This is a genomic window from Acinetobacter sp. UBA801 (genome assembly GCA_002296655.1).
Taxonomy (GTDB): domain Bacteria; phylum Pseudomonadota; class Gammaproteobacteria; order Pseudomonadales; family Moraxellaceae; genus Acinetobacter.
This window is the reverse complement of the sequence record DBIN01000028.1, coordinates 1-114795: the sequence shown is the minus strand read 5'-3', so window position 1 is coordinate 114795 and position 114795 is coordinate 1. Positions and strand designations below refer to the sequence as shown.

104 protein-coding genes, 2 tRNA genes and 1 pseudogene are annotated in these 114795 nt (G+C 40.8%); 65 read left to right on the top strand and 42 right to left on the bottom strand.

From position 1 onward, the window contains the following. The 3 genes from B2W49_RS05735 to B2W49_RS05725 all read right to left on the bottom strand — a co-directional run. Window positions 1-429: AAA family ATPase (locus tag B2W49_RS05735; protein ID WP_291335373.1), on the bottom strand; the 429-nt coding region annotated here is incomplete at its 3' end. Window positions 430-724: 295 nt separating this feature from the next. Beyond that, complete coding sequence (gene ruvA / locus B2W49_RS05730) at window positions 725-1327, bottom strand: Holliday junction branch migration protein RuvA (RefSeq protein ID WP_291335371.1); 603 nt, start codon at window positions 1325-1327, stop codon at window positions 725-727. A 130-nt stretch (window positions 1328-1457) separates the two neighbouring features. After that, the gene (locus B2W49_RS05725; RefSeq protein ID WP_104851741.1) at window positions 1458-2798 is read right to left on the bottom strand and encodes a deoxyguanosinetriphosphate triphosphohydrolase; all 1341 of its coding nucleotides are present in this window, start codon (window positions 2796-2798) and stop codon (window positions 1458-1460) included. A 263-nt stretch (window positions 2799-3061) separates the two neighbouring features. On the opposite strand from B2W49_RS05725, the gene B2W49_RS05720 reads away from it, so the two are divergent. Next, the gene (locus B2W49_RS05720; RefSeq protein ID WP_291335369.1) at window positions 3062-3379 is read left to right on the top strand and encodes an NGG1p interacting factor NIF3; all 318 of its coding nucleotides are present in this window, start codon (window positions 3062-3064) and stop codon (window positions 3377-3379) included. Here the strand turns inward: B2W49_RS05720 and B2W49_RS05715 are convergent. Together B2W49_RS05715 and B2W49_RS05710 are read right to left on the bottom strand one after the other, a co-directional pair. Further along, the gene (locus tag B2W49_RS05715; protein ID WP_291335367.1) at window positions 3376-4152 is read right to left on the bottom strand and encodes a nitroreductase family protein; all 777 of its coding nucleotides are present in this window, start codon (window positions 4150-4152) and stop codon (window positions 3376-3378) included. The genes B2W49_RS05720 and B2W49_RS05715 overlap by 4 nt on opposite strands. Before the next feature lie 145 nt (window positions 4153-4297). Next, a complete protein-coding gene (locus B2W49_RS05710) occupies window positions 4298-5098 on the bottom strand; it encodes an enoyl-CoA hydratase-related protein (protein WP_291335365.1) in 801 nt (266 codons plus the stop codon). A 100-nt stretch (window positions 5099-5198) separates the two neighbouring features. On the opposite strand from B2W49_RS05710, the gene B2W49_RS05705 reads away from it, so the two are divergent. Beyond that, a complete protein-coding gene (locus B2W49_RS05705) occupies window positions 5199-5783 on the top strand; it encodes a nicotinate-nicotinamide nucleotide adenylyltransferase (RefSeq protein WP_291335363.1) in 585 nt (194 codons plus the stop codon). 72 nt (window positions 5784-5855) lie between these two features. Here the strand turns inward: B2W49_RS05705 and B2W49_RS05700 are convergent, their stop codons facing one another. The 5 genes from B2W49_RS05700 to dapD all read right to left on the bottom strand — a co-directional run bounded on the left by B2W49_RS05700 (window position 5856) and on the right by dapD (window position 9175). Further along, window positions 5856-6314 (bottom strand): peroxiredoxin, encoded by a 459-nt coding sequence (locus tag B2W49_RS05700; RefSeq protein WP_291335361.1) that lies wholly within the window; start codon window positions 6312-6314, stop codon window positions 5856-5858. 70 nt (window positions 6315-6384) lie between these two features. After that, a complete protein-coding gene (locus B2W49_RS05695; RefSeq protein WP_291335359.1) occupies window positions 6385-6789 on the bottom strand; it encodes a hypothetical protein in 405 nt (134 codons plus the stop codon). A 13-nt stretch (window positions 6790-6802) separates the two neighbouring features. Next, window positions 6803-7474, bottom strand: a complete 672-nt coding sequence (gene queC, locus B2W49_RS05690; protein ID WP_136144778.1) for a 7-cyano-7-deazaguanine synthase QueC — start codon at window positions 7472-7474, stop codon at window positions 6803-6805. A gap of 89 nt (window positions 7475-7563) precedes the next feature. Beyond that, on the bottom strand, window positions 7564-8274 hold the full coding sequence (gene queE, locus B2W49_RS05685) for a 7-carboxy-7-deazaguanine synthase QueE (protein WP_236162198.1): 711 nt from the start codon (window positions 8272-8274) through the stop codon (window positions 7564-7566). Window positions 8275-8353: 79 nt separating this feature from the next. After that, on the bottom strand, window positions 8354-9175 hold the full coding sequence (gene dapD / locus B2W49_RS05680) for a 2,3,4,5-tetrahydropyridine-2,6-dicarboxylate N-succinyltransferase (RefSeq protein WP_291335356.1): 822 nt from the start codon (window positions 9173-9175) through the stop codon (window positions 8354-8356). Window positions 9176-9476: 301 nt separating this feature from the next. Between dapD and carO the strand changes: the two genes are divergently transcribed. Then, window positions 9477-10208 carry an ornithine uptake porin CarO type 4 gene (gene carO, locus B2W49_RS05675; RefSeq protein ID WP_291335354.1) on the top strand — a complete coding sequence of 244 codons (732 nt, stop codon included), beginning with the start codon at window positions 9477-9479 and terminating at the stop codon, window positions 10206-10208. A 57-nt stretch (window positions 10209-10265) separates the two neighbouring features. Here carO and B2W49_RS05670 read toward each other — a convergent pair whose 3' ends face one another. From B2W49_RS05670 to B2W49_RS05640, 7 genes are all read right to left on the bottom strand, one after another. Beyond that, complete coding sequence (locus B2W49_RS05670) at window positions 10266-11456, bottom strand: outer membrane protein transport protein (RefSeq protein WP_291335352.1); 1191 nt, start codon at window positions 11454-11456, stop codon at window positions 10266-10268. Between the two features lie 189 nt (window positions 11457-11645). After that, window positions 11646-12569 (bottom strand): CysB family HTH-type transcriptional regulator, encoded by a 924-nt coding sequence (locus B2W49_RS05665; RefSeq protein WP_291335350.1) that lies wholly within the window; start codon window positions 12567-12569, stop codon window positions 11646-11648. A 52-nt stretch (window positions 12570-12621) separates the two neighbouring features. After that, complete coding sequence (locus B2W49_RS05660) at window positions 12622-13683, bottom strand: sulfate/molybdate ABC transporter ATP-binding protein (protein WP_291335348.1); 1062 nt, start codon at window positions 13681-13683, stop codon at window positions 12622-12624. A gap of 11 nt (window positions 13684-13694) precedes the next feature. Continuing rightward, window positions 13695-14588: a sulfate ABC transporter permease subunit CysW gene (cysW, locus tag B2W49_RS05655; protein WP_005176653.1), complete on the bottom strand. Its 894-nt coding sequence runs from the start codon at window positions 14586-14588 to the stop codon at window positions 13695-13697. After that, the gene (gene cysT, locus B2W49_RS05650) at window positions 14585-15418 is read right to left on the bottom strand and encodes a sulfate ABC transporter permease subunit CysT (RefSeq protein WP_291335344.1); all 834 of its coding nucleotides are present in this window, start codon (window positions 15416-15418) and stop codon (window positions 14585-14587) included. Before cysT ends, cysW begins: the two co-directional genes overlap by 4 nt. An 82-nt stretch (window positions 15419-15500) precedes the next feature. Further along, window positions 15501-16106, bottom strand: a complete 606-nt coding sequence (locus tag B2W49_RS05645; protein ID WP_291335342.1) for an RBBP9/YdeN family alpha/beta hydrolase — start codon at window positions 16104-16106, stop codon at window positions 15501-15503. A 301-nt stretch (window positions 16107-16407) separates the two neighbouring features. Beyond that, on the bottom strand, window positions 16408-17418 hold the full coding sequence (locus B2W49_RS05640) for a sulfate ABC transporter substrate-binding protein (RefSeq protein ID WP_291335340.1): 1011 nt from the start codon (window positions 17416-17418) through the stop codon (window positions 16408-16410). 171 nt (window positions 17419-17589) lie between these two features. Between B2W49_RS05640 and pabC the strand changes: the two genes are divergently transcribed. The 4 genes from pabC to B2W49_RS05620 all read left to right on the top strand — a co-directional run bounded on the left by pabC (window position 17590) and on the right by B2W49_RS05620 (window position 20639). Continuing rightward, entirely contained in the window at window positions 17590-18423 is an 834-nt protein-coding gene (gene pabC, locus B2W49_RS05635) for an aminodeoxychorismate lyase (protein WP_291335338.1), read from the top strand. 49 nt (window positions 18424-18472) lie between these two features. After that, on the top strand, window positions 18473-19486 hold the full coding sequence (gene mltG / locus B2W49_RS05630; protein ID WP_414630583.1) for an endolytic transglycosylase MltG: 1014 nt from the start codon (window positions 18473-18475) through the stop codon (window positions 19484-19486). Between the two features lie 2 nt (window positions 19487-19488). Then, complete coding sequence (gene tmk, locus B2W49_RS05625; RefSeq protein WP_291335334.1) at window positions 19489-20085, top strand: dTMP kinase; 597 nt, start codon at window positions 19489-19491, stop codon at window positions 20083-20085. Between the two features lie 140 nt (window positions 20086-20225). Next, window positions 20226-20639, top strand: a complete 414-nt coding sequence (locus B2W49_RS05620; protein ID WP_291335332.1) for a PaaI family thioesterase — start codon at window positions 20226-20228, stop codon at window positions 20637-20639. A 290-nt stretch (window positions 20640-20929) separates the two neighbouring features. Here B2W49_RS05620 and nadB read toward each other — a convergent pair whose 3' ends face one another. After that, on the bottom strand, window positions 20930-22564 hold the full coding sequence (nadB, locus tag B2W49_RS05615; RefSeq protein WP_291335331.1) for an L-aspartate oxidase: 1635 nt from the start codon (window positions 22562-22564) through the stop codon (window positions 20930-20932). A gap of 333 nt (window positions 22565-22897) precedes the next feature. Here nadB and B2W49_RS05610 point away from each other — a divergent pair, with 333 nt between their 5' ends. The 11 genes from B2W49_RS05610 to B2W49_RS05560 all read left to right on the top strand — a co-directional run bounded on the left by B2W49_RS05610 (window position 22898) and on the right by B2W49_RS05560 (window position 32344). Next, on the top strand, window positions 22898-24280 hold the full coding sequence (locus B2W49_RS05610; protein ID WP_291335328.1) for a Do family serine endopeptidase: 1383 nt from the start codon (window positions 22898-22900) through the stop codon (window positions 24278-24280). A gap of 167 nt (window positions 24281-24447) precedes the next feature. After that, window positions 24448-24897: an acyl-CoA thioesterase gene (locus B2W49_RS05605; RefSeq protein WP_291335326.1), complete on the top strand. Its 450-nt coding sequence runs from the start codon at window positions 24448-24450 to the stop codon at window positions 24895-24897. A gap of 311 nt (window positions 24898-25208) precedes the next feature. Beyond that, on the top strand, window positions 25209-27026 hold the full coding sequence (lepA, locus tag B2W49_RS05600; protein WP_291335324.1) for a translation elongation factor 4: 1818 nt from the start codon (window positions 25209-25211) through the stop codon (window positions 27024-27026). A 21-nt stretch (window positions 27027-27047) separates the two neighbouring features. Next, window positions 27048-27875, top strand: coding sequence for a signal peptidase I (gene lepB, locus B2W49_RS05595; RefSeq protein WP_291335322.1), 828 nt, complete (start codon window positions 27048-27050; stop codon window positions 27873-27875). A 24-nt stretch (window positions 27876-27899) separates the two neighbouring features. Beyond that, window positions 27900-28271, top strand: coding sequence for a DUF4845 domain-containing protein (locus B2W49_RS05590; protein ID WP_291335320.1), 372 nt, complete (start codon window positions 27900-27902; stop codon window positions 28269-28271). Continuing rightward, on the top strand, window positions 28243-28944 hold the full coding sequence (rnc, locus tag B2W49_RS05585) for a ribonuclease III (RefSeq protein WP_291335318.1): 702 nt from the start codon (window positions 28243-28245) through the stop codon (window positions 28942-28944). The genes B2W49_RS05590 and rnc overlap by 29 nt, the downstream gene beginning before the upstream one ends. After that, window positions 28941-29969 (top strand): GTPase Era, encoded by a 1029-nt coding sequence (era, locus tag B2W49_RS05580; protein WP_291335316.1) that lies wholly within the window; start codon window positions 28941-28943, stop codon window positions 29967-29969. The genes rnc and era overlap by 4 nt, the downstream gene beginning before the upstream one ends. A 22-nt stretch (window positions 29970-29991) precedes the next feature. After that, window positions 29992-30192: an NF038104 family lipoprotein gene (locus B2W49_RS05575; protein WP_291335314.1), complete on the top strand. Its 201-nt coding sequence runs from the start codon at window positions 29992-29994 to the stop codon at window positions 30190-30192. Window positions 30193-30200: 8 nt separating this feature from the next. Then, window positions 30201-30914 (top strand): DNA repair protein RecO, encoded by a 714-nt coding sequence (gene recO / locus B2W49_RS05570; protein WP_291335511.1) that lies wholly within the window; start codon window positions 30201-30203, stop codon window positions 30912-30914. 11 nt (window positions 30915-30925) lie between these two features. Then, window positions 30926-31651, top strand: a complete 726-nt coding sequence (gene pdxJ, locus B2W49_RS05565) for a pyridoxine 5'-phosphate synthase (RefSeq protein ID WP_291335509.1) — start codon at window positions 30926-30928, stop codon at window positions 31649-31651. Window positions 31652-31690: 39 nt separating this feature from the next. Continuing rightward, on the top strand, window positions 31691-32344 hold the full coding sequence (locus B2W49_RS05560) for a tRNA-(ms[2]io[6]A)-hydroxylase (protein ID WP_291335312.1): 654 nt from the start codon (window positions 31691-31693) through the stop codon (window positions 32342-32344). Between the two features lie 283 nt (window positions 32345-32627). Here the strand turns inward: B2W49_RS05560 and B2W49_RS05555 are convergent. Beyond that, window positions 32628-32703, bottom strand: a tRNA-Asn gene (locus tag B2W49_RS05555). 250 nt (window positions 32704-32953) lie between these two features. Here B2W49_RS05555 and B2W49_RS05550 point away from each other — a divergent pair. Next, on the top strand, window positions 32954-33412 hold the full coding sequence (locus B2W49_RS05550) for a hypothetical protein (protein ID WP_291335310.1): 459 nt from the start codon (window positions 32954-32956) through the stop codon (window positions 33410-33412). A 124-nt stretch (window positions 33413-33536) separates the two neighbouring features. Beyond that, window positions 33537-34364 (top strand): DMT family transporter, encoded by an 828-nt coding sequence (locus tag B2W49_RS05545; RefSeq protein WP_291335308.1) that lies wholly within the window; start codon window positions 33537-33539, stop codon window positions 34362-34364. A gap of 93 nt (window positions 34365-34457) precedes the next feature. Here the strand turns inward: B2W49_RS05545 and B2W49_RS05540 are convergent, their stop codons facing one another. Next, window positions 34458-35693, bottom strand: a complete 1236-nt coding sequence (locus tag B2W49_RS05540) for a pyridoxal phosphate-dependent aminotransferase (protein ID WP_291335306.1) — start codon at window positions 35691-35693, stop codon at window positions 34458-34460. A gap of 218 nt (window positions 35694-35911) precedes the next feature. Here B2W49_RS05540 and B2W49_RS05535 point away from each other — a divergent pair, with 218 nt between their 5' ends. Further along, window positions 35912-36091, top strand: coding sequence for a hypothetical protein (locus B2W49_RS05535; RefSeq protein ID WP_236162212.1), 180 nt, complete (start codon window positions 35912-35914; stop codon window positions 36089-36091). A gap of 98 nt (window positions 36092-36189) precedes the next feature. Here the strand turns inward: B2W49_RS05535 and B2W49_RS05530 are convergent, their stop codons facing one another. Continuing rightward, on the bottom strand, window positions 36190-36978 hold the full coding sequence (locus tag B2W49_RS05530) for an A1S_2505 family phage non-structural protein (RefSeq protein ID WP_291335303.1): 789 nt from the start codon (window positions 36976-36978) through the stop codon (window positions 36190-36192). Between the two features lie 252 nt (window positions 36979-37230). Here B2W49_RS05530 and uvrB point away from each other — a divergent pair, with 252 nt between their 5' ends. From uvrB to B2W49_RS05485, 9 genes are all read left to right on the top strand, one after another. After that, entirely contained in the window at window positions 37231-39258 is a 2028-nt protein-coding gene (gene uvrB, locus B2W49_RS05525; RefSeq protein WP_291335301.1) for an excinuclease ABC subunit UvrB, read from the top strand. A gap of 170 nt (window positions 39259-39428) precedes the next feature. Further along, window positions 39429-40028 carry a lipocalin family protein gene (locus B2W49_RS05520; RefSeq protein ID WP_291335299.1) on the top strand — a complete coding sequence of 200 codons (600 nt, stop codon included), beginning with the start codon at window positions 39429-39431 and terminating at the stop codon, window positions 40026-40028. A 176-nt stretch (window positions 40029-40204) separates the two neighbouring features. After that, on the top strand, window positions 40205-41128 hold the full coding sequence (gene rarD / locus B2W49_RS05515; RefSeq protein WP_291335297.1) for an EamA family transporter RarD: 924 nt from the start codon (window positions 40205-40207) through the stop codon (window positions 41126-41128). A 264-nt stretch (window positions 41129-41392) separates the two neighbouring features. Next, window positions 41393-42850, top strand: coding sequence for a glyceraldehyde-3-phosphate dehydrogenase (locus B2W49_RS05510; protein ID WP_291335295.1), 1458 nt, complete (start codon window positions 41393-41395; stop codon window positions 42848-42850). 204 nt (window positions 42851-43054) lie between these two features. Then, a complete protein-coding gene (locus tag B2W49_RS05505) occupies window positions 43055-43417 on the top strand; it encodes a winged helix-turn-helix transcriptional regulator (protein ID WP_291335293.1) in 363 nt (120 codons plus the stop codon). 939 nt (window positions 43418-44356) lie between these two features. Next, window positions 44357-45571, top strand: coding sequence for an Obg family GTPase CgtA (gene cgtA / locus B2W49_RS05500; protein ID WP_291335291.1), 1215 nt, complete (start codon window positions 44357-44359; stop codon window positions 45569-45571). 27 nt (window positions 45572-45598) lie between these two features. Then, window positions 45599-46732 (top strand): glutamate 5-kinase, encoded by a 1134-nt coding sequence (gene proB / locus B2W49_RS05495; RefSeq protein WP_291335289.1) that lies wholly within the window; start codon window positions 45599-45601, stop codon window positions 46730-46732. A gap of 346 nt (window positions 46733-47078) precedes the next feature. Further along, on the top strand, window positions 47079-50732 hold the full coding sequence (locus B2W49_RS05490; protein ID WP_291335288.1) for an N-6 DNA methylase: 3654 nt from the start codon (window positions 47079-47081) through the stop codon (window positions 50730-50732). Between the two features lie 111 nt (window positions 50733-50843). Further along, a complete protein-coding gene (locus B2W49_RS05485) occupies window positions 50844-51098 on the top strand; it encodes an AbrB/MazE/SpoVT family DNA-binding domain-containing protein (RefSeq protein ID WP_179994609.1) in 255 nt (84 codons plus the stop codon). Between the two features lie 64 nt (window positions 51099-51162). Here B2W49_RS05485 and B2W49_RS05480 read toward each other — a convergent pair whose 3' ends face one another. Next, the gene (locus B2W49_RS05480; protein WP_291335284.1) at window positions 51163-51867 is read right to left on the bottom strand and encodes an SIMPL domain-containing protein; all 705 of its coding nucleotides are present in this window, start codon (window positions 51865-51867) and stop codon (window positions 51163-51165) included. Window positions 51868-52361: 494 nt separating this feature from the next. Between B2W49_RS05480 and B2W49_RS05475 the strand changes: the two genes are divergently transcribed. The 8 genes from B2W49_RS05475 (at window position 52362) to B2W49_RS05440 (ending at window position 62566) form a co-directional block, all read left to right on the top strand. Then, window positions 52362-53735, top strand: coding sequence for a diaminobutyrate--2-oxoglutarate transaminase (locus B2W49_RS05475; RefSeq protein WP_291335282.1), 1374 nt, complete (start codon window positions 52362-52364; stop codon window positions 53733-53735). Window positions 53736-53739: 4 nt separating this feature from the next. Next, window positions 53740-55272, top strand: coding sequence for a pyridoxal phosphate-dependent decarboxylase family protein (locus B2W49_RS05470; protein WP_291335280.1), 1533 nt, complete (start codon window positions 53740-53742; stop codon window positions 55270-55272). Between the two features lie 484 nt (window positions 55273-55756). Continuing rightward, the gene (locus tag B2W49_RS05465; protein ID WP_291335278.1) at window positions 55757-56782 is read left to right on the top strand and encodes a substrate-binding domain-containing protein; all 1026 of its coding nucleotides are present in this window, start codon (window positions 55757-55759) and stop codon (window positions 56780-56782) included. A gap of 98 nt (window positions 56783-56880) precedes the next feature. Then, window positions 56881-58260 carry a phosphate ABC transporter permease subunit PstC gene (gene pstC / locus B2W49_RS05460; protein ID WP_291335276.1) on the top strand — a complete coding sequence of 460 codons (1380 nt, stop codon included), beginning with the start codon at window positions 56881-56883 and terminating at the stop codon, window positions 58258-58260. Beyond that, window positions 58260-59648, top strand: coding sequence for a phosphate ABC transporter permease PstA (gene pstA, locus B2W49_RS05455; protein ID WP_291335274.1), 1389 nt, complete (start codon window positions 58260-58262; stop codon window positions 59646-59648). Before pstC ends, pstA begins: the two co-directional genes overlap by 1 nt. 13 nt (window positions 59649-59661) lie before the next feature. After that, window positions 59662-60588, top strand: coding sequence for a phosphate ABC transporter ATP-binding protein PstB (gene pstB / locus B2W49_RS05450; protein ID WP_291335272.1), 927 nt, complete (start codon window positions 59662-59664; stop codon window positions 60586-60588). A gap of 216 nt (window positions 60589-60804) precedes the next feature. Further along, a complete protein-coding gene (sohB, locus tag B2W49_RS05445) occupies window positions 60805-61767 on the top strand; it encodes a protease SohB (protein WP_291335270.1) in 963 nt (320 codons plus the stop codon). A 172-nt stretch (window positions 61768-61939) separates the two neighbouring features. After that, window positions 61940-62566, top strand: coding sequence for a cytochrome b/b6 domain-containing protein (locus B2W49_RS05440; RefSeq protein ID WP_004971665.1), 627 nt, complete (start codon window positions 61940-61942; stop codon window positions 62564-62566). A 30-nt stretch (window positions 62567-62596) separates the two neighbouring features. Here the strand turns inward: B2W49_RS05440 and B2W49_RS05435 are convergent, their stop codons facing one another. From B2W49_RS05435 to B2W49_RS05395, 9 genes are all read right to left on the bottom strand, one after another. Next, window positions 62597-63217 carry a DUF2238 domain-containing protein gene (locus B2W49_RS05435; protein ID WP_291335268.1) on the bottom strand — a complete coding sequence of 207 codons (621 nt, stop codon included), beginning with the start codon at window positions 63215-63217 and terminating at the stop codon, window positions 62597-62599. Window positions 63218-63307: 90 nt separating this feature from the next. Further along, entirely contained in the window at window positions 63308-64696 is a 1389-nt protein-coding gene (gene purB / locus B2W49_RS05430) for an adenylosuccinate lyase (protein WP_291335266.1), read from the bottom strand. Between the two features lie 55 nt (window positions 64697-64751). Further along, window positions 64752-65483: a high frequency lysogenization protein HflD gene (gene hflD, locus B2W49_RS05425; protein ID WP_291335264.1), complete on the bottom strand. Its 732-nt coding sequence runs from the start codon at window positions 65481-65483 to the stop codon at window positions 64752-64754. A 12-nt stretch (window positions 65484-65495) separates the two neighbouring features. Then, complete coding sequence (gene mnmA / locus B2W49_RS05420; protein WP_291335263.1) at window positions 65496-66629, bottom strand: tRNA 2-thiouridine(34) synthase MnmA; 1134 nt, start codon at window positions 66627-66629, stop codon at window positions 65496-65498. Between the two features lie 4 nt (window positions 66630-66633). Further along, a complete protein-coding gene (locus B2W49_RS05415) occupies window positions 66634-67119 on the bottom strand; it encodes an NUDIX hydrolase (protein ID WP_291335261.1) in 486 nt (161 codons plus the stop codon). Between the two features lie 373 nt (window positions 67120-67492). Next, entirely contained in the window at window positions 67493-68023 is a 531-nt protein-coding gene (locus B2W49_RS05410; RefSeq protein ID WP_291335259.1) for a gamma carbonic anhydrase family protein, read from the bottom strand. Window positions 68024-68128: 105 nt separating this feature from the next. Further along, on the bottom strand, window positions 68129-69277 hold the full coding sequence (gene dacC, locus B2W49_RS05405; RefSeq protein ID WP_291335257.1) for a D-alanyl-D-alanine carboxypeptidase PBP5/6: 1149 nt from the start codon (window positions 69275-69277) through the stop codon (window positions 68129-68131). Between the two features lie 116 nt (window positions 69278-69393). Further along, complete coding sequence (locus tag B2W49_RS05400) at window positions 69394-69798, bottom strand: MCR_0457 family protein (RefSeq protein ID WP_168418188.1); 405 nt, start codon at window positions 69796-69798, stop codon at window positions 69394-69396. A 267-nt stretch (window positions 69799-70065) separates the two neighbouring features. Then, window positions 70066-70437 (bottom strand): MCR_0457 family protein, encoded by a 372-nt coding sequence (locus B2W49_RS05395; protein ID WP_291335254.1) that lies wholly within the window; start codon window positions 70435-70437, stop codon window positions 70066-70068. Window positions 70438-70648: 211 nt separating this feature from the next. On the opposite strand from B2W49_RS05395, the gene surE reads away from it, so the two are divergent. The 3 genes from surE (at window position 70649) to B2W49_RS05380 (ending at window position 73374) form a co-directional block, all read left to right on the top strand. Then, window positions 70649-71425, top strand: a complete 777-nt coding sequence (surE, locus tag B2W49_RS05390) for a 5'/3'-nucleotidase SurE (protein WP_291335252.1) — start codon at window positions 70649-70651, stop codon at window positions 71423-71425. 108 nt (window positions 71426-71533) lie between these two features. After that, window positions 71534-72349, top strand: a complete 816-nt coding sequence (locus tag B2W49_RS05385) for a peptidoglycan DD-metalloendopeptidase family protein (RefSeq protein WP_291335250.1) — start codon at window positions 71534-71536, stop codon at window positions 72347-72349. A 95-nt stretch (window positions 72350-72444) separates the two neighbouring features. After that, window positions 72445-73374 (top strand): LysR family transcriptional regulator, encoded by a 930-nt coding sequence (locus B2W49_RS05380; RefSeq protein ID WP_291335248.1) that lies wholly within the window; start codon window positions 72445-72447, stop codon window positions 73372-73374. 82 nt (window positions 73375-73456) lie between these two features. Here B2W49_RS05380 and B2W49_RS05375 read toward each other — a convergent pair whose 3' ends face one another. After that, window positions 73457-74668, bottom strand: coding sequence for an aspartate aminotransferase family protein (locus B2W49_RS05375; RefSeq protein WP_291335246.1), 1212 nt, complete (start codon window positions 74666-74668; stop codon window positions 73457-73459). Window positions 74669-74829: 161 nt separating this feature from the next. Here B2W49_RS05375 and grxD point away from each other — a divergent pair, with 161 nt between their 5' ends. Then, window positions 74830-75171: a Grx4 family monothiol glutaredoxin gene (gene grxD, locus B2W49_RS05370; protein ID WP_019837647.1), complete on the top strand. Its 342-nt coding sequence runs from the start codon at window positions 74830-74832 to the stop codon at window positions 75169-75171. Between the two features lie 123 nt (window positions 75172-75294). Here the strand turns inward: grxD and B2W49_RS05365 are convergent, their stop codons facing one another. Then, window positions 75295-77982, bottom strand: coding sequence for a Lon protease family protein (locus tag B2W49_RS05365; protein ID WP_414630582.1), 2688 nt, complete (start codon window positions 77980-77982; stop codon window positions 75295-75297). Window positions 77983-78176: 194 nt separating this feature from the next. On the opposite strand from B2W49_RS05365, the gene B2W49_RS05360 reads away from it, so the two are divergent. From B2W49_RS05360 to rpmE, 4 genes are all read left to right on the top strand, one after another. After that, on the top strand, window positions 78177-80357 hold the full coding sequence (locus B2W49_RS05360; protein ID WP_291335244.1) for an AmpG family muropeptide MFS transporter: 2181 nt from the start codon (window positions 78177-78179) through the stop codon (window positions 80355-80357). Window positions 80358-80374: 17 nt separating this feature from the next. After that, on the top strand, window positions 80375-80776 hold the full coding sequence (gloA, locus tag B2W49_RS05355; RefSeq protein WP_291335242.1) for a lactoylglutathione lyase: 402 nt from the start codon (window positions 80375-80377) through the stop codon (window positions 80774-80776). Between the two features lie 196 nt (window positions 80777-80972). Continuing rightward, entirely contained in the window at window positions 80973-81965 is a 993-nt protein-coding gene (locus B2W49_RS05350) for a bile acid:sodium symporter family protein (RefSeq protein WP_291335240.1), read from the top strand. A gap of 203 nt (window positions 81966-82168) precedes the next feature. Beyond that, window positions 82169-82393, top strand: coding sequence for a 50S ribosomal protein L31 (gene rpmE / locus B2W49_RS05345; RefSeq protein WP_004971624.1), 225 nt, complete (start codon window positions 82169-82171; stop codon window positions 82391-82393). An 86-nt stretch (window positions 82394-82479) separates the two neighbouring features. On the opposite strand, the gene B2W49_RS05340 is transcribed toward rpmE, so the two are convergent. From B2W49_RS05340 to epmB, 3 genes are read right to left on the bottom strand one after another with little or no spacing between them, the layout of a single operon-like run. Further along, window positions 82480-84603 carry an EAL domain-containing protein gene (locus B2W49_RS05340; protein ID WP_291335232.1) on the bottom strand — a complete coding sequence of 708 codons (2124 nt, stop codon included), beginning with the start codon at window positions 84601-84603 and terminating at the stop codon, window positions 82480-82482. After that, the gene (locus tag B2W49_RS05335) at window positions 84585-86330 is read right to left on the bottom strand and encodes a GTPase (RefSeq protein WP_291335230.1); all 1746 of its coding nucleotides are present in this window, start codon (window positions 86328-86330) and stop codon (window positions 84585-84587) included. Before B2W49_RS05335 ends, B2W49_RS05340 begins: the two co-directional genes overlap by 19 nt. Window positions 86331-86344: 14 nt before the next feature. Further along, a complete protein-coding gene (gene epmB / locus B2W49_RS05330) occupies window positions 86345-87361 on the bottom strand; it encodes an EF-P beta-lysylation protein EpmB (RefSeq protein WP_291335228.1) in 1017 nt (338 codons plus the stop codon). 314 nt (window positions 87362-87675) lie between these two features. Between epmB and efp the strand changes: the two genes are divergently transcribed. From efp to B2W49_RS05280, 10 genes are all read left to right on the top strand, one after another. Continuing rightward, entirely contained in the window at window positions 87676-88245 is a 570-nt protein-coding gene (gene efp / locus B2W49_RS05325) for an elongation factor P (RefSeq protein ID WP_291335226.1), read from the top strand. Between the two features lie 576 nt (window positions 88246-88821). Beyond that, window positions 88822-90921 (top strand): carbon starvation CstA family protein, encoded by a 2100-nt coding sequence (locus B2W49_RS05320; RefSeq protein WP_291335224.1) that lies wholly within the window; start codon window positions 88822-88824, stop codon window positions 90919-90921. 10 nt (window positions 90922-90931) lie between these two features. After that, the gene (locus B2W49_RS05315; RefSeq protein WP_291335222.1) at window positions 90932-91237 is read left to right on the top strand and encodes a YbdD/YjiX family protein; all 306 of its coding nucleotides are present in this window, start codon (window positions 90932-90934) and stop codon (window positions 91235-91237) included. Between the two features lie 190 nt (window positions 91238-91427). Beyond that, the gene (locus B2W49_RS05310; protein ID WP_291335505.1) at window positions 91428-92354 is read left to right on the top strand and encodes an AAA family ATPase; all 927 of its coding nucleotides are present in this window, start codon (window positions 91428-91430) and stop codon (window positions 92352-92354) included. 10 nt (window positions 92355-92364) lie between these two features. After that, window positions 92365-93270, top strand: coding sequence for a DUF58 domain-containing protein (locus tag B2W49_RS05305; RefSeq protein WP_291335503.1), 906 nt, complete (start codon window positions 92365-92367; stop codon window positions 93268-93270). Window positions 93271-93275: 5 nt separating this feature from the next. Then, entirely contained in the window at window positions 93276-95303 is a 2028-nt protein-coding gene (locus B2W49_RS05300; protein WP_291335220.1) for a DUF3488 and transglutaminase-like domain-containing protein, read from the top strand. 32 nt (window positions 95304-95335) lie between these two features. Continuing rightward, a tRNA-Val gene (locus B2W49_RS05295) sits at window positions 95336-95412 on the top strand. A 742-nt stretch (window positions 95413-96154) separates the two neighbouring features. Further along, window positions 96155-96334: a hypothetical protein gene (locus B2W49_RS05290; protein ID WP_291335218.1), complete on the top strand. Its 180-nt coding sequence runs from the start codon at window positions 96155-96157 to the stop codon at window positions 96332-96334. A 417-nt stretch (window positions 96335-96751) separates the two neighbouring features. Beyond that, window positions 96752-98074: an NCS2 family permease gene (locus B2W49_RS05285; protein WP_291335216.1), complete on the top strand. Its 1323-nt coding sequence runs from the start codon at window positions 96752-96754 to the stop codon at window positions 98072-98074. A 97-nt stretch (window positions 98075-98171) separates the two neighbouring features. Beyond that, window positions 98172-99173 (top strand): adenosine deaminase, encoded by a 1002-nt coding sequence (locus tag B2W49_RS05280; RefSeq protein WP_291335214.1) that lies wholly within the window; start codon window positions 98172-98174, stop codon window positions 99171-99173. Window positions 99174-99277: 104 nt separating this feature from the next. Here the strand turns inward: B2W49_RS05280 and B2W49_RS05275 are convergent. Beyond that, window positions 99278-99827, bottom strand: a pseudogene (locus B2W49_RS05275) (cytochrome b). Window positions 99828-100059: 232 nt separating this feature from the next. Between B2W49_RS05275 and B2W49_RS05270 the strand changes: the two are divergent. Both B2W49_RS05270 and rnhB read left to right on the top strand, forming a co-directional pair. Continuing rightward, on the top strand, window positions 100060-100446 hold the full coding sequence (locus tag B2W49_RS05270; protein ID WP_236162293.1) for a hypothetical protein: 387 nt from the start codon (window positions 100060-100062) through the stop codon (window positions 100444-100446). Window positions 100447-100535: 89 nt separating this feature from the next. Then, window positions 100536-101114 carry a ribonuclease HII gene (rnhB, locus tag B2W49_RS05265; RefSeq protein ID WP_291335212.1) on the top strand — a complete coding sequence of 193 codons (579 nt, stop codon included), beginning with the start codon at window positions 100536-100538 and terminating at the stop codon, window positions 101112-101114. Between the two features lie 162 nt (window positions 101115-101276). On the opposite strand, the gene csrA is transcribed toward rnhB, so the two are convergent. The 3 genes from csrA to alaS form a co-directional block, all read right to left on the bottom strand. After that, entirely contained in the window at window positions 101277-101531 is a 255-nt protein-coding gene (gene csrA, locus B2W49_RS05260) for a carbon storage regulator CsrA (RefSeq protein ID WP_004971589.1), read from the bottom strand. Between the two features lie 250 nt (window positions 101532-101781). Then, window positions 101782-103062 carry an aspartate kinase gene (locus B2W49_RS05255; protein WP_291335208.1) on the bottom strand — a complete coding sequence of 427 codons (1281 nt, stop codon included), beginning with the start codon at window positions 103060-103062 and terminating at the stop codon, window positions 101782-101784. Window positions 103063-103127: 65 nt separating this feature from the next. Continuing rightward, complete coding sequence (alaS, locus tag B2W49_RS05250; RefSeq protein WP_291335206.1) at window positions 103128-105821, bottom strand: alanine--tRNA ligase; 2694 nt, start codon at window positions 105819-105821, stop codon at window positions 103128-103130. A gap of 461 nt (window positions 105822-106282) precedes the next feature. Between alaS and B2W49_RS05245 the strand changes: the two genes are divergently transcribed. The 6 genes from B2W49_RS05245 to B2W49_RS05220 all read left to right on the top strand — a co-directional run bounded on the left by B2W49_RS05245 (window position 106283) and on the right by B2W49_RS05220 (window position 111972). Continuing rightward, window positions 106283-107317 carry a type I glyceraldehyde-3-phosphate dehydrogenase gene (locus B2W49_RS05245; protein ID WP_291335204.1) on the top strand — a complete coding sequence of 345 codons (1035 nt, stop codon included), beginning with the start codon at window positions 106283-106285 and terminating at the stop codon, window positions 107315-107317. A gap of 134 nt (window positions 107318-107451) precedes the next feature. Next, window positions 107452-107766 (top strand): hypothetical protein, encoded by a 315-nt coding sequence (locus tag B2W49_RS05240; protein ID WP_236162296.1) that lies wholly within the window; start codon window positions 107452-107454, stop codon window positions 107764-107766. Window positions 107767-107930: 164 nt separating this feature from the next. Continuing rightward, window positions 107931-109097, top strand: a complete 1167-nt coding sequence (locus tag B2W49_RS05235) for an ATP phosphoribosyltransferase regulatory subunit (RefSeq protein ID WP_291335200.1) — start codon at window positions 107931-107933, stop codon at window positions 109095-109097. Window positions 109098-109166: 69 nt separating this feature from the next. Further along, window positions 109167-110486, top strand: coding sequence for an adenylosuccinate synthase (locus B2W49_RS05230; protein WP_291335198.1), 1320 nt, complete (start codon window positions 109167-109169; stop codon window positions 110484-110486). 238 nt (window positions 110487-110724) lie between these two features. Then, window positions 110725-111033 carry a hypothetical protein gene (locus B2W49_RS05225; RefSeq protein WP_291335196.1) on the top strand — a complete coding sequence of 103 codons (309 nt, stop codon included), beginning with the start codon at window positions 110725-110727 and terminating at the stop codon, window positions 111031-111033. A 156-nt stretch (window positions 111034-111189) separates the two neighbouring features. After that, window positions 111190-111972: a M48 family metallopeptidase gene (locus tag B2W49_RS05220; protein WP_236094943.1), complete on the top strand. Its 783-nt coding sequence runs from the start codon at window positions 111190-111192 to the stop codon at window positions 111970-111972. 195 nt (window positions 111973-112167) lie between these two features. Here the strand turns inward: B2W49_RS05220 and B2W49_RS05215 are convergent, their stop codons facing one another. Both B2W49_RS05215 and crp read right to left on the bottom strand, forming a co-directional pair. Next, window positions 112168-113217, bottom strand: a complete 1050-nt coding sequence (locus B2W49_RS05215) for an NADP(H)-dependent aldo-keto reductase (protein WP_291335192.1) — start codon at window positions 113215-113217, stop codon at window positions 112168-112170. Between the two features lie 204 nt (window positions 113218-113421). Further along, window positions 113422-114126, bottom strand: coding sequence for a cAMP-activated global transcriptional regulator CRP (gene crp / locus B2W49_RS05210; RefSeq protein ID WP_167845925.1), 705 nt, complete (start codon window positions 114124-114126; stop codon window positions 113422-113424). A 148-nt stretch (window positions 114127-114274) separates the two neighbouring features. Here crp and B2W49_RS05205 point away from each other — a divergent pair, with 148 nt between their 5' ends. Continuing rightward, the gene (locus B2W49_RS05205; RefSeq protein WP_070156041.1) at window positions 114275-114697 is read left to right on the top strand and encodes an OsmC family protein; all 423 of its coding nucleotides are present in this window, start codon (window positions 114275-114277) and stop codon (window positions 114695-114697) included. The last annotated feature ends 98 nt before the right edge of the window (window positions 114698-114795 follow it).

The following is a 114795-nucleotide window of genomic DNA, read 5'->3' as shown; positions in this document are numbered from 1 at the left end:
ACGTGCTGCAGGTCCTTCACCAATCATGATATCCAGTTGGTAGTCTTCCATTGCAGGGTACAAAATTTCTTCAATCACAGGTGAAAGACGGTGGATTTCATCAATAAATAACACATCGCCTTCTTCAAGATTGGTCAGCATGGCGGCTAAATCACCTGCACGTTCTAATACAGGCCCTGAAGTAGATTTAAGATTGCCGCCCATTTCACGGGCAATAATGTTGGCGAGTGTAGTTTTACCTAAACCGGGTGGTCCAAAAATCAGTGTGTGGTCCAGTGCTTCTGCGCGTCCACGGGCTGCACCAATGAAAATTTCCATTTGTTCACGCACCACAGGTTGCCCAATATAGTCATCGAGTGAAGCGGGGCGAATGGCGCGATCAATTTGATCTTCGGGTTTTTCAGAACCACTGATGAGACGGTCTTGCATAGGTGATCTAAACTTTAAGTAAACTGATTTTAATTAACAATTCCGCAAAACATTTTTGAGGAGTCTTTCCAATAGAACTTTAATACAGGGAATAACCTGTAGTCCGCCTTACCTTGCGAAATATATTTCTCATTCGGCAAAAGTAAGCAAAACCATTGTCATTCGCAAAACTCGTCGAATTTTGATTCGTATCGATAATATCGCACAGACATTTTTGTGCAAATGCCTCCTGCCTAAAACAATTGCGAATGACTTTGTCGCGTATCAGATGAGGTGAATTAGACAATATATGTGCTTACCGATTCATTGACTTTAATGCTGCACGGATAATATCACTAGCTTCAGTAAAATCGGCCTTAACTGCATTAATCAGTTTTTGTGCTTCGGCAGGTTTATAACCTAAAGATTGTAAAGCGGCTTCGGCTTCGGCAACAGCAGAATTGCCCGTAAACTGAATTTGAGTCACTGTGGAATTGCTACTGCTCACTTCATTGGACATGGCTTTAAAGCGATCACGTAATTCAATCATTAAACGTTCAGCAGTTTTTTTGCCCACCCCTGGTACTTTGATTAAGGTATTAATATCTTCATGCTCTACAGTGTGAATCAGTAGTTCGACGCTCAAGGTCGATAAAATACCCAGTGCCATTTTCGGGCCGACACCATTGACTTTAAGTAAGGTACGGAAAATGGCTTTTTCTTGGGCTTCTAAAAAGCCATACAACAATTGAGCATCTTCACGCACGGCTAAATGCGTCCACAGGGTAATTTTTTGCCCTTTTTGTAATTGGCAAAATGTGGTGAGCGGCGTGTCAATTTCATAACCTACACCATTCACATTCAGTAACACGGTTGGTGCTTCTAAAGCCAACACTTCGCCAATAAGACATCCGATCATATTTGTGATTCACTGATTGATTTAAAATAAGTTGCGGTTCGCATAGTAGAGCGCATTTTCACAAAAGGCAAAATCTGCGCTTAAATCCTACGTCTATTTGTATATAAGTTATTGATATACAATTGAGTCATCACAGCAAACCAACCTTATTGCCTTGTAATTCTTGCGATAAGTTATAGGCTTGATGATCTGAAAACTTAGAGATAATGTCCAAGACTTGCATAATATTGTCATAATGATTATGCGCAAAATCTGCCCCAGAGCGTTGCAAGATGGACATTAAACGCTGCTCTTTAAAACTTAGGGTTTTATGTGGTGTGGTGAGCGGAATAAACGCATCCAAAATATTTTGTAAACTTTGATGCGCAATAATTTCCAGACCTGCCTTTTGTGGATGCTCGAAAATTTTTTCACGCGCTAAGTCTTTGGCACGATTAATGCCAATTTCAATATCTGCCGAGCAATATTGTAAAAGGCTGCCTTTGAGCTGTCCCATCAGAATTTCCAAATGGTGTTTGGCAAATGCCGTGGTCACTTCATCGACTAAACGCTTCATGACCCGACCACGCAAAGCGGCAATTTTTTGTTGCCAAGTGGTACGTGCCATCGCTAGTTCTGCAGGAATACCGTAGTCACCAATTAAGTTTAAAAAGATTGGTTCCACTTCTTCATAGCTGAGCATGTTTAAAATAATGCCATCTTCCAAATCAATGAGGGCATAGCAAATATCATCCGCCGCTTCCAATAAATATGTCAGTGGATGACGGCAATAGTGATAATCACCCAATTGAATCAGGCCAAGCTGTTCTGCAATTTGTTTGAGAATTTCTTTTTCAGCTTGGTAACAACCAAATTTATCACGTTGATTGGCAGGCCGGTTGCCTTGTTCGGCAATGGTTTTGGAGAGCCACGGATATTTTAAATAAGCGCCTAAAGTGGCATAGGTTAAACGCATGCCGCCATCATTTGGATGATAGTCAATTTTGGTGAGTAGCCGTAAACCTTGCGCATTGCCCTCAAACTGACGGACGTCAGCTTCTTCTTCATCACTCAGTTTGGCGAGAAAATTGCCGTGTGAAGCATCGTCAAACCATTCACGAATGGCATATTCACCTGCATGTCCGAAAGGTGGATTGCCAATATCATGTGCCAAGCATGCAGCTTGAATAATCGCACCGACATCGGCAGGAGAAATCCACATAGGCAAGTGGTCTTTGATTTTTTCTGCAGCCAACATCCCCAATGAACGTCCAATACAAGACACTTCTAAAGAATGGGTCAGGCGAGTGTGAATACCGTCGTGTTGAGTGAGCGGATGGACTTGGGTTTTTCGGTTTAGTTGTCTAAAACTTTGCGAAAAAATAATACGGTCATAATCTTTGTGAAAAGGGCTGCGCGCCTGTTCTGTACTTTGTTTTTTACTACCAATCCGAACTGTGGAAAGCAGTTCTAACCAACGCATTTGAGTCATTTATCATTATTCACTATGTGCTTGTTTTGCATCATGCCAAAAAAATGACAAAAGCTCTAGGGGCGGGCGACATGGCTTGTCTTTTTAAATCTAAAATCATACAAAATGGGAGATACGTTTATGGCGAAGCGTACTTTAAATTTTTTGGGGGGAGCGCTATAAAGCGAGGATTTGATGATGCGCACAGCTTGCCAAAACAGCAACAGTGCTCAATTTTTATGCTAATTTCTAATTAATTGTGAAATGGATAGCGAAGTTTAATTATGCTTAAACTGATTTACTACGTGCCTCAATCTCATCTTGAAGAAACCAAACAGGCTGTTTTTGCAGCGGGTGCAGGAGGAATTGGCAATTATGAACATTGTGCATGGCAGGTTTTAGGCACAGGGCAATTTAAACCTGTAAAAGGAGCAAATCCGTTTATTGGTGAGTTAGATGTTTTGGAACACGTTGCTGAGTGGCGAGTGGAAACCATTGTGCCTGAGCAAAATGCTCAGGCAGTCGCAAAAGCACTCAAAGCTAGTCATCCTTACGAAGAGCCTGCCTTTGAGTTTATGCAACTTTTAGACCTTGATGATTAAATTTTCTGAATAAATAAGTCACGGTCAAAACGGTATTGCGGGAAAAAGACACCATCTTCAGCACGTTCACCTGCAGCAATCACCATCACTGGAAATTGTTGATCATTCAGTTTTAAGAGTTTGCGTACCATCGGCTCATCAAAACCTTCCATCATACAGCTATCGAAACCGTGTGCGCGAAGGGCCAAGACCATATTTTCACAGGCGAGTGCTGTAGTTTTAGTCGCCCAAAGTTTGGCATCGGCAGGGTTAAATGCAGTTACAGGTAATTGTTTATCTAAACTACGTGCAATTTTGAAAGCGACTTTCTTAAAGTTACCTAAAGCATTTAAGTAGCCAGTCATGTAGTTATAAGGAATAAACTTATAATATTTTTTGACTGCAGCAGGCGCTTCAGGATAAGGAAACTCGCTGATATTCTTTTTTGCCATTTCATCAACACGGTCTGTACGTGCAATACACACAATTAGCTCTGATGCAGTACGAGCAGCAAGCTGTCCTAAGCAGGCTTTAACCAGTTGTTTTTTCTTGGCAGGGTTTTGCACCACCACAAAAGTCCACGGTTGTAAATTAGATGAGTTCGGCGCCAATAAAGCCATATCTAAACAATCATCCAACACTTCGGCAGGAATAGCTTTGTCGGTAAATTTACGCACCGAACGACGGCTTTGAATGACTTTTTTAAAGTTTTCTACATCAATATCTTGTGGTGCGGGTTCAAAATAACGTTCTTTTTTTTCAACTTGAACATCGGCTGGATTTGGATTAGTCATTACAATTTTCCTCAATTTTTAATGATTGACAGCACATCTTAGAATATGGGGCCGAATAAAGAAAAAAACCACATTCAGCCAATATGAATGTGGTTTTAAAAACGGCTAGTTCAGTTGAAATAAGTGCATTCCAGTTAAACAGCACTTAATTAAATTGGCTGAAATCAGGTTTACGTTTTTGCATAAAGGCTTGCACTGCTTCCGTCATTTCTGCTGAACCGACACGTTGCATAAAAATTTCTGCTTCATGGTCAATCCACGCCACAATTTCATCTACATTATGTTTCATAAGGGCTTTAGATTGTTTGAGTGAAGCCAATGGTAAAGCTGCCAATTGCGCTGCTTTTTGTTGTGCTGTTGCATAGACATCGGTTTCAATACTATTAACTAAATTTGCCGATAATGCCGTTTCGCTATTGAATTTCTGTGCAGTCAACAACAGTTCAGCCGCTTTGTGATAGCCAGCTTGTTCTACCAGAAGTTTACTTGATGCGCCTTCTGGCGATAAGCCCAAGCTCACAAATGGAATTTGGAATAGGGCAGTATTGTCGCTATATACTAAATCTGCATGCAATAAAATTGTGACACCAATGCCAATCGCCACCCCACGTACAGCTGCAATTAGCGGTTTAGAAAACTTGGCAGCAGATTTTAATAAGATGAACGGAGGACCTTCGGCAGCAGGTAATTGTCCTTTAAGTGCGGCAGACTTCATAAAGTCCTGCATGTCATTGCCTGCGCTAAAGTCTGCATCTGCGCCGCGTAAAACTACACAACGTACTGCATTGTCTTGATCAGCCTCATCTAAGGCTTGTGCAATCCATAAATATAATTCACCATACAACGCATTTTTTGCTTCTGGTCGGTTGATGGCTAAAGTCAGTACGCCATTGTCTAAATTCGCATTCAAATGTGGGTGAGGTTGTTGAATACAGCTCAGTGTCATCGTACTATCCTTGCTATGATTGGATTGAATTTATGGCTCATTATGTCGCAAATTCGCAGCTTTGGCACAACTCATGAGTTCATAAAAAGTTTGATTTATTATGCAATATACGTTTGATTATTTGGTTTTCATTGGTCGTTTTCAGCCATTTCATTTGGCACATTTGCAAACCATTCAAATTGCATTAGCACGTAGTCATTATGTGATTTTGGCATTAGGTTCTGCACAAAATGAGCGCAATTTAAAAAATCCGTTTTTAGCCAAAGAGCGTGAGCAGATGATTTTGTCTAACTTTTCACCTGAGATGCAGGAACGGATTAAGTTTGTGTATGTTATAGATGTCTACAATGATGAAAAATGGCAAAAATTGGTCAAATCTTTAGTAGGTGAACTGGTTCAATCGCAAGATCGTGTTGGCTTAATTGGGCATTTTAAAGATGACTCGTCTTATTATTTAAAGTTTTTCCCTGAATGGGAGATGGTGGAGTTAGACAGCTTGCAAGATGCGATGTCTGCCACGCCTGCACGTGAAGCTTATTATCGTGGGGAAATTCAGCCCAATTTTTTCCCACAAGGCACAATTGATTTCTTAACCGCATTTCAAAACACGGAAATTTATCGTCAATTACAAGACAAATACCAGCAGCAGGACAGCAGTAATTTGACGCAATCATCCAGTATCTAAATGAAAAAGGATGATCGAAAAGGCATTCAATCATCCACAATATTGTGTCTTTTTTGCTTAGAGACTGAAAAATTAAGCCTGTAAAGCGGTTAAATCCGCAAGCACTTGCTCAGCATGTCCAGCAGCTTTAACTTTACGATATTCTTTTATCAATTGACCTTGATGGAAAATAAAAGTTGAGCGTTCAATACCCATGACTTTTTTGCCATACATATTTTTTTCTTTAATCACATCAAACAACTGACACAATACTTCTTCTTTATCGCTAATCAGGTTAATGCCTAAAGATTGCTTTTCGGTAAAGTTTTGATGCGCTTTGACTGAGTCGCGCGAAATGCCAATGATGGTAGTGTTGAGTGCATCAAATTGTGGTTTTAGCGCGGTAAAGTCGACAGCTTGTGTGGTGCAGCCTGGGGTAGAATCTTTCGGGTAAAAATACACCACTAACCAATCTGTACCAAGTTCGGTTAAATTGACTTCGCCTGTGGTTGCAGAAAAAGCTTGATTTGGTAATTGAATTGTCGTGCTCATATTTTTCTCCAAAATCATGCACATAAAAAACTAGCCACATAAAGTGGCTAGTTGAAATTGTTAAGAAAAATTATTTTTTCTCAGCCGCTTTCATTGCTTCTTCAGTTAAGGTTTTTAATTTACCTGTAAGCTGAGGACCAAAACAAGTTTGCAAATCTTTATTTTGCTTTTGTACAAAAGCTAAAGTCGCAGGGCTCTTTTTCTGGTTAATTGCGCCTTGAATTTCCCATTTTTGAGCGTTGGTTAATTTACCATCTGCTTCTACTGCACAAGTACAATATTTGCTTACTTCAGCTGTAGTCAGTTTTTTGCCTTTTGCAGTTTCTTCTTTACAAACATTAATTAAAGCTGCTTTTACATTGGTGCTTTTGTATGCTTGTTGCAACTTGTCATTATTTGCGTGCGTCGTTGTTGCGAATAATGCAGCAACAGACATAATCGCAGAAACCATAATGTTTGATTTTAAATTTTTCATACACTTTACCTTGTTATGACGGTATATAACGTGTTGGGTCCGCAACACCTGCATCGGCAAAACCTTGTTTGCGTAAGCGACAGCTGTCACATTTACCACAAGCACGTCCTTGGTCATCTGCTTGGTAGCAAGAAACCGTTTGACTATAGTCTACGCCATGTTCAATACCTAAGCGAATAATATTTGCTTTGGATAAATGTAACAAAGGTGTCTCAAATTTTAACGGTTTACCTTCTACGCCAACTTTGGTTGCCAAGCGCGCCATATTGGCAAAAGCATCAATAAATTCAGGACGACAGTCAGGATAGCCCGAATAATCTACCGCATTAATGCCAATCACAATGGCTTCTGCATCAAACACTTCGGCTGCAGCCAAAGCATAAGACAGGAAGATGGTATTACGCGCAGGAACATAAGTCACAGGAATACCTTCTTGCTCATGATCAGGTACTTCAATGCTGTGATCGGTCAAGGCAGAACCGCCCAAGTTGCCTAAATCAATATTAATCACACGATGCTCAATGCCTGCATTTTTAGTCAAGGCACGTGCAGCATCTAGCTCTGTGGTCGAGCGTTGACCATACATAAAACTAAGTGCAATACATTCATAACGCGCTTGTGCCCATGCCAAACACGTGGTTGAGTCTAATCCACCAGATAACAATACAATGGCACGAGGGCGCATAATTGAACTCCAATTTTTAAAATTTTGCGTTAGAACTTGAGCAAAACTGTGATGATTGACCTTAGTACGAATGTGTATTCGTGTGGACATTAACGACCTGTTTCATCATTCCAAAGCAATTTATGTAATTGCAATTGGAAACGAACAGGGAGATGGTCGGCTAAAATCCACTGTGCCAAATCACGTGCAAGTTGTGGCAAGGCGACTGCACCTTTTTCGACAGCAAATGCAGGGGAGAACCACACGGTATCGACTTTTTTATGCAATTGATATTGCTCAACCTGCTCCTTCGCCCAAAGATAATCGTCATGATTACAAATCACAAATTTGATTTGATCATGCGGGTTTAAAAAATCTAAATTTGATAATAAATTGCGGGACATTTCACCCGAGGCAGGGGTTTTTAAATCCAGCACTTTAGATACACGATTATCCACTTTAGAAATATCCAAAGCTCCACTGGTTTCCAAAGACACTTCACAACCTAAATCTGCCAAGCGTTGCATGAGTGGCAGCGCATTCGGTTGAGCCAGTGGTTCACCGCCCGTCACACATACATACGGTGTTTTAAAATCTAGCGTGGTTTGGATGATGTCATCTAAAGATTGACGCTCGCCACCTTCAAAAGAATAGGTGGTATCGCAGTAATGACAACGCAATGGACAACCCGTTAAACGAATAAATACGGTTGGCAAGCCTGATGTATTGGCTTCGCCCTGCAATGAATAGAAAATCTCCGTAATGCGTAAACCCGCAGACGGATCAGAAACAGGAATAGCGGAAGATCGGAGGGTACTCATAAAATTCATCACAGTATATAAAAAACAAAAATCTCTACGGTCATTGCTGGCCGTAGAGATGGGGAAAACTAAAAAAAGTTTAGTCTTCGCGTAATAAGTCGTTCAAACTGGTTTTTGCACGGGTTTTTGCATCTACCTTTTTCACAATGATAGCAGCATATAAGCTATAAGTGCCACATTTAGAAGGCAGGCTACCAGAAACGACCACTGAACCTGCAGGTACACGACCATAGTGGATTTCGCCAGTTTCACGATCATAAATTTTGGTCGATTGACCAATATAAACGCCCATAGAAATGACAGAACCTTCTTCGACAATCACGCCTTCAACAATTTCAGAACGTGCGCCAATGAAGCAGTTGTCTTCAATAATCGTGGGGTTTGCTTGAAGTGGCTCAAGTACACCACCAATGCCTACACCACCCGATAAATGCACGTTTTTACCAATTTGTGCACATGAACCTACTGTTGCCCATGTATCGACCATGGTGCCTTCATCTACATAAGCGCCAATATTGACATAAGATGGCATTAACACCACATTTTTGGCTTGGAACGAACCTTTACGTGCAACAGCTGGCGGTACTACACGTACACCTGCCTGTTTAAATTGCTCGTTAGTCCAACCTGTAAATTTCGTGTCTACTTTGTCGTAGAAACGCAAATCGCAAGATTCAATTGGCTTGTTATCATTGAGTTTAAAAGATAACAAAACTGCCTTTTTTAACCATTGGTGAACGATCCACTCACCATTAATTTTTTCAGCAACGCGCAATGTGCCGTTATCTAAACCTGCAATTGCTTGTTCAACTGCTTGGCGAATTTCAGCAGGGCAATCTGCTGCTGTAAAATTAGCACGGTCTTCAAATGCTTGTTCAATAATTGTTGAAAGCTGCGACATCGATGTAAATACCTGAAAAAAACTTTCCAAGATTTTACACTATATTGAGAGAGGAATAGATAAAATTTAGAACAACTTGGAGTTTATCCTTGGCTAGATAAAACAAGTCAAGTTGAGCGCTAAATTGTTGAAGTTTTGAAAATAAAAGCTTTTGCAATAAACAATAAAAATAAATTTGTATCAAAAAATAACATAAACCTAGCACATCTTGCATAAATACTGAACGCAATATGCTCTATAGTTTTTACATGAAAAACGAATGAATGAAAATTCAAAAAGCTTTAGTTTGAGGAGAAACACAATGAAAACTTTACATACAATTTTAGCCGCTTCGGTATTGGCAGCAGCTGCAGGTTCTGCAATGGCAGATACAGCTGTGGTACAAGATGGTTATGCGTTTGATCGTAACCAACTCATTCCAACAGGCGTACGTGCTGAAGTCGGTACAACTGGTTATGGTGGTGCCTTACTTTGGACTGCAAACCCGTATGTGGGCTTAGCTCTTGGGTATAACGGTGGCGATATTTCTTGGTCGGATGACTTATCTATTAATGGTACAAAGTACGATATGGATATGGACAATAACTTGACCTATTTAAATGCTGAGATTCGTCCATGGGGTACAAGCACAAATCGTTGGGCTCAAGGTTTATATGTTGCTGCTGGTGTAGGCTATGTCGATTCTGAGTATGACCTGAAGAAGCGCTCAAGTGATGGTACGATTAAAGTAAATGGCAATAACTATAACTTTAATGGTGAAGTTTCAGGGAAAATGGATTATGAAAATAATATTGCTCCCTATGTAGGTCTAGGTTTAGCGCCTAAGATCAATGAAAACTGGGGTGTATTTGGTGAAGTGGGTGCGTACTATACAGGCAACCCATCTGTAAACTTGACGTCGAAAGGTAACTTTGTAAACGTGAATGGCGCTGATTTTGATAGAGATTTAGCTGCTGAAGAAAACAAAATCCGTAACGACGACAAATACGAATGGATGCCAGTAGCGAAACTAGGTGTAAGCTACCACTGGTAATATCCGTTAGTTTCAGCTAAACCAAAAAAAACGAGCTTCGGCTCGTTTTTTTGTGTCTTAAAAGCGGTGTGCTAATTTCAAGTGATAAACCCAAGCCTCACGTTGTTCGAGTGAAGAAAAACTTGAAATTTGCGTGATTAACGACTGTGGTTGTACCGTGTCTGGCTTAGTAAAGTGCAAATAATGCAGACCCGCAATCATAAAAGTTTTGGGGTTGAAGTGATAAAGCGCGCCCGTACCAACACCAATATAGCCATCTACGGGATTTAAGCTTGAGGCAGGATTACCCGCACCAGAATCCCACAATCCTTCCACCGCAGTGATCCACTTGGGTGACCATTGATGGGCAAAACCCAAACGCGTAGACCATTGATTCTTTTGATAATCAATCAGGTTGAATTGATTTTTCACTATTGCGGAGAATTGAGTGGGTTGAATTTTAAAATCTTGCCAATTGACCCATCGCAATGATCCATACAGAAAATTTTGCGCAGGTAAACCGGTGTGAAAATCTAAATTCACCGATTCAGGTGTTTCAATTTCTGTTGTTTGTTGTGATGTTTCCTCTAAAGGAAATCCCCAAGCAGTTTCACTTGCATTGGAACTATGCTTGATTTTAGAGCGATAGGTAATTGCTGTATTAAAAGCATATTCAGGAATTTGGTAGCTGACACCTGCTAACCAACCCCACGCATGGTCTTTGGGAAAATGTACGTGATAATCCCCAAAAGGAATTGCAGCATATTTATTGTATATAGCAATTTTAAGATCACCTGAGAATGACTGGTTACTTAGACCTGTAAAGAGGTTCCAATTTTGTGTGGGTTGATAGCCGATTAGCGCTGTGATATTTCTTGATTCAAACTTAATATCTGCAGTTTCAGAAAATAAGAGTTCGTTGGATTGTGTCGAGCCTATTTGATAATCCACATCAACAAAATAAGGTTGGTCAAATAATAACGCCACAGAAATTTGTGGATGGGGTTGTAGTTTTAATGCAGCTTGGATGAAGTGTTGATGATTGACTAAATTGCCTGCCGAAAAACTTTGAATATCTGATTTCGTACTATTTTGTTGATGCTGGGCCTGACCTGAAATATTGGGATCTACTTGCAGCAAAGCAACTTCCGCATAATTACCGTTTTCAAAGAAAGCTTGAATGGATTGATTGCTGCGTTCTAAAGCTGCAGCAGAGGTATAATTTAGCGGCAGGACAAACAGCAATCCGACAAAAATGTGAAATTTCATGTTGCGTCCTTGGTCTAAATTATAGAATCGTGTTTAAAATCAAATTACGTTTTTTATTGTTGATTATATTTTATTCACTTTTCTTATGAATTAAAATCATTATTTTGATTATTTCTAGGTATATAGAATAAGCAAGAGTTTTGCTAAAGATCAAAAAAGAGAGCCTAGGCTCTCTTATGTATTGCTGTTTTATTCTTCGGGATAGGCGATACGTTTTAAAGCTTTAATATCGGCATTTGGTGCACATAAAGAAATAAACTCATAGCCATAGCCACGTAGTAAATGTCCTTTGCGAACCGCAATCCATGTGGTGTTTAGCCCAAAAATATCGGTCTGAATTTGTTTTAGGCGGTGATCACGTTCAACGTCATAAGCCACATTGTTGACAATACCAACACCCATGCCTAATTCAACATAGGTTTTAATGACATCGGCATCAAGTGCAGACATCACGATATTGACATCAATTCCTGCATCGATAAATGCTTTGTCAATTTTAGAACGACCCGTAAAGCCACCGTGGTAAGTAATAATTGGATATTCTGCCAAATCGGTCAGGCTAATCTCAGTTTTACTGGCTAAAGGATGATTTTTAGGGGTAATAATACTGTGGCGCCACTCATAATAAGGCACACTCGCCAAGTTTTCTTCAGTGGTGAGAGATTCAGTTGCAATACCAATATCGGCTTCACCTTGCAGCAGCATTTCGGCAATTTCTACAGGGCTGGCTTGTTGTAAAATCAAATGTACTTTGGGAAATTCTTTTTTAAACAAATTCACAATAGGCGGTAGCACATAACGCGCTTGGGTATGTGTAGTCGCAATGGTGAGCGTGCCTTCATCAACTTTATTAAAGTCATCGGCAAGGCGTTTAATGTTATCTGCATCAATCAACATGCGTTCGACGATACACAGCAAGGCTTGCCCTGGCTCGGTTAAACCCAATAAGCGTTTACCTTTGCGGACAAAAAGCTGCACACCCAGCTCATCTTCAAGGTCTTTAATGTGCTTACTCACGCCCGATTGAGAGGTATATAGTGCCGCAGACGCTTCAGTTAAATTAAAGTTTTGCCGAACGGTTTCTCTAATAATTCTAAGTTGTTGGAAGTTCATAGTGGTGCAACCCTAAAAAGGATGGAGCGGGTTAGGCTCCATCTTGATGTCCTTATGCGACTTGATTTTCAAATAAATGTAAAGTGGTTACACTTAACCAAACCGTTTGATTTGGGCGGAATTGGTGCAGTTTCGCTTCATCTGCAGTGAGTGCAATTTCAATTAAATTCCCTTGGCGATCTTGCAATTCTGCAACTACTTTACCAGCAATCCAAACCTCACGTAAGAAGGTCGCTTGAATGGTATTTTCCTGTGGTTGGGCATGAATATGCAACTCATCTGGACGCGCAAATGCAATGACTTTGCCTTGTGGCGCGTTGGGTTGATTAAGAAGTTGTACACGATCTTCACCAATTTGCACAATTCCTTGATGATGTTGTCCTTCAAAACGGTTGGCTTGACCTAAGAAGTCAAATACAAATGGAGTGGCAGGCTGTTCATACACTTCACGTGGTGAACCAATTTGTTCGACATTACCTTTGTTCATCACAATAATTTGATCGGCAACTTCGAGCGCTTCTTCCTGATCGTGGGTCACAAAAATTGAAGTGATGTGTAATTCATCATGCAAAGTTCTTAACCAACGACGTAATTCTTTACGTACTTTGGCATCGAGCGCACCAAAAGGTTCATCCAATAACAATACGCGTGGTTCAACCGCTAAGGCACGTGCCAAAGCAATACGTTGACGTTGTCCACCCGATAACTGCGCAGGATAACGGTCTGCTAAAAAGCCTAACTGTACTAAGTCAAGTAAACGCATAACGCGTTTTTTAATCTCGGCTTCTGAAGGTCGGGTTGCACGTGGACGTACCCGTAAACCAAATGCGATATTGTCAAATACGGTCATGTGGCGGAATAGGGCATAGTGTTGGAAAACGAAACCGACTTGACGTTCTCGCACATGCACATCGGTTGCGTCCTGACCTTCCAGAATCACCTGACCGCCATCGGCAGATTCCAAACCGGCAATAATCCGCAGCAGGGTGGTTTTACCACAGCCCGATGGACCTAGGAGGGCCACCAGCTGGCCGTCTGGAAAATCGAGGGAGATGTTGTTCAGTGCATGGAATGCACCAAAGTGTTTTTCAATATTTTTAACTTGAATACTCATGAGGTCATTCCTTAAGAAACTGTTGAATCTTCATTACGTTTGTCCTGCTTTTCCTGACGGATTTCGACCCAGGTTTTCAGGATCAAGGTCACAATTGCCAGTAGGGCCAGCAGGGACGACACCGCAAACGCAGCACTGAAGGTATATTCGTTATAGAGAATCTCAACGTGTAAGGGCAAGGTATTGGTTTCACCGCGAATGTGGCCAGACACGACTGAGACCGCCCCAAACTCACCCATCGCCCGGGCATTACACAGAATGACACCGTAAATCAGGCCCCATTTAATATTCGGCAAGGTGACTTTCCAGAAAGTTTGCCAGCCAGAGGCACCCAGTACAATGGCAGCTTCTTCTTCTTCGGTGCCTTGCGCTTCCATGAGCGGAATCAGTTCACGCGCCACAAACGGTACGGTAATAAAGATGGTGGCAATGACAATCGCTGGCACGGCATACAAAATCTTGATGTCGTTGTCCATTAACCAGTTGCCCATCCAGCCCTGGGTACCAAAAATCAGTACCAGCATCATCCCGGCAATGACCGGAGAAACCGAGAATGGTAAATCAATGATGGTGGTCAGAATTGATTTACCCGGGAAGTTAAACTTGGCTACCGACCAGGCTGCGGCTACACCAAACACCACATTGAGTGGAACGGCAATGGCCGCAGTGAGTAAGGTCAGTTTGACTGCAGATAAGGTATCTGGATGTACAAGCGCCTGGGTATACACGCCCACACCTTGTTTAAAGGCTTCAACGAATACCAGAATTAACGGCAGAATCAGGCAGCTCAGGAAGAAAATCAGGGCAATGGTCAGTAAGGTGTAGCGAACCCAGGTCGGTTCACGGGTGGCATCACGCGATTGCAGCTTGTCGGCCAAAGCATTGCTGTTGGTATTTAAACTCATCGGGCTGTTCTCCCTGTACGACGGCTGGCCCATGCTTGTAACAAGTTAATCAGGAACAGCATCACGAATGAAATCAGCAGCATCACCACCGCAATAGTGGTTGCACCGGCATAATCATATTCTTCTAAACGGGAGATAATCATCAGCGGGGCAATTTCAGTTTCAAAAGGCTGGTTCCCGGCAATGAAGATTACCGAACCATATTCACCCACGCCACGGGCAAAGGCCAGGGCAAAACCAGTAATTAATGCTGGCAGTAAAATCGGGAAAATGACTTTGGTAACAATCTGCAGACGGTTTGCGCCCAGAGCAGATGCCGCTTCTTCCAGCTCGGTTTCCAAATCGCTGAGTACCGGTTGTACGGTACGCACCACAAATGGAATACCAATGAAGATCAGGGCCAGGGTAATCCCGATCGGGGTATAGGCGACTTTAATGCCCAGTGGTTCTAAATATTGTCCAATCCAGCCTGTTGGTGCATATAAAGAAGTCAGGGCAATACCTGCAACTGCGGTAGGTAAGGCGAAAGGTAAGTCGACCAACGCATCTATAATACGTTTGCCCGGAAAGCTGTATCTGACCAAACACCATGCCAATAATAAGCCGAATACGACATTAATAAAGGCTGCAATGAGTGCAGCGCTAAAACTGAGTTGCAAAGATTTTTGGATACGTTCTGAACTTAAAATTTCCCATAAACCATCCCAACCGATACCTAACGATTTAATAAATACAGCCGATAAGGGAATAAGAACAATTAAGGATAAATACGCTAGGGTAAAGCCTAGAGAAAGACCAAATCCTGGCAGCACTTTGGATCGCTGCGACATGATGACTCCTCAAAAGAGAATGAGTGTTTAAAAACAAACAGATAAGTAAAAATAAATTCGGCACAAGCATAAGTTGCGAAGATCAAATTGCAAATTTGAATAAATACTTGCTTTTATCAGAAATATTGATATGTTGTTGCATATTTTCTGCAATCAAATAATCATAAATTTCAGGAAATGCCCCAAAGCCTGATGCAACATTAATATGACCCACTTGTCCTAAATTAATAGGTGTTAATTGCCATGCTTGGGCAAGTGCCTGTGCATCTGCAAAACTGAGCCACGGGTCATTTTCACTAATCAATAAGTGTGTCGGTACAGCCAATTTAAGTTGCTGAAAGTAAGCCGAATAATTGCTTTGGCTGTGTTCTGCAAAACCAGACTCACCAAAACGGGCAGGGTTAGCAGGTGCAACCAAAACCACATTTTTAATTTTCGTCTGTAGCTCAGGGTGCTGTACCAATGCTGCCACCGTGGTTAGACAACCAAAACTGTGCGCCACAATTTGAATATAGTCCTGAATCGGGGCAACTGTTTTGACAAATTCAGTAACCCAGTTTTGTAAAATTGGGCTATTCCAGTCTGACTGTTGTACACGCGAGCAAGACATGAGTTGTCGTTGTAACCAAGATTGCCAGTGCGCATATTCACTGCCACCTACACCTGGAACAATTACGGTATGAATCATGTCGATGCTCCTTCGCATATTTCAGCCTGAAATGATGATCTGAATAACGCTTAAATTTCAATTGAATCCATCATGTTCCAGTATTGGATGTGACCGCCTGGATTCAAAATTCAGTAAGATAATGCTGTAAAATTCATGCTTTAAATAATCTGCAACAAGGATAACTAGAGTTTTTATGCAAAAAAAATAATTAAAAATGAATTTTATATGAATGAAAAAGATATAAGGCTGTATGAAAACACCCGCATTTTCCAATGTGGGTGTTTTTCACTATCCTTTCAGTATGATTTGCCTTTCAGCATTACTTGGTTTGATTGGCTTTGACAATCTGATCGAAAATACCACCATTTTCAAAGTGTTTTTGCTGAACTTTGCTCCATCCACCAAACTCTTGGTCAATGGTCACGAGTTTTAATGGTTTAAATTGCGACTTATATTGTGCCAACACCTTAGCATTACGTGGTCGGTAATAATGCTTTGCAGCAATATTTTGACCCGCAGGCGAATAGAGATAGTTTAAATAGGCTTTGGCTAAGTGTTGATTACCATCTTTTAGCACATTTTTCTCTACAATCGCCACTGGGGGTTCAGCCAAGATGGATAAGGAAGGGGTGATGATTTCAAATTTACCTGGTTGTTCACGCACGGCTAAATAGGCTTCATTTTCCCAAGCCAACAAAACATCACCAATGCCACGTTCTGCAAAAGTGGTGGTTGCACCACGGGCACCTGAATCCAATACTTTGGTTTGTTTATAAATTTGACGAACAAATTCTTGGGCTTTGGCATCATTGCCAGCAGGTTGATGTTTAGCCCATGCCCATGCTGCTAAGTAATTCCAGCGTGCGCCCCCTGAGGTTTTAGGATTTGGTGTGATGATTGCAACATTCGGTTTAACTAAATCGCCCCAATCCTTAATATTTTTAGGGTTACCTTGGCGGACTAAGAATACGATGGTTGATGTGTATGGGGTTGAGTTATTCGGTAACTTTTTTTGCCAGTCAGCAGGTAATAGTTTGGCTTTTTCTGCAATAACATCTATATCCGCGGCTAAAGCAAGGGTCACTACATCGGCATTTAAGCCATCAATAACCGCACGTGCCTGTTTACCCGAGCCACCGTGTGATTGCTTGAAATTAATAGTTTGTCCAGTGCGTTTTTTCCAGTAGTTGCCAAAGTGTTGATTGACATCTTCGTATAATTCACGGGTAGGGTCATAAGAAACATTGAGAAAGTCTTTTGCAGATACACCCAGTGCTGTGCTAGAAAGTATGGCAGCCAGTACCCCAATTTTAAATTTTGAAAAGCTCATAATTGACCTCATTGGTTTATGCTTTGTTGTGTGCTGAGTTGAATGAGGCAAGCATATAGTCAGTTCATTTTCTTAAAAAATAATTTAAAATGCGGTGAATATCAGTAAATGATAAATATAAATTTCTTCTTTGATTTCTATACTTAGAGATAAATAACGAGTACTTCTTCTATGCAGTGTTATAAAAATGCCAAGCCTACCGAGCAGATTCAGGTGTTAGATCGTGCTTTTCATTATGGTGATGGATGCTTTAGCACTGCGCGTATTCGCAACAATCAAGTTGAGTTGTGGCATCGCCATTTAGCGCGTTTAGAGCATGCAAAACAAAATATGCATTTAACGGCAAATCTTGAATTTATTAATAAAACACTGGCCGATTTAAAACAAAAACATGGCAAGTTGAATGGTACATTAAAGCTTGTGCTGAGTCGTGGTGAGGGGCAACGTGGCTATAGCTTGCCTGAACATCCTGCCGATGTATGGGTATTCTTTTATCCTCAAGCGCAAGAAACTTTGGGGGCAGAATACCACTACGAAATCATTCAAAGCGGTGTCTTAGAACAGACCATTGGCTTGACGATGCCGCAGTTGGTTGGTGTGAAAAGTTTGAACCGTCTCGAACAGGTTTTATTAAAGCAAGAGGCAGATCAAGCGGGGTGGCTTGAGGCTTTGGTGACCGATGTGCAGGGGCGTGTGGTTGAAGGAGTGAGTAGTAATTGTTTCATTCTTATAAACAATACATGGATTACCCCGCAACTTGGTTATAATGGCGTGCACGGCGTGATGCGGGCAGAAATTTTGTCGCGGATGCAACAGCACAATATTGCGTGTGAACAACGTGATATAGATGCTGCAGAAATTGCGGACATTCAAAGTTTATTTTTTTGCAATGCGCTTAGTCCAATGAAAATTGCCAGCCATTTACAGTCACAGCTTTTGGATGTGCAACCGTGTATTCAATTATTTAAGCAACTTCAACTGAATCAGATACATTCTTATGTCTAAACCTAAACGCCCATCAAAATCTAAAAAGAAAATTAATACAGTACAGTCTATGCGTGCCTTGAAAGGTGGCATCATTTTTATACTGGGGCTATTACTGGTGCTTGGCGTGATTTTATGGTCAAGTCTGTTTAGAGATTATCCTGTTGAAGGTCAAAAACAATTATTGGCGATTAATGAAGGCGACACGTATTCACGCTTTATTGATCGTTTGGCTGAAGATGATCATGTGAACTTTCCAATTGTTTTAAAGTTGTACCAACGGGTGATGATCCATGACAGCATGAAGAAAGGTGTATATGAAGTGCGTCAGGGGATGAGTGTACGACAGGTTATGGAAATGATCGCTAATGCTGAAAATGCACAAATGAACCGAATTTTGGTGATCGAAGGTACGACTTTTAAACAATTGATTGATGCGTTAAAGAAAGATGAGCTAGTCACCAAAGAAGTGTCGCATTTGCCGTATGATCAAATGCTAAAAGCTTTAAATATTCCTTTTGCACATCCCGAAGGTTTGTTTGCACCGAATACTTATTTCTTTGCCAAAGGTGAAACTGATCGTAAAATTTTAACCGATTTATATCAGCGTCAAATGAAAGCATTAGATGATGCTTGGAATAATCGAGCAGCAGATTTACCTTATAAAAATAAATATGAAGCCTTGATTATGGCCTCAATTATTGAAAAAGAAACCAATGTCGATGCTGAGTTGCAGCAAGTGTCTGGGGTATTTGTACGCCGTTTAAAACTGGGCATGCGTTTACAAACCGATCCAACTGTTATTTATGGAATGGGCGATAAATATCAGGGCAATATCACCCGTCAGGATTTACGCACACCAACACCATATAATACTTATACCATGAGTGGCCTACCCCCAACGCCAATTGCTTTGCCGGGTCAAAAAGCCATTCAAGCGGCTATGCATCCAGACCAATCTGACAACATTTATTTTGTGGCGACAGGTAACGGTGGGCATAAATTTAGCACCAATTTGCAAGATCATAACCGTGCCGTGCAGGAATATTTAAACGTACTACGCATGAAAAAATCAGGGGAATAAGCATGTTTATCAGTTTTGAGGGCACCGAAGGGGTAGGCAAAACGACACTCATCCGCCGCATTCACGCTTATTTTACTGCACAAGGTCAGTTGGTGGTTTTAACTCGTGAGCCAGGTGGAACCCCTATGGCAGAGCAAATTCGTGCTTTGTTGCTTAGCGTAAACCATGAGGAAAAAATGTGTTCAGACACTGAGTTATTGTTGATGTATGCAGCGCGCGCTCAGCATTTAGATCAGGTGATTTTACCTGCACTGGCTGCAGGAAAAACCGTGCTATGTGACCGTTTTAGCGATGCCAGTTTTGCTTATCAATGTGCTGGACGTGGTTTAAGTGAAAGCAAGTTGCTGACTTTAAATAATAACTTTGTCGCACGTATGCCTGACTTAACTTTTTGGCTCGATGCACCGATTGAACTGGGTATGACCCGTGCACGTGCGCGTGGAGCGCTTGATCGTTTTGAGCAAGAGAAAGCAACTTTCTTTGAGAAAGTTAAAGGTGGCTATCAAACTTTGTGGCAGCGACATCCTGAGCGAGTGAAGCGCTTAGATGCAACACAAAGTCCAGATCAAGTATTTGCACAAGCGATGCACTATTTGTAAGCGAAGGCATAAAACGCAAAGGCATATACAAAAAGGCATAACAAGCCATTGGGTTGTAGTTAGACATTTGATTGAATGGAAAAATCTTCTATAGTGGAAACGTTTTAAGATTTTTTATTTAACAATAGCGAATATTAAATATGACCAAAGACGAAATTATTGAATTTTTAAAAGTAGAGTTTCCGCAAAGTTTGGAAAAATGTGAAATTGTGTCCATCACGCCACGTGGGGTATTGGTAAATTATCACATTGATGAACGTGATTTACGTCCAGGTGGTACGGTATCGGGGCCGACTATGATGACCGTTGCAGACTATGCACTATATATCGCCATTTTAGGTGAATTGGGTTTGGTGGCTTTGGCAGTGACCAGTAACTTAAACATCAATTTTTTACGCAAACCTGCAGCAGGACGCAATTTACGTGGTGAATGTCGCTTAATGAAAGTAGGGAAAAACCTCGTCGTCGGTGAGGTTTGGGTATATTCCGAAGGTGTAGATGATGCCGTGGCGCATGTAACAGGGACCTACTCGATTCCACAAGTAGGAAAATAATAAGATCAGCATTTGGCTTAAAGTTAATGGTTAAATAGTCTAAGTAAATGTGGTTGATCTTTAATCCTTGCGGTCATTGATCGTTTTCATGCATGCAATTGAATAGAAAAATAGCCTAAGAGAGCCAGTTTTTTCACAGTGCAAAACGATTAAAGAGATAGTATTTTATAAAAGAGCAGGGGAATGTTCGTAAAACTTTTGTAGAAATGAGGGGCAAAAAAATAAGTAAAATGAAATTAATAACGATGAATGAAAATATGAAACTTTCAATCACCGTTATTTAACCTACCTTATTCATTCACCAATGGAGTTTCCACTTGGAAATTTGGTGGAATGAGCACAGTTTTACGCAATTCAGGCGCAAGCTCAGGATAATCGAGCGTGAAGTGTAAACCACGTGATTCTTTCCGTTGCATGGCACAGCGCACAATCATTTCAGAAACCAGAACCAAATTACGCAGCTCAATCAAGTTTTTACTGACTTGATAGTCCTGATAATACTCGGTGATTTCACGTTTTAACATTTCAATACGGTGCAAGGCACGCTCTAAACGCTTGGTGGTGCGTACAATGCCGACATAGTTCCACATGGTTGCACGTAGCTCATCCCAGTTTTGTAAAATCACCACATCTTCATCAGGGTTCGTGACTTGAGAATCATCCCAAGCAGGAACTTCAGGTGAGCAATAATCTGTAGTGTGATGTGCTTCAATATGTTTGGCCGCTGCCATTCCATATACAAAACATTCTAAAAGAGAGTTACTTGCCATGCGGTTAGCGCCATGCAAACCTGTATAAGACGTTTCACCAATCGCGTATAAACCAGAAATATCGGTTTGGCTATGTTCATCCACCATCACACCACCACACGTGTAGTGGGCAGCAGGTACAACAGGAATCATATCGGTGGTGATATCAATGCCCAATTCCAGCAAACGTGCATACAGTGTAGGGAAGTGTTCCTTGACAAATTCTGCAGGCTTGTGGGTAATATCTAGCCATACATGACGAATACCCAAACGCTTGATTTCATAGTCAATTGCACGTGCCACAATATCACGCGGAGCGAGTTCTGCTCGTTCATCAAAACGCAGCATAAATCGTTCGCCATCAGGTAAACGTAAATATGCACCTTCACCACGCATGGCTTCAGTAATTAAAAAAGAACGCGCCTGAGGATGATACAAACAGGTTGGATGGAATTGGTTAAATTCCATATTGGCTACACGGCAACCCGCACGGAAAGCCATGGCCATACCATCGCCCGTCGCAATGTCTGGGTTTGAAGTGTAAAGGTAGGCTTTCATTGCACCGCCGCAGGCAAGAGCGGTAAATGGAGCAAGGAAGGTATGTACTTTTTGAGTACTTTCATCTAGTGCATATAAGCCTAATGAACGATTAGCTTCGTTTAAACCAAGCTTTTGTGAGGTAATCAGGTCAATGGCGATATAGTTTTCAAATATAGTGATGTTTTGCTGTTCTTGAGCACGTTGCACCAAAGTCGTGGAAATTGCACGGCCTGTAGCATCGGCAGCGTGAATAATACGGCGCTGAGAATGGCCGCCTTCACGGGTTAAATGCAATTGCTCTTGTTCGTCTAAGGTAAACTGCACGCCATGTTTGAGCAGAAAATCTACCGAAGGTTTGCCGCCTTCCACCGTTTGTTTGACGGCACTTATTTCACATAAATGCGCACCTGCAATCATGGTGTCATCTATATGTTGTTCGATCGAGTCGGTTTCATCAAGGACTGCAGCAACACCACCTTGCGCATAAAAGGTGCTGGCTTCAGTGAGGGTAGATTTTGCCAAAACGGCGATTTTGAAATGCTGGGGTAATGAGAGCGCTAAACTCAAACCTGCACCACCACTTCCCACAATAATCACATCAAATTGATGTGTTGTGTTTAAATTAGACATGTCCATCAGCTAATTTGAAAAAAGTTGGATAATGACACCCCTTTTTGCAGAAAAAGGCAAGTGCGAAGTGGATTTGAATAATGAAAAAAAAGAATAAACCAGCAACTTTTATGGAATATCCCGCTTTTATTTGGATTTGATTCAACGCATTTCATTTATAACACTTTGGTGCGCAATTTTTTGATGAGGTAAATACCTGATGCGATCTCAGTTATCCTCTCACAGTGCCTGCCAAACTGTAATTGAAAAAGATTCAACATTTTATTACGCAAAAGTCTATTATTTTGTGCTAAATAAGGTGAGTCCAAAGTCATAATTATTATTGAGTGAATGCTATTTATGAAAAATCGCAACTTTAAAAAAGGTTTATATGCGGCTGTTTTTACTATGGCAACTGTGCAGACTCAAGCAGCACCACCAGTAGACTTTTCTAATTTGGTTGAGCAGGTGAGTCCTGCTGTCGTGAGTGTCAATGTTGTCAAAAAAATGAGTCAGGAAGAACTCTTACAACAACAAGTTCCAGAAATTTTACGCCGTTTTTTTGGCAATCAAGTGATTATTCCACAACAACAATTGCCACAAGAAAAAACAGGTTATGGCAGTGCCTTTTTTATTAGTAAAGATGGATACCTTTTAACGAACCACCACGTGGTTGAAGATGCTTCAAAAGTCACAATTGTACTGAATGACCGCCGTGAGTTAGATGCAACTGTTGTGGGTAGTGATGAACGTACCGATGTCGCTTTATTAAAAGTGCAAGGTGCGAGTTTCCCAGAGTTGCGTACAGGCAATGTCGATCAATTGCGTGTGGGTGAGCCTGTACTTGCAATTGGGTCTCCATTTGGATTTGACTATTCTGCATCGGCAGGGATTGTCAGTGCCAAAATGCGGAATATGATGGGTGAAACCTCAGTACCCTTTATTCAGACCGATGTAGCTTTAAACCCAGGTAACTCAGGTGGGCCATTGTTCAATCAGCGTGGTGAAGTTGTGGGCGTGAACTCCCGTATTTTTAGTGGTACGGGTGGCTATATGGGCTTGTCATTCTCTATTCCAATTGATGTAGCAATGGATGTTGCCGATCAATTAAAGCGTAATGGTAAAGTGACTCGCTCTTATTTAGGGGTAAGTTTGCAAGATATTGACCGCAATTTGGCAGAATCTTATAAACTCAGTAAACCTGAAGGCTCTTTAATTACTCAAGTTGCACCAAACTCACCTGCTGCACGTGCAGGTTTACGTGCAGGGGATGTGATTCTTAAATACAACGGCACACCTATTTCCAGAACGTCTGAATTGTTGAACTATTTAAACCGCTCAGTGCCAAATCAAAGTATTCAGCTTGAAGTATTACGTGATGATAAACGCCGTAATATTACCGCTACAGTGAGCACAGCTCCTGATGACACACCTGCCAAAAACAACCCTGACACAGCAGCCAAAGGCCCTGTTTTAGGGGTGTCGATTCGCGATTTAAGCGTGGCAGAACAACGCCAATTAGATATTAAAGGCGGTGTATTGATTCAGGAAGTGCGTCGTGGTGGTTCGGCTGCTCAGGCACGTATTATGCCAGGCGATGTGATTGTGCAACTGAATAACACCACCATCCAAAATGCCAACCAATTTGTTGAAACAGTATCTACCTTGAAACAAGGTACAATTGCGCGTGTGGTGATTATCCGTCAAGGACAACGTGCGATTATTGGTATGCGTATTCAATAAGTTGATGCAGCATATAATAGTGAATCTATCTAAAATTTAGAATATTGCTAAACTTTAGATAGTCACTTATTTTAAGAAAGTCGCTCTTAAATTGGGGCGACTTTTTTATGTAAATCGGTATTTTTGTTAGACTAGACCGACATGGCCGTTTTAGTTAAAAGGATGACATGAGCAGCATATTTGATTTAAAAATCACCGTTCAGCCAGAACATATTGATATTTTAGGGCATGTCAATAATGTGGTGTATGTACAGTGGATGCAGGATGTTGCATCGGCACATATTGAAACATTAGGTTTAGGTGTTGAGGAATACTTAAAACTGAAACATGCGATGGTGGCGGTGGAGCATCATGTGCAATACCGTAAAGCGGCACTCGAAGGTGAGGAGCTGATTTTGCGTACATGGTTAAGCGATTTGAATGCTTTATATTCTTTTCGTCAATATGCATTTTATCGCCCTCAAGATAAAAGCCTGCTGTTTATGGGCAATACACAATGGGCCTGCGTGGAAATTAAGACAGGTCGTCCTAAACGAATGTCACCGACATTTACGCAAGCCTATCAACCCCTTGCTGCTGATGTGAATCCGTTGGATTTTAGTGAGTATGATTCTTAAGATGAGTTGAAGCACCCAATACAGCGTCATTAAAAGTTGCTGCTTGTTGATGCTGTAGATGTTGTCAATCAGGTGTTTGCTGTTTTAAACAATATGATGTGGCTTTTAGTGCTCACTTTAATTACGACATACATTTCTGTATAAAAAACTGAAACTCTCGAATAAAAAGAAAAACACGAGCGGCTGCAAAAGGAAGTCATTATTATGGATACATTGAAAAATCCATCTGCTATAATCCATCGCAATTTCTATTCGGCTTTTGCTCTGCATGAATTTTGAGGTGCAGAGCGTGTTATTTTTCAAGGTAACCCATGGCGCAAGCTAAAAAAACTGTTGATATTAAAAACATCCGTAACTTTTCGATCATTGCCCATATTGACCATGGTAAATCGACTCTAGCAGATCGTTTCATTCAAACCTGTGGTGGTTTACAAGATCGTGAGATGCAAGCTCAGGTGTTGGATTCTATGGAGCTTGAGCGTGAGCGTGGGATTACCATTAAAGCCACCTCGGTGACTTTGTACTACACCCATCCAAATGGTCAGGAATACCAATTAAACTTCATTGACACCCCAGGACACGTTGACTTTTCCTATGAAGTCTCACGTTCTTTGGCAGCTTGTGAAGGTGCGTTATTGGTGGTTGATGCGGCACAAGGGGTGGAAGCGCAATCTGTTGCAAACTGCTATACCGCAATCGAGCAAGGCTTAGAAGTTTTACCTGTACTGAATAAAATTGATTTACCGCAGGCAGAACCTGAGCGCGTGATTCATGAAATTGAAGAAATTATTGGTATCGAAGCGCAAGATGCACCCACCTGTTCGGCTAAAACAGGTTTAGGTATCGACAATGTATTAGAAACCTTGGTGAATGTCATTCCTGCACCACAAGGTGACCGCGATGCGCCCTTGCAAGCCTTAATTATTGATTCTTGGTTTGATAACTATCTAGGCGTTGTGTCTTTGGTGCGTATCAAGCATGGTCGTGTGCGTAAAGGCGATAAAATGTTGATGAAATCGACAGGTCAAACGCACATTATTACCTCAGTGGGTATTTTTAATCCAAAACATACCGAAACAGGTATTTTAGAAGCAGGCGAAGTAGGCTTTGTCATTGCCGGTATTAAAGACATTTTTGGTGCACCAGTCGGTGATACCATCACACTTGCAACGACACCAGAAGTAGAAACCTTACCAGGCTTTAAAAAAGTTAAGCCGCAGGTTTATGCGGGTTTATTCCCAATTGATGCTAGCGACTTTGAACCGTTCCGTGAAGCATTGCACAAACTACAAATTAACGACTCAGCTTTGTTCTTTGAACCTGAAAGTTCAGATGCTTTAGGCTTTGGTTTCCGTTGTGGTTTCTTGGGTATGCTACACATGGAAATCGTACAAGAGCGTTTAGAGCGTGAGTACGACTTAGACCTGATTTCATCTGCACCGACTGTAATTTATGAAGCGGTAATGAAAAATGGCGAAACGGTTTATATCGACAGCCCATCAAAAATGCCTGATGGTTCAACAGTTGAAGATTTACGTGAACCGATTGCCGAATGTCATATTTTAGTGCCACAAGAATACTTGGGTAACGTCATGACCTTGTGTATTGAGCGTCGTGGTGTGCAAAAAGACATGAAATTCTTGGGCAACCAAGTGTCTATTACTTTTGAAATTCCAATGGCAGAAGTCGTGATGGACTTCTTTGACAAATTGAAGTCATGTTCACGTGGTTTTGCATCTTTAGATTATAACTTTGTTCGTTTTGAAAGTTCATCTTTGGTTAAAGTAGATGTACTAATTAACGGTGAAAAAGTCGATGCCTTGGCGATGATTTGTCACCGTCAAGATGCACGTCACCGTGGTATTGCCTTAGTTGAAAAAATGAAAGACTTGATACCGCGTCAAATGTTTGATGTAGCTATTCAGGCTGCCATTGGTGCGCAAATTATTGCGCGTTCAACTGTAAAAGCGATGCGTAAAAACGTACTTGCGAAGTGCTATGGCGGTGACGTTTCTCGTAAGAAGAAACTACTTTCCAAGCAAAAAGAAGGTAAGAAACGTATGAAGCAAGTGGGAAGTGTTGAAATCCCGCAAGAAGCTTTCTTGGCCGTACTTAAAGTCGAACGCTAAAATTATAAGGATAATAAACCCATGGATTTTGATTTTAATTTGATTCTCGTTCCTGCCACATTATTTTTTATTGTGGTGTGGTTGCTCGATAAATTTGTATTTAAGCAAAGAGCAACCAAAGGGAGGGGCAATGAAAACTTCATTATCACATGGGCGTATGATTTTTGGCCTGTTTTGGCAGTGGTGATGGTGCTGCGTTCATTCCTGTATGAACCATTTAATATACCGTCAGATTCTATGGTGCCAACTTTAGAAACGGGTGATTTTATTTTGGTGAACAAATTTGAATACGGTGTGCGTTTGCCAATTATCAACAGTAAAATTATAGATGTGGGTTCGCCTGAACGTGGTGAGGTTGCGGTGTTTCGTTATCCGCCACAACCAAGCATTAGCTATATTAAGCGTATTGTCGGTTTACCAGGTGATCATATTGTTTATGATCATGGTCAGCTAAGCATCAATGGTGAAAAAGTAACGAAAACCCCAATCCAGTTTAGCCGTGAAAAAGATAGTTTAGATACACCTACGGCAATTTACCATCAGGAAACTTTAGGCACGCATACCTTTACCATGCGCGAACTTGAAGGTGTAAACGTTGCGCGTCAGGCACCATTCCTGAACTATGTAGACAACGGTAAGTATTCAGCAGAAAATGGTTTATATTGGGAAGTCAAAGTTCCAGAAGGTCATTACTTCGCGATGGGGGATAATCGCGATCAAAGTGCTGACAGTCGTTTTTGGGGCTTTGTACCAGAGGAAAACCTAACAGGTCGTGCATTCTATATCTGGATGCATAAAGAGCCTGGGTTTAATTTGCCGTCATTTAGTCGTAATGGCAAAATTGATTAATACAGCAGATTAGGAAAATAAAAAATGCGTCATCAACAAGGGGCATCCTATATTGCAATTTTAATTGCAATTATTGGTTTTGCATTTATGGCAAAAGTAGCAGTTGCAGTTTGGGGGCCATATTTCGATGATCGAATGTTGGATAACCAAATTGAAGAACAGTTATTGAACGGGCCAAAAAACCTCACACCACAAAAATTTATTAGTGAGATGGATAGGCGTTTAAGCATGAACAACATTCGCGATATTCAATTTGCAGATGTTGCTCAAGTAACCAATGTCGATGGTCTGCAAGTGAAAAAAGAATATGAGATAAGAAAACCATTCTTATTGAATATTGATATTGTAATGAAGTTCGAGAAAAGTTTTGATCAAAGCTCAGTCCAAGCTAAATGAGACCCGTCTAGCCAACCGAATCGGTTATCAGTTTAAGCAACCTGAATTGCTTAAACTGGCTTTGACTCACCGCTCGGTGAGTCATAAACACAATTATGAACGTCTGGAATTTCTAGGCGATTCGTTGTTGGGAATGATTGTTGCCAATTATTTATATGTGGCTTATCCACATGAAAATGAAGGTCGTTTAACGCGCATGCGGGCAACCTTGGTACGTCAGGAAGCCTTAGGTAAAATCGCCAATGACTTAAAGCTCAGCCAAAATTTAATTCTCAGTACGGGGGAATTGAAATCTGGCGGTCATCATCGTGAGTCTATACTGGCAGATACCGTAGAAGCGATTATTGGCGCCATTTATGTCGATAGCGGTGATTTGAATTTGCTGCAAACGATTGTGTTAAAATGGTACAGCCCTTATTTAGATCATATTGAGCCAACCGATCAACTCAAAGACCCTAAATCACGCTTACAAGAGTATTTACAAGCACGTAAAAAACCTCTCCCAGTTTACGAGGTTGTAGATATTCAGGGCGATGCCCCGAATCAGCATTTCATTGTGGAATGCCGAGTAGATAGCTTGCCTGTAATGAAGGGTGAAGGTTCAAGCCGTCGCTTTGCCGAGCAGGCAGTTGCGGCAGATATTTTAAAATTCTTGGAGCAAAAGTCTGAATGACCATCCATTCCGATCACGTAGATGCTGGTCACGAGTCGAATAACGACGCCAATGACATGATTAACCAATTCTTTAGCGGTCAGGGAACTGAAATTCCATCTGATTTCCGCAGTGGTTTTGTTGCGATTGTTGGTCGCCCGAATGTGGGTAAATCGACGCTCATGAACCATTTATTGGGTCAAAAACTGTCCATTACTTCACGTAAACCGCAAACCACACGTCATAAAATTGTGGGGATTGATTCACGCGAAAAATCTCAGGCTGTATTTGTTGATACCCCAGGGATGCATAAAAAAGAAGTTCGTGCCATCAACAAAATGATGAACCGTGCTGCATCATCTGCTTTGCGCGATGTGAACTTGGTTTTGTTTGTCGTAGATGCACAAAAATGGACACAAAATGATGAGCTGGTGCTGGAAAAACTGAAAAATGCAGAAATGCCAGTGATTCTAGTGATTAACAAACTCGACACCTTTGAAAATAAAAATCAAGCTTTGCCGATTATTCAAGAACGTGCCAAGTTAATGAACTTTGCCGAAATTGTTCCTGTATCAGCATTGCGGGGTGCAAACCTAGATCATTTGCGTGACACGATTGAACGCTATTTGCCATTCCAGCCGCCGTTGTATTCGCTGGATCAAATCACAGATCGTTCTGAGCGTTTCTTAGCATCTGAAATTATTCGTGAAAAGATCATGCGTCAACTAGGTGAAGAACTGCCTTACGATTTAACCGTGCAAATCGAATCATTTAAAACTGAAGATGCAGTTTTAAATGAGAAAACAGGTCGTATGAAAGCGCCATGTACCTATATTGATGCCACTATTTTTGTCGACCGTTCGGGTCAAAAAGCCATTGTGATTGGTGAAAAAGGCGCGAAGCTGAAAAAAATTGGTATGGATGCACGGGTTGACATGGAAAAAATGTTCGAGCAAAAAATCATGCTGACGCTTTGGGTGAAAGTCAAAGGTGGTTGGTCTGATGATGAACGTGCATTAAAAAGCTTAGGGTATAGTGATATCTAAGTTTGACGAAAAGGGAACTGTGATGATGAGAGTGTTGGCCATTGTGGCATGTATGTTGGTCTTGCAAGGTTGTATTCACAAAGTTGTGACAGTTCCCGTAAAAGTCGCCTACAAAACTACAAAAGGAGTGGTGAAAGGCACTGCTGCTGTGGTCGGCGCGGTCATTCCAGATAGCGATGACGAAGAAGAATCAAAACAAAAACATTCTAAAGAACAGGATTAATTAACGCAATCATGCGTAATGAAATCTTGCATGGTTATTTAATCCATCATCGAAAATACCGTGAACGTAGCCATATTGTGCATTTATTTACCCGCGAACATGGGCGGGTCGATGGAGTTTTAAGACAAATGCCACCGCCACAATATCAACCGATTCGCATACAAGCTTCGGGAAAATCGGATCTTAAAAATTTCACTAAACTCGAAATTGTTAATCAACCCGTTTTTTTCTTTGGTGATGCATTTTTTTCAGGCTTTTATTTAAATGAAATTGTGTTGCGTCTATGTTCTGCCGAAGTGGAAATGCCTGAAACCTTTGTGCAATATCATCAGACTCTGGCGCATTTACAACACTTATCTAGTCACGAAAATCCCAATCTATTCTTAAGACAGATTTTACGTCAGTTTGAACATGCTTTATTGGAAGAATTAGGCTATGCCATTGATTTTTCAATCGATGCGAACCAAGAGCCGATTCAGCCAAACATGTATTATCATTTTCAACTGAATGATGGTTTTATCCCTACCGCACAAGCATCACGAGCAAATTTGCTGGGAACACAGATCCTGAGTATGTGTGACTATGAAAAAGGTAGGGATTTTAATCCAGAGCAGTTACAATTACTGTCTCGGCTGTATCGACAAATGATTAGTTCACTGTTGGGTGATCGACCTTTAAAAAGTCGCCAATTGTGGATTCAGAATTCTCAAACCCAAGCGTAATGTAGGAACCTATTATGGCTTTACTCGGTGTCAATATTGACCATGTGGCAACTTTAAGACAAGCGCGTGGCACGAACTATCCAGACCCTGTGAAGGCCGCATTAGTTTGTGAACAGGCTGGTGCAGAAGGAATTACTTTGCATTTGCGTGAAGACCGTCGCCATATTCAGGATGATGACGTGCGTCGTATGCGTCCGTTGCTCAAAACCCGCATGAATTTGGAAATGGCAGTCACTGAAGAAATGATCGAGTTTGCCAAGGAAATTCGTCCACAGCATGTGTGTTTGGTACCTGAGCGCCGTGAAGAAGTGACCACTGAAGGTGGTTTGGATGTAGTGGGAAATTTTGCAGCAGTGAAGGCCGCGACACAGGAGTTAACAGCTATTGGTTGTGATGTATCACTCTTCATTGATGCAGACCTAGCACAAATTGATGCGGCTGTTGCGTGTGGTGCACCGACCATTGAAATTCATACAGGCGCGTATGCCAATGCAGAAAATGAAGCTGCACAGCAAGCAGAATTGACCCGTATTATTCAGGGCGTAGAATACGCAGCCAGCCGTGGTTTAGTGATTAATGCAGGACATGGTTTGAACTTGGATAATGTAGGTGCAATTGCCGCAATTCCACACATCCATGAGTTAAATATTGGTCATGCTTTAATTGGTGATGCTGTATTTGTCGGATTGGAGCAGGCTGTTAAACGCATGAAAGCCGCGATTGATGCAGCGCGTTAATCTGTATATTTGAAATTGAAAGATAAAATTTGAAACGTTATGTCCAGCATAAATTACGATGAATTGATGCAGCCTGTAATTGGATTTTTAGGCTGCGAAACACCCAAAGAATGGTTGAACGAAGCATTAAACAATTTAGATATTTTGATGCAAGATCATGCCAACTGTGAAAAAAAAGCAGCAGGCACGGCCATGAATCTGATGTTTCGATACAGCTTTTTTACCGACTTACAGGTCAAACTGGCACAGTTGGTACGCGAAGAAATGTTGCATTATGAGCAGGTGCTAGAGTTCATGGCAAAGCGTGGACAAACGTGGCAAGGTTTAAGTGCAGGGCGTTATGCAGGTGGTTTACGCAAAGAAATCCGCACTTATGAACCCGAAGCATTGATTGATGTTTTGGTGATTGGTGCCTTTGTAGAAGCGCGTTCATGCGAGCGTTTTTATGCGCTTGCGCCACTGGTAGATGAAGAATTAGGGAAATATTATCGTTATTTGCTTAAATCAGAATCACGTCATTATGAAGATTATTTGGCGCTGGCTTTGGATGTGGCAAAAACGGCAAAACTGAAAAACCCAGAAGAAGATATTCAGGGGCGAATTCAGCATATACGTGAAGTGGAAAAGAACTTAATTATGAGTCCAGATGATCTGTTTCGTTTTCATAGTGGTGTGCCTGTGAAAGCAGTTTAAACTGCGGAACTTTTTAAATAGGTAACGGGACTTCGGTTCCGTTTTTTTTATCAGCCGATTTGTCGCCTAGATATTTTGATAGTGGCTTGTTGCCTAAGCCACTTAGAAGTGATCAGGGTTGAGATTGCGAATCTTACTAAAATGCACTGCTATATTAGGAAGCAAAATTCATCTTTTTGAACGATTCAGGCATGAATCGCTACTTAGGTATTTACAGACCACATCATCCATAAATTTTAGGCAATAAAAAGCCCAAGTCATTAAGCTTGGGCTTTTTAGAATTTGGCTCTCCCACCTGGGCTCGAACCAGGGACCTGCGGATTAACAGTCCGTCGCTCTACCGACTGAGCTATGGGAGAATCTGAATGCGATTATAAGCAGATTTAAGCAAGGGTCAAGCAAAAACTGTCATGTTTCTTTCATTTTGACTTTATGTGCTTTTTATTTGAACAAAAAATTTTTTTTAATTAAAAAATCACCCTCAAGACTTGCGTTACATAAAATCGGTTGTTAGTCTGAGTGACAGAACAAAGCGTTTAAGTAGTATCTTAAACAGTGTGGATTTAACCCAACTTGCCAGCACTAAAATGGCTAAATCGGAGTAAGCGAATGAATACGCTCAACATTTCTGATATTTTTTCTCAATTTTCATATTATCAAGAACATTATCTTTCAATCTTGTCTACGCCTGAACAATACTATACAGCTGTAGAAGGTGCATATATTCATGTCTGGCCATTAGCACCTCAAGATTTGTATTTGGGCGATTTATTGCAATTGTGGTTTAGTGAAAAATGGCTCATTCAATCAACCTGCCAATTGCTTTCAGATCATCCAGACAACGGCACCAAAAAACCATTACAGCGTGATCATGATTTGTATTTGTACCAACTGGCAGGCAGCGCACTTTCGGGGAGCAACCGTTCACACGTGTGGTCTGTGTCTGAACAAAAACCATTGCGTGTACAATTAGACTCTGTTTTTCGCTATTTATGTGAATATAAAGCGACATCTCAACCAACAGTGTCTAAGTCAGAGTTGATAGCAGCATTGAAAAATAGTGTTTGATCTAAGATGATTCATTATGGTCAGCCAAATAGATGTGTATTGAGTCGAGCTAAATAACTCGCACTGAAATAGTGTTATCAACTGCGGTACAGATTTACGGACAGCTTGAAAAGGATATTCAGCCGTGTGGATAAAAATAAGCATTGCCATGCTCGCATTTGCTGCAAATTCCTTGCTATGTCGTTTGGCATTGGCTGAGCAGCAAATAGATCCTATGAGTTTTAGTTTGCTCAGGGTTGGCAGTGGGGTAGTGTGTTTAGGACTGTTCTATGCTGTTTTGCAGGTTCAACAACCAATTCAATTCCAATGGAAATCTGCACTAAGCCTTGCTGTATATCTGCTCGGTTTTTCGTTGGCGTATTTGCATATCGATGCAGGTATAGGGGCATTAATTCTATTTGGCGCAGTGCAAATCACCATGATCAGTTATGCCATTTTGCATGGTGAGTGTATGACTTTAGCGCGCTGGGTTGGATTAGGCTGTGCTGTGTTAGGGATGGGCTTACTGCTATTGCCTGAAGCCAGTGCACCAACATTCAAATATGCGTTGATGATGTTGCTGGCAGGTATTGCATGGGGTTTTTATAGTATCGCTGCAAAGACGATGCAGCATGCTTTAACCAATACTCTGTCTAATTTCATTTTAGCGACACCACTTGTTGCTGTATTTTTTCTTTGGCATTTACCTGAAAGTTTTATCACTTGGCAGGGTGTGGTTTTGGCAGTGTTGTCGGGTGCATTGGCTTCGGCTGGAGCGTATGTGTTGTGGTACAGCATTGTGAAAAAAATTGACCATATTACCGCAAGTACTGTGCAACTTTCTGTGCCGTGTTTGGCGATTTTAGGTGGTGTGATTTTTCTAGGTGAACAATTAACCCTGTTGAGGGTTATAGCAACCCTGATTGTGTTATGTGGTATTTTGATGGTGATTTTAACTAAGCCGCGGGTTTAACCAGTATTCCTATAATTTGCTCGGAATTTCATCCATGTAATATAAAAAACCCACGATTCAATCGTGGGTTTTGTTCATCTAAACAAATTTAGATTATTTTGCAGCTTTTTCAGCTTCGATTGAAGCAATCGCTTCATCGACACCTTCAATTGATTCTGCAGCTTTTTTGATACGAGCCAACGCATCTACAAGCACTTCGTCTGCAGTTGCATAAGAAATACGCATGAAACCGCCTAAACCGAACGCATCACCAGGAACAACGGCAACACCAGTTTCTTCCAATAACCAAGCAGAGAATTCTGTGCAAGATTTTAAGCCTTTGGCACGAATCAATGGTTTGATGTTTGCATACGCATAGAATGCGCCATCTGCAGGTAAGCATGAAATACCTTTGATGTCATTCAAACCGTTTACAACTAAGTCATGACGGCGTTTGAATGCTTCAACCATTGGCTCAAGTACGTCTTGAGGGCCGTTTAATGCAGCTTCTGCAGCAACTTGTGAAATAGAAGTTGGATTAGAAGTCGATTGAGATTGAATTTTCTTCATCGCACCAATTAGTTTGGCAGGGCCCGCTGCATAGCCAATACGCCAGCCAGTCATTGCATAAGCTTTAGACACACCGTTTAACACGATTGTGCGGTCATAAAGGTCTGGTGCAACAGTCGCGATGTTGTAGAACTCATCATCCCAACGGATTGGTTCATACATATCGTCAGAAGCAATAAATACTTCAGGATATTTACGTAGTACTGTAGCTAAAGCTTCTAATTCTGCTTTGGTGTAAATCATACCAGTAGGGTTAGATGGGCTGTTGAGTACCACTAAACGTGTTTTGTCAGTGATCGCAGCTTCTAATTGTTCAGGTGTGATTTTGAAGCGTTGTTCTTCGCCACATTCCACAATAACTGGCACGCCTTCAGCAATAATCACCATATCTGGATAGCTTACCCAGAACGGTGCAGGGATAATCACTTCATCACCCTTGTTTAATAAAGCCAACGCCAAGTTAAAGAATGATTGCTTACCACCGCAAGACACCAAAATTTGGTTCGCTTGGTAGTCAAGATTATTGTCACGTTTTAATTTTGCGATAATGGCTTTTTTAAGACCAGGCGTACCGTCAACAGCAGTATATTTTGTAAAACCGTTATTAATTGCTGCAATAGCTGCATCTTTGATGTGTTGTGGTGTATCGAAATCCGGTTCACCTGCACCCAAACCAATAACGTTATGACCCGCAGCTTTAAGTTCAGCGGCTTTATTGGTGACTGCAAGTGTTGGGGACGGTTTGATGGCATTGACACGATCAGAGAGACGTACGTCCACGGCATATTCCTTCTTATAGGGATAAAAAAATAAAAAGCATATTATCTTAGCCTAAATTCGATGTCTGCGTCGTTTAAAATTGCATCAAAATAATAAAAAATCACCAAATTAGACCAATTTCCTATGAAATCGTGATTAAAACTGCTGTGAGGTGGAAGTTTCTCGCATCGGGCAGCAAAAAACTTTAAAATAGTCCAAATTTTATAAGAGTGATGGTCATGAGTAAGCAGCAGCCTACTTCAAAAAAACCATTGGTGAATCTCCCATTCCCAATGCCAAATGCAGAACAAAGTGCTGACAATGTTGCACATAATCAGGTTCGTCCAAAACCTGAACAGTATGCAGATCGTACTTGGATGCCACCACGTGGCACCCGTCGTTCGATGGGTAAGCGCTAAAAAAATGCCACAATTCGTGGCATTTTTTATGGATGGAGATTACTGTCTGTGACGCTTCGCCTTATGAAATGCCAATCGTCCAAAAAAAATCGTGGAGATTAACGTGCATGCTTTCGGGCTTTGCTTGCAGGCTTCGGTGGTGCAATTACACGCACACCATGCCAAACATCGCTAAAGTCTTGCTCATTGATATTATACAGTTCCAATAAAGCTAAAATGACGGCACCAAACAGCATAGGTCCTTCAGAATTGCTCTGGAATTCAAAGACCTTACCATTTAAGTTGTGCAAAATATCCTGAATTTCAAAGACCCGATCACGACCATTGCTGTCGGTTGGGTACATTTGTGTATTCAGTATAATTTTGGCTAAAGCTTTTTCATTTTCACTCAAAGCCAAGACTTCAATTAATTCATCGGTGGCAGGGGTGAAAATCACAGAATCACGGTAAATGGTGTGTAGTAGTTTTTGCGTCAGTTTAGGCAGTGCTTTTTCAACAAAAGGGCGAAACGACGCAGGAAAAATCACATTATGAGCGATGCCTTTAAACATTGGGGCAATTTCTTCAACGGTATATCCTGCAATACCACAACCAATTGAAGTTAAAAAATACTTCATTTTAGGATGGTTTTTGGCATAGATTTTAAAGTCATCCACATAGTGCTGAATTTGCGAAAGCGGCATTTGTTGTAAATGTTCATTCATGGTAGGAATGGCAAAACTTTGTCCTGCCCAACCGCGCCCGACGCCTTCAACGGCACCAAAAAATTCTTTGGCTGTTCGTGCTGCACCACCTGCATGTTGTCCTGCCATGTTACTGCCAAATACGAAAACAGTATCTTCAGGGAGGCTTTTGATAATTGATTCGTCGTGATATTGGTAAGTCATGAGTGTGTGCTTTTATGGTTGTCATCCTGAAATTTCATGTTGCCTTTGAATAGCCAGTGGGTCAAGACTTAAAGCAGTTTCCCTACGCTCAATTTAGTCGTAGAACATCTTTGTTCTAATAGCGTGCATGACAGAATTAAAACTGAGCGATAGCTTTGCAGAAACGTAACATCGCCGCTACATATTTGAATGCCCTGAGTGTAAGCGAATCTGCTAAAATGTCAGGTCGCATTAAACCTGAGAACTGCATTTGTGAGTGATAAGCAACCTTTCGATTTAGTCACCAACTATCAACCTGCAGGTGACCAACCACAAGCCATTGAAAAATTGGTTCAAGGGATAGAACAGGGCTACCATGATCAGCTATTACTTGGGGTTACAGGTTCAGGCAAGACTTATACCATGGCCAATGTAATTGCCAGAACACAGCGACCGACCATTGTTATGGCACATAACAAAACGCTGGCAGCGCAGTTATATGGCGAGTTTAAAGCGTTCTTTCCGAACAACGCAGTTGAATATTTTGTCAGTTATTATGACTATTACCAGCCTGAAGCCTATGTGCCATCTTCAGATACCTTTATTGAAAAAGATGCGGCCATTAATGATCATATTGATCAAATGCGACTCTCGGCTACTCGTGCATTATTAGAACGTCGTGATGCGATTATTGTCGCATCGGTATCTGCAATTTACGGTTTGGGCGACCCTAATGCTTATATGAGTATGTTGCTGCATGTGGTGCAGGGCGATCGGGTGAATCGTGATGATTTAATCCGTCGTTTGGTCGAAATGCAATATAGCCGCAATGAGTTGGAATTTTTGCGCGGTACTTACCGTATTCGGGGTGAAATTTTAGATGTTTTCCCAGCCGAATCTGATCAGCATGCTATTCGCATAGAATTGTTTGATGATGAAGTTGATTCGATTCGTTGGTTTGATCCACTCACAGGTAAATTGGTACGTAAAGTACCACGTGTGACCATTTATCCTAAAAGTCATTATGTTACGCCTAAAGATAATTTGGAACGCGCGATTGGCACCATTAAAGAAGAACTGAAAGAGCGTTTGGTATTTTTTCGCGAACATGACAAATTACTAGAAGCGCAGCGCATAGAACAACGTACCCGCTATGATTTAGAAATGATGCAGCAATTGGGCTATACCAATGGGATCGAAAACTATTCACGACATTTGTCTGGACGGCCTGCAGGTGAAGCACCGCCAACTTTATTTGATTATGTACCTGATGATGCCTTGCTGATTATTGATGAATCGCACGTGACTGTCCCGCAAATTGGCGCGATGTATAAAGGTGACCGTTCACGTAAAGAAAACTTGGTGAATTATGGTTTCCGTTTGCCAAGTGCGTTAGACAACCGCCCGATGAAATTTGAAGAATGGGAGCGCATTGTGCCATCCACAATTTATGTGAGTGCCACACCTGCAAAATATGAATTGGAAAAATCGCAGCAAATTGTAGAGCAAGTGGTGCGTCCAACTGGGTTGATTGACCCTGAAATTGAAATTCGCCCCGTGTTAACGCAGGTCGATGATGTGCTGTCTGAAATCAATCTGCGTAAAGAATTGAATGAGCGGGTGTTGGTCACCACTTTAACCAAACGCATGGCCGAAGATTTGACCTCATATTTAAAAGAATACGGCATTCAGGTAGCTTATTTACACTCCGATATTGATACCGTAGAACGCGTTAAAATTATTCATGAATTGCGTACAGGCGTGCATGATGTGTTGGTCGGCATTAACTTGTTACGTGAAGGCTTAGACATGCCGGAAGTGTCATTGGTGGCCATTTTAGATGCTGACAAAGAAGGTTTTTTGCGTTCGGAACGTTCGTTGATTCAAACCATTGGGCGTGCGGCGCGTAATTTGAAAGGTAAAGCAATTTTATATGCAGATCGCATTACTGACTCAATGCAAAAGGCGATAGATGAAACGGAACGTCGTCGTGCCAAACAAATTGAATTTAATGAATTACACGGCATTACCCCACGCAGTGCAGTACGTCAGGTGATTAAAGAGATTGACACAGGTGAAGTGCTGAATGATGAGCATATTGATGAAAAAATCAATGCGCAAAGCCGTGCTTTTAGTGACGATGAACAACACATTTTGACTGACCCTAAACTATATGCCAAACATATAGCCAAACTTGAAAAAGAGATGCTAAAAGCCTCTAAAGAACTGCAATTTGAACAGGCGGCACGTTTACGTGATGAAATTTTGCGTTTAAAAGCACAAATGTTGCAATCAGGCTAAATTGGGGGCGAGTTGCATTCTCATTGTATGTGCAACGATCTGAACCAAACGTGTATGTAAAATTTGAGTTGCAAAAATTACATATCCATACAGTAAATTGAAATGCTTGCGGTTATTTTTGAACAAGATAAACAAAATTGACTAAAAATTAGAGTTTAGAGGTTGGGAAAATGGCTAAAAAACTTCCGTTTGCAGGTGCGCGACTTGCCAAAATTGCCCTTGGTGGTGTGGTACTGATTGGTTTGGGTGCTGCAACAATGGCATATTCCAAAACCAATGAACCGATGAAAACGGTAGAAAAAGTTGAGTTAGATAAGTATTTGGGCGTTTGGTATGAAGTGGCGAGAAAACCTCTCTATTTTCAGAATAAATGTGCTTCCAATGTAACCGCAGCCTATACCTTAAATGAAAATGGCAATGTGCATGTGGATAATCGTTGTATTGCAAAAGATGGCAAACAAATGCGTGCTGTTGGCGAAGCTTTTGTACAAAATGCGCCTTTTAACAGCAAGCTCAAAGTTAGCTTTTTACCTGAAGTCATTCGTTGGTTGCCTGTAGGGCGGGGTGATTATTGGGTGTTAAAGCTGGATGATGATTATCAAACGGCCTTGGTGGGTGAGCCACGTCGTAAATATTTATGGGTACTTTCACGTACGCCGCATCCTGATCAGGCTGTTGTGACTGAATATCTGAACTATGCCAAATCACTCGGTTATGATTTAAGTGATATAATTCATACCAAACATACGCAAAATAAAAAGTCAGACTAAGTTGCAACAGCTCCAGAGCTATTTATAGATATAAGCAGATAAACGCATGCAGACCAATTGACCACGCAAAAGCTGCGTGTTTTTTTTATGTCCTGTCATTTTAAATTTTGAACATTCGATCAATTTCTAAAACAACATAGATATGGATATAATGCCGACTGATATAGGAGAGTCGGATGTATAAAGGCGTTGCATTATCGGTTTTAGCATCGGTCACTTTTGGGGTGCTATATTTTTATACCCAATTACTCAAGCCTTTAGACAGCGAAGAAACTTTTGCGTGGCGTATGTTGGCAACTTTGCCATTCCTGACCTTGTTTATGTGGTGGTCGGGAGATTTAAAACATATTTCTGCGATTTTTCAGCGGCTCAAACAACAACCTCAATTCATACTTTGGCTGATTTTTAGTTCGTTTTTATGTACCACGCAATTGTGGCTGTTTTTATGGGGACCGATTAACGGGCGTGGTTTGCAGGTTTCACTGGGTTATTTCCTATTGCCTTTGGTCATGGTTCTGCTGGGCTGTGTGCTATATAAGGAAAAATTATCAACTTGGCAGATGGCAGCAGTTGCCTTAGCCGTGCTAGGTGTCAGTCATGAAATTTGGCGCATTGGCACGGTGGCATGGGAAACCTTATATGTGGCATTTGCCTATCCTTTATATTTCTTTTTACGTCGTGTATTTCAAACCGATCACTTGGGTGGATTTTGGTGGGATTTACTGCTTGTCATTCCTATCGCGGTATATCTAGGCTTTTATTATAGTGACAGTGTAAATGTCATCGCAGCTTTTCCATATTTAATTTGGTCGGTACTTGGACTGGGCTTTTTAAGTGCATTGGGACTTGGCAGTTATATTTTGGCCAGTCGCTATTTGCCTTTTGTGATTTTTGGTTTATTGAGCTATTTAGAACCTGTGCTGTTGGCTTTTGCATCTATGTTGTTAGGTGAACGAGTTGAAGCAGGGGAATGGCTGACTTATATTCCAATTTGGTTGGCGGTTGCATTATTGGTGGTTGAAGGGTGCTTGCATTTAAGAAAGCAAAAAATCAATCAGCAAGATTTACAGCACAAGATTCAACAGTCATCTGGACCATAAAAGCCATGTCGCTGTGATGAGACATTGAAATTTCCAAAAGCTTAGTGGAGTTTGGCATCATCTTACTTTTAATCAAAAAATTGAACTTTTGTTGAAATAAACAAAATCACCCAAAAATCACAACTATTTTATGAATTTATAGTGAATATAGAAAAATAGTCGGGTTAGTACCAGCTTTTTGATTCAATCTTGACGTCAATTCCATTACAATTATCGGGTTTTTAAATTCATGCCTAGATATACAATTAATTAGAGGACGTATCTGTGAGCAAAGAGACTATCATCGCCCTACACGCAGAGCACCAAGGTCGCTGGAAAAACCGTGAAGAAATCGCGGAACGTATGATTGCTTTACTCGGTCAGTTGTACCGTGAAAAAAATATCATGGTTTCAGTATTTGGTCGTTCTTTAGTTAACCGTTCTGTGATTCAAATTTTGAAAGCACACCGTCGTACTCGTATGATGGATGTAGAACTTTCAGTTGTTCATACTTTCCCATTGCTTGAAGCTTTGGCAAAAGTAGACAACATCGGTTCAGCAGAAATCGACTTAGGTAAACTTGCTGTTGAATATAAAGAACAAGGCGGCGATGTAAATGCATTTGTTGCAGACGCTGTGAAATCTTTAGCGGGCAATCCAACAACTGTAGAAAGCAAAGATGTTGTACTTTACGGTTTTGGTCGTATTGGTCGTATCCTTGCGCGTTTAATCATTGGTCAATCTGGTCTTGGTCGTGGCTTAAACCTTAAAGCAATTGTGGTACGTAAATCATCTGATGGCGATTTAGAAAAACGCGCGTCTTTATTGCGCCGTGACTCTATTCACGGTCCATTTGCAGGCACGATTTCTGTAGATGAAGAAAATGAAGCAATTATCGCAAATGGTAACTTCATTAAAGTGATTTATGCATCTAACCCGTCTGAAGTAGACTATACGGCTTATGGCATCAACAATGCATTGGTGATTGATAACACAGGTAAATGGCGTGATGCAGAAGGTCTTGCACAACACCTTCAATGCCCAGGCGCTGCACGTGTAATTTTAACCGCACCAGGTAAAGGTGACATGAAAAACGTGGTGTACGGTGTTAACCAAGCTGACATCCTAGATGAAGATAAAATCATTTCTGCAGCAAGCTGTACAACGAATGCAATCACACCAACTTTAAAAGTGTTGCATGACAAGTACACCGTTGTGAATGGTCATGTTGAAACTGTTCACTCATTTACTAACGACCAAAATTTGATTGATAACTATCACAAGGCTGATCGTCGTGGTCGTGCAGCAACATTGAACATGGTTATTACCGAAACAGGTGCAGCGAAAGCAGTTGCGAAAGCATTGCCTGCATTACAAGGTAAATTAACAGGTAACTCTGTACGTGTTCCAACGCCAAACGTATCACTTGCTATCTTGAACTTAACGCTTGAGAAAGAAGTAGATCGTGAAGAAGTGAACGAATATATTCGTCAAATTTCTATTCACTCTAACCTTCAAGGTCAAATTGGTTATACCAACTCGACTGAAGTGGTTTCAAGTGACTTCATTGGTTCGCGTACTGCAGGTGTATTTGATGCGCAAGCAACCATCACTTCAGGTAACCGTTTAACTGCTTACGTTTGGTATGACAACGAAGTGGGTTATAGCTGCCAAGTACTACGTATTGCTGAACAAATGGGCGGCGTAAGCTATCCTAAAGTTCCTGCTGAAACAAATGCATAATTTGTGAAAGTTAAAAAAGAGCCTCATTTGAGGCTCTTTTTTTATGCGCTTTAATTCATCATCGAATATAAGAGTGAGTGTTGAAATTTTCACCGAATACGCTATTATAAACTTACTAAAATAAAGTCTATGCTAAAAAGTAAGTTTTATTTTGCTTTCAAGTTTTTAAAGCCTGAACAATAGAAATAACAGAAGGATACCGTTATGCAATACGCCACTAGTCACATACTTGGACAAGTCCTTGCTAAAGATTGTCCATCTCGGGTTCGTTTGGAGCATCTAGCCAACAAATGGTCAATGTTGGTGTTACATTGTTTAAGCGAGGGTTTACACCGTTTTAGTGAGTTAAGACAGCGCATTGAAGGAGTGAGTGAAAAAATGTTGGCACAAACGCTTAAAACCCTAGAGCAAGATGGGTTAATTTTGCGCACAGTTTATCCGACAGTGCCGCCTAAAGTGGAATATCAGCTCACTTTTGACGGCTCACAAATTGCAGCAAGAGTGAATCAACTGATTGAGTATTTAGAACAGCATTTGCCTGAAACTTCACAGCAATCTTCCCGCTAACAGATAGTGTATCTTTGGGGGGAAGTCGTTGTAGAAGTAACTAATGCGAAGCACATTTGGGGTGATTAAATAGCACGTTGATGTGAAAAATCATAACGATCAATCAGTAAAATTCCTATGGTAAACACCAAAATACTGGCAACACCATCCATTCAGCGCCCGTGTTATTATGCGAAGACCGCCGTCAATGAGTAAAGTGCTGCACTTGAAAACAAATGGTCATATATCGCATTAATACGCGAAAGTGCGGTGCATCAATTCAATATACCAAGTTTTGATTCAACACGTGAAAAACCGTTAAACCCAAATGCTCATCAACACACCGACAGCATAAGCCATAATATTCTGCTGTGCAAAAAAAGAGGAATGCACGCAAACAACCTCAAGCCAATAAATAAAATTGTGACAAAATTTTCACGACCTTTGCCCACCGTTTTACCGGACACACTTGAAGAGAAAATTCCAATCACACCCAATGCACCAAAAAGCCCGATTTGAAAATCACAAAAAATGATAAGACGAATTGGCTAAAACAAAAGTCATGCAAGCAAAACCAAGGACAAAATGGCAAAACCCAATGCACCTGCGCACGCTATGAATTAAATATGGCTGAGTCACAGCCAATTGAATTAAAGAACGATAAATGCCTGCTACAGTCTAGTCTGTGTTGCCAGTCGTAGATGGAAGTTTTATCCATAACAAGCCTGCAAAAAGTAGGGTCATAATGCCGCTGCTGAAATAGACTGCTTCCCAAGATCAATAGGTCGATACAAAACCCACATAAGAAAAAAATGATCTTCTCATTGCTAAAAGCAATGAGTGATTTGAACAATCAGTGATAAAAAGTAGTTCTGTATACGATTGCATAAATATAATTCGAGAAATTTTCTAAAATATGGCAGAATATACGGCTTTTAAAGTTTTTAGAGGATTGGCAAGATGCGCTTTGTTGATGAAGCAGTCATTACCGTAGAGGCTGGCGACGGTGGCAATGGCGTAGCCAGTTTTCGCCGAGAGAAATTTGTACCATTTGGTGGACCAGATGGTGGTGATGGTGGTCGTGGCGGCAGCATTTTTATTCAAGCCGACGACAACGCAAGCACCCTTGTAGATTATCGTTATACCCGTAAATTTCGGGCTGAACGTGGTAAAAACGGTTCAGGCGCAAACTGTGCAGGTCGTGGTGGTGAATCTGTCGTTTTGACCGTTCCAGTGGGCACAACCATTGTTGATACAGACTCTGGCGATATTATTGCAGATTTAGTCGAAAGCGGTCAGAAAGTATTGGTCGCTCAAGGTGGTGATGGTGGTTTAGGGAATACTCACTTTAAATCATCTACTAACCGTACACCGCGTAAATTCACGCATGGTGCCAAAGGTGAGTTCCGTGAAATCCGTCTGGAGTTGAAAGTCCTTGCCGATGTAGGCTTGCTAGGCATGCCAAATGCGGGTAAATCGACCTTTATTCGTGCCGTTTCTGCGGCAAAACCAAAAGTTGCTGACTATCCATTTACTACCATGGTGCCAAATTTAGGCGTGGTGGATGCAGATCGTCATCGTTCTTTTGTCATGGCAGATATTCCAGGACTGATTGAAGGTGCAGCAGAAGGCGCAGGTTTGGGGATTCGCTTCCTGAAACATTTGGCGCGTACTCGTATTTTACTGCATATTGTGGATGTTCAACCTATTGATGGTTCTGATCCTGCGTACAATGCCAAAGCGATTCTGCAAGAGTTGGAAAAATTCTCTCCAACTTTGGCGAAATTACCAATCGTATTGGTGTTGAATAAACTTGATCAAATCCCTGAAGATTCACGTGAAGAATGGTGTAAACACATTCTTGAAGAATTGCAGTGGGATGGTCCTGTGTTCAAAACTTCAGGTTTAATGTCTGAAGGAACACAGCAAGTCGTGTATTACTTGATGGATCAAATTGAGCAACAACGTGAACGCGAAGTTGAAGATCCTGAGTACGCAGCAGAAATGAAAGCATTCCGTGATCAGCTGGAAGCTGAAACACGTGAACAAACCATTGCCGCGAAAGAAACGTATCGTGAGATGCGACGTCAGCAACGTCTTGCAGGTATATTGGGTGATGACGACGAAGACGATGATGGTGAAGATGGCGAAGTAGAAGTGTATTACGTACGCTAAGCGCTACAAAAAGTGACTGAGGACAAGATGATAGAAGTGGTAGATGGGCAACGTCAGCTCAAGGGTTGTAAACGAATCGTTGTTAAAATCGGATCATCTTTACTCACAGCCAATGGGCAAGGTTTAGATTTAGATGCAATCTCGCATTGGGCGAGACAAATTGCAGATCTACACAATGCTGGACACGAAATTATCTTGGTGTCATCGGGTGCTGTGGCTGAAGGTATGGTGCGAATGAAACTTGAGCATCGACCCACCGATCTACCCAGTCTTCAGGCATGCGCTGCTATTGGTCAAATGGGCCTGATTCAGACGTGGTCAAGTGTGCTGGAAAAGCACCAAATTCAAACGGCACAAGTACTTTTAACGCATGATGATCTGGCAGATCGTCGTCGTTATTTAAACTCATGCGATGCCTTGCAAAACCTGATTGAATGGCGCGTGATTCCAGTTATCAATGAAAATGACACGGTTTCTACCGATGAAATTCGTTTTGGCGATAACGACACTCTAGCTGCAATGGTCGCAGGGCAGGTACATGCCGATTTGTTAATCATTTTGACCGATCAGCAAGGCATGTTTGACTCTGACCCACGTTCTAACCCAAATGCAAAACTATTCCATACCGTACGTGCTTTGGATGAAAGCTTGTTCGATATGGCAGGTGGTGGCGGCAAGTTTGGGCGTGGCGGTATGCTGACTAAAGTTCGTGCGGCACGTTTAGCGGCTAAATCGGGCTGTCCAACTTTAATTGCCAGTGGTGAAAGTGATAACGTGTTGGCGCGTTTAATGGCGGGTGAAATGTTGGGTACGCTATTCATCACCGACAATGACCGTATTGCGGCGCATCAACAGTGGTTGGCTGCACATTTACAAACAGCAGGGCGTTTGGTGATTGATGATGGTGCAGTCAAAGCCATTAAAGAAAACCACCGTAGTTTATTGCCTGTGGGTGTCAAAGCTGTAGAAGGGCATTTTGAACGTGGTGATGTGGTGGAATGTGTAGATACACAAGGTCATCGTGTCGCTGTGGGACGTGTTAATTTTAGTTCGCGTTCTGCAGATTTGGTCAAAGGCTTGGCTTCTGACAAAGTGCATCAGCTGTTAGGTGAGGCACGTTCATTAGAGATGATTCACCGTAATCATATGGCGATTTATTAATGTTGTAATATATTGAAATTAAATGAATAAAATAATTCATTTGATTTTTTAACTACTTTTTTAGCTACTTGGTAAAAAGCCTACTCAAGATAAGTAGGCTTTTTACTGTTAAATATATTTAGATATCAAAAACAAGTTTTTGGGTGTCATTTTTACCCGACTTGTAACGTATGTTTCAATTTGGTGGTCTTACATGAACCTAGATAGCTTAAAAGATTTATTATTATTTTTGAATTTCACACAACATCAAAGCGTATTTACCAAAGAATTTACTTCCGGAGATCATAGCCTTTCAATCGATTTTGAAAAAAAGCAAATAATCTATCCGGAAGCTTATGGTTTAAAAGTGAATGAAAGACAGACTTGTAATTTTTCCAGTAACGAAAATTTTGTGGTGTTTGAATGTGTACACCGTTTACTCGAAAAAGGCTATAAACCTGAGCACATAGAGTTAGAGCCAAAATGGAAACTAGGGCATGGTGCAAGTGGCGGACGTGCGGATATTTTGGTGAAAAACCATCAAAATCAACCCTTTCTAATTATTGAATGTAAAACCTTTGATCGTGAATTTAATAAAGCTTGGAAAGAGACGCTTGAAGATGGTGGACAGCTTTTTAGTTATGTCGAGCAAGAAAAATCAGTTGAATTCGTGTGCTTATATGCATCGCAATGGAATGAAACAGACCAAAAAATTGACGATCAACAACGTATTATTTCAGTTAAAGATAACCCGATTATTTTAAAAGATTTGCCTGACGCCTTAAATTACAGCAATGCCAAAAACGTCAAAGAGCGTTTTAAGGTATGGAAAGACACCTACCAACTTGAAGCGACTGAAAAAGGGATTTTTGAAGATAATATTCAGGCGTATCAAATTGGTAAAGATAAATACACGCTAGCGATTGATACTCAGCCAATTAATAGTATGAACATTAAAGGCAAGTATCACGAGTTTCGTACTATTTTACGCAAACATAATGTGTCACGCCGTGAAAATGCCTTTGAAGTGTTGGTGAATTTATTTTTATGTAAAATTGTGGATGAAACCCAAAATCCTGAAGATTTGCATTTTTATTGGAAAGGCATGGCATATGACAGTTATTTCGATTTAGTCGATCGCCTGCAAAAGCTGTATAAAATTGGTATGCAACAATTTTTACAGCAAGACATTATTTATGTCAGCCAAGATGATATTGATGGTGCATTTTGGGCAATTAAACAAAAACCGAATGCCACCGAGCAACGAATTAAAGAACTCTTTCAACAACTTAAATTTTATAAAGGCTTAGATTTTGAGTTTATTAAAGTTTCCAACAAAGAAAAGTTTGAGAAAAATGCCAAAATTTTGATTGAAATTATTCAAATGTGGCAAGGTTTACGCCTAACCTCGACCGAAGAAAATCAATTCTTAGGGGATATGTTTGAGTATTTCTTAGATAACGGTATTAAACAAAGTGAAGGGCAGTTCTTTACACCTATTCCTATTTGTAAGTTCATTGTGTCAGCATTGCCATTAGAAAGCATGTTGCAACAACATTCTGAACCGTTAAAAGTGATTGATTATGCGTGTGGTTCAGGGCACTTTCTTAATGAATATGGCTCGCAAGTCAGTAAACTACTTAAGCCAATTAAAGATATTGATGAACCAAATAGTTACTATGCACAAACTTATGGCATTGAAAAAGAAGATCGTTTAGCCAAAGTATCTAAAGTGGCATCGTTTATGTATGGGCGTAATGAAGTTAATATTATTGATGCTGATGCCTTAATCTCCCATGAAAATATTAAACCTGAAAGTTTTGATGTATTGGTGGCAAATCCTCCATTTGCTGTCGAGGACTTTTTACAAACCATTGATGAGGTGGAGCGTGAAAAATTTAAATTATTTAATTTGGTGAATAATCCTAGCAATAATAATATTCAGTGTTTCTTCTTAGAACGTGCGCAACAACTGCTTGCCCCTGATAGCGTGATGGGCGTGATTGTGCCAAGTTCGATTCTAAGCAATAGCGACAGTATTCACATTGCCACCCGTGAAATATTATTACAGCATTTTGATTTTTTAAGTATTGTTGAATTGGGTAGCCAAACCTTTGGTAAAACAGGTACAAATACTGTGGTGTTGTTCTTACGCCGTAAAGCACAGCGTCCTGAACAAGCCGTACAATTTAAAAATCGGGTCAATAATTTCTTTGCTGATTGGGAAAATGAAAAATCAAGTGGCGGCGGTGCATATTTGGATACCAAAGTGGTGGAAAAATATTGTCAGCATACAAAAATTGACTTTGCACTGTATGAAACACTGTTAAAAGGCAAGCTTAATGCAGACTTATTGGCGATAGACATCTTTAAGGATTACCAAACCGATTTTAATAAACAGGCTGAAATTGTGAATTTAAAGAAACAAAAGCAATTTAAAGCCAAAACTGAAGCTGACCAACAAGCTGAGTTAGATAAGCGTTTACTTAATTATTTAACCAACATTGAAAAAGACAAGCTGTATTACTTTATGCTCACCCAATATAACGCAGAGGTAGATAACAAAGCTCGCCCATTGCTAGTAGTAAAAAGCCCAAGCGATAACAAAGAACAGAAAAAGTTTTTAGGTTATGAGTGGAGCAGTGCCAAAGGTAATGAAGGTTTAAGTTATTTGGGGGGTGATACGGTATTTGACATTAATACGCCATTATTTGACCCAAAAAACCGTGAGAATAGTGAAAAAATTAGTTATGTGATTCGGCAGAATTTTAATGGCGAGCAGGTGAATATTCCTGAGCATTTAACGCCGTTTGTGTCGCAAGTGTATTTGCATGATGTGCTGGATTTTAGCCGTAAAGAGTTTAATAAGGCGTTTAATTTATCGGCACAAAGTAAAGTTGAGATTGAAACTAAGTGGGATTTGGTGAAGTTGCCCGATGTTGTTGAAATTAATAAAGTAACTAAAAATCCGGAAAAAGAATTTGGAGAAGAAAGATTTATCTATATTGATATTTCATCAGTCGAAAGTGGTACAGGTAGAGTTAATTTAGAAAATATATTATCACCAAATGAAGCACCAAGTAGAGCCAGAAGAGTTGTTCAAAAAAATGATATTTTATTGGCGACAGTTCGTCCCAATTTAAAAGCGTTTGCATTCCTAAAAAATTTACCTAATCAAAATGTTTTAGCTTCTACAGGGTTTGCTGTATTAACAGCTAAATCAAATATTTTAGCTCAGTATTTATATGTGTGTTTATTTCAGAATTTTATGATTGATCAAATGGTTGCAGTGATGGGGAAAGGGCAATATCCAAGTATTAATGAAACTGATATTTCAAACTTTAAAATCCCACTTCCACCTTTAGACATTCAACAAAAAATTGTTGAAGAATGCGAAGCGATAGATAACCAGAGGGAACAAGCTCAATCATTAATTGCACAGCTTGAGAATAATATTTCATCAATTATTCAAAATGTTAGCGGTGATCGTATTAAAATAGGTTCACTCTATAGTTATTCGAAGATGAGAATTCAGGCTGATTTATTAAATGCTGATACATATGTCGGAGTCGATAACTTATTACCAAATACCAAAGGAAAGAAACCTTCAGAGTTTGTGCCCAATTCTGGAACAGTAACACAATACGGTATTGGTGATGTTTTACTCTCAAATATCAGACCTTACCTAAAGAAAATTTGGTTAGCTGATATAGTTGGTGGTGCTTCAAATGATGTTTTAGTTCTTAAAAGACAATCTGAAAACATCCGTGAAAAATATTTCTTTTACAATTTGAAGCAAGATCAATTTTTTGAGTATTCGATGCTCGGTAAAAAAGGTGTAAAAATGCCAAGAGGAGATAAAAATCAAATTCTAGATTATCGAATCCCTTTACCACCTTTAGCCGAACAAGAAAAAATTGTTGAGCAAATTGAAGCATTAGAAATGCAAATTGCACAAGCGCAACAAGTGATTGATGCAGCACCTCAGCAAAAACAAGCGATTTTGCAAAAGTATTTGTAAGTAATAAAAAAAGTCCCGCAGCGTACAGCAACTTGCGGGACTTTAATATGTTCAACACACTCACCAAATAGCAAATGCGCATATTGTTATCACTTTGTTGAGGGAAATATCATGCAATTACAATTACGAAAAATCGAGAATAGCTTAGGCATCATTATTCCAGCATCTGTCATGCAACAATTTAATCTTAGGGTAGATACACCTGTAGAGATCGTAGAACAAAATGGAAATATGATGATCAAGCTCATGATTCAGAAGCAATCTAAACTTCCATTCAGTGAGGCTGAATTACTTGCCAAGATTGATGCTGACAGCGCACATAGCGACTTAATTGCAAAGCCTATTGGCAAAGAGTGGTGTGAATAAGCACTTATTGATCGGAGCGACTCATTGGTCTGAGTAGCGCCCCTCAAAATAGTTTATTTCAAGTTTATTTAAACTGAATCGTTCCATTTGCATTGACGGTAATTTTAGATTCACCTGCTGACATATCTTGATCAGCTACAGCTGATTCAGCGACAGCAAATTTAGCCTTACTCTCGAGCATAACAGGCTGCGGGAAATAAGAATTAGTATTCAGATTTAAATTCACTAAGTTATAGCCCGATTTATTCCAAGCCTGACTGAGCATTTGCGCACGTTGCTGGAAGCTTTTAGATGCTTCGACCATCAACTCATTTTCAACCTTTTTACGTTGTGCATCCGACACGCTAAAATTAATAGATTGGGTTTGGAAGTTTTGTTGTAGCTCACTCACCAATTGGCTTGCTGCTTTAAAATCGGTGCTTTGCACACGTACTTCTGCACGACCGCGCCATTCTTTTAGCCTACGACTGTCATTGTCGTAAATTGGATAGGTGGTTTGTGAACCTGTTTCTACCTTCACTTGTGGATATTTACGTGCAGTTGCAATGGCTTGGCTCATTAACTGGTTAATTTGTGATGCAAGTTCGGCAGGCTGTTTGTGACTTTTTTCAATATATAACACAGCATGCATTTGATCATTTGAAACTTCGCGCGTAGCTTCGGCTTGAACATTGACGATATTATAATTTAAAGATTCATTTTGTTGGGCAAAAGCAGTGCTTGCAGCACCAACAGCCAACAGGGTAGCAGCGAGAGAAAGTAAGCGCATATTTTGACCTATTATTCAGGGGATCAGGATTTATGAAAAGCGTTTGAATTGATTTAAATAGTAACTTTGCTTTGTGAGGATTCTTAGCTGAATTTGTGGTGGCTTTGTAAAATTTCGCTATAAAATTGCTGTAAATGCTGCTTTATAAAATTCAATAAAAATAATGATCTATACTATTTTGAAAATAAATGCTGCATGACTTGAGAGATTGTAGAAAAAAAAGTATAAAGGAAGTGGAAAGAGTTATATTTTCTTTCCTTTGTCACAATATAAGATGATAATTCAATCCAATCATCTGCAAGATATGTTTTTTCGATGAAATTAGGCAATATTTGGGTTAAACCTGTTTATTTTCTAGAAAAATTAGGTATTATCCCGCATCCTAGTCTTGAAGAACAAAACTCTATCTCGCTAGATCAAAAAAGCACCGAGTCAAAGGACCGCAAGTCACCAGACTTATTTCTTTCAACCCATATCAGAGATGGTAATTCGATATGAGCGTTACTTCTGTAAACCCTGCCAACCATTCCACAAACGAATACTACTTGACTCGCCAAAGTCAGATGGAATCGAATGTGCGTAGTTATCCTCGTAAATTACCGTTAGCGATAGCGAAAGCACTAGGTTGTTGGGTTACCGATGTTGAAGGTACTGAGTACCTAGATTGTTTGGCTGGGGCAGGAACCTTGGCATTGGGCCATAATCATCCTGCGGTGGTTCAAAGCATCCAAGACACTTTAGCAAGTGGTTTGCCATTACACACCCTGGATTTAACGACACCTTTGAAAGATGCTTTTACTGAAGCGTTACTTTCATACATGCCTGGTGGTCAAGAAGAATACTGCTTGCAGTTCTGTGGTCCGACAGGTGCAGATGGCACAGAAGCGGCTATCAAACTTGCAAAAACCTATACAGGTCGTAGCTCAGTCATCAGCTTTTCAGGTGGCTATCACGGCATGACACATGGCTCATTGGCCATGACAGGTAATTTGTCTGCAAAAAACGCAGTCAATGGTTTAATGCCTGGTGTTCAATTTATGCCATATCCGCATGAATACCGCTGCCCACTTGGTATTGGCGGTGAAGCGGGTGTAGATGCTTTAACGTATTATTTTGAAAACTTCATTGAAGATGTAGAAAGCGGTGTAACTAAGCCTGCAGCAGTGATTCTTGAAGCAATTCAAGGTGAAGGCGGTGTAGTAACTGCACCAATTAAATGGTTGAAAAAAATCCGCGAAGTGACTGAAAAGCACAACATCGTTTTAATTTTAGACGAAGTTCAAGCGGGCTTTGCACGTTCAGGCAAAATGTTTGCATTTGAACATGCAGGTATTGAGCCAGACGTTGTTGTCATGTCTAAAGCTGTTGGTGGTGGTTTGCCATTGGCGGTACTTGCCATTAAACGTAAGTTTGACGCATGGCAGCCAGCAGGTCACACGGGTACTTTCCGTGGTAACCAATTGGCAATGGGTACAGGTCTTGTAGTACTTAAAACCATTAAAGAACAAAACCTTGCACAAAACGCGCAAGAGCGTGGTGAGTTCTTACAAGCTGAATTGAAAAAATTAGCGGTTGAATTCCCATGTATTGGTAATGTACGTGGCCGCGGTTTAATGATTGGTATCGAAATTGTAGATGAACGCCAAGAAAAAGACCGTTTAGGTGCTTATCCAGCAGATTCTCAATTGGCTGCTGCTGTTCAGGCTGCATGTTTTGACAACAAATTGTTGCTTGAGAAAGGTGGTCGTGGTGGTACGGTAATCCGTTTACTTTGTCCACTCATCATTACTCAAGAAGAGTGTGTAGAAGTCATCGCTCGCTTCAAGAAAGCAGTTGCTGAAGCGTTAGTCGCAGTTCGAGGCGCATAAGTTTATGGTAGATTTTGCAGAACATCGTAAAGCGTTACTCTGCAATGATGCTCAATCCATTGCTGACTACAGTGCAGCAATGGAACAAGCGACTCAAGCAGTCGCGGCATGGTTGCAAAATGACAAAATGTACACAGGCGGCAGCATTAAAGAATTGCGTGAAGCGATTGCTTTCCAGCCGTCTAAACAGGGTTTAGGTGTACAAAAGTCATTGGAACGCATGGTTGAGCTTTTCTTAAACAAAAGTTTAAAAGTTCATCATCCACATTCTTTGGCACATTTGCATTGCCCAACTATGGTGGCAAGTCAAATTGCAGAAGTGCTCATTAACGCAACCAACCAATCTATGGACTCTTGGGATCAAAGCCCTGCAGGTTCATTGATGGAAGTACAACTGATTGACTGGTTACGTCAAAAAGTTGGCTATGGCGCAGGTCAGGCAGGTGTGTTCACTTCAGGTGGTACACAGTCTAACTTGATGGGTGTGTTGTTGGCGCGTGATGCGTGTATTGCAAAGAACTGGAAAGATGAAAACGGTAATCCGTGGTCTGTTCAGCGCGATGGTATTCCAAGCGATGCAATGCGTAATGTGAAAGTCATTTGTTCTGAAAATGCACACTTCTCTGTGCAAAAGAACATGGCGATGATGGGTATGGGCTTCCAGTCAGTTGTGACTGTACCTGTCAATGAAAATGCACAAATGGACGTGGTTGCACTTGAGCAAACCATGGCGCATTTAAAAGCTGAAGGTAAGATCGTTGCGTGTGTGGTTGCGACTGCGGGTACAACCGATGCAGGCGCGATTGATCCACTTAAAAAGATTCGTGACATCACCAATCAATATGGCGCGTGGATGCACATCGACGCAGCTTGGGGTGGTGCATTAATTCTTTCTAACAGTCATCGCGACATGCTTGATGGTATTGAGTTGTCTGATTCTGTGACACTGGATTTCCATAAGCATTATTTCCAAACTATTTCGTGCGGTGCGTTCTTACTGAAAGATGAAGCGAACTATCGTTTCATGCACTATGAAGCAGAATATTTGAACTCTGCTTATGATGAAGAGCATGGCGTACCAAACTTGGTGTCTAAGTCATTACAAACAACACGTCGTTTTGATGCGTTGAAACTTTGGATGACAATTGAAGCCTTGGGTGAAGAGCTTTACGGTTCGATGATTGATCATGGTGTGAAGCTAACACGTGACGTTGCTGATTATATTAAAGCGACTGCTGGTTTAGAATTGTTGGTTGAACCACAATTTGCATCAGTATTGTTCCGTGTTGTACCTGAAGGTTATCCAGCAGAGTTCTTGGATAGCTTGAACCAAAACGTAGCAGATGAGTTATTTGCACGTGGTGAAGCCAATATTGGTGTTACTAAAGTCGGTAATGTTCAATCATTGAAGATGACCACTTTAAGCCCAGTGGCAACATTAGACAACGTGAAAAACTTATTGGGCTTGGTATTGGTAGAAGCAGATCGCATTAAAGATGCGATTGTAGCGGGTACTTATACACCACCAATCGACTAATGTTCTCATTATTCAGATTGTGATGAAACACAATAAAAGAAGTCACTACGGTGGCTTTTTTTTGTGCCTGATTAAAAATATTGCAGTGAAGTGTGGTGGAAGCATTTTACCGTTTTTGCTTGAATGTTGTGATGGATTACGTGGTTTTGGCTTAAGAAATGCACTGCTGATGACATAAAAATTACGCAATTGGTGAATAAACATCAATTTTGGAAGAAAAAACCATAAACAATGATGACATTGGCATGAATTATTACATTTGAAAAGCCAATCTAAGAAAAAAACGAGCACAAAAATATTTTATTACATATTGATTTTTAAGGAAATTAAAATAAATCAACGTAGAAAAGGCAAATATAATCAAAGCGTAACAAAGTTGTAACATGCCTGTCATATTATAAAACCACAATGCAGTTATCGAAATAAGTACAAAACTTAATAACAAGTGACGTACTCCGAACTTGCATAAATGAGAGAGAACAGAATGCGCTTTACTAACATCGCCATTGCTTTAGCCGTATCTGCAGCAGCTGTAGCAACAACTGCAAACGCAGCTCGTGACACCATTCAAATCGCGGGTTCTTCAACCGTTCTACCATACGCTAGTATTGTAGCAGAAGAATTTGGTAATACTTTCCCACAATTCAAAACTCCAGTTGTTGGTTCAGGCGGTTCTTCAGGTGGTTTGAAGCAGTTCTGTACAGGTGTAGGTGACAATACCATCGACATCGCGAACTCATCTCGTAAAATTAAAGATTCAGAATTGGCTGCTTGTAAAAAAGCAGGCGTAAACCAAGTTTTAGAAATTAAAATTGGTTATGACGGTATCGTATTTGCTTCTAACGCAAACAAAGCAGCTTATAAACTAAAGCCTTACCATGTGTTTGCAGCAATTGCAGCTGAATTACCATCTAAAGGTAAAATGGTTGCTAACCCATATACACGTTGGAACCAAATTGACAAAACACTTCCAAACGAGCCAATTACCCTTGTAATCCCAGCGTCAAACCACGGTACACGTGAAGTGTTCCAAGAGAAAATGGTTGATGCAGGCTGTGAGGCTTATGCTGCGATCAAAGCATTAGACAAAGATGCGCAAAAGAAAGCATGTACTACTTTCCGTAAGGATGGTCGTGTAATCGAAATCGCAGGTGACTACACAGAAACACTGGCACGTTTGAAAACTTCTCCAAGCGCAGTGGGTGTATTTGGTTTAGGCTTCTATGACCAAAACCGTGACCGTTTACGTGTTGCAACTGTAAACAACGTAGCGCCATCTGAAAACACTATTTTAAATGGTTCTTACCCTGTATCACGTCCATTGTTCTTCTACGTGAAAGGTGAGCACCTTAAATCAATCAAAGGCTTACCAGAGTTTACTGAATACTTCTTGAGCAAAAAAGTATCTGGTAAAGGTTCTAAGTTAGACAAAGCAGGCTTAATTTCTATGTCTGACAAAGAACGTGCACAAGTTCTTGCTAACTTCAAAGCTGGTAAAGCGGTTAAGTAATTTGAGTTAAAACAGCTGATGGCAGGGATGACCTGCCATCGGCTTTTTGCTAAGAAATGTTTTTTCAAAAACGAAATTGAAAAAACAGTGGAGAATACATGAATCTGCTACTCATAGGTGTGTTATTGGCCATTATCGCCATAGCCTATCAAATCGGGTTAAGCAAGAGCCGTAACCTAGCAGGTAAGGGAAATAACTCTGCAATGTTACATTCACGCCCAGGATATTATGGTGCGTTGGTAGCATTATGGTGTGGTATCCCTGCTTTTTTAATTTTGATTGTTTGGAACTTGGTTGAGCCAAGTATTCTAGAGCAAGTGGTGATTAATAACGTGCCAGCGCACATTGCTGCGAGCTTAGACCCTGCAAGTACAAGTGTTTTGGTTGATCGCGTACAAGCCATTGCATCTGGTTTTGGTGTGAGTGATACACCTGCTGCATATGAAGTTGCAGCGGCAGAGCAATTAGCGAAAATTGAAACCATTGGTTCTTATGCCAAACTTGCGGTGGTGATCTGTGCGGCCTTATTTGGTTTGCTGTGGGCAAAGAAACGTGTTTCACAACAATTCCGTGCACGTAACCAAGTTGAAAAAATCATCAACATTTCTTTGGCATTATGTTCTGGTGTCGCAATTCTGACTACAGTCGGTATTGTGATGTCTATGTTCAGTGAAGCAATGCGATTCTTTAGTTTCGTTAACCCACTGGATTTCTTCTTTGGGACGGTCTGGAACCCTGGTTTTAGCACCTCGGGTAGTGCAGATGGCAGTTATGGTTTACTTCCATTACTGTGGGGTACATTGATGGTGAGTGGTATTGCCTTATTGGTTGCAGTACCTATTGGTTTAATGATTGCCATTTACCTTGCAGAATATGCATCGCCTAAATTCCGTGCATGGGCAAAGCCGACCATTGAGGTTTTAGCAGGTATTCCGACCATTGTGTACGGTGTATTTGCCATGATGATCATCGGTCCGTTCCTTAAAACAGCGGGCGCAATCATTGGACTAGATATTAATGCCACGAGTGCATTAACTGCTGGTTTAGTGATGGGTATCATGATCATTCCTTTTGTATCTTCATTGTCTGATGACATTATTACGCAAGTGCCGCGTGCGCTACGTGATGGTTCTTTAGGCTTAGGTGCAACCAAATCTGAAACCATTCGTCGCGTGGTGATGCCAGCTGCATTGCCAGGGGTGATTGGTGCGTTCTTACTTGCTGCGTCACGTGCAATTGGTGAAACCATGATTGTGGTGTTAGCTGCAGGTAATAGTCCTTTACTACACGCAAACCCATTAGAAGCGGTATCTACGGTTACGATTACGATTGTGAACCAGTTAACAGGTGATACAGATTTCGCAAGTCCGCAAGCATTGGTTGCTTTCGCACTTGGTTTGACCCTGTTCGTGATTACCTTAGGTTTGAACATTGTTGCACTATACATCGTGCGTAAATATCGTGAGCAATACGACTAATGAGTACTTCAAATACATCGTCTTTGGATCAGTTAGATCCACAAGCTGCTGCCGAATTACGTGAACAACGTAAAAAAACCATTGCCAGTTCATTGGGCAAACGTCACCGTAAGGAAAAAACCTTTCGTTTGATGGGGTTTTCGGCAGTTATTGCAGGTTTATTCTTTGTCGTATTGTTATTCGGCAGTATCTTATCTAAAGGTTTGCCTGCGTTCTGGCAAAGCAGTATGAGCCTTCCAATTTACTTCGATCCAGCGATTGTCAATGTAGGTCCAAAACCTAAGGCGATTTCAGGTGAGTCACCAGCACAATACGAAGAACGTATGATTAAGTGGCAAACCGAAATGGGTATGGTCGATTGGGATGCCCTCATTGTGAACGGCATTATTGCTAAAGATAAAGCGCTAGAAGCTAAGCGTGATGATCTTGGTTACTTATATACCAGTTCAGAAGCGTACCGAGTACGTGACATGGTGTTGGCTGATCCTTCTTTAATTGGTCAAACCAAAGAAGTGAAAGTTCTTGCAGATGCCAACGTTGATGTATGGTTAGAGGGCAAGATTGACCGTAGTTTACCAGATGAGCAGCAACAGCTAAGCCCTGAAGTACGTCAACTGGCAGATCAGCTCGAATCACAAGGTATTATTGAAAGTACTTTCAATACCAATATTTTTGTTAGCCCAGACTCACGTAGTTCTCCAGCGACTTCTGGTTTGGCAGGCGCATTCATGGGTTCGTTATTCATGATGCTGATTGTAATATTTATTTCGATTCCAATTGGTGTTGCGTCGGCAATTTACTTAGAAGAATTTGCACCTAAAAATGCGATTACTGATATTATTGAAGTGAACATCAATAACTTGGCTGCTGTCCCTTCTATTGTATTCGGTTTGCTAGGTGCTGCGATCTTTATTGGCTGGATGCATTTACCATTGTCTGCACCATTGGTCGGTGGTTTGGTACTCAGTTTAATGACTTTACCAACCGTGATTATTACCACGCGTGCATCATTAAAAGCAGTGCCACCGTCGATTCGTCAAGCTGCTTTAGGTTTGGGTGCTTCTCGTTTACAAACTGTGTTCCACCATGTACTCCCACTTGCATTGCCAGGTATTTTAACGGGTGCAATTATTGGTGTCGCACAAGCTTTGGGTGAAACCGCACCATTGTTATTAATTGGTATGAGTGCTTTCGTTGCCAGTGTACCAGCAACTCCACTTGATCAATCTACTGCGTTACCTGTGCAAATTTTCTTATGGCAGGGTAATGAATTGCGTAACTTCTTCGAGGGACGTACCGCTGCAGCCATTATCGTACTTCTTGCGCTAATGATTGGCTTAAACAGCTTTGCAATTTGGTTGCGTAAGAAGTTTGAAGTACGCTGGTAATTGAGGGCAGAATATGAATACTGTAGCAAGCACAGAAAAACCAAATTCCTTAGAACAGGATAAACAAGTGAATCCACAGCAAAGCCAATTTACATCTACCGATGTAGAACAGAAGCAATCATCAACTTCGTTTGTTTCACAGTTTGATACACAAGCATCTAGCAAGAAAGAAGCGAAGTCTTCAAATGTGAAATTAAGTACCAATGATGTGCATGTGTACTATGGTGAATCTGAAGCAATCAAAGGCATTGATTTAAATATCTATGAAAATGAAGTGATTGCATTTATTGGTCCATCTGGTTGCGGTAAATCTACTTTCTTGCGTACTTTAAACCGTATGAACGACACCATTGATAGCTGTCGTGTAACGGGTAAAGTGATGTTGGATAACCAAGACATTTATGACCCGAACCTTGACGTGGTCTTGTTACGTGCGCAAGTGGGCATGGTGTTTCAGAAGCCAAACCCATTCCCGAAATCAATTTTTGAAAACGTAGCCTATGGCCCTAAACTGCATGGTTTAGCGCGCGATAAATACGATTTGGAAGAAATTGTAGAAAACAGTTTGCGTAAAGCTGGTTTGTGGGAAGAAGTGAAAGATCGTTTGAATCAACCAGGTACCGGTCTTTCTGGTGGTCAGCAACAACGTCTTTGTATCGCACGTACCATTGCGGTAAGTCCAGAAGTAATTTTGATGGATGAACCATGTTCGGCACTTGACCCAATTGCAACGGCAAAAGTAGAAGAATTAATTTCTGAACTTTCTACCCAATATACAATTGCGATTGTAACGCACTCAATGCAACAGGCAGCGCGTGTATCTGACCGTACCGCATACTTCCATTTGGGTGATTTGATTGAAGTGAATGCGACTGAAAAAGTATTTACTCAGCCAGACCATCAATTAACAGAAGCGTATATTACAGGTCGTTTTGGTTAATTCTTAAAATCTGTAAAAAGGAACCGCAAATCAAACCGATTTGCGGTTTTTTTATGACGAATGTTTTGTACATAGTATGATTTTGTTTTTGCACAAATTAAACGGTAATGAGATTTAAAATCGATTAAATTAAGCAAATCAACAAGGTGATATTGAATTTTTAAGTTCAGCCCTCATCTTAAGCTAAGCACAAATAAAATTGAGAATTGCGGATCTATGTTATTTCACTTACCTAAACTTCCTGCCGAAATTCGTATTAGCCATTTAAATGCGCGAATTAACGAACAACGAAAAAAAATTGCGCAAACTACGGCATCTAAACTTGAGTTATTACAACTATCTCAACAAATGGCACGTGAAGCACGCGCCCGTAAAAAGAACAATCAAAAAATTTATGTACTTGACTTTAAAGGTGATACTGCCGCGTCTGCTGTAGAGCAATTGCGTGAAGAAATCACCCTAATTTTGGCAACCGCCAAAGCTGGACGTGACCGTGTCGTGGTACGTTTGGAAAGTCCGGGCGGCATGGTGCATGGCTACGGTCTTGCTGCTGCTCAATTGGTGCGTTTACGTGATGCAGGATTTCATTTAACCATTTGTGTCGATAAAGTTGCGGCAAGTGGTGGTTATATGATGGCATGCATTGGTTCAGAAATTGTGTCAGCGCCATTTGCTATTTTGGGTTCTATTGGCGTAGTGGCACAAGTACCGAACTTTAATCGCTTGCTTAAAGAAAAAAATATAGATTTTGAGATGTACACCGCAGGTGAATATAAACGCACTGTGACCATGTTTGGTGAAAATACTGAAGCAGGCAAGGCTAAGTTTGAAGAAGAATTGCAACAAACTCACGTGCTATTTAAACACTTTGTTGAAAAATACCGTCCACAACTAAATATTGAAAAAGTGGCAACTGGTGAGCATTGGTATGGTCAGGATGCGTTGGATTTAAAGTTAATAGACAAATTACAAACCTCAGATGAATACTTGCTGAGTTTGTTGCCACAGCATGACATCTATGCGATTCAAACTCGTAAAAAGCCTACTTTGGGTGAAAAGCTAGGTTTGCAAGCTGCACAAATGGCAGACAGTTTGATTCCTGCAGTGATGAATAAACTGGTTGATAGCCTAAGCAAAGCCAACAGCAGTTTGTTGCAAATCCGTGATCCTAAACTGTAATAGTGATGATCTAACTTCTAAAATTTATCTAAAAATTGCGCTCAATTGAGCGCAATTTTTTTATTCACTTTTATTCAAAAATATAGGGTCTTTGATTTAAGCATCTTAATTTTCAATTCAGCTTGATGTTATATCTTTGTGATAAGAACAAAACCACCTTGATAGATTGAATATGCAAACAAATAGTGTGCCCGCGAAGCAATCAACATCTACAGATTTAATGATTCGCTTTTTGCATGTGGTGATGCTGCTAAGTTTTACAGGGGCTTACTTAACAGGTGATGCGGAAGAATGGCATCAGTTACATATGGCTTTTGGCTATACGTTGGGGATTAGTTTAGCTTTACGAATCGTATGGCAGGTGTTGAGTATGTTGAACAGCACACAGCCGACAGGAATTTCTAAACGTTTAGGCATGATTCAACAATTTGTAAAACGCGATTGGAAACAGCCACAGCAGTTTTTTTCATTACCGTTTTTAAAGTCAGGCAGTTCCAGTGCGTTTCAATTCAGTATTTTGTTGATTTGGTTGGCATTGCCTTTAACTGTGTTGGTTGGATTTTTCACCGATTATACCCAAAGTCATACTTTAAAAGAGCTACATGAATTTGCAGCAAATTTATTCTTAGCTGCGGTATTGGTGCATTTAGCGAGCTTAACTTTAAGCAGCGTATTGTTTAAAAAATGGCTTGCCAAAACCATGTTTTGGGGGTCGGGTAAACCTGCAGTATTAACGGTGTTGATCTGGATGATTTCAGTCGCAAGTTTAGCTGGCTTCTGGTGGTGGTATTGGCAATAAATTTGGATTTAGTACGAAAGAGGCATCCTGTTAGGGTTTCTTGATCAAGTAGAAGCATCCCATCAGCATTGCTCCTATCGTTGCTAAAAGCATATCCATGTGTGCATCCCAAATATCACCTTGCTGACCATTATAATTTTCAGCATCTTCTGGCGATAAGCCAAGCGCAATCAGCCATTCCACCCATTCATAAATTAAACTGCTTGCAATGATAAATTGAATGACCAAAAGATATAAAACGATAGGTTTGTTTTTTGGAAACCAGACTTCAAACAAGCGCAATAAAACAGGATAGAGCAAAATACCATAAGCCAAATGCACAAAACGGTCATACATATTGCGTGACCAACCCATGCTCTGATCTAAATTGAAGCCAAAGCTGTGCAAAATCCAATCATTATAGGGCACATAAGAATACAGATAATGTGCTCCGACAATATGAATCAGTAAAAATATTAAATACAGCACAAAGCTAGAAAAACTCAGTCCTACTTTTTTAAACGCAATCAATAAAGCCGCGAGCATAAAAACTGTGCCTGCCTGATGCAGTAGATACGATTCAAATTCCAGTGGTTGAATACTGGCAGCAAGCATGGCGAGTATGACCAAGCCTAAAGCACAGTAATGTTGAATGCGGAATTGATTTTGCATGTGATGTTTAAGTTGGAAGATTTGTTTTATTCTAATAAAAATGCGAAGCCGAAGCTTCGCATTTTTGTATTAGGTTGCCGCTTTTACAAATTAGATTTTAGCAATTAAATCTTGAATTTGTTTTGCTTGTTCAGCTGCATTACCTGTGTAAGTTGCAGGCGTCATGGTTGCTAATCGTGCGCGATCTGCTGCAGGAACGCCTTCCAACTCGTTACCATTCACGAAATCTACCATCATCTCACGTGTCATGGCTTGACCACGTGTAAGGGCTTTTAACTTTTCGTATGGTTTTTCGATGTTATAACGACGCATCACGGTTTGAATTGGCTCAGCCAACACTTCTTGAGCATTGTCTAAATCTTCAAGAATACGTTGTGCATTCAATTCAAGTTTGCCAATACCTTTAGAGCAAGCTTCAAATGCGATCAAGCTTTGTGCAAAACCAACACCCATGTTACGCAATACAGTCGAGTCAGTTAAGTCACGCTGCCAGCGAGAAATAGGTAATTTTTCGCCTAAGTGGGCCAAGACTGCATTGGCGATACCCAAGTTACCTTCAGAATTCTCAAAGTCAATTGGGTTTACTTTGTGTGGCATGGTTGAAGAACCAACTTCACCTTCTTTCAGTCTTTGCTTGAAGAAACCAAGCGAGATGTAGCCCCAAACGTCACGGTTGAAGTCGATTAGAATAGTGTTGAAACGACGTAGCGCATCAAACAATTCTGCCATGTAGTCGTGTGGCTCAATTTGAGTCGTGTACGGGTTAAAGCTTAAACCTAAAGACTCTACAAATGCTTGAGAATGTGCAGGCCAGTTAATTTCTGGATATGCAGAAAGGTGAGCGTTGTAGTTACCTACGGCACCATTGATTTTGCCCAAAAGTTCAACTTGCTTGAACTGTTTGATTTGACGTGCAAGACGATAGGCTACATTCGCCATTTCTTTACCCAACGTTGTTGGGCTTGCAGTTTGACCATGAGTGCGTGACAACATTGGTTGATCTGCGTGTTTTTCTGCCAATGCAACAATCGAATCAATGATTTGCTGCATAGCTGCAACCAATACTTCACGACCATTTTTGAGCATTAAAGCATGTGACAAGTTGTTGATGTCTTCTGAAGTACAAGCAAAATGAATGAACTCACCTGCATTTTTTAACTCATCAATGTTGGCAATTTTTTCTTTTAAGAAATATTCAACTGCTTTTACGTCATGGTTGGTGGTGCGTTCAATTTCTTTAATGCGGTTGGCATCATCTTCAGAGAAATCTGCAACAATTGCATCTAATGCAGCATTGGTTGCAGCGCTGAACGCCGGTACTTCGGTAATTTCAGGACGATTGGCAAGCGCTTGTAACCAACGCACTTCAACTGTCACACGAGCATGGATTAAACCAAACTCAGAGAGGAAAGGGCGGAGTGCATCACATTTGCTTGCATAGCGCCCATCTAATGGAGAAAGTGCGGTTAAAGCGTTCATATCGATTCCTTAAACTTTGGAATTAAACCTAAAACAAAAGCGTGTTCAGCATGGTTTAAACCACCTGATACTGTAAACGCGCCAGATCTTGAATATCACGTAATAATTTACGTTTGCTAAATACCATGCCCCATGAACTGCCACCAAGTTGACGCCAAAGGTGTGCCATTTGTAAGCCTGTAAAAAGCGAAGCTCGAATTCGGTTGGTATGTGCAGAATCCTTAAATGCTTCTGCATTGCCACGTACCATAATGCGCGGGTTAATTTGTCCCGCAGTATCGACATAGGTTTGCGCTAAATTGGCAATAATACTGGGATGCAAATAGTTATGATCAAAAAATGAAAGTTGTTTTAAGATTTTTTGCTGCGATTGCTCAATAATTTCGACGTATTTAGGATTGCGATATACTTTTTTTTCTAATTGTAAGAGTGCCATCGCATATGACATAGGTAATTTGGTATTGGATAATTTAGGTAAACGCGATTTAGGGGCGGTATTAAAAGGTTGGTTGATGCAGCTTTCTAGCGTTTTTAAACCCAAAGAAATATCGGCCAAATGATTAAAAAAATCTAAAGTTTGCAAACTGTGATTGTTACTTGGACGGATATTTAAACTGGCTTTAATCATTTGCTCAAAATAAAAGTTACCGCTTTCACCAATACTTTGTCGGCCTGTGAGTGCAGTCATGTGCGTGAGCTGGGTGGCTTGAAACACACCCGCTAACGCCAAGGCACGATTTTGGCGAATATTCAGAGTTGGTGACTGTTGAAACGGTAACTCTGTCATCCGAAACAATCCTTAAATAAAATCGGGTTTAGGTGCATTGGTATGGTGAATCACACCACCACCTAAACACACTTCGCCTGAATAGAATACGACACTTTGACCAGGAGTGACTGCGCGTTGTGGCTCATCAAATTCCACACGTACGCCGCCAGGCATGCTGTCATCATTGAAAATCACACAATCTTGATCATCTTGGCGATAGCGAGTGCGGCAAGTACAACGGAAGCCCGATGCTGGAATTTCTTGTTCACCTGCCACCCAATCAATTGCTTCGCTCCATAAAATAGTGCTTTGCATGAGTTGATGTTCATGACCTTGACCAATCACTAATTGATTGTTTTCAATATCTTTATGCAGGACAAACCATGCTCCTTCGGCAACGCCTTTTAAGCCACCAATGCCAATCCCACCACGCTGACCGAGCGTATAGTACATTAAGCCGTGATGCTCACCAACCTCTTTGCCATTGTCTAAAACAATTTTTCCAGCTTGAGCAGGTAAATATTGTTTTAAGAAATCATTAAAGCGACGTTCGCCAATAAAACAAATCCCTGTCGAGTCTTTTTTCTTGGCGGTGACTAAATCTAGTTCTTCGGCAATTTTTCGGACTTGCGGTTTTTCAATTTCACCCACTGGGAACAAGGTTTTGTTAATTTCACGACCATGTACGGCATGCAAGAAATAGGTTTGATCTTTATTTTTATCTAAACCACGTAATAGTGGAGCGTAGGCTTCGCCTTTGGCGTTGTACTGCGTTTCACCACGACGAGCGTAGTGCCCTGTGGCAATAAAATCTGCACCCAAATTCATGGCATGATCTAAAAAGGCACGGAACTTAATTTCTTTATTGCATAAAATATCTGGGTTTGGCGTGCGTCCTGCCGCATATTCGGCAAGAAAATGCTCAAACACTCTGTCCCAATATTCCATCGCAAAGTTGGCTGTATGCAATTTAATGCCTAGCTTGTCGCACACCGCTTGCGCATCGGCAAGGTCTTCCATCGCGGTGCAATATTCAGTGCCGTCATCTTCTTCCCAGTTTTTCATGAAAAGCCCTTCAACCTGATAACCTTGTTGAAGTAGAAGTGCAGCAGAAACAGATGAATCTACACCACCTGACATACCGACGATGACACGTTGTTGCATAGGATTAGGCATCCAAATTAGAAATCAAGGGAGAATTTTGGTGCTCGTAAATGAGCGATAAAGGATAAGACTGACCATTGAGCGCATCTTGCACCGCTTTCAGTACCAACGGACTACGGGCACGTGCCGATTCAGCCAGTTCATCTGCAGACATCCACACGGTACCGATAATATCGGAATCGAGCTGGGCTTGCACATCATGTTGCAGCGCTTCGGCTAGAAAGCAGAAACGGTAATAGGTGCGGTCAGGAAACATGGGCGGAGTATAGCTATAAATACCAAGTAATGCATTAATTTTAACCAGATGCCCAGTTTCTTCCATGGTTTCACGTACTGCGGCTTCAATTAAGCTTTCGCCTGCTTCAACATGCCCTGCAGGCTGATTAAACACGCTATGCGTTACACCTTCTGTATGTTCTTCAACAAACAGGAATTTTCCGTTTTTTTCGATAACGGTGGCAACAGTAACGTGAGCAGTCCAAGCGGTCATTGAAAAGCACCATGGGGTAAAACGCATATTCTACAAAATTTAGGGGGATGTGGCTATGTTGAAAGGGGGGATTTCTTTAAAACTGTAAATATCCTTTAATGTCGTTGTAGAGAGTTATAAAGAATACTTTGTTATTTGATTCATTTGGTGATGTTGGATTGTGATCTCATTTGGGCTAGATATTATTGCCAAAGTCAAAGCTATGCAATAAAAAGGCAAATATTGACCGTAAAGCTTTGTATAAAACCCTACGTCAAGACCAGCCTCTTGAGCGGATATTATTAATCGTGTCGTTCATTCACTGGGTTTAAAATAATGCTACAAAATAGGTCATTCCGATATTGCAGCAACTAGAAAGAACTTTGAGAGGGGATTATTGATAATTCCCCGCAACTTTTACATAGTGCCGTGCAGAATAAGCTAAAAACTCCTTTTCCTTGTCGGTTAGAGGACGAACTTTTTGCACAGGACTACCCATGTACAAATAACCGCTTTCCAAAACCTTGTTGGGTGGAACAAGCGAACCTGCGCCAATCATCACATCATCTTCAACAACGACGTCATCTAAAATAATCGTGCCAATTCCCACCAAAACACGATTACCAATCGTGCAGCCATGTAATTTCACATGATGACCAATCGTCACGTCTTCACCAATTATTAAAGGTGAACCTTCAGGTTTATCGGCTTTTTTATGGCTAACGTGCAGCATGGCATGATCTTGCACATTGGAATTTTGACCAATCCGAATATGATTGACATCACCACGAATCACGGCAAAAGGCCAAACCGATACATTGGCAGCCAAATGCACATCACCTATCACAATTGACAATTCATCTACATAACAGCTTGCGTCAATTTTTGGAGTGTGCTCTAAATAAGCACGCACATTTTTTTTCATAATGCATAAATCTTTAGTTTATAAATTTGGATTGAAGGCAGTATAAAATAAAAAAGCACACATGCGGGTCATGTGTGCTTTGCGCTTTAGTCTAAGGTATAAATCTTAGAATAAGTTGCTAAAGAATTGTTTGATATGGTCTAACATACGTGCGAAGAAACCAGCTTCTTCCACTTCTTGCAACGCCACCAATGGTTTTTCAGCAATCACTTTACCATCTAAAGTCGCTACATATTTACCAATCACCTGACCTTTTTTCAAAGGCGCAGTCAATTTAGGTTGAACCACCAATTGGGTTTTAATTTGGTTGGCTTTGCCTTTTGGCATGGTCACGTTAAAGTTTTCTGGTAAACCAATTTGTACTTCTTTGCTTTTACCGTACCATACTTTGGCTTTAGCCAAGACTTGGTTGGCAGGCTGTACACGTACAGTTTCGTAGTTTGCATAACCCCAAGCCAGTAATTCACGGGTTTGAGTTGCACGAGCCTGCATGGTAGGCGCACCAAAAATTACCGAAATTAAACGCATTGGGCCACGTTTAGCTGAAGTGGTTAAGCAGAAACCTGCTTCGTTAGTATGACCTGTTTTTAGACCATCTACGCTTGGGTCGGTATATAACAGGGCATTACGGTTGCCTTGTTTAATTCCATTAAAAGAAAATTCTTTTTCAGAATAAATTGGGTAGTATTTTGAGCTGTCATGGATGATGTGCTGCGCCAAAGTTGCCATATCTTTTGCAGTAGAAAAGTGACCTTCGGCAGGCATACCCGTAGAGTTCATAAACTGGGTGTTGTTCATGCCAATACGTTTGGCTTCTTCATTCATCATGTGAACGAACGTGCCTTCATTACCTGCAATGTGCTCAGCCATGGCTTTAGAGGCATCATTGCCTGATTGCACAATAATACCGCGTAGCATTTCAAGTACAGTGGCTGTGCCATTTAAAGGAACGTACATACATGATTCTGTACTGCTACCACGACACCATGCAGATTCATTCATGCGGACTTGTTCATCTTCCGTGAGTTCACCCTTTAATAACTTTTGTTCAATGATGAAACTGGTCATCATTTTAGTCATAGAGGCAGGGGCGAGTTTTTCGTTTTCATTTTTTGAAGCTAAAATTTGTCCCGTCTCATAATCCATCAAAACGTATGATTTGTTATTGAGTTCTGGTGGTGTGGCTAAGACAGTTGCTGCATAAGAAAAGCTTGGTAATAGTAATAATGCAGCAAGGGCGCTTTTTCGGGTCATTCTAAGGGGTTCCAATACTTGATGTATGCACAAAGAGCTAGCATTTTAGGGCAAAGCTCAGCCGACTTCTATGGGAGATATCGGCTTATTGATAAAAGTATTGTAACCAAATTGTATTATCGGCTATATGCTGTCAATTCTTGGCAAATTGCTTTGTTTTTGGCTGTTCCAGCCGCTTTGGCATCTGCACGTGCTTCTTTTAAAATAGGTTGAAAGCTTTTTTGCTTGCTGAGTTTATTTAATGCTGTAACAGCGTCTTTTTCTTTAGGCATATATTCTTGTGCAAGTTGCGCATAACCTTGATTAAACTTGGCTTTATCTGTTACCAATGCAGGGCAAACTTCAGATAATACATAAATAGCCGCTAATTCTTGCTGAGTCACCTGTTGTAATGGTGTGACTTCAATATTTTCTTCTTGTGCCATTGCTGCTTGGCTTAAACCTAAACTCAGTGCAATTGCACCCAAAACTTGAACTGTACGTGATTTTTTAAAGCCAGAAAATGAAGCAGAAAATTGCATATAAATTACCTTAAATATGGTTTGAGCTGAATCATGTGATTCATTTAAGTGTTTATAAGATTAAACATTTATTTTGTAATTGAAAGAGTGAAAATGTATTAAAGCTGTGTGATTCAAACATCAATCATGTAGAAAAGTGGAGCTTTGCTTTGAAATCAGGAAAGTCTGGATGTGTTGTAGGTTATACGTGCGTAACAAGAAAATAAGGCAAACTTGAAAAGTTTGCCTTATTAGAAAAAGATTCAATCGTAATTTAAATCACTTGATTTATAGTGCTAATTCTAAAGCTTCTAGACATACTGCTTTTTGTTCATCGGCACTGGTATCTTTAGCGGCTTGACGTGCTTCGGTTAAAACTGATTGATATTCTGTATCGGCCTGTAATTTTGCAAGTGTCATGCTGCTATCAGAATAATCTTGTAAATAGGTTTGAATCAACGCTTGAATGTTACTGTCTAATTTTGCATTTTTGCCAATCAGCGCAGGGCACATTTCAGTCATGACTTGTGCTGCAGCAACATCTTCCTTAATAATGGTATTGGCTTCTTCAGCAGTTAGATCTTCTGCAATTACAGACTGCGTTAATACAGCAGCAAAACCTAGACTCAATAAACGACGAAATGGCAAAGCTAAAATCATGAGAATCACATATATTTTTGGATGGATGTTAGGCGCTAAATATATATAATCTTTTGTATATTTCAATGAAATGTGCTGATCAGTCATTTTGTTGTCGTGTGCTTATTAAATGTGCTTAGGCATGAATTAGTCACAAACAAGTTTAAGATTGAAGCGACATTGCTATATTTTAGTATATAACCTTTATATTTGTTTTATTTGAGATTTTTCTGTGAATATTTTGATAGCCAATGATGATGGCGTGTTTGCACCCGGTATTCAAGCTTTGGCGCAAGCCCTAAAACCTTTGGGTCGTGTGGTGATTGTCGCACCCGAAAGTGAACGCAGTGGTTTTTCGAGTGCACTGACTTTAGACCGACCATTACGCCCTGTGCAAATTGCTGAAGATGTCTGGGCAGTGAATGGCACACCTGCAGACTGTGTCTATTTGTCCATGAATGGATTGTTCGATTTCGAATTTGATTTAGTGGTCAGCGGCATTAATAGCGGTGCAAATCTGGGTGATGATGTGCTCTACTCAGGAACAGTCGGTGCTGCATTTGAAGGGCGTTTGATGAAACAGCCTGCGATTGCGGTATCGCTTGCAGGGCATAATGTACGTGCTTATCAGCATCCACAAGATTATATGCAGGCCGCACAATGGGTGCATGACTTTATTGCTCAAGGTTTGCCAAGTTTACCTGCGCGACATATTTTTAATGTGAATATTCCAGATGTGCCTGTGTTGCAGGGCATAAAAGTAACGTATCAAGGGCAACGTACCCAGTCCAAACCTATTACCAGTCAGGTCGATCCGCGAGGACGTCAAGTATTTTGGATTGGTTTGTCGGGCGAGGCAGTGGCTGCACCGAAAAAAGGCTTAACGGAAATTGAGTCCGATTTTTTTGCTGTGGCGAATGGCTATGTCAGCGTGACACCAATTCAAATGGATGCGACCAATTATGAGGTTTTACAAAGCTTGCACAGTCAATTTTCCTCTATTGGCTAACTAATGTTATAACTTTGTGAAAAAATAACTTGTAATTCTCATTGCAAGGACTTTTTTGCTACTCTTAGCGCAATAATAGAAATATTTTGAATTTATAGAGAGGAAAGAATGCCCGTGGTGTTTCAATATCGTTTATTTAGTACACCAACAGCATTGTTGAAAACCTTAGTGTTATCAAGTGCTATTGTTGTGTTGAGTGGTTGTGCCTCTAAACCTCAAATAAATAATTCTGCACGTTTTGCCACAGCGCCGAATTTTTATACTGTACGTTCAGGTGATACTTTAAGTGGTATTGCGGCACGTTATGGATTGAGCTACCTCAGCATTGCAGAAATGAATGATATTGCACCACCGTATCGTATTTATGTCGGGCAGTCTATTCGCCTGAAAAGCGGTAATGCACCTCGCACCACAACCACGCGCCCTGTAACGCAGGCGGCACCAATTCAGCGTCAGACAGTCACTTTACCAACTACACCCACACCTGCACCTGTGATTTCGTCCACAACAACGACCACGAGCTCTTCATCACCAGCAACTCCTGTACGCAGTAGTAGCCTGCGTTGGGTGAAACCATCGCAAGGTGCAGTAATTGAGCATTTTAATTTAGCAAATAATGTTAAGGGTATTCGTTACGGTGGCAATGTGGGCGATCCAATTTATGCCGCTGCCGATGGCCAAGTGGTTTATGCAGCCGATGGTCTGAAAGAATATGGTAATTTAGTTTTAATTAAACATGTTGATGGTTACATTACTGCTTATGCGCATAACAGTAAGATGAATGTCAGCAGTGGTCAGAATGTGACTGCAGGTCAAAAGATTGCCGAAATGGGTTCTTCAGGTGCAACACGGACCATGCTGGAGTTTCAGGTGCGTTTAGATGGTAAGCCAATCAATCCGACTAATGTTTTACCAATAAATTAAATTTTGCAAATACAAAACATAAATTTCACCGTATAATACAATAAGTTGCTTTTATCGATAGATAAGGGCCACGACTATAATTTTAGAGGGAATTTATGTTAGATCAACTCCGAGCAATGGGTGTATTTGCTTGTGTTGTTGAAAAAAGCTCGTTTAGCGGTGCAGCGCGTGATTTAGGGATCACCACCAGTGCCGTCAGTCAACAAATCCGTTCATTAGAACAAGAAATGGAAGTCACACTCCTGCATCGTTCTACTCGAAAACTGAGTTTGACTGAAGCAGGACAAGCTTTTTTCCACAGCTGTCAAGAAATGCTTGCCGCTGCTGAGCGTGGTAAAATACGCATTAATGAATTAAGAGATGATTTGGTGGGTGATTTAAGAATTGCCACCACGCCAGAATTAGGCGCGAACCATGTGATTCCCGCACTTTCTCATTGGCTATCTGCCCATCGTGGCTTATCTGTGCATTTAGAAACCGACAATCAACACATTGACCTGATTGATGGTCGCATTGATATTGCGCTGCGTATGAGTCCCAAAATTGAAGATCAAAACCAGCATGTGATTCCAATTGTACATGTAGATCAGGTTTTAGTGGCATCTCCAAGTTATTTGAATCAGACCGCGCCGATTTCACGTCCTGAGGATTTAAAAAATCATGATCTAATTCCATTAACGATCATGAAGAATTTTCAGCATTTAAGTTTTCAGCACGTGACTCGTGATGAAAATGTCAGTATTGAAATGGGATCACGGTTATCGACCAATAATGTTTTGGTGTCTAAATCGTTATGTATGCAGGGGCATGGTATTGCTCGTATTTTACATTTAGATATTCAAAAAGAATTATTGAACGGTGGTTTGGTTGAAGTTTTGCCTGAGTGGAAATTACCTGCATTTGCTTTGTATGCAATCATTTCTAAGCATGAGCAACAACCCATGAAAGTACAGCGTTGTTTGGAAGCCTTAAAACAATATTTTTCTCAATTGCCGGGTGGGCGAATGTTTCAAGAAGCATCTTAATTGAATGTTGATAGTGTGCTTGATTATTTAGTTAGCAAAAAGCCGCAGTTTCAACTGCGGCTTTTTCGGTAGGGCATAGAATTTATGCCAAGAATTTTTTAATCATGCTGACCAAGCGCTCAATTAATTGATCTGCCTGAGCTTGAGTAATATTTAATGTTGGCAATAAACGCACCACAGAACCTGCAGTGACGTTAATAATCATTTTGTACTCATCACGGGCAATATCGACCAATTCTGCACATGGTTTTGCTAATTCAATACCAATCATCAAACCAAAGCCACGCACACTTACATTTTGATCTGCAAGTTGTTGACGCAATTGTTCCACAATATAGCCGCCCATCTTTGCTGCATTTTCTATAAGGTTTTCTTTCTGAATGGTATCAATCACGGTATAAACGACACGTGAACCAAGCGCGCTACCGCTATAGGTAGAGCCATGATTTCCTGCGGTAAGAACGCCTACACCGCGACCTTGCGTCATCACCGCACCAATTGGAAAACCATTGCCCAAACCTTTGGCTGTGGTCAGTACGTCAGGCACAATATTGGTGTGCTGATAAGCAAAGAATTTACCTGTACGACCATTACCTGTTTGTACTTCATCCAGCATCATCAGCCAGTTGTGTTGATTACAAATACGACGGATGTCTTCTAGGTAGCTAAAGCCTTGTGGTGCAGTATTGACTCCACCTTCGCCCTGAATCGGCTCGACTAAAATAGCTACAATATCAGGATACTGAATCGCAGCTTCTTCAATGGCTTCGACATCACCAAAAGGCACACGAATAAAACCTTCAACCAAAGGTGCAAAACCTTCCTGAACTTTCTTATTGCTTGTTGCAGATAGAGTTGCCAAGGTACGACCATGGAAAGAATGATCGGCAACAATGATTTTAGGGTTAGCAACGCCTTGCATGTGACCAAACTTACGTGCAATTTTAATTGCACCTTCGTTGGATTCTGCACCACTGTTGGAGAAGAACACTTCTTCCATGCCTGCAACTTGAGCCAGTTTTTGTGCAGCAGCAGTCTGCCATGGCACTTCAAACAAGTTACTGGTGTGAATTAAAGTAGCCGCCTGATCGGCAATTGCTTCGGTAATTGCAGGGTGTGCGTGACCTAAACCACATACGGCAATGCCTGTAAGTGCATCTAAATATTCTGTGCCATCTTCAGTATAAAGATAAGAACCTCGACCGCGGACAAAGCTGATCGGCTGACGGCCAAATACAGGCATCAAATGTGATGGTTGATCAGTTTGCACAGGAGCAAGGGTAATGTTATTCATGACTAACTCTTATCTGTTAGGTTGGAAGGAAAAACTTATATAAGCAAAATCTACTGCAGATGGAAAGCCTAATTGTAAATAAAATTGGATTTATTGCTTTAGACGTACTGTTTTGCTCGGTTTTGGGTATAATGCCCCATAGATGAGTTGAGGATTTACCAATGACTGAACAAGTACGCGATACCGAAGCGTTAATTCGTGAACAAATTGCTAAACATGCTGTTCTTCTTTATATGAAAGGCACACCACAATTTCCACAATGCGGTTTTTCTGCGCGCGCAGTAGAAGCACTCAGTCAAATTGGTCGTCCTTTTGCCTATGTGAATATTTTAGAAAACCAAGATATTCGTACCACTTTGCCAAAAATTGCGAACTGGCCAACATTCCCACAATTGTGGATTAATGGCGAGCTCATTGGTGGTAGCGATATTATGTTGGATATGTTCCAAAAAGGTGAGTTAAAGCCTTTAGTTGAGCAATACAGCCCAGCACCTGAAGCTTAAAGTATTGGATTTGAGTCAAATCAGACCCAAGTGATCCATACAAAAAAGTTGATATAAAAAAAGCGCCAAGGCGCTTTTTTTATATCTAGAAATAACTTGAATAACTGACTTGAATCACTACGCTTAGTCTACTACAGAACTTTCTGTTGTAAATTCAGACGTTTCAGCTGACTCTGCAGTGACTTGATCCGAAGGTGCTGTATTAGATGATTCAGCTGTTTTCTGTTTTTTCTTGGCTTTCTGCGCTTTGTCCTTTTTCTCTGGGTCTTTTTTGTCCTTTTCTTTCTTGGACTTTTTCTTCGGCTCTTCTTCAATTTCAGCGCCATCTTCAATGGCTTGCCAATATTCAAGTTGTTCCATGACTGCAGCGTAAATTGAACCTTTGCTGTAACGTCCTTTTTTAGTGAGTTTACCCACAGGACGTGCCATTAAAATTTCTAAGGCTTGGTCAATGGTATCAATAGCGTGAATGTGGAACTGACCTTGTTCTACAGCTTCAATTACATCTTTACGCAACATGAGGTGCTGCATATTTTGACGTGGAATAATCACACCTTGCTTACCCGTTAAACCTTGTAGCTTACAGGCATCAAAGAACCCTTCAATTTTTGCGTTCACGCCACCAATGGGCTGCACCTGACCAAGTTGGTTCATCGAACCTGTAATGGCCCAAGATTGATCAATAGGTAACTGGCTAATCGCTGAAATTAACGCCGAGAGTTCTGCCACCGTTGCGCTGTCACCATCGACCTGACCATAGCTTTGTTCAAAGGCGAGGGCAGCAGAAAAATGCAAAATTTGTTCACGGCCAAAATGCGCTTTTAAGAAACTGGCCATTAACAATACGCCTTTGGCATGTAAAGAACCGCCAAGTTCTACACTGCGTTCAATATCTAAAATATCGCCACCACCTTGGTAGACTGAAGCTGTTAAGCGTGAAGGTAAGCCAAATTCGACATCAGCATAGTGAATCACTGACAAGGCATTAATTTGCCCTAAACGATGTCCACGTGTTTCGATTAACTGCGTACCGCGAGATAAATCTTGCCAGTACAGTTCTCTTAAATAGCCTAAGCGATATTTGCGATGATCGAGCGCAGTATTGATATGTTGTTCGGAAACAGTTTTATCACCTGCCTGTGCTGCATGGTGATGTGACTCGCGAATTAAATCCCCCAAGGTGAGGGCATGTAAGGAAAGTGAGCTTTGATCTTCAGCTTGACGGCTTGAGTCAGTAAGTAATGCTGCCAAAGCAGAACGGTCAAAGGGCAATAATTTGTCAGATTGCACATAGTCGGCAATCAGTTGCATATAAGCCTGCTCGTTTTCGTCATTACGTTGTAATGTATCGGTAAAATCGGCACGGATTTTAAAAACGCTGCCCAGTTCGGGTTCTAGCTCTAAAATTTCATAATAAATTTCAGGTTCTGCCAGTAAAATCACTTTAATATTGAGTGGAATGGCTTGCGGTTCAATGGAAATGCTGCCTGTTAAGGTCAGCATGTGCTCCAAAGATGAAAGTTTCAACTGCCCTGACTTTAAGGCACGTTTCAGTCCTTGCCATGCATAAGGTTGTTCCAGTAATTGCTCTGCTTCGAGCATCAAAAAGCCGCCATTGGCTTTGTGTAAGCTGCCTGCACGAATTAAGGTAAAGTCAGTGGTGATGGTGCCGTTTTGCGTGAGTTGTTCCACATGCCCCAATAAATTGTAATGGGTTGGAAAATCTTCAAAAATAACAGGTACACCGCTGTTGGGTTTGTGAGTGACAATAATATTGGCTTGATAGCGTGCAGGAATGCGGCTAAAGGTACCTGGACGAAAATCATCCTCTTCCTGTTCTAAAACAAACTCGACATTATTTATGATGTCTTCGGCATAGTATTGTAAATATTCAGTCAAACCTTCGACGCTAGGATATTTATTTTGAATAATATCAATACGTGGCATCACCACTTGTTTGGCAATATCACGGTTCAGGTCTTGCACTTTGTCACGTGCATCATCTTCTAAATCACCTAAATGCAAACCTAAACGCTCCAATTTTTTATTCATATAACGAATATTGGACGCAATTTCTGCTCGGGTTTTACTGTCTAAAGCATTGATATCTTCCTTAGACATTTCTTGCATTTTGTCATTTTTAAGATGCACAGGTACGAAGCAATGTTCATCTTCCTGCGCAATCAGTTTTAAATCGAGTTCTTCACCCTCACTAGTCAGCTCAATCAAGGCTTGTTGTTGTTCATCTCCCGCTTGTTGACGAATCATTTCAATGCGGTTGTGATAGGTTTCTGCTGTAAAACGACGTTCAAGTTGCTTTAAAATAGTTTGCCAAGTTTGATGTAACAAGCTTTGGAATTTAGGCGCTTGACCTGCAGGAAGTTGTAAGGCAATTGGTTGGCGCGGGTGTTTGAAGTTATTGACATAGACCCAGTCATTTGGAGTTGGCATGCTCTTAGCATGTTGCTGTAGCAAACGCTTGACCATGGTGCGTTTGCCTAATCCTGCTGTACCTACTGCAAAAATATTATAGCCAGAATATGGCAGGGCAATACCTGCTTCCACCGAAGCACGTGCCCGATCTTGTCCTAAAAAATTATTCAGTGGTTTAATGCGTCGGGTCGAAGCGGGAATGTTAGCGTAATTTGGAATATGGGTGAGTTGTGCTGCTTTAAGTCGCGTATTTTCTAAGGTGGTTTGTATTTCGCTTTGTTCAAAGGCAGAGCTGAGAAGCGGTTGTTGTGCGTCTGGCACTGCTGTTGTTGTGTTAGTTGTCAATGATGGGTTGATTTGATCAAGTCTTTGGGTCACTGTAGAAATCCAAAACGAAATAGTGCAGTTAGAAGTTTAAAGGTATACAGGTTTAAGCGGAAAATTCAAGCTAAGCCGTAATTTTTACTACAAAATGACAAGGCTGTTGTGCATAATTTCATAAATACTGTTGAAACAGAAGCTATTCCGCGATTGAATAACAACACTTTGACTTGATAGAAAATAATAATCGAATGACCACACAACAGACTGGGCAAACTTCAGCACAAAATACAGGGTGGAAAGCAGCATTTACGGCATTTTTAGACCGTCGTGCGCTGATTATGCTGTTTTTGGGCTTCTCTGCAGGTATTCCAATTTTACTGATTTTTTCCAGTCTATCCTTATGGTTGGGCGAAGCAGGCATTGATAAAAGTGCTGTGACTTTCTTTAGCTGGGCCGCTTTGGGTTATTCCTTTAAATTTGTCTGGGCGCCATTAATTGATGAATTACCCGTACCCTATTTAACTAAAAAACTGGGGCGTCGTCGGGCATGGCTGCTTATTGCCCAATGTTTAATTGTCTGTGCAATTGCGGTGATGGCATTTTCTGACCCAGCTTTGGGACAGGCGCATTTATATCAAATGGCATTCGGTGCAGTATTGCTCGGTTTTTGTGCTGCTACGCAAGATATTGTGATTGATGCATACCGTATCGAATTGGCTGAAACTCAAATGCAAACCGTGTTGGCATCGACCTATAACGCGGGCTATCGCATTGGGATGATTGTCGCAGGGGCAGGTGCTTTATTTTTGGCAGCCTCGTTAGGTACAGCCAAAGGCAACTATATTTATAGTGCATGGAAAATTACCTATTTGGCGATGGCTGCGGTGATGCTGATTGGCATTATCACGACTTTGGTGATTCGTGAACCGCAAGTGAATCGGGTCAGCAAGCATTATCAACGACGTGACTATTTTCGTCTAGTTGCAGTGTTTTTTGTTGCGGTACTGAGTTTTGTGTTGTGTTATGTCTTCTCGGGTAATTTAACCGAAGCCTTAAAACAACAATTCCAACTCAAAGATGCATTTTTATTATTTTCTATAGAAGCTTTACGATTTATTGCATCGGGTGTGGCGGCTGTAGGTGTGGGCACAATTTTAGTCAAATTGGGCGCAGTCAATAAACAGATGGCATTTGAAACATGGGTGTATCCTGTCGCAGATTTCTTTAAACGCTACGGCATGAAACTGGCACTGGTGTTATTACTCTTGATTGGTTTTTATCGAGTTTCAGACATTATTGCAGGTGTAATTTCCAATGTGTTCTATCAGGATTTGAACTTTAGCAAAGAACAAATTGCCGAAGCGGTTAAGGTTTATGGGGTCATTTTCAGTTTAGTGGGTGGCTTCTTGGGCGGTTTACTGGCACAGCGTATGAACATTATGAAATTAATGTTTGTTGGCGCGGTGTTGGCATCATCCACCAACCTTATTTTTATTGGTCTGGTGAAGTCAGGACAGCAACTGAGCGATGTGCAAGTTTCTGTGGGGCAGCAACAATATCAAACCCAGGCCGATGAAGTTGGATATTGGAAAGTGGCTGTGCCTAGTCAGGTTTTAGCAACACAGGATGAAATTCAGGTACGTGCGCAATACCAAACGGGCGATACACCGTCACGTTTAGTGTCGATGCCGTATTTGCACCAAACTGAGATTGAAACTGCACAACTCCAGTTTTTACCACTGACTTCGGATAATCGTATTAGCGAAAATGAAGCCAGCAACAGTATTGTCGTACGTGGGCAATATGCAGGGCCTGCCTTAACTGAACAGCAAAAAATTGTACTACAGCTAGATGGGCAAAGTTTTGATGCTAAACTGGATGCGCAAGGAATTTTTACAGCAGCGATTGCAGGACAGCTTTTAGCAGACTCACCAAGTAAACAATTGCAAGCCGTATTATTGAATGGGCAGAAAACAACACAACAACACAGTCAAACGTATCAGGTCGATTTAAACTCACATGAAGCCAATGCTTTGGATGTAGATATCCAGCCTTTGCCGATCGTTCAATTATCTTCAAACAATATGGTTGAAATTCAGGGCAAGGTGATTAAGCCATATAGTACAGCATGGTTATATTTTGCCATTATTGTCGATAACTTGGCTTCAGGTTTGGCAGGTGCAGCTTTTATCGCTTTTTTATCGAGTTTAACCAGTGTATCATTTACCGCGGTTCAATATGCGATTTTTAGCTCACTTATGACCCTGACCCCTAAGATTTTAGGCGGCTATTCGGGTACTATAGTGACAAATATTGGTTATCCGAACTTTTTCCTTATGACCACTTTAATTGGAATACCTATTCTAATTTTAGTGGTGTGGGTGGCAAAACTGTTGGGTGAGCATCAACATACAAGCAAAACCGATTGAACAAAAGGATGAATGTCATGCGCATGCTACATACTATGTTACGTGTAGGTAATTTAGAGCAATCATTAAAATTTTATACAGAAGTTTTAGGTATGACTTTGCTCCGTAAGCGTGATTACGAAGAAGGTCGTTTTACTCTTGCTTTTGTAGGTTATGGCGATGAAGAAAATCATACCGTTTTGGAGCTGACCCATAACTGGGATACAGACAGCTATGATTTGGGTAATGGCTATGGTCATATTGCAATTGGGGTAGAAGATGCCTACAAAGCATGTGAAGAAATTAAAGCGCGTGGTGGCAATGTGATACGTGAAGCAGGGCCAATGAAAGGTGGCGTGACGGTCATTGCATTTGTTGAAGACCCAGATGGTTATAAGGTTGAACTGATCCAGCAAGATCAGAACGCACGCAATAACTAGGTCTTTATCTGTGCAGCAGTAAAAAAGAAACCTTTATGGCACAATAAATTGAATATCGTTCAGTATTGATTTTAAAAATATTGAACATCACCTGAAAATACTCGCTTTTTGAATAGAGCTCAGTAATATACCTTTATCGAAAGGTGAAAATTACTGGGCTTTTTTTGCAACAGTAAAAAATATACAGGATGTATTTATGTTGAAGTTATTGGCATTGGACCGTTTTACCATTCTTTTGTTTGTGATGGTGATCCTCGCCAGTGTCGTGCCTGTGTCAGGGCAGGCCGCCGAAGTTTTTAGTGTGATTACGACTGTTGCTATTGCGATTTTGTTCTTTTTGCATGGGGCGAAATTATCACGTGAAGCCGTAATTCAAGGCATGATGCATTGGAAATTGCATGCGTTGGTATTTACTTTTACCTTTGCGTTATTCCCGATTTTAGGTTTGCTAGCAAAGCCAATTTTAGTGCCAATGCTTGGGCAGGAATTGTACTGGGGCTTTTTGTTCATGTGCTTTTTGCCTTCAACCGTGCAATCTTCAATTGCCTTTACTTCAGTGGCAAAAGGCAATGTTGCCAGCGCAGTCTGCAGTGCGTCTTTTTCTAATTTAATTGGGATGTTTATTACCCCAGTTTTAGTAGGAATCTTTATTTTAGGTCAGTCTGCACACGGTTTTGACCCGATAAACTCGATTATTCAAATTACGTTATTGTTATTAGTGCCATTTATCTTGGGGCAATTATTACGTCCTTATGTTTTTCCACAGATGCTGAAATTGCCAAAATTGGTCAAGGTGTTTGATCAGGGTTCGATTTTGATGGTGGTTTATGGCGCATTTAGTGGGGCAGTGGTAGCAGGGTTGTGGCATCAAGTCAGTGGCATGACTTTATTGCTTTTGATTATTGCCTGCTCAGTGTTATTGACCCTTGTGATGTGGTTGGCGTGGGTTGTACCACAATGGTTGGGTTTTGCACGTGAAGATCAAATCGCCGCATTTTTTTGTAGCTCCAAAAAAACCTTGGCCAGTGGTGTACCCATGGCGCAAATTTTATTTATTGGGCAGCCTTTGGGGATGATTGTTTTACCCATCATGATTTTCCATCAAATTCAGTTAATGGTGTGTGGCGTGATTGCCAATTATCTTGAGAAGCAGCCAGATTCGATTGAAACGCAAGAATTAAATAACTAAGAATAATTAGCTTTAAAAAATTTTATTCCGTATAATATTACGCAACTTGTTGTGCTTAGCTCTGACGGTATCCGTCTCGGTGGGCCAAAAGAATGGTCTGTTGTGGTGTTGGTCTGCTTTTAAAGCATGTCCTCGTTTTTTAAATGAGAGTGACCAATTGCGATGACAGCTTAAGCCTTCTTAAATCTTAGGAGTAATCGACGATGCGCGCCGATATTCACCCAAAATATGAAAAATTAGTTGCAACTTGTTCTTGCGGTAACGTAATCGAAACTCGTTCAGCAGTTGGTAAAGAAACTCTTTATCTTGACGTATGTTCTGCATGCCACCCGTTCTACACTGGTAAGCAAAAGAACGTTGACACTGGCGGTCGTATCGACAAGTTCAAACAACGTTTTGCTGGTATGTCACGTTCTATCAAACGTTAATCTCCAGTACAAAAAAACGGGCAATTGCCCGTTTTTTTGTACCTTAGATTTAGGATCTAAAAATATAGACCCTAATGCACAAGACCTTATTGGTCTTGCACATCAATTAAATGATCGAGTTTTTTCTGGAAATAATCACCTTGAATAAAGCGTGCATCGACATTCCACGCATTTGCAAACAGGTTCATATCATTTAAGTCACGCAATAACACTTCCACAGGTTTAATTTCACTATAAATGCTCAATTGTTTCTGCAATTCTTGCGTTGAGTCATCAGCAGCCAGTTTTTCAGTCAGTGCGCTGTGCAAAGTCAAGTAGTGGATATCGACTTGTTTTAAGATGGATTCACTATAAATCGAATGACCAAAATCGCGAAGAGATATTTCAGCGCCGTACTGACGTAATAAACTGATTTGTTTCTGTGCATCACCTAAGTTTTGGCTGATATCTTCTTCCGAGAATTGCAAAATTAATGGATGGCTGAGAGGGCTACCAATAATCGTAATCAGTTTGGACACAAATTCAGGGAAGCTACGGTCTTGTAATAAAACAAATTTGTTTAAATTGACAATCAACTTCGCTTCAGGGTATTGGGTAATGAAGTTGTGCAATTGTTTACAGGATTCAACTAAAATCCAACGATCCAGTTTAATGGCTAATTCTGGGTCTTCAGCCAAATCAATTAAGCCTGTCAGTGTTTTCCATTCGCTATTGAAAATAAAGCCGCTGGTCACTTCGTAGGTATATAAATTGGTGTCTTGTTTGTCGTAAAGTTGTTGATATTTAAGGTGAATTTCACCGCGATCAAGGCTTTGACGTATAGCAGAAATAATCGTAGATTCACTATAGGATTGTGGTACAGCTGCGGCAGATTCAATCACATTTAAATTAGATTCACCAAAGGACAAGTCTAAGGCTAAACCTGAGTTGTGGTGTTCTTGCGGTTGTGGAAGTGCGTTGGCAAAACCTTGGCTAATCAGTTGCTCAAAACTGCTTTCATTTTGAATGTCTTGAGTGAGTGGCACATAACCAATGCGCAAATTAAGCGGGTAGCTGTGCTGATCTACCGTGAGTAATTGTGGTTTCGTGAGTGAGTTTAAGCCAATCAGTTTCGATTCTAAAATTGCAGGCGATTCTGCTTGGAACAAACCAACCACTAAACCATTACTCACATTAAATAAAGGTACATTGGTCTGTTCTTTTAAAAAGTTTCGGATGTTGGCAAAGTAATTTTTTGTGGTTTGCCAGTCGGCTTGGAAAATTGATTCAGGGCAGTTCGCCAAAGAAAACACCACCAAAGCATTGGCATTAGATGGCTGTTTGGCTAAAGTGCGATTTACCAATTGGTAGGTGCTTGGTTTTGTCGCTGCTTTGTCTGCTGTCGTTTGAGCAGGGACAGTATTTTGCGCCGTATTTTCAATATCTATGGTGATTTGTATGGCGTCGTCAGCTGCTCCAACAAATTCAATTTTGAGCGGGTTTTGTTTTGCTAATAGCGGGTTTTGGCTATGAATATCAAAACGGCCGTGTTCAAATTGTCCTTGACTGACTTTCTTAAAGCGGAATTTAAAATCTGTAATATCTTGCGGTTGCAATAAATCCAATAATGGCAAGCCAATAAGGTCATCTTCACTTTTTAAACCAAATAGCTGTAAATATTCAGCATTGGCTTGTGCATGAATTCCTTCCTGAATAATGGCTACTGCTTTGCTACTGTCTTCGACCAACGCCTGAGCTTGTGATTGCGCATTTTCCAGTTCAGTCATAAGTTGTTCTTGTGACTGCTGTAAGCGACTAAAAGACAGTGCGCGAATTAAGCCAAAATAGAAGCGTTCGGGGTAATCTAAATTGATAATGTCATAGATGCCTTTGCGCACATAACTGGTGTATTGTGTGGCATCGTAATCGTCTGGTTTGAGCAAAAGCAGCGGTAAATTTGGTTGCTGTGATGCACGAATTAGAGTAAGTGCTTGATCGACTTTTAGGTCATAAGCACGACCAAAAATCACCAAATCCCAAGTTAAATGTAATTGTTTTTCAAAGTTTTTAATGTCATCTAATAGATAAGCCTGAACACGGTGCTCATTTGCAGCGAGTTGTTCACAAATTTGATTAAAACGTATTTGGTTGTCATCGATTATGAGTAAACGTGTTTCGGTACGTTTGAGCTTTTTAGACAATAATGGATTTCTCACTTTAATGCTTCCCATAAATCGTGATTTTTAACTTCATTCACTTGTTTCTGAATAAAACCATCAAGTAAAGGCTGTTGTTGGTCATTCAACAACTCAAAATCAAAGCGCATAAAGCTTTGGGTAATCAATAACGGCTTAATTAAGAACACTTTAAGTTCTTCTTCACCTAAACGTAATTGTACGGTTTTTTTGTCACGTAATACTTGCAGATTTGGCAAAATCAACGTGGTATTGACTTCATTGACCTGCGTACTTTGTACCAATAATGCTGGATGATAATGTCCTGTATGTCTATCTGTTTTAATAAAAACAGCACATGGGTAAATATCTTGGGTTAAAATTTCCAAACCAAGTTCTAAACTTTTTTCGGCAGATTGTTTAATCCAACGGATTACACCACCACGCCACGGACTTTGGCTATTTTCCTGAACTAGAATAAATTCACCAGTTTTAAGGTTTTTCGGTGTTTCACCCGTCCATTTAATACGATAGCCATTGACGCTAATATCAATAACTTCGGCATTGTAAATTTGTTTGGCTTGACGGTCTAAGGTTTTAACAGCGCTAATATCTACCGTAGAGTTGGTATGCATGGCATTGATAAACTGGCTTTCATTCTGGAATTGGTAGTTATCGCCCAAAGCCAGCGTTTCATTGAAGTTTTTACCATTAGACAGATAAAAATGTGCCACAGTCAAACCAAAGCAAATTTTAATCCGTGCCGAATATTCATAACGCTCATGCACACGTTCTGCTGTATTGGTCAAAATATTGTGCAAATGGAAATGCAAAGCAGGGGTTAAGAATAGCTTTTCATTGCGTGATAAATGTTCACCTTTACGACCTTGAGCTTCATTTAAATGATCGAGTAGGGGTTGAGTTGCAATAAAAATATTGGCATGAAAACCTTGGCTTTGGTGCGTATTGTAAATAGGTGGATGATCTTTAGTTGCATCGACCACATAACGTGAAAGCGTCGTTTCTTTGGGTAAAACTTGAATCAGTTTTGCCCAGTCAAAGCTACAGAGATATAAGCCTTGAATTTCTGCAGGTCGAATTTGATGGGTGTTGAAAATTTCCAATAAAATCAGCTGCGCATAGGCTTGTGCAATATTAATCAGTTGATGTTGTGTGCCTTGTAGCTGATTAATATTATTTAAATAATAATGTTGTTGAATTGCAGTATCTAAAATTTGGTGTGCAATCAGCCACTGATTTGGCAAGGCGTGGCTATAAAGCATGTGCTGTTGATAGCGCAGTAGAGCTAATTGTTGTAAAGCATAATAGCTAGATAGAACTCGTGCAGTTTGTAAATTCTTTTTTAAATTGAAGGCAAATAAAGAAAACTTTTGTTGAGTAAGTTGTTGGTGACTGCGTCGGCAAATATCAATATACACTTTGGCGAAGTGACTGCGTAATGACAGCGCGAGTTCAATAATATGATCGTTGCGGTCATTACTAATTAAGGCCTGATTGAAAAAATGCTTTTCCAGACTGGTGAGTACATTTTCAAGTGTTGGATGAATAGCTTGAATTAAGTCAAAACGTAATGTTTCCTGACATTTCAGTTCTGAAATTTCTAACAGTGCATTAAACAGGGCTTGGGAAGAATCACCCAATTGTAAAATGGATAAATCCGCTGCCCATGACTGAATGCTTTTAACCGTATTTTGACAAAAACTTAATTGCTCCAGCTTTAGTTCGCTGGGAACTAGAAAAAGATCTGAAGTATCTGTATTCATGATTATTATTTAACTCAATAAGTTGAAACCCCAAAAAGTGGTGTCTTGTTTTTTTCGCCCGCAATTTCCCTAACGAGTTTAGGAACTAAATAGCCTGGTAAGTTCGCCAAAAGCTCTTTATAGATGTGATCAATGTCTTGCGGCATTAAATCAAAATGATGCGCTCCTTTTACTTTATCTAACACGTGTAAATAGTAAGGCATCACCCCCGCATCAAAAAGACGATAGCTTAAATCGACCAAAATCTGGGCAGAATTATTGACCCCATTTAATAAGACTGCTTGATTCAGAACGGTGAAGTTTTGCTCGACTAACTTGGTAAGTTGCGAACACGTAAAGTCATCTAATTCTGCTGCGTGGTTCGAGTGTACCACTAGAATAATACGCAGCCTACTATTTTTTAATAAGGAAATCAGTGATTCATCAATACGGTTGGGAATAACAATCGGAACTCGTGAATGAATTCTCAAAAATTTTATTTGCGGAATAGATGCTAAGCGTTCAATCCAGATACTTAATTTACGATTTGACAAAGTGAGTGGGTCACCACCACTTAAAATCACTTCATTAATATCGGGTTGGCTTTCAATGTAATTACGGATGTTGTCCCAATCTTCAGTTTTTGGCAGGTTTTCTTGATAAGGAAAGTGTCTACGGAAACAATAACGACAATGTACTGCGCAAGCACCAGTCAGGGTTAGCAAAAAGCGTGATTTATATTTGTGTAAGACTCCAGGTTGTTGATTGGCTTGTTCCTCACCCAAAGGGTCAGTGACAAATCCGGGATGATCTTTCAGTTCTAAATGATGCGGCAGAACCTGTAACAGTAAAGGATCGAGTGGATTGCCTTTTTGCATTTTGGCAACAAATGCACGTGGAATGCGCAATTTAAACTGATCGGATGCCAGTAATGCACCTGACAGCAACTGTTGTTCAGACAGCTCTAAAATATTCAACAATTCGCGCGGGTCGGTGATCAAGTCACTGAGTTGAGATTGCCAGTTTTGTTGTTGGTACAGGTAGTTGATCATGCCAAAAAAGATTTAAATATGAGATGAAATGAACCAAGTACACATCTGTATAGCGTAGATGAATTCTGTGTTCATTGAGCGTGAATGCCGCGAATGATTTGATCGCTTTAAATCAGAATCATCACAAAACAGAAGATTTTACCGATATCTTGAGGCGATCGGTAGTGGATTTTCATTGCTTCGTTAAGGCTTGCTCATTTACAATACGTCCGATGAAAAAAAGATGTTGCAAGATGGCGAGCATCGCAGAGCTGCGTTGGTCATTTACTTTGTAACATAAATAGTTAAGTTAGTCAGTTTGGAGTGTGCCAGTCATGGCCTATTATTCTACGAATGATTTCAAGTCAGGCCTTAAGGTTATGCTTGATGGTAACCCATGTTCAATCATGGAAAATGAATATGTAAAGCCAGGTAAAGGTCAAGCGTTTAACCGCGTAAAACTTCGTAACCTTCGTTCTGGTAAAGTTTTAGAAAAAACATTTAAGTCTGGTGATTCATTAGAAGCTGCTGACATTGTAGAAGTAGAAATGGAATACCTCTACAACGATGGCGAAATGTGGAACTTTATGGATCCTGTATCTTTTGAGCAAATTGCTGCTGATAAAACCGCAATGGGTGATGCTGCAAAATGGTTAAAAGATGATTCAAACGAAAAATGTACCATTATGTTGTTTAACGGTGTGCCTTTAACTGTAAACCCACCAAACTTTGTGGTATTAAAAATTGTTGAAACTGATCCAGGTGTACGTGGTGATACTTCTGGTGGTGGCGGTAAACCAGCGAAATTAGAAACAGGCGCAGTGGTACGTGTTCCTTTATTTGTACAGCAAGAGGATAGCGTTCGTGTCGATACACGTACAGGTGAATACCTAGAACGCGCATAATGATTTATTGATTAATCATAAGAAAAAGAGGGGGATGATTCATGTCATCCCCCTTTTTTGTTACTTTGATTATGTGGTAAAAGAATAAGTGAAAAGTAAAGGAAACTGTTGGTGCTTCATTCAAGTGTGCGGTAGCGCAAAGTGTGGATGCAAAAGCAACAGACATCGAAATAAAAGGAGCAAGATCAACCAAGGATTTAGGAATTAAAGCAAGGGTCTGTAGACATTTCATAAATGGCTTGCGCTGTAGGCTAAAACTGAGCAGATCAGGCATGAAACGCAGGGAATAGCGAGACTATTGCCAAGTTTCATAACGCAATCTGAGAAAGTTTTAGCCACAGCCTGAGCAAAAACAAGCACTGCTTTGTTTGCAGTGCAAGGCGCAGCGAAGGACAAGCATATTTTTCTACTGCTATTTCGTTATGAGTCAGTCATTTAGAATGACTAAATTTCCTGCCTCATGCCTTATATCAGTTAAAAAATATGCGTAGTCGCAAACATAGACGAAGTGTCTACAGCCCCTAAATCTCGACATTAAAAGTAACGCTTAAAAATGTAACAAGAAGAGAGATTGACATGGAAACAGTTCAAAAGAAGTCAGGTCTGACTTCAAAAATTATATGGCTCTTGGTCGCCATTTTAGGTGCAATATCTTTTGGAATATTGGCAGTCAGTAGAGGTGAACACGTCAATGCGATCTGGTTAGTTTTAGCTGCGGTCTGTGTATATAGCATTGCATACCGCTTCTACAGTTTGTTTATTGCCACCAAAGTATTTGAGTTAAATGAGCGCCGCTTAACGCCAGCACATCGTTTGGCTGACGGTTTAGATTATGTTCCCACCAATAAAAGTGTGTTGTTTGGTCATCACTTTGCCGCAATTGCAGGCGCAGGCCCTTTAGTTGGACCTATTCTTGCAGCACAAATGGGCTATTTACCCGGCACCATCTGGCTTTTGGTCGGGGTGGTGTTGGCAGGTGCAGTTCAAGACTTTTTGGTTTTGTTTATTTCTACACGTCGTGATGGGCGTTCTCTGGGAGAAATGGCAAAGCAAGAGCTGGGTTCATTTGCTGGCGTGATTGTCATGCTAGGTGCGCTGGGCGTGATGGTGATCATTCTCGCTGTACTTGCCTTGGTTGTTGTGAAAGCTTTAACCAATAGTCCATGGGGTGTATTTAGTATCGCGGCTACCATACCAATTGCAATTTTCATGGGCATCTATATGCGTTTTATTCGCCCAGGGAAAATTGCTGAGGTTTCGATTATCGGTTTTGTACTGATGATGCTGGGCATTATTTATGGTGAGAATATTGCGCAGCATCCATTCTGGGGACCTTTGTTTACGTTAAGTGGCACAGAATTAACATGGTGTTTAATTGCTTACGGTTTTATTGCTTCAGTTTTGCCAGTGTGGTTATTATTGGCGCCACGTGATTATTTATCAACATTCTTAAAAATTGGCGTTATTGCTGGTTTGGCTGTCGGGATTGTGTTTGCAATGCCTGAAATGAAGATGCCTGCGGTGACCCATTTTATTGATGGCACAGGGCCAGTATTTGCGGGTTCATTGTTCCCGTTCTTATTTATTACGATTGCCTGCGGTGCGATTTCAGGTTTCCATGCCTTAGTGTCTTCAGGTACGACGCCAAAGCTGGTCAATAATGAAAAAGACATTCGGATGATTGGTTATGGCGGCATGTTGATGGAGTCTTTCGTGGCGATCATGGCGATGATTTGTGCCACTGTGCTAGACCCGGGCGTGTACTTTGCTATTAACGCACCCACTGCAGTTTTAGGTACAACTGTCGAAAGTGCGGCAGAAGCGGTACGAAATTTAGGCTTTGTGGTGAGCCCTGAAACTTTAACCATTTTGGCAAAAGAAGTGGGCGAAAGCACGATTCTGTCACGTACGGGCGGTGCGCCAACTTTTGCAATTGGGATGGCACATATCATCACCGAGATTTTTAATAACCGCTCGATGATGGCGTTCTGGTATCACTTTGCCATTCTATTTGAAGCATTATTTATTTTAACTGCGGTAGATGCAGGCACACGTGCTTGCCGTTTCATGGTGCAAGATACGGTGGGGATTGTTATTCCTGCGGTGAAAAATTCACATAACTTCTTTGGTAACTTGCTTGGCACGGCAGTCGCAGTGGCAGGTTGGGGCTTTTTCGTCTATCAAGGGGTGGTCGATCCATTAGGCGGTATTAACAGCTTATGGCCATTGTTTGGTATTGGTAACCAAATTTTGGCAGCGATGGCGCTCATTTTAGGTACAGTGATTTTGTTTAAAATGAAAAAAGAAAAATATGTTTGGGTGACGATTATCCCAACAGTATTCTTGTTCATTACTTCCATGACCGCAGGCTGGCAAAAGATTTTCCACGACAATCCAAAAATTGGTTTCTTGGCGCAAGCAGATCGTTTCAATGCCGCAATTCAACGCAATGAAATTTTAGCACCTGCAAAAACAGTCACTGAAATGCAAACCATTGTTATGTCCAATCAAATTAACGCCGTGTTATGTGGTTTCTTTATGATTGTGGCATTTGTGATGTTGTTCGCTGCTATTAGGGTAATTCGCCGTGCATTGGCAAGTCCCACCCCAACTGTACATGAAGCCGAAGCGATTTATCGCGATCCTGAAACTATTCAGCCAAATAGCAGTCATTAGGAGTGAGCACATGATTAAGCTTAAATTTTCCCAACAGGGCAAAACAGTGATTTACAACATCATTAAAATGACCATCATGTCGCAAAAGGATTTGATTTTGAATCCGAAAAACTGGTCACGTATCGGCACTTTATGGCAGCGTTTGCAACAAAGTTTTCGTTTAATGGTCGGTGTACCTGATTATCAGAACTATTTGGAACACATGCGTAAGCATCATCCAGATTTAGAAGCCATGGATCCGAAGACTTTTTATCGTTACTGTGTCGATGCGCGTTATCCATCGGCAAAAGGTGGTTTGAAAAAGTGTCCGTGTTAATCCCGTACCACGATGGAAATGTTTAGAGATATGGGTTGCTTAACCCTCACTGTTTAGGCAGCTTAGAATATCTTTAGGATTTCTTTAGAAATTTAGCAAAACGGTGTATGTTTAAACATGTGCCGTTTTTTTATTGGGTATAAGGGGATTTACTGTGATTTGGGGTACAGAAAAAGTTCAAAAACAACAACTGACGCAAGCGCAGCAACCGCTCAATGCACAGATTGAATCTTATGCTGGCAAAATTCAGGCTTTCTTGACAGAAATTAATACCATTATTTTAGATAAAGAACAGCAGACCAAATTGGCGTTAAGTTGTTTGTTGGCAGGCGGGCATGTGCTTTTTGAAGATTTACCCGGATTAGGTAAAACCACCTTATCGAGTGCTTTATCGCATTTGGCAGGTCTGCAATTTCAGCGCATTCAGTTTACCAATGACATGCTGGCCAGTGATGTGATTGGCGTAAATATGTTCAATCAAAAAGAACATCAATTTGAGTTTAAGCAAGGTCCTATTTTTACCCAAATTTTATTGGCCGATGAAATTAACCGTTGTTCGCCTAAAACTCAAAGTGCCTTGTTAGAAGCGATGGAAGAGGGTGCAGTCACGGTGGATGGTGTGCGTTATAGCTTACCGCAACCTTTTTGGGTAATTGCCACACAAAACCCACTGTTTCAAAGTGGTACTTATGCGCTGCCAGAATCACAGCTTGATCGCTTTTTAATGCGTCTGTCTTTGGGCTATCCATCGCGTTTTGCTGAAAAAATGCTGTTGCAACAAAACTCAAGACATGCGCTGATTGCTAGTTTGGCACATATTTTTACTGAAACAGAAATTTTAAACTTACAGCAATTGGTCACAGAAATTCACGTATCCGATACCGCGCTAGACTACTTACTGGACTTGGCCGCAGAAACCCGTAAAGCACGTCACGGATTATCTACCCGTGGTGTTTTGGCACTAAAAAAAGCAGCGCAAGCACACGCCTTAATCGAGCAACGCAGTTTTGTCACTGCCGATGATATTCAAGCGGTGTTTGTGGCAGTTGCTGCGCATCGTATAGGATTGAGTGAGGCAGAAACTTTGCATGTGATGCAACAGGTTAAAGTGAGTTAGTACACGCATGTTGAAGCAGGCATGGCAAAACTGGATCAAGACACGTTTTCTGTTTGATCGGCACAAAACCTTAAAACAAAAAGACATTTTGGTTTTTATCTACCAACAGGGTTATCTGTATTTAGTGCTGATTTTGATCACGTTTATTGCAGGCGTGAATTATGGCAATAACTTGATTTTAGGCTTTTGCTTTTTGATCAGCGCCATTTTGTGTATCAGTTTTTATTTGACCTTTAAGCAACTGTATGAATTAGAGATTGAAATTGTGACCACCGAAATTGGGCAAGTGGGCGAAGTATTGCAATTACAATTGCATTTCAAACAAGAGCTCGCGCAGGCGCGTTATTTATGGATTAAAGCCAATCATCAATTAGAACAAGTTCTCATTCAAGACAGCCAACAGCAGTATATTTTGACTTTTTTTGCAGCACAACGTGGGCAGTTTCATTACCCTTATTTACAGATTTATTCGGTTTATCCTTTTGGATTAGTACGTGCATGGACTTACTTAAATTTGTCACGTACCGCTTGGGTGGCGCCAAAAGCCGTCATGTATAGCGCAGAAAACAAACAGCATCAACACAGCTTTCAACCTGATTTAGACGAGTTTCGTGAGCTGCGTGATTTTCAATTGGGCGATTCCTTGCAAGCCGTGTCGTGGAAGCAAGCTGCACGCGGTCAGGGCTTATATGTGAAAGTTTTTGAACAATATCAGGATCAACAGAGTATCGATATTTATTATGAACACATGCCTGCACCGACCCACGAAGAAAAATTAAGTTTGATGATGGGTTTGGTCGAACAATGTGAACAACAACAGTTGAATTATGCGATGTTTTTGCCGCATGCAACCCTTGAAAAAGGTCTGGGCGAGCGGCAGTTGAAACAGGCAAAAATTCTTTTGGCACAGGCTTGACAATCATGCACCACTCAATTCAGCAATCTATTCTGCTTAGCCTGATTTTAATTTTGGCTGCTCACATGCTGTTTAGCCCAGTGACATTGAGTGTTATTTTTGCCATCATGTTGTTGCTGTTGTATCGTCACTATAAAAAGAAAACAGCACGTATTTCTAAAGTTTTGACTTATGGATTGACCTGTTGTGCCTTAATCAGTATTTATCTGAGTTATAAAAGCCTGATTGGCATAGAGGCTGGTGTTGCCTTATTATGCACCTTTTTGTTTGCCAAGGCTTTAGAAAGTCATACCCAGCGCGACCTGATTATTTTATTTAATTTTGCACTCTTTGTGAGTGCTAGTTCGTTTTTATACAGCCAAAGCATGTGGATGACCGTGTTGGTCATTCTATGTTTGATCAGTTGTTTAATTGGATTATATCGAATTCAAAAAAGCGCATTTGCAGAGTATGCGCCGCGTCATTCGAGCAGCCAAGATGCAAAGCATGACCTTAAAAATGTAGGCAAGTTTATCGCATACGCTTTGCCATTTTTTTTATTATTGTTTTTATTCTTTCCACGTTTGCCGCCATTATGGCATGTACCGATTCCAGATGCCAAAGGTGTGACAGGAATGAGTGACACGATGTCGCCAGGCGATATAGCTGAATTATCACAATCTTCTGCTTTGGCATTTCGTATTGTGGGGAATATGCAGCAACTGCCGCCACGTTCAAAACTATATTGGCGAGCGATGGTGCTGGATCAATATGATGGTCGCACATGGACGAGCAATTTTAGTAATCAACAATCCGTTCAGGCAGCACAATTACAGCCAGAGCAAGTCGATTTTCAGTATCAATATATTGCAGCAGACCCACGTATTCAGTGGATTATGGCACTGGAAAAATCCGTGCCAAATCAGCAGGGATATATATTGCGCCGTGATTGGAGTATAGTGCCACAGCGTCAAAATGGTCGGATTCAACCCATTGCTTTGCAGTGGGTAGGCGAATCCGCACACATTCAAAAGAATGATGCACAGAGCGAGCGTTATCGACGCTTTATCCAGCGTTTAAATGCTCAGGTACAGACGCAATCTGACCCAAAAGCACAGCAATTTGCGCTGCAGATGTTTGCCCAAAGTCAGCAACAACCAGAACGCTATGTGCAGAATGTATTGCAGTGGTATCGCAATAATGGCTTTAGTTATACCTTAAAACCTGGCACGCTCGGACAAAATCGGGTCGATGAGTTTCTGTTTCAGAGTAAGCAAGGTTTTTGTGAACATTATGCCTCAAGTTTTGCCTTATTGATGCGCTATGTCGGAATTCCAGCGCGTGTAGTCGTGGGCTATCAGGGTGGGGAACTTGCACCTGATGGACAAAGCTGGGAAGTACGACAGCAAGATGCACATGCTTGGACCGAAGTGTTGCTCAATCAACAATGGGTACGCATAGACCCGACAGCCATCATTGCACCTCAACGTATTGATGATGGCATGCAAAACCTTTTGGCAGATGATCGGGCCGTTTTAGGTACTGACACACAAATGTGGCAATACCAGCATTCTAATTTTATTCGTTCTTTACGGGTGTGGAGTGATTATGCGAGTTATCAATGGCAAAGCAAAGTCGTGGGTTATGATGCCGAGTCACAACGTCACTGGTTTGGACGTTTAGGGCTACATTCTAACTATGCTTTGGTCGCAGTGTTAGTTTCAAGTATCCTCATCTTATTGCTGGGTTATTGGGGCTGGATTTTTTGGAAAAAACGTCAGCAAGGTTCTCGTGTGCATCGTGCCTTAGATAAATTTTCTAAAAGATTGCCCGCTCAGTTGCAAAAACATAATGCAGAAACAGTGAGTGTGTGGATGCAGCGTTTAGCAGCGCAGGTAGATGAAAATGAGCAAGAAGCGTTTAAGCGTTTAGGCGTGTCCTATCAACAATATACTTATGCGCCTGAACATGATCATGTTTCAGAGCAGGTATTTTTTGAATTGCTTAAAACTTGCTCGGATGTGCTGAAAAAACGCAGAAAGGGGTTGTCTTAAAAATCAAAACTGAATATGATGCGAAACACTTTAGGCGTATAGCTCAGTTGGTTAGAGCGCTACGTTGACATCGTAGAGGTCTCCAGTTCGAGTCTGGATATGCCTACCAATATTTACTGAGTAATCAGTGATTTAAAGCCCATCTTATTAGATGGGCTTTTCATTTTATGGTATTTTTGAGGAGTTAAGTATTTCTACTGTGTTGATTGGTTAGTGATTTAAATTTAAAATTATAACTAAGGGTAGCTAACAGGCGTGTTACATTAATTACACTTCATTTTCTAGGACACGCATTAATTGGGAGTTCAGCTCAGCCGTAATAATGTCTAAAACTTTTTGGTGTAGATACATCTATTTTTTTGATTTATCAAAGCAATACATAGGCTACATTTTTGAACAATTATATTTACACATTTACACTAATCTCAATACATATATATGCCAACAGTGTCTAGATCGATGCCGCAATTCAATTGGTTGATGATGCTTATTATGATTCCCTTGCAAATGCTATCTGGGGCAAGTACACCACGCAAAAGCATGCTAGAAACCATTCAAAATATCATGCTGATTGCACCGACAACGCATTTTGTAACATTGGCTTAAGCAATTTTATATCGAAATGCGGATTGGATGTGAGCAGGCCTTTCGTTTCTATGGTTAATCGAAATTGCAACAACATTTTTCTATGTATCTTGGCAGCGTTTTAAAAATACCATTCATACAATGGCTTAATAGGATCGATTGAGTTTGATGGCTGAAGTACAAATTGTGATTTGGGTGCATTAAGAGTTACACCACGCTTAATTTTTGCTACTATGTATTAAAATTGTTTAATAAAAGTAAATGACATGAAACACATTCTTGTACCAGCTCTGGTGGTGTTGGTCGTTTTATTAGGTTATCTCGTTTACTTGGAAGAGGAAACGAGAAAGCAGGCAGAACTGAACCAAGTTTTGACTGAATCTGCAAATTTATCGCTTGAAAAAACAGAAGCGGCTACACCACAGATTTTGCAAGTCACAGAATAAATGTAGAAATTTCTAACATGATGTTTAGTGATTGTCTTATTTATCACACTTTTGTTTGGTTCACATAAACGTAAAATTTTATCTTTAATTCAAAAAAAACTAGAATTTAAAAAAAATCCCTATGGTATAATTTGCCAATTGAAACTGCTTTATCACAACTCAATTGCATTATTTTTGAGTGTGACTGAAGTGAAAAAAGATGAACAAAGCTGCATAAAAATTTATGCGGCTTTTTTATTTAGCATTCCGAAATTTTGATTTTGATAAAATCAAATGATTGATTGTAAATTAAGTTTATCCTTTTTGTGATTTTACATGCTCATTGGGCAAATCTATTGTTGCAACTGACACAGGTTTTAAGTGCTGACTTAAAATTGAGTCATGCTACAAACTCAGTTTATTTACAGGGGCTAGGTCATGACGACTCCTAATCCATCCTCAGCGGGAATGCTTGAGCGCTTATTCAAATTAAGTGAAAACAAGACCACATTCCGTACCGAGATTTTGGCGGGTGTAACCACATTCTTAACTATGTGTTACATCATTATTGTCAATCCGATGATTTTATCTGAAACAGGAATGGATCATGGAGCTGTCTTTGTCGCCACCTGTTTAGCCGCAGCAATTGGCTGTTTAGTGATGGGGATTGTTGCCAATTACCCAATCGCACTGGCACCGGGCATGGGGCTGAATGCCTATTTTACTTATTCCGTTTGTTTAGGCATGGGTGTGCCTTGGCAAACGGCTTTGGCAGCAGTTTTTGTATCAGGGATGATTTTCATTGCTATTAGCATGTTTAAAATCCGTGAAGCAATTGTGAATGCCATTCCCATGTCATTAAAATTAGCCATTGGCGGTGGTATTGGTTTATTCCTTGCTTTAATCGCCCTTAAAAATGCAGGCGTTATTGTCGATAATCCTGCGACTTTGGTGGGCTTAGGTGACTTAAAACAACCAACAGTACTTTTAGCGCTATTGGGCTTTTTAATGGTGGTGGTGATGCATCACTTTAAAGTGCGTGGTGCAATTATCATCAGTATTTTGGTACTGACTGCTATTTCCACAGCTTTAGGTTTAAGTGAATTTAAAGGTGTGGTTGGAGAAATTCCATCTATTGCACCTACTTTTATGCAAATGGACTTTGAAGGTCTATTTACAGCAAGTTTAATTGGTGTAATTTTCGTATTTTTCTTGGTCGATTTATTTGACTCTACAGGCACTTTAGTGGGTGTTTCACATCGTGCAGGCTTGTTACAAGATGGCAAATTACCACGTTTGAAAAAAGCACTTTTTGCCGATTCTTCTGCAATTGTCGCAGGTGCGGCATTGGGTACATCTTCAACAACGCCATATATTGAATCATCTGCAGGTGTTGCAGCGGGTGGTCGTACAGGTTTAACCGCAGTGATTGTTGGCTTGTTGTTTATTGCTTGTTTATTCTTGGCGCCGCTCGCGCAATCGGTACCTGGTTTTGCAACTGCACCTGCCTTGTTATTTGTGGGCGTGTTGATGATTCAGGGCATTGTGCATATTGATTGGGATGATATTACCGAAGCAGTGCCTGCCTTCTTAACTATCGTGTTCATGCCATTTACCTATTCTATTGCCGATGGCATCGCCATGGGCTTTATTAGTTATGCCTTAATTAAACTACTCACTGGCAAAGCGAAGTCTGTACCTTATATGGTGTGGATAATTGCTGTACTTTGGGCATTAAAATTTGCCATGTTTGGCGGTTAACATTTTTAAACTGAAAAGGGGTGTAAACTCAGTTTGCACCCTTTTTTATTTTGATCAATTTCTAAAATTCTCCCATAAAATACAAAAAGGACAGAACATGAATCAACTTGAGCTAATCCGTGCATTACCTAAAGCAGAACTGCATGTGCATATTGAAGGTACTTTTGAACCTGAATTGATGTTTGCCATTGCACAGCGCAACCAAATAGATATCCCGTATCAGTCTGTAGAAGAAGTCAAACAAGCCTATAACTTTCATAACTTGCAGTCTTTTTTAGATATTTATTATGCAGGCGCACAAGTATTGCTACATGAGCAAGATTTTTACGATTTAGCGTGGGCATATTTTGAAAAATGTGCTGAAGACCGTGTGGTGCATACCGAAATGTTTTTTGACCCGCAAACCCATACCGAGCGTGGTGTGGCATTTGCAACCGTGATTAATGGCTTACAACGTGCTTGCGATGATGCGCAAACAAAATTAGGTATCAGTTCACATTTAATTATGTGTTTCTTGCGTCATTTAAGCGAAGATGCTGCATTTGCTACTTTGGAACAGGCTTTATCTTATAAAGATCAAATTATTGCAGTGGGTTTAGATTCAAGCGAAGTCGGGCATCCCCCTTCAAAGTTTGAACGTGTCTTTACCAAAGCACGTGAAGCAGGCTTTTTAGTCGTGGCACACGCAGGCGAAGAAGGGCCATCCGAATATGTTTGGGAAGCGTTAGATTTACTGAAAGTAAATCGTATTGATCACGGTGTGCGTTCTGAAGAAGATCCTGTATTAATGCAGCGTTTAATCGCAGAAAAAATGCCGCTCACGGTTTGCCCATTGAGTAATTTAAAGCTATGTGTGGTGGATGATATGACACAGCACAACATCCGCCGTTTATTGCAGCAGGGTGTTAAAGTGACCGTCAATTCAGATGACCCATCTTATTTTGGTGGCTATATGAATGATAACTTTGTTGCAATTAGCCAAGCTTTAGACTTAAGCAATGCTGAATTAAAACAATTGGCGATCAATTCTTTTGAAGCTTCATTTATTTCGGTTGAACAAAAGCAAAAATGGATTGAGCAAATTCAAGTATTGGCGTGAGTTAAACTGAATTCAGATTCGCTTAGATTACAAAGCAGCAGCTTAATTTAAGCTGCTGCTTGTGGGAGAACAATTTAAGTCGCTTTAAATTCAAGTTTTTAAAATTATTTACCTTGCTGCGTCATACTACGCAATACATCCTCTTTATCTATATAGTGATGTTTGAGTGCGGCAAATACATGCTCAACCAGCATTGCCCCTGCAAACCAAGACAAATAAGTATGCACAGGTTTAACAATTGTTAATAGTTATGGGTTCTTATCCACCCATGCTGGAATTTCAAATAAATACAGCACATGCACAAGTTTCCCCCCACTCTCCAACTAAACAGCCCGTAATTGGAATCGCAAGCAGCATAAAAAACAGACCCAAATGTCACAAATGCGCTTATGTTTTCATCAAAGATGACATACTGTCAGGCAATTGCGGTACAGGGTGGGTATAACGCCAAAATAAGCGAATCACCCATAAACTATAATTGGTGTAGCGATATTTTATGCAGGGTAATCACATCAACTTTGAAGCTGTCATCGGCTTCATGGCTTATAAAGTTGCCATTAAAAAATCGATTACCCATGCGGCAATAAAAATAATCGCCATGAGCAAATGTAAAAATTCTGCGGTACGGGTGTAATATGAGTGAGAACTGTTCATGTTGTTTTTCAGGCTAATGGATGCTTGCATGCTATACAACCGCATGTGGTAAAAGTATCTACCTGCAACAGAGTGTTGAAAATCTGCAATGCTGAAAAAAATAAAGTTCTTATTAAGACTAGGCACATGAATGTAGAAATTGCAAAAAGCTATTCCTTCGCCAAACAAGTTTAGGCACAATAGCGGCATTGTTTCATCCAAATGACTTGAATATTAAATACAGGAAATATCCATGAAAAAACTACTCGCTGTATTGGCACCTATCGCTTTGGCTTTATCTGCATGTACCACAACTACAGGTACTACTACAGGAACGACAACTGCACCGACAGCAACTCAACAATTGGGTATGACGGCTATTAAAATTGCAATTAATGCCAAGTGTGTGACTGAATTAAATAACATTCCTGCATGGCACACTGCGACACGTGTGATGACAACAACGCAAAAGCAAAATGTTCAAGCTGAAATTTGTGGCTGTGTCAGTGAAAAAGCACCACAAAACGTGACTGCAGTAGATTTAGCCACAGCAGCAATTGACCCTGCTGCCCGTGCAACGATTGTGAGCAACGCGGTATCAAGAACCATTAATGCATGTGTGGCAGAAGCAGTAAGATAAGTTTAGTGACTCTGTACAATTAAAAAAGGGTGCATGATGACGCGCATTGTGAGATAGGCTGAATATTTCAGCCTTTTTTTAGGAAAAAGATGATGAAAATTGCGGGTGTTGATGAAGCAGGCCGTGGGCCTTTAGTAGGTTCTGTTGTTGCCGCGGCAGTTATTTTAGATCCGAATAACCCGATTGAAGGTTTAAATGACTCTAAAAAATTGACAGAAAAAAAGCGTGAAAAGTTGTTTTATGAAATTCAGGAAAAGGCTTTAGCTTGGGCAATTGCAGAAGCATCTGCAGCCGAAATTGATGAAGTGAATATTTTGCAAGCGTCGTTATTGGCGATGCGTCGTGCGGTAGAAGCTTTGTCTATTCAACCTGAGCATGTCTTGGTCGATGGCAATAAAATTCCGCAAGGTTTAGCAATGTCGTGTGATGCAGTTGTGGGGGGAGATGCATTACATGCAGAGATTTCGGCAGCCAGTATTTTAGCCAAAGTGGCGCGAGATCGTGAAATGGTGTTGCTTGACCAAGCATTTCCACAATTTGGTTTTGCTAAACACAAAGGTTACCCAACCAAAGCACATTTTGAAGCGATTGCACAGCATGGTGTGATTTCGGCACATCGACGAAGTTTTGCACCTGTGCGAAAGGCTTTAGAATTGATGGAAAAATAACATTAATTTTCATGTAAAACTATTGCTGAGTTGTAGGTAAAACATCCTGTACATAATCAGAATCAGCGAGCAACATCGAAATGGGGCAAGTTTTAAAAAAGCATTCAGCAGAAAAATTTAAAGCGGCAAATGAGCCGCTTTATATTCAATTACCTTAAACGTTTAACGATTAAAGTCATTTTGCGAGTAGTTATCTTCTTCAAATGATGGTTGATAATCTTGATCTAAGTGTTGCAAATGCTCATGCATGGCACGCTCGTGTTGAATACGTTGATAGATTTCTTCACGATGAACCGATACTTCTTTTGGCGCATTTACACCAATACGAACCTGGTTACCTTTGACACCAAGCACAGTCACGCTAACTTGGTCCCCAATCATTAATGTTTCTCCGACGCGTCGGGTGAGAATCAGCATGTTTATCTCCTTGCAAAATGCTAAACCTGCATTGATTTTTAAAGCAATTAAAAAGCTACAACCAAATAAAAACCAGTAAATTTTAACGGAACGTATCATTATTTATTATATAAGATACAGCGTTGCCAAAATTTATGAAAGCATGTTGCTCAATATAACAGAGCCACTATAAAAAAAACTATAGTGGCTCTAATTTTTTGTACTTTTTCGCAAAATTTGTCAGACAATTACATTTTCTGACAGGGACGCATTAAGCGCGTGCGCTAGACTCTCCGCTTTCACGATCTAGACCAAATACAGTGTGTAAAGTACGAACTGCAAGCTCTAGGTAGTTTTCTTCAATGATTACTGAAATTTTAATTTCAGAGGTAGAAATCATAAGAATGTTAATGCCTTCATCAGCAAGGGCGGTAAACATTTTGCTTGCAACACCCGCATGTGAACGCATACCTACGCCTACGATGGATACTTTTACAATGTCGTCACGTGTAGCCACTTCACGCGCACCAATTTCTTTTGCAGTTGCTTCAAGAATTGATTTTGCTTTGGCAAGCTCGCCACGGTTTACAGTAAAGGTAAAGTCAGTTGTACCATCTTCTTCTACGTTTTGGATGATCATGTCGACTTCAACATTGGCAGCGCCGATAGGTGACAAGATTTTAGATGCAATACCTGGCTCGTCAGGCACACCTAAAATAGTTAATTTTGCTTCGTCACGGTTAAACGCGATACCTGAGATGATAGGTTGTTCCATGTTGTCTTCCAATTCAGTAGTAATGAGTGTGCCGACATTTTGTTTAAAATCTTCGTCGAATGCGCCATCATCGTCATTATCAAAACTTGATAATACACGTAAAGGTACTTGGTATTTACCTGCAAATTCAACTGCACGAATTTGCAATACTTTAGAACCTAAAGACGCCATTTCTAGCATTTCTTCAAAAGAAATACGATCTACTTTTTTAGCTTTTGGTGCGACGCGTGGGTCTGTGGTGTAAACGCCATCTACGTCAGTATAAATTTGACATTCATCAGCTTTCAATGCAGCAGCAAGTGCAACGCCAGAAGTATCAGAACCACCACGACCTAAAGTAGTGGTGTTACCTTCGGCATCAAAACCTTGGAAACCGGCAACCACAATTACACGACCTGCATCTAGGTTTTCAGTCAATACATCGGTATTGATTGATTCAATACGTGCTTTGGTAAATGCGCTGTCAGTTTGAATACCAACTTGGCGACCAGTTAGTGATTTTGCCGCAACGCCAATAGAATTAAGCGCCATCGCTAACATCGAAATCGTTACCTGTTCGCCTGTAGACACCATTTGGTCTAATTCACGCGGATCAGGGGTTTCGGTAATGGCTTTCGCGAGAGCGAGTAGGCGATTGGTTTCGCCACTCATGGCAGAAACGACAACCACTATTTTGTGGCCATGATCATGCCAGCGCTTCACACGACGAGCAACATTTAAAATGCGCTCGGGAGTACCCATTGAGGTACCGCCATATTTTTGAACGATTAGTGCCATAGTTGTTCCATATAAGCCATGACCCTGAATTTACCTGCTCAGGGTCAGTTACACAAAAAGTGAGATTATTTTGCCGCAAGCCAAGCAGTTAAACCTGCCATCACCGATGCAAAGTTCTCGTTAAGTGGCGCGCCACCTTGTGCCAAATCAGGTTTACCACCACCTTTACCACCTAGTTCTGTAGCTAAGTATTTGATGATGTCTCCTGCTTTAATCGTAGCAGTAAAGTCTGGTGCAACAGAAGCGATTAAGCTGACTTTATCGCCTTCTACACCTGCAAGTACAATCACTGCTTGGTCGAGTTTGGATTTTACACCGTCGTGTAAGTTACGCAGTGATTTTGCATCCATATTTTGTACAGTCGTAATGAGCGTGGTACGTCCAGCAAGTTCTTGTACTTGACTTAAAAGTTCAGCTGCTTGGAAATGCGCTAATTTTTGATTGAGCTGTTCAATCTGCTTTTGAAGGCTAGATGCTGTATTGACCAATGTATGCACTTTTTCTAAAGTCTGGTCTTTTTGTGCTTTCAACAAAGCATTGATACTGTTGATATCACGTTCAGTTTTTTGAACGGCATCAACGGCTTTGCTGCCTGTAATCGCTTCAATACGACGCACGCCAGCTGCAACACCACCTTCAGAGATGATTTTGAATAAGCCAATATCGCCCGTACGTTTTACGTGAATACCGCCACAAAGTTCAATGGAGAAGTTTTTATCTTCAATAATTGAACCCATAGAAAGTACGCGAACTTCATCGCCATACTTTTCACCAAACAGCATCATTGCGCCTTTGGCTTTGGCTGCTTCAATATCCAGTAATTCAGTAGAAACTGCGGTATTAGCAATAACTTCTGCATTCACTAAACGCTCGATTTCTTGTAATTGTTCAAATGACACAGGTTGATCATTGGCAAAGTCAAAACGTAAAATGTCAGAAGCAACCAAAGAACCTTTTTGCTGTACGTGTGCGCCTAAAACTTGACGTAGGGCAGCGTGTAATAGGTGTGTTGCAGAGTGGTTGCGTGCAGTTGCTTCGCGGATGTCTGTTTTTACAATCGCTTCCACCGCTTGCGCAGCTTTTAAACTGCCCATGGTAACAATACCTTGATGAACAAAGGCACCGCCAGATTTTTTGGTATCTTGAACTTCAAAAATACCGGTTTCGTTTTTGAATAGACCTGTATCGCCAATCTGACCACCGCTTTCTGCATAGAACGGGGTTTGATTGAGTACGATCAAAGCTTCATCGCCTTCAACGACTTCATCAACTTGTTCGCCATCTTTATAAATAGCCACAATTTGACCCTGACCAGTCGTTGCGTCATAGCCATCAAATTGAGTTTCGCCTTCAACTTTTACAATTGAGTTATAATCAACCGCAAATTTACCTGCATCGCGTGCACGTTGACGTTGTGCTGCCATTTCAACTTCAAAGCCTGCTTCGTCAATGGTCAAGTCACGTTCACGTGCAATGTCTGCTGTTAAGTCAGTCGGGAAACCGTAAGTGTCATAAAGTTTAAATACTACTTCGCCTGGAATGACTGACCCTTTAAGCTGTGCCAATTCACCTTCAAGCAATTTCAAACCTTGCTCAAGGGTTTTGGCAAATTGTTCTTCTTCTTTCAGTAATGCTGCCTCGATACGCGCTTGATTTGCTGCAAGTTCAGGATATGCATCACCCATGACTTCAATGAGTGGCTTCAACATTTTATGGAAGAATGAACCTGTTGCGCCTAATTTGTTGCCATGACGTACTGCACGACGAATAATACGACGTAATACATACCCACGACCTTCATTCGATGGATTCACCCCATCAGCAATCAGGAAGCAGCAAGAGCGAGCATGGTCTGCAACCACTTTGAGCGAAGCAGGGTAGTCCACAGGCTTGCCAGTTTGTTGTGCTGTTGCTTCAAGAGCAGTTGTGTCTAAACCAATAATCTGAGCTGCATTTTTGAGTAAGTGCTGGAATAGATCAATTTCGTAGTTTGAGTTAACATGTTGCAATACTGCGGAAATACGTTCCAAACCCATGCCTGTATCGACAGACGGTGCTGGAAGTGGGTGCAGTACACCATCCGCAGTACGGTTGAACTGCATGAATACATTGTTCCAGATTTCAATGAAACGATCACCATCTTCTTCAGGCGTGCCTGGTAAGCCACCCCAGATATGATCGCCATGATCATAGAAAATTTCAGAACAAGGACCACAAGGACCTGTATCACCCATTGCCCAGAAGTTATCTGAAGCATATTGACCGCCTTTGTTGTCGCCAATACGAATAATACGAGAAGCATCTAAACCAATTTCTTTGTTCCAGATGTCAAACGCTTCATTATCGGTGTGATAAACCGTAGCATATAAACGCTCTTTCGGTAGCGCCAACCATTGTTCGCCTGTTAGAAATTCCCAAGCAAATTTAATTGCATCACGTTTGAAATAATCACCAAACGAGAAGTTACCTAACATTTCAAAGAAAGTATGGTGACGTGCGGTATAACCCACATTGTCTAAATCGTTGTGTTTACCGCCTGCGCGTACACATTTTTGTGACGATACAGCGCGCACATAATCACGTTTTTCCAGCCCTAGGAAACAGTCTTTAAACTGGTTCATACCCGCATTGGTAAATAATAAGGTTGGGTCGTTGGCAGGTACTAGAGAACTCGATGCGACACGTGTATGCCCTTGCGATTCAAAGTAACGCAAAAATGCTTCACGAATTTCAGCTGATGTCATAAAACGAGTACTCACAACCAAGTCACTCCATAATTTCCGATTTGGCTAAACACAGGACAGTCTGACAAAAATAATTCTTTTGCTGTCATGCAGGCTTAAAATTTAAAAAACGCCAAATTATAACGGAAAAAGCTATTATCACCAATCATTTTAGTGTGAATAGATGACAATTCTGACGCAAACTATGTTGCTATTACGCAGAATAAATCTTTGCAATAGAAGATGATGAACATTTACATTTAAAATAAGCGCTTACTGCGGGTCGTGTAATATGCCGAACTGCCATGAAACGCAATACAGACAAATTTAAAAAATTGGTGAGCGATAAAAAGCCGAAGCTGATATTTTAATTTGTCGAATTAAACAACAAATTGCGAAAAAATTCGCAGAATTGATCTGATTTTTTTCAGTAAGGCCTCAAAATCTATTAACATTGTCTGCGCTTAAATTTTGATTTCATTATGAAAGGATCAGTCATGCAACGAGTGGCAATCAATGGCTTTGGTAGAATCGGGCGCAATGTGCTGCGAGCTTGGTTTGAAAATCCCAAAGACTTTCATTTTGAAATTGTCGCGATAAATGACATTGCCGATGTAGAAACGTTAGTTCATTTATTTAAATACGACAGCACGCATGGTCGTTTTAAAGGGCAGGTGGAAATCAGCCTTGAAAATGAACAGATTTTTTTGAATATTTCTGCGGGTTTGGCGCAATTAAAAGTTCAGGTGTTGAATCATGCTCAACCTGCGCAATTGCCGTGGCAAGCCTTAAATGTGGATGTGGTACTAGAGTGTACGGGGTTGTTCCGTTCCCGTGAGGCAGCAACGCAGCATATTACGGCGGGCGCCAACCGTGTGATTATTGGTGCCGCGCCATTCGATACTGTAGATGCTGCGATTGTTTATGGTGTGAACCATCACGAAGTTAAAAGTACCGACCAAATTATTTCCAGTGTGTCCTGCACTACGCAAGCTTTAGTGCCACTGGTTAAAATCATTGATGATGCTTTTGGAATAGATACCGCATTAATGACTGAAATTCATGCAGTTACAGCCGATCAAACTGTATTGGATCAGGCGCATCGCGATTTACGTCGTGCGCGTGCATCAGGACAAAATATTATTCCGACAACTTCATCTGCCTTGGGTGCTTTAAAACAAGTCATGCCAAAAATGGAAGATCGAATTGATGGTTATTCGATTCGTGTGCCAACCATTAATGTTGCAGCTATTGATCTAACTTTTATTTCGCAGTCACCGATTACGGTGCACAAATTGAATCAGGTGTTATGTGCTTCGGCAGCGCATGATTATGCCGAAATTATGCAAGTGACCGATGAACCTTTGGTATCGAGTGACTTTAACCATTCACCTTATTCGTTAATTGTCGATTTAAGCCAAACCATGGTGGTGGGCCATCAAGCCAAAGTTTTTGCTTGGTATGACAACGAGTGGGGTTATGCCAATCGTTTACTGGATTTGTGCGAATCTTTTAGTCAGCGGGTAGTATAAGAGCTACTTATAAAGACATATACAAAGTGTAAAAAGCATGCAATAGTGATGAAAGATTTTATAATTCGTATTCACGGTTAATTCACTGATTGATAAAACAAAGTTTGCATAGAAAGTTTGAATAGAGTAGTAGCATGATGATTATTTTATTGTGGGGATTTATTTTTTTGCTGGCACTTGCTGTAATTTTTCTGATTTGGTTGCAGTTTAAAAATCAGGCAGACAGCAGTAGCGATGTGCGGCATCAACAGCAAGTCGAGCAAAAAGTATTACATTTAGAAGAGCATCTGAAAAAGACGTTGGAAATTATGCAAGACTTGGCCAAAAAGATGCAGGTTCAGCAAGATGCGCTAGATAAAACCGTGCAAAAAACAGCACAGCTTGAAATGCAAAATGCCGAGTTGGTTAGTTTATTGGCAAAGGTAGTCAAATCAAATCAGGATTTTTAAATGACGGTTTTGAAAGATGTCGTGTATTCATATTTTTTACCGCATATTTCAGAAAAAGTCAGGTGCATGAGCAAAAGTATCATGCTAAACTAGGAGAAATCGGGTGTGCTCCCGATTTTTTTATGCGGATTCGTTCCGCGCAAACAAGAATTTAGGTTTACAACATGCCCATTTCAGAGACATGGTTATTACCTGATGGTGTAGCTGATGTATTACCAGAACAAGCGCAAGTGATTGAAAACTTGCGTCGTAAGTCACTGGATTTCCTCGCATCTCGAGGTTATCAGTTGGTGTACACGCCATTCATAGAATACATTGAATCTCTATCTTCTCTATCAGAATCGAATCAAGATTTAGACCTTGCCACATTTAAAGTAATTGACCAACTTTCAGGTCGTTTGCTAGGTGTGCGTGCCGATATGACACCCCAAGTAGCACGTATTGATGCGCATGTACATCCTGTAGATGGTATTGCACGTTACTGCTATGCAGGTACGGTTTTACATACTAAACCACAAGGTTTTAATTCTACACGTGCACCATTGCAATTGGGTGCAGAGTTATTTGGTTCAGATAGCATTGATGCCGATGTAGAAATGGTTGATCTTATGATCAGCTTGCTCAAAGAAGCAGGTCTGGCAGAAGGTATGCATTTAGACTTGGGTCATGTCGGTATGTTCCGTAGCTTGGTTAAACAAGCAGAATTAAGCAAAGCCATTGAACGTCAATTGTCAGATTTATATCAGCGTAAAGCATTGCCTGAACTGGCAGAATTTACCCGAGATTTAAACTTCGGTTCAGATTTTTATGCTTTAGGTCGCTATGCCAGCGATTTAAATGCTTTGCAGGCTCATTTAAGTGCTGAAGTGTTGGCAAATAGCGAATTTAATCAAGCATTTGAAGCCGTTAAAGCAACACAAGCTGAAATTCAGGCGCGTTGGCCAAATCTGCATATTGGTATAGATGTGGTTGAGCTGCGTTCTTATCATTATCATACGGGCTTAATGTATGCGGTATATGCACCAAATCGTGCTGCGCCATTGGCTCAAGGTGGTCGTTATGATGGCATTGGTCAGCATTTCGGACGTGCGCGTCCTGCAACAGGTTTCTCTTGTGACTTGTTTGTATTAAGTGCAGGCCGTTTTGAATCATCGGCTGTTGTTGTTGCGCCTAAAGGTTCACAACCCGATTTAATCGCAGCTATTCAAAATACGCGTGCGCAAGGCTTTAGGGTAATTCAATTGTTGGGCAATGATGATTTAAACTCGGTTCCATACGCAACGCACCAATTGGTTCTTGCACATGGTGAGTGGACAGTCGAAAAAATTTAATCGCCAAGGCATGTTTCATGTTACAAGTCTTGGTTTTCAATTTTAACAGCATGATGTAATGAGGCTATTATGGGCAAGAATGTTGTGGTACTTGGTACCCAATGGGGCGACGAAGGTAAAGGTAAGATCGTCGACCTGCTCACCGATCAGGCGGCGGCAGTCGTTCGTTATCAAGGCGGACACAACGCAGGTCATACTCTCGTGGTTGGTGGTAAGAAAACTGTATTACACCTCATTCCATCAGGTATTTTACGTGAAAACGTACTGTGCCTAATTGGTAATGGTGTTGTGCTTTCTCCTGAAGCACTTATTAAAGAAATGGGTATTTTGGAGCAAGAAGGCGTGCCAGTGAAAGAGCGTTTACGCATTTCACCAAACTGCCCACTTATTTTGCCGAATCACATTGCACTTGACCAAGCACGTGAGAAAAAACGTGGTAATGCCAAAATTGGAACAACAGGTCGTGGTATTGGCCCAGCTTATGAAGATAAGGTTGCACGTCGTGCAATTCGTGTTGCAGACTTGGTGCGTGGTGGTGAGGCGTTACGTACTCAATTGACTGAATTATTGGACTATCACAACTTCCAATTGACACAATACTACGGTGTTGAAGCAGTTCAGTTGGATGAAGTTTTAGCACTATGCGACCAATGGCGTGAAGTGATTGCACCATTAGTGGTTGATGTAACAACCGAAATTCATAATTACCGTAAAAACGGTGACAATATTATGTTTGAAGGTGCACAAGGTTCATTGCTTGATGTTGACCACGGTACTTATCCGTATGTGACTTCATCGAACACGACTGCGGGCGGTGTAAGCTCGGGTTCAGGCTTAGGTCCATTACATTTAGACTACGTTTTAGGGATTACCAAAGCCTATACCACACGTGTAGGTGCAGGTCCATTCCCAACAGAGTTGGTATACGACGCAGCAAATGACGTGGGTGATGCGATTGGTAAACACTTAGGTACTGTCGGTCACGAATTTGGTGCCTCTACAGGTCGTCAGCGTCGTTGTGGTTGGTTTGATGCCGAAATTTTACGTCGTTCAGTCGATGTAAACTCACTTTCTGGTATTTGCTTGACCAAGTTAGATGTGTTGGATGGTTTAGAAGAAATCAAAATCTGTGTAGGTTATGAAAATGCCGATTCAGGTTGTGTAGGTTCTTCTGATGCGCTTGCATACGAAAACTTAAAGCCAATTTACGAAACTATGCCAGGTTGGTCTGAATCAACTGTGGGCGCGACCAGTGTAGAGCAATTGCCTGAAAATGCAGTGAACTACATCAAACGTCTTGAGCAGTTAATTGAATGTCCAATCGATATTATTTCTACAGGCCCAGACCGCGCAGAAACGATAGTATTGCGTCATCCATTTGATGCTTAAGTGGTTGTGCTTTGACATAACATACAAGTTCAGATGATGTACTCAGCCCTGTCTAAATGATGGGGCTTTTTATTGATGTTGTTTCAGTTTCAATAGCGACTCATTTGGTGAAAAATTGCAGATGATGCTGAGTGAGTGGTTTTTTTAAGACTAAAGTTGCAGATGACTGGCACTGTGCAGCGCAGGGTGGCTTGTTACAATGGCTTTAGAAAATTAAATTTAATTAAGGTTATGCAGGATGCATAAAAATATTACCAGTACGATTTTTTATTCTTTGTTGTTCGCGATGGGCGGAGCACCGACCATTGCCATGATGCTGATTTTATCGCAAAAGCATGATCCGAATATTATGTATCAGGCATTTATTGGTTTAAGCGTTATTTTTGCCTGTATTTTGGTGCCACTGATTCTGATTCAAAATGCTTACCTACTCTACAAACGCAAAAATCCAGAAATGGAAGAAAAAGTAGAAGTAGTGTCTAAAATTTACTTGGGTTTAAATGTTTTCTGTTTAATATTTTGGTTGTGTTATCAATTTCTTTACTAAGGCAGTTATTGATCGCTTAGACATACAATCTGTACACAGCTTGGGCGTTGTTTACATAAATGATATGATTATGAAGTGATTATAGATTTAAAGCCTTGAATTGATTTCATATAATTGATTGGTATGAAGATAGCTCGCAAGGCGGAGATTATTATAATGAACAAAAAACTGATGTTAAGTTTATGTGCCGCAGGCGCAATCACAGTTTCAGGGTGTACCACTGTTGCAGACATGGCGGGTGCAGATACTGCGACCCTAAATGCAACTGCAACCAAAAGCTATAACGAAATGGTGCAAGATGCACGCAATAAAAATCAGTTAGACACGAGTTCAACCACGTATAAACGTATCAATACTGTGTTTCAGCGTTTGATTCCACATGCCAACCAAATGAACCAAACTGGTCAGCCTTTCCAGTGGCAATTGGCGGTACTCAAATCTGATCAAGTCAATGCTTTTGTCGCACCAGGCGGTAAAGTAGTGTTCTACACAGGTATTGTGAATAAACTGAATTTAACCGATGCCGAAATTGCCGCAATTATGGGGCATGAAATGGTGCATGCCTTAGAAGAACACGCGAAAAGTAAAATTGGTGCACAGGCCTTAACCAATATTGCCTTGAACGTAGGTTTAAGTGCAGCAGGTAATAACGTTGGTCAATTGGGTGCAGCAGCAGCACAATTGGGTACGCAAATTGGGATTGGCTTGCCATATTCGCGTAATTTGGAAGGTCGTGCCGATCAGGGCGGTTTAATGCTGATGGCGCGTGCAGGTTATAACCCGCAAGCTGCAATTACCCTTTGGGAGAAAATGAACAAGCTTGAAGGTGGTGGCGGTGCGTCATTCTTATCGACTCACCCATCGAACAGTCAGCGTATTGAAGCAATGCGTAAAAACTTGCCAGCAGCACAAGCGGTATATAACCAAAACCGTCGTTAAGATGACATCAGTCAGTTAGACAGATAAATAAAAGAAAGAATGTGCATCGAAATGCGCATCCTTTTTTAAAATTTTTGACTTTAAACAACATAAAAATGGTGCGTTATAGCTGAACTCATGTTTTCAATTTAAACGCCAGCTCACTTGTTTACTTCAATTTTCTAATTTCATTTTAAAGCAGTGCTTAAAATGAAATTAGGGTGCTGGATTGGGTTGTTGACGATGAATGGCTTCAATACCTTGTAAAATTTCATCTGATAAGTTGATGTCAAAAGCATCAATATTTTCTTTGAGTTGTGCCATATTGGTCGCGCCAATAATGGTACTGGTTACAAAAAATTGCTGCTTAATAAATGCTAGAGCCAGTTGCGTCAAACTCAAGTCGTGTTGTTCTGCAAGTTGGGCGTATTGTTCGGTCGCCCATTCGCTTTGTGGATTGCTGTAACGGCCAAAACGTGAATATAGCGTGACACGTGCATTGGCAGGGCGTGCACCATGACGGAATTTACCAGTTAAATAACCAAAAGCCAAAGGTGAGTAGGCGAGTAGTCCAATACCTTCATAATGGGCAATTTCAGACATGCCAATTTCGTAAGTGCGGTTGAGCAAATTATACGGATTTTGTACGCTGACGAACTTGCTTAATCCTAGCTGTTCTGCAAGGTGTAGAAACTTCATGGTGCCCCACGGGGTTTCGTTTGACAGGCCAATATAGCGAATCCGTCCTTTTTGAATTTCTTGTTGCAACGCGGTTAAGGTTTCAGCGAGATCAGTTACTTCTTGCGTATTTTGTGCTTCTTGGTTGCCATAACCGAGTTTGCCAAAAAAGTTGGTCGGACGCTGCGGCCAGTGCAGTTGGTATAAGTCGATATAGTCGGTTTGCAGGCGTTTTAAATTGCCATCCAGCGCAGAATGAATATCCTGTGCATTAAAGCGGGTTTTGCCATCTCGAATATGACTGCCGCCTTGCGAAGGGCCTGCAATTTTAGAGGCTAAAAATAATTTATCACGTCCGCCACGTTGCTGTAACCAATTACCAATGATAGTTTCAGTTGCACCTTGAGTTTCTACTTTTGGCGGTACGGGGTACATTTCTGCGGTATCCCAGAAATACAAACCACGCTCTAAGGCATAATCCAGTTGCTCGAAGGCATCTGATTGCGTGTTTTGTTCACCAAAGGTCATGGTGCCCAAGCAGATTTCTGGAACTAAAATCCCCGTCTTTGCCAATGGTTTAAATTGCATATTGTCTCTCGCTCAAGATTATGTTTATGAAGGGATGTTACAAGAGCCGACACCATTTTGCGCCACTTGTGGCTGCGAAAATTGCTACTGCTTTGTAGTGACAGCAAGAATGGTATTTTGATATTTGAAAATGGTTAACAGTTATATGCCGGTAATAAAAAAGCAAATCCGAAGATTTGCTTTTTTAATTTGCATATGCATGGTTTATTCGTCATCAAAGTCGCCATCAGTGGCTTCATTTTGCTCCAAAGAAGCATCAAAAATCAGAATAGCTTTACCATCAGTTTCAATCATGCCTTGTTCTTCAAGTGTTTTTAGAACACGCCCGACCATTTCACGTGAACAGCCGACAATACGACCAATTTCTTGGCGTGTAATACGAATTTGACGACCGTTTGGCAAAATCATGGCTTCTGGCTGCGCAGAAAGATCAATCAAGCAACGTGCAATACGACCAGACACATCTATAAAGGCAAGGTCAGTTACTTTACGTGTGGTATTTTTTAAACGGCGTACCAGTTGTGCAAAAACAGCATAGCTTAAATCAGGATATTGTTTGCTGAGTTCGTGGAAATTTTCATAAGTAATTTCTGCGATTTCACATACATCACGAGTACGAACTTCTGCAGTACGTTGCGGATTCGATTCAAACAGACCCATTTCCCCAAAAAAGTCGCCTGGATTCAAATATGCCACAACAATTTCGCGATCATCATCTTCGCGAAGAATAATTGATACTGAACCTTTTAAAATCAAATATAATGATTTAGATTCAGTCCCTGCATCAACAATAGTTGTCCGTTTTGGATAACGGTTGATGTATGCACGTTTTAATAATGCTTTGACTGAGTCAGGCAGTTGTCCTGGGGACAATGCATCAGTACTCAGCTGTGAAAAGTTGGAAGTCATGCTAACGGTTCCGAAAATGGATAAATAATAGATCGCACAAGACCTAGTCTGAACTTGTCACACAGTAGAGATGAAATTCCTTATCAACTCAAGTTATGTTAGTGTACAAATACCCGTGTCAATTTATAGCTTTTTTTAGGTAGTTGCAATGCAAACAAGTGTTCAATGGTTAGAGAACGTTGCTTTTGAAGCCAAATCAGAAAGTGGTCATTCTGTAGTGATGGATGGTTCTGCAGAATATGGTGGTGAAAACCGTGGACCACGTCCTATGGAGTTAATCTTAATGGGACTTGGTGGGTGTGCTTCGTTTGATATTGTGACTATTTTAAAGAAATCACGCCAAGAAGTGACGCATGTTGAATGTCAGTTAACTGCAGAACGTGCCGATAGCATTCCTGCAGTTTTTACTAAAATTCACTTGCATTTTGTGGTCAAAGGCAAGGCAGTCAAGGAAAAGCAGGTCGCGAAGGCGGTTGAGCTTTCAGCAGAAAAGTACTGTTCTGCCAGTAAAATGCTATCTGATGGTGGTGTTGAAATTAGCCATGATTTTGAAATTATTGAACAAGATTAAGCTTTGACTAATAGGTCATACAATGGTTGGTATATTTTGCCAACCATTGTAACCAAATATTTCAAATGACATAAATAATAGACCTTGTATCTTGGAGG

What these genes read in the sequence shown, in the direction of transcription:
- ruvA (WP_291335371.1), bottom strand. Translation starts at nt 1,327, where the DNA reads ATGATCGGATGTCTTATTGGCGAAGTGTTGGCTTTAGAAGCACCAACC.
- B2W49_RS05725 (WP_104851741.1), bottom strand. Translation starts at nt 2,798, where the DNA reads ATGACTCAAATGCGTTGGTTAGAACTGCTTTCCACAGTTCGGATTGGT.
- B2W49_RS05720 (WP_291335369.1), top strand. Translation starts at nt 3,062, where the DNA reads ATGCTTAAACTGATTTACTACGTGCCTCAATCTCATCTTGAAGAAACC.
- B2W49_RS05715 (WP_291335367.1), bottom strand. Translation starts at nt 4,152, where the DNA reads ATGACTAATCCAAATCCAGCCGATGTTCAAGTTGAAAAAAAAGAACGT.
- B2W49_RS05710 (WP_291335365.1), bottom strand. Translation starts at nt 5,098, where the DNA reads ATGACACTGAGCTGTATTCAACAACCTCACCCACATTTGAATGCGAAT.
- B2W49_RS05705 (WP_291335363.1), top strand. Translation starts at nt 5,199, where the DNA reads ATGCAATATACGTTTGATTATTTGGTTTTCATTGGTCGTTTTCAGCCA.
- B2W49_RS05700 (WP_291335361.1), bottom strand. Translation starts at nt 6,314, where the DNA reads ATGAGCACGACAATTCAATTACCAAATCAAGCTTTTTCTGCAACCACA.
- B2W49_RS05695 (WP_291335359.1), bottom strand. Translation starts at nt 6,789, where the DNA reads ATGAAAAATTTAAAATCAAACATTATGGTTTCTGCGATTATGTCTGTT.
- queC (WP_136144778.1), bottom strand. Translation starts at nt 7,474, where the DNA reads ATGCGCCCTCGTGCCATTGTATTGTTATCTGGTGGATTAGACTCAACC.
- queE (WP_236162198.1), bottom strand. Translation starts at nt 8,274, where the DNA reads ATGAGTACCCTCCGATCTTCCGCTATTCCTGTTTCTGATCCGTCTGCG.
- dapD (WP_291335356.1), bottom strand. Translation starts at nt 9,175, where the DNA reads ATGTCGCAGCTTTCAACAATTATTGAACAAGCATTTGAAGACCGTGCT.
- carO (WP_291335354.1), top strand. Translation starts at nt 9,477, where the DNA reads ATGAAAACTTTACATACAATTTTAGCCGCTTCGGTATTGGCAGCAGCT.
- B2W49_RS05670 (WP_291335352.1), bottom strand. Translation starts at nt 11,456, where the DNA reads ATGAAATTTCACATTTTTGTCGGATTGCTGTTTGTCCTGCCGCTAAAT.
- B2W49_RS05665 (WP_291335350.1), bottom strand. Translation starts at nt 12,569, where the DNA reads ATGAACTTCCAACAACTTAGAATTATTAGAGAAACCGTTCGGCAAAAC.
- B2W49_RS05660 (WP_291335348.1), bottom strand. Translation starts at nt 13,683, where the DNA reads ATGAGTATTCAAGTTAAAAATATTGAAAAACACTTTGGTGCATTCCAT.
- cysW (WP_005176653.1), bottom strand. Translation starts at nt 14,588, where the DNA reads ATGAGTTTAAATACCAACAGCAATGCTTTGGCCGACAAGCTGCAATCG.
- cysT (WP_291335344.1), bottom strand. Translation starts at nt 15,418, where the DNA reads ATGTCGCAGCGATCCAAAGTGCTGCCAGGATTTGGTCTTTCTCTAGGC.
- B2W49_RS05645 (WP_291335342.1), bottom strand. Translation starts at nt 16,106, where the DNA reads ATGATTCATACCGTAATTGTTCCAGGTGTAGGTGGCAGTGAATATGCG.
- B2W49_RS05640 (WP_291335340.1), bottom strand. Translation starts at nt 17,418, where the DNA reads ATGAGCTTTTCAAAATTTAAAATTGGGGTACTGGCTGCCATACTTTCT.
- pabC (WP_291335338.1), top strand. Translation starts at nt 17,590, where the DNA reads ATGCAGTGTTATAAAAATGCCAAGCCTACCGAGCAGATTCAGGTGTTA.
- mltG (WP_414630583.1), top strand. Translation starts at nt 18,473, where the DNA reads ATGCGTGCCTTGAAAGGTGGCATCATTTTTATACTGGGGCTATTACTG.
- tmk (WP_291335334.1), top strand. Translation starts at nt 19,489, where the DNA reads ATGTTTATCAGTTTTGAGGGCACCGAAGGGGTAGGCAAAACGACACTC.
- B2W49_RS05620 (WP_291335332.1), top strand. Translation starts at nt 20,226, where the DNA reads ATGACCAAAGACGAAATTATTGAATTTTTAAAAGTAGAGTTTCCGCAA.
- nadB (WP_291335331.1), bottom strand. Translation starts at nt 22,564, where the DNA reads ATGGACATGTCTAATTTAAACACAACACATCAATTTGATGTGATTATT.
- B2W49_RS05610 (WP_291335328.1), top strand. Translation starts at nt 22,898, where the DNA reads ATGAAAAATCGCAACTTTAAAAAAGGTTTATATGCGGCTGTTTTTACT.
- B2W49_RS05605 (WP_291335326.1), top strand. Translation starts at nt 24,448, where the DNA reads ATGAGCAGCATATTTGATTTAAAAATCACCGTTCAGCCAGAACATATT.
- lepA (WP_291335324.1), top strand. Translation starts at nt 25,209, where the DNA reads ATGGCGCAAGCTAAAAAAACTGTTGATATTAAAAACATCCGTAACTTT.
- lepB (WP_291335322.1), top strand. Translation starts at nt 27,048, where the DNA reads ATGGATTTTGATTTTAATTTGATTCTCGTTCCTGCCACATTATTTTTT.
- B2W49_RS05590 (WP_291335320.1), top strand. Translation starts at nt 27,900, where the DNA reads ATGCGTCATCAACAAGGGGCATCCTATATTGCAATTTTAATTGCAATT.
- era (WP_291335316.1), top strand. Translation starts at nt 28,941, where the DNA reads ATGACCATCCATTCCGATCACGTAGATGCTGGTCACGAGTCGAATAAC.
- B2W49_RS05575 (WP_291335314.1), top strand. Translation starts at nt 29,992, where the DNA reads ATGATGAGAGTGTTGGCCATTGTGGCATGTATGTTGGTCTTGCAAGGT.
- B2W49_RS05560 (WP_291335312.1), top strand. Translation starts at nt 31,691, where the DNA reads ATGTCCAGCATAAATTACGATGAATTGATGCAGCCTGTAATTGGATTT.
- B2W49_RS05550 (WP_291335310.1), top strand. Translation starts at nt 32,954, where the DNA reads ATGAATACGCTCAACATTTCTGATATTTTTTCTCAATTTTCATATTAT.
- B2W49_RS05535 (WP_236162212.1), top strand. Translation starts at nt 35,912, where the DNA reads ATGAGTAAGCAGCAGCCTACTTCAAAAAAACCATTGGTGAATCTCCCA.
- B2W49_RS05530 (WP_291335303.1), bottom strand. Translation starts at nt 36,978, where the DNA reads ATGACTTACCAATATCACGACGAATCAATTATCAAAAGCCTCCCTGAA.
- B2W49_RS05520 (WP_291335299.1), top strand. Translation starts at nt 39,429, where the DNA reads ATGGCTAAAAAACTTCCGTTTGCAGGTGCGCGACTTGCCAAAATTGCC.
- rarD (WP_291335297.1), top strand. Translation starts at nt 40,205, where the DNA reads ATGTATAAAGGCGTTGCATTATCGGTTTTAGCATCGGTCACTTTTGGG.
- B2W49_RS05505 (WP_291335293.1), top strand. Translation starts at nt 43,055, where the DNA reads ATGCAATACGCCACTAGTCACATACTTGGACAAGTCCTTGCTAAAGAT.
- cgtA (WP_291335291.1), top strand. Translation starts at nt 44,357, where the DNA reads ATGCGCTTTGTTGATGAAGCAGTCATTACCGTAGAGGCTGGCGACGGT.
- proB (WP_291335289.1), top strand. Translation starts at nt 45,599, where the DNA reads ATGATAGAAGTGGTAGATGGGCAACGTCAGCTCAAGGGTTGTAAACGA.
- B2W49_RS05485 (WP_179994609.1), top strand. Translation starts at nt 50,844, where the DNA reads ATGCAATTACAATTACGAAAAATCGAGAATAGCTTAGGCATCATTATT.
- B2W49_RS05480 (WP_291335284.1), bottom strand. Translation starts at nt 51,867, where the DNA reads ATGCGCTTACTTTCTCTCGCTGCTACCCTGTTGGCTGTTGGTGCTGCA.
- B2W49_RS05475 (WP_291335282.1), top strand. Translation starts at nt 52,362, where the DNA reads ATGAGCGTTACTTCTGTAAACCCTGCCAACCATTCCACAAACGAATAC.
- B2W49_RS05470 (WP_291335280.1), top strand. Translation starts at nt 53,740, where the DNA reads ATGGTAGATTTTGCAGAACATCGTAAAGCGTTACTCTGCAATGATGCT.
- B2W49_RS05465 (WP_291335278.1), top strand. Translation starts at nt 55,757, where the DNA reads ATGCGCTTTACTAACATCGCCATTGCTTTAGCCGTATCTGCAGCAGCT.
- pstC (WP_291335276.1), top strand. Translation starts at nt 56,881, where the DNA reads ATGAATCTGCTACTCATAGGTGTGTTATTGGCCATTATCGCCATAGCC.
- pstA (WP_291335274.1), top strand. Translation starts at nt 58,260, where the DNA reads ATGAGTACTTCAAATACATCGTCTTTGGATCAGTTAGATCCACAAGCT.
- pstB (WP_291335272.1), top strand. Translation starts at nt 59,662, where the DNA reads ATGAATACTGTAGCAAGCACAGAAAAACCAAATTCCTTAGAACAGGAT.
- sohB (WP_291335270.1), top strand. Translation starts at nt 60,805, where the DNA reads ATGTTATTTCACTTACCTAAACTTCCTGCCGAAATTCGTATTAGCCAT.
- B2W49_RS05440 (WP_004971665.1), top strand. Translation starts at nt 61,940, where the DNA reads ATGCAAACAAATAGTGTGCCCGCGAAGCAATCAACATCTACAGATTTA.
- B2W49_RS05435 (WP_291335268.1), bottom strand. Translation starts at nt 63,217, where the DNA reads ATGCAAAATCAATTCCGCATTCAACATTACTGTGCTTTAGGCTTGGTC.
- purB (WP_291335266.1), bottom strand. Translation starts at nt 64,696, where the DNA reads ATGAACGCTTTAACCGCACTTTCTCCATTAGATGGGCGCTATGCAAGC.
- hflD (WP_291335264.1), bottom strand. Translation starts at nt 65,483, where the DNA reads ATGACAGAGTTACCGTTTCAACAGTCACCAACTCTGAATATTCGCCAA.
- mnmA (WP_291335263.1), bottom strand. Translation starts at nt 66,629, where the DNA reads ATGCAACAACGTGTCATCGTCGGTATGTCAGGTGGTGTAGATTCATCT.
- B2W49_RS05415 (WP_291335261.1), bottom strand. Translation starts at nt 67,119, where the DNA reads ATGACCGCTTGGACTGCTCACGTTACTGTTGCCACCGTTATCGAAAAA.
- B2W49_RS05410 (WP_291335259.1), bottom strand. Translation starts at nt 68,023, where the DNA reads ATGAAAAAAAATGTGCGTGCTTATTTAGAGCACACTCCAAAAATTGAC.
- dacC (WP_291335257.1), bottom strand. Translation starts at nt 69,277, where the DNA reads ATGACCCGAAAAAGCGCCCTTGCTGCATTATTACTATTACCAAGCTTT.
- B2W49_RS05400 (WP_168418188.1), bottom strand. Translation starts at nt 69,798, where the DNA reads ATGCAATTTTCTGCTTCATTTTCTGGCTTTAAAAAATCACGTACAGTT.
- B2W49_RS05395 (WP_291335254.1), bottom strand. Translation starts at nt 70,437, where the DNA reads ATGATTTTAGCTTTGCCATTTCGTCGTTTATTGAGTCTAGGTTTTGCT.
- B2W49_RS05385 (WP_291335250.1), top strand. Translation starts at nt 71,534, where the DNA reads ATGCCCGTGGTGTTTCAATATCGTTTATTTAGTACACCAACAGCATTG.
- B2W49_RS05380 (WP_291335248.1), top strand. Translation starts at nt 72,445, where the DNA reads ATGTTAGATCAACTCCGAGCAATGGGTGTATTTGCTTGTGTTGTTGAA.
- B2W49_RS05375 (WP_291335246.1), bottom strand. Translation starts at nt 74,668, where the DNA reads ATGAATAACATTACCCTTGCTCCTGTGCAAACTGATCAACCATCACAT.
- grxD (WP_019837647.1), top strand. Translation starts at nt 74,830, where the DNA reads ATGACTGAACAAGTACGCGATACCGAAGCGTTAATTCGTGAACAAATT.
- B2W49_RS05360 (WP_291335244.1), top strand. Translation starts at nt 78,177, where the DNA reads ATGACCACACAACAGACTGGGCAAACTTCAGCACAAAATACAGGGTGG.
- gloA (WP_291335242.1), top strand. Translation starts at nt 80,375, where the DNA reads ATGCGCATGCTACATACTATGTTACGTGTAGGTAATTTAGAGCAATCA.
- B2W49_RS05350 (WP_291335240.1), top strand. Translation starts at nt 80,973, where the DNA reads ATGTTGAAGTTATTGGCATTGGACCGTTTTACCATTCTTTTGTTTGTG.
- rpmE (WP_004971624.1), top strand. Translation starts at nt 82,169, where the DNA reads ATGCGCGCCGATATTCACCCAAAATATGAAAAATTAGTTGCAACTTGT.
- B2W49_RS05340 (WP_291335232.1), bottom strand. Translation starts at nt 84,603, where the DNA reads ATGGGAAGCATTAAAGTGAGAAATCCATTATTGTCTAAAAAGCTCAAA.
- B2W49_RS05335 (WP_291335230.1), bottom strand. Translation starts at nt 86,330, where the DNA reads ATGAATACAGATACTTCAGATCTTTTTCTAGTTCCCAGCGAACTAAAG.
- epmB (WP_291335228.1), bottom strand. Translation starts at nt 87,361, where the DNA reads ATGATCAACTACCTGTACCAACAACAAAACTGGCAATCTCAACTCAGT.
- efp (WP_291335226.1), top strand. Translation starts at nt 87,676, where the DNA reads ATGGCCTATTATTCTACGAATGATTTCAAGTCAGGCCTTAAGGTTATG.
- B2W49_RS05320 (WP_291335224.1), top strand. Translation starts at nt 88,822, where the DNA reads ATGGAAACAGTTCAAAAGAAGTCAGGTCTGACTTCAAAAATTATATGG.
- B2W49_RS05315 (WP_291335222.1), top strand. Translation starts at nt 90,932, where the DNA reads ATGATTAAGCTTAAATTTTCCCAACAGGGCAAAACAGTGATTTACAAC.
- B2W49_RS05300 (WP_291335220.1), top strand. Translation starts at nt 93,276, where the DNA reads ATGCACCACTCAATTCAGCAATCTATTCTGCTTAGCCTGATTTTAATT.
- B2W49_RS05290 (WP_291335218.1), top strand. Translation starts at nt 96,155, where the DNA reads ATGAAACACATTCTTGTACCAGCTCTGGTGGTGTTGGTCGTTTTATTA.
- B2W49_RS05285 (WP_291335216.1), top strand. Translation starts at nt 96,752, where the DNA reads ATGACGACTCCTAATCCATCCTCAGCGGGAATGCTTGAGCGCTTATTC.
- B2W49_RS05280 (WP_291335214.1), top strand. Translation starts at nt 98,172, where the DNA reads ATGAATCAACTTGAGCTAATCCGTGCATTACCTAAAGCAGAACTGCAT.
- B2W49_RS05270 (WP_236162293.1), top strand. Translation starts at nt 100,060, where the DNA reads ATGAAAAAACTACTCGCTGTATTGGCACCTATCGCTTTGGCTTTATCT.
- rnhB (WP_291335212.1), top strand. Translation starts at nt 100,536, where the DNA reads ATGATGAAAATTGCGGGTGTTGATGAAGCAGGCCGTGGGCCTTTAGTA.
- csrA (WP_004971589.1), bottom strand. Translation starts at nt 101,531, where the DNA reads ATGCTGATTCTCACCCGACGCGTCGGAGAAACATTAATGATTGGGGAC.
- B2W49_RS05255 (WP_291335208.1), bottom strand. Translation starts at nt 103,062, where the DNA reads ATGGCACTAATCGTTCAAAAATATGGCGGTACCTCAATGGGTACTCCC.
- B2W49_RS05245 (WP_291335204.1), top strand. Translation starts at nt 106,283, where the DNA reads ATGCAACGAGTGGCAATCAATGGCTTTGGTAGAATCGGGCGCAATGTG.
- B2W49_RS05240 (WP_236162296.1), top strand. Translation starts at nt 107,452, where the DNA reads ATGATGATTATTTTATTGTGGGGATTTATTTTTTTGCTGGCACTTGCT.
- B2W49_RS05235 (WP_291335200.1), top strand. Translation starts at nt 107,931, where the DNA reads ATGCCCATTTCAGAGACATGGTTATTACCTGATGGTGTAGCTGATGTA.
- B2W49_RS05230 (WP_291335198.1), top strand. Translation starts at nt 109,167, where the DNA reads ATGGGCAAGAATGTTGTGGTACTTGGTACCCAATGGGGCGACGAAGGT.
- B2W49_RS05225 (WP_291335196.1), top strand. Translation starts at nt 110,725, where the DNA reads ATGCATAAAAATATTACCAGTACGATTTTTTATTCTTTGTTGTTCGCG.
- B2W49_RS05220 (WP_236094943.1), top strand. Translation starts at nt 111,190, where the DNA reads ATGAACAAAAAACTGATGTTAAGTTTATGTGCCGCAGGCGCAATCACA.
- B2W49_RS05215 (WP_291335192.1), bottom strand. Translation starts at nt 113,217, where the DNA reads ATGCAATTTAAACCATTGGCAAAGACGGGGATTTTAGTTCCAGAAATC.
- crp (WP_167845925.1), bottom strand. Translation starts at nt 114,126, where the DNA reads ATGACTTCCAACTTTTCACAGCTGAGTACTGATGCATTGTCCCCAGGA.
- B2W49_RS05205 (WP_070156041.1), top strand. Translation starts at nt 114,275, where the DNA reads ATGCAAACAAGTGTTCAATGGTTAGAGAACGTTGCTTTTGAAGCCAAA.